This window comes from Myxacorys sp., assembly GCF_059501405.1.
Window position 1 is genome coordinate 79,334 of record NZ_JCACCM010000108.1, and the last position, 97,965, is coordinate 177,298.

The window sequence follows — 97,965 nt, forward strand, 5'->3', positions numbered from 1 at the left end:
TTGACGAGTCGATGGACTGCATTGGCTAGGGAAGATACTGAATTGACGAGTCGATGGACTGCATTGGCTAGGGAAGATACTGAATTGACGAGTCGATAGAACGAATTGCTTAGGGAAGATACCCAATCGAGGGATGGATGAATTGAACGGACAGGACGATTAGCATTGCCGGAGCCTCCCAAGAAGTGCTTCCCTACTCTTGCTTTCCCCCATTCGAGAGATCTTCTGGAGCATTTGTCACAACGATTGATTGATTTGGTATAAGTATTTTCATAATGTTTTCATTTTTATGCAGCTATGCTAATTTTTGGAAAGTGAAAGAATCGTGAAAAATATGGAGAGGAAGTTTAGCCATACCCAGCAGTCCGCCGTCACGCAAGGCTCCTGCACCGTGTTATTGGGGTTGTTGCTCGGACTCTGGTTGGGCGGATGTACTTCCCAAACTGCACCCCCTCAGCAGAACGCAGCCGCCAACTCTCAATCGCCTAGGAGTCCAGCCCAGCAACAGAAAAAAGTGATTTTGACGACCTTTACTGTGCTGGCAGACATGGTTCGGAATGTGGCTGGTGATAGGGCGATCGTTGAATCTTTGACTAAACCAGGCGCTGAAATTCACGACTATGAGCCGACTCCCAGCGATTTGGCAAAAGCACAAGATGTCGATTTGATTCTGGATAACGGATTAGGGCTAGAGCGTTGGGCAGAACGATTTTATGGCAATGTTAAGGATGTGCCGCACGTCACTCTCACAGCAGGCATTCAACTGATATCGATCGCAGAAGGAGCGTACCAGAGCCAACCCAATCCCCATGCCTGGATGTCGCCTCAGAATGCGTTGATCTACGTGGAAAATATTCGCAAAGCCTTGGTTGAGCTAGATCCTAAAAATGCGGCAACTTACAACGCCAATGCCTCAGCTTACAGCGACCAAATCAAGGCAATCGACCAAACCCTGCGAAAAAACCTGGCGGTGCTGCCAGAGAACAACCGCTATATGGTTACGTGTGAGGGCGCATTTTCCTATCTGACCCGTGATTATGGCATGAAAGAGCTTTACCTATGGGCAGTGAACTCAGACCAGGAAGGAACCCCGAAACAAGTTAGCCAAGTGGTGGATGCGGTGAAAGCTAATCAGATTCCGGTCGTATTTTGCGAAAGCACGGTCAACAACGGCGCTCAAAAGCAGGTTGCCAGTGAAACAAATGCGAAGTTTGGGGGGATCTTTTATGTGGACTCCTTATCAGACATGAATGGGGATGCGCCCACCTATTTGAAACTGTTGGAATATAACGTGACCACGCTGATAAATGGGCTACAAGGCAAGTCGTGATGATGGCAGGAAAGAAAAAATGAAATCGATCAGCATCGACGTTGAAAATCTCACGGTTGCCTACAATGGCAAAGTTGCGCTGCATGAAGCAACGGTGCAGCTTTCCTCTAGCTCTATTAGCGGATTAGTCGGCATGAACGGCAGCGGTAAATCAACCCTGTTCAAAGCCATTATGGGGTTTATTACACCGCGATCGGGGAGGGTGCTAATTAATGGACTGCCAGTTCGTCATGTGCAAAAGCAAAGCCTGATTGCCTATGTACCCCAGTCGGAAGAAGTCGATTGGAATTTTCCAGTAAGCGTGTCGGATGTGGTAATGATGGGGCGCTACGGGTATATGAATCTGCTACGGATTCCCCGGACTCGCGATCGCCGCATTGTTGCCGAAAGTCTAGCGCGAGTTCAAATGACCGAATTCAAAGATCGGCAAATCGGTGAACTCTCAGGCGGTCAGAAAAAACGGGCGTTCTTGGCACGGGCATTGGCGCAGCAGGGCAAGATTTTGTTGTTAGATGAGCCGTTCACTGGAGTCGATGTCAAAACTGAAAAGGCAATGGTTGACTTGCTCATTGAACTGCGCGATCAGGGACATACGATTTTGATCTCGACCCATGACCTGGCTTCGATCGAAACCTTTTGTGATCAGGTCGTGTTAGTCAATAAAACGATTTTGGCGTACGGTTCTACAGCAGACGTGTTTACAGAAGAGAACCTAACGCGCACGTTTGGTGGGGTGATGCCGCATCAGCTGAGAAAACAGAACTAGGAAATCAAGTTATGGATATGCAATCCGTCTGGCAGTGGTTTGTTGCCCCATTGCAGTATGAGTTCATGGTGAAGGCTGTGGTTGTCAGCGCAATGGTAGGGCTAGTTTGTGCCGTGTTGTCTTGCTATATGACGCTCAAAGGTTGGGCGCTGATGGGCGATGCCGTCTCTCATGCCGTTATGCCCGGAGTGGTGCTTGCCTATATTCTTAACATCCCATTTGCGATCGGTGCATTTGTGTTTGGCTTGAGTTCTGTGCTAGCGATCGGCTTTATCAAGTCTAAAACCCGTATTAAAGAAGACACGGTAATTGGGCTAGTGTTTACAGGATTCTTTGCACTGGGATTAGTCTTAGTTTCTAAAAGTCCAAGTAACATCGACTTACAGCACATTTTGTTTGGCAACGTATTAGGAATTCCCGATCGTGACATTGTTCAAACTGCAATCGTTAGCTTAATTACACTGGCAATCATTCTAGTGTTGAGAAAGGATCTATTGCTGTTTTGTTTTGATCCCACTCATGCCCGATCGATTGGACTCAATGTTACCGCTCTGAATTACACGTTTCTAACGCTGCTGTCATTGACGATCGTAGCGGCTTTGCAAACCGTCGGCATTATTCTAGTTGTGGCAATGCTGGTGACACCCGGAGCCGTTGGCTACTTGCTCAGCGATCGCTTTGACCATATGACCTGGATTGCGATCGCCTCTGGGGTGTTCTCAAGCGTAGTGGGCACCTATATCAGCTATCACATCGATGGCTCAACAGGCGGATGTATTGTGGTGCTACAAACCTTGTTATTTGTGATTGCGATGATTTTTGCACCCAAACACGGATTGCTAGTGAGATCTAGCAAGCGATTAAACGAATCCCCGTGATTCAGCAGTTCAGCCCAATTATATTTCAACCCATTATTTAAGAGGTAAGGAACCAACCACGCCGCACCTCCTATCAAGGTTGACCAGAGCGATAAGCTGTAGTTAGCAAAATTTAGCCAGGGGGGCAAAACCTAAACTAGAGACAAGATAACCTCCCAGGTATGATCAAACTCTATGTTCGATCGCAGTCGTCGGAATTTGGCCTACTGGTTTGCCCTATCGATGGGCAGCATTCTCGTTGTCTTTGCTGGAATTGGCTATTATCTCATCGTCCAAGAGCAGTTGAGCAGTTTAGATGAAACGCTGTATAAACGCACATTAGCGATCGCGATGGGACGTAACCAAGGAGACGCTCAATGGAACCCGCAAGATCTCCCGTTTCTCAAGAATCAACCCGCTCTAAGCGGTGAGGTTGCTTATATTCGCTGGTACAACGCTCAAGGACAATTGGTGAAATTTACGGGGACGCCAGGCACCCCGCGTCCGGCTCTGTTTCAGGGATATCAGACCTTTACCTCAAGGCCCAACGGTTCTCAAAACGAATGGTTGAGAGCCTTGACGCTGCCGATTCGCCAAAATGCTCGACTAGTGGGCTATCTTCAGGTGGCAACCTCTCTGACTCCACTGCGACGGAGCTTAAATCAAACCCGATTTTTTCTGATTTTTGGGGTTCCAGCGGCGTTTGCTACGATCGGGGCGACTGGATGGTTTCTCGGTGGATTGGCACTGCAACCCACCCGCCGATCGTATGACCAGCTTCAGCGATTCACCGCCGACGCATCTCATGAATTGCGTGCCCCGATCGCAGCCGTGTTAAGCAATGCCCAAGTCGGACTGATGCCTCCCCAAGATCCGCAGGAGCAACAGTTTCGACTAGAACAAATTGTTGACATTACAAAATCGATGAGTACGCTGGTGAGCAATCTGCTTTTTCTGGCACGCCATGACGGTCTTGACCCCGATCGACTGACTACGATTGATTTGGTTGAACTCCTGCGATCGCGCGGAGCTTCGCGAGGCGAATCGCTGCTCTCTGACTTAGCGCTGCAAGCGATCGAACGATCGCTCCATCTGGTAGCTCAGCTGCCCGAACACCCAATTTATCTCAATGCCGATGCCGAATTGCTCAAGCAAGCGATCGTCAATTTGCTCAGCAACGCGCTCAAATACACGCCTGCCGGAGGCACGATTTATCTGCGGGGGTTGACTCAAGCGGGACAAGCTGTGATTCAGGTTGAAGACACGGGAATCGGAATTCCTGCCGCCGACTTGCCCCATATTTTTGAGCGCTTTTACAGAGTTGATGTCGCGCGATCGCGGCAGACGGGAGGCTTTGGGCTGGGGTTAGCGATCGCCCACCAAATTATCCAAGCTCATCGAGGACGCATTAGTGTAACCAGCGTGGTCGGGCAAGGCTCCACGTTTCAAATTGAACTTCCGCTAAAGCCTAAAGCTAGAAGGTGACATTTCTTTGTCACAATTGCTTGTCACACTAAATATATCTTCCTTACAGCCTGGCTACGGAAGACAGATCAGCAACGGATCAGCATTGCAGTGGGTGAGGATTATATCGGTGATGTTATGTCAACGCTTCAGTCATTTCAAGGATAAACGGTGATCAGATCTGCATCCAAACGATTCAAACAACGTTTACGTCTGAGCTTACAGATTGCCCTAGCGACCACCTTTGTTTCTCTCTCAACTGCTTGTGTCAGTGCTTCTAATCGAGTTGCAGAAGGAATTTCTCCCATTGCAAACGCAGAGGCTCAAGAGAGCAGCGGGGCAGATGCAACGGTTCAAGCTTTGGTCAAGTTAGGCCCACGGGTAGCGGGGACACCAGCTAACGAAAAAGCCAGTCAATACCTGATCGAGGAGTATCGCAAAGCAGGCTATCAAACCCAAGTCCAACCCTTTACTTACGCTAAGTTCCAAGATTTGGGATCGAGCGTGACTGTGGGCGGAACAAGGTTTGAAGGACAGGCGCTTAACGGCTCGATTGCAGGTAAATTGACCGCTCCGTTAGTCGCCATTCCCAATGCCGGGCGACCCGCAGATTTTGCCAATCAGCCCGTCAAAGGTCGCCTTGCGATCGTACGACGCGGCGAAATTCCATTTACTCAGAAAGCCGAGAATGCGGCTAAAGCAGGCGCAGTTGGCTTAATTGTTGTCAACAACGAAGCAGGAACGCTGCGCGGAACCCTGACGGGTACTCCGACCATTCCAGTGGTGTCGCTCTCAAGAGAGCAGGGCAATGATTTAATCGATCGCGCTCAAGCTACACCCACAACCGTAAATCTAACGGTCAATGCAGAACGGCGCACCGTCACCGGACGCAACATCATTGCCTATCTTGATGGCGTGACTCAACCGCAGGTACTAGTCGGAGGACACTACGATTCCGTAGCCGGTTCGCCTGGAGCCAATGATAATGCCTCTGGAACAGCCGTTGTTCTCGCAATGGCGCGTCGGATGGCAAATATGCCCCAAGCTCGTCAAGCGTGGTTTGTCGCGTTTGATGGTGAGGAAGATGGACTGCGAGGATCACGGGCTTTTGTGGAAGCGGCTCAGCCTCAGTTTCTATCAGGACTCAAGGCAATGCTCAATTTTGATATGGTTGGCGTTAATGAGCAACTTCAGCTGGGAGGTTCGCCGTCACTGACTGCGATTAGCGCTGCTCAAATTCCAGGCAGCACCAAATCTAAATCTTCAATCCCACAGTCGGTCGTGAATGGAGGCAGCGATCATGCATCCTTTGCTGCGAAAAATGTGCCAGTTCTATTCTTCTACCGGGGCAGTGACCCGAACTACCACACACCAAACGACAAAGTAATAGACTCAAAATTGCTGACTGAGACAACGCAAACAGCAACAGATATTGTGCAGCAGATTCTCAAGTTAGATTAAGCGTTAGCAACGTTTGAGAATCCCATTTTGCTCAAAGATCTTGCATCTATCAACCGCATCAAAATCTTAATAGTTTGTGCAACATGCTTATGAACGCTAGTTACACAAATAGAATTACGTCAGCAATGGCAGTGAATATTAGTCTGCTTCAATTCACGTTATTGAACTACACCAATGTCTAATCATTTCCTGAAAAAGTCGTTTGCTTCTCTCTCTTTGGTTTCTGTCGGGGCAGTCAGTGCTTTGGTCGGGGCGAACTTAACACCAATTCAGCTTCAGCCTCAGCTCGCGTTTAGCGCTGAACGCGATGTAAGAATCGCTCAAGTTCCTGCCGTTAGCGTTGGGCAAACTGATGATAATTTCATTTCTGCTGCCGTTGAAAAAACCGGAGCCGCCGTGGTGCGAATCAACTCTTCGCGCAGTCGCTCCAGCAATTTGAGGCAAGGGAGCGTTCAAGGCACAGGGTCAGGATTTATTACCCGGTCAGATGGCTTGGTTATGACTAACGCTCATGTCGTGGAGGGCGCAGATCGAGTCACTGTCACGTTGAAAGATGGACGTGAATTTACAGGGCAAGTCCTTGGAGCCGATCGCCGAACCGATGTCGCGATCGTCAAAATTGGAGCGACCAATTTACCGACAGTCAGTTTAGGCAACTCTGACCAAGCCAAGCCAGGAGAATGGGCGATCGCGATTGGCAACCCGCTAGGACTTGATAATACGGTCACGGTTGGCATCATTAGTGCCACCGATCGCTCAGGTAGCGCGATCGGGGCGAATCGGCGAGTTAACTATATTCAAACTGATGCCGCCATTAACCCAGGTAATTCTGGCGGACCGTTGCTCAATCAGCGCGGACAAGTTGTTGGCATCAATACAGCGATTCTGCGAGGCGCACAAGGCTTAGGGTTTGCTATTCCGATCAATCGCGCTCAGGAAGTTGCCGCCCAGTTGATGGCTCAAGCAAGCTCTGCTTCGGTCTTTGGAAATCAATAAACTTTTTGCGGATTGCTGACGCGACGAATTAGCGCACGCTGCCTTAACTGCCTTGATAAGTATTGTCGATGGCAACACTAACAGGACGTGAGTTCGACGAGCTTTTTCACTTCGTTGACAGCGGCTTCTATCCTCTAAATCTCCCAGAATGGGGAACTTCAAGCCAAAACTCCCGGTTCAAAGTCCCCCAATTTTGGGGGACTTAGGGGGCTTCCCGAATTTATAATCGGAGCGAACTACTTCTGTCGAACTGACGTTAACAGGGGTAAACGGTAGCGTGCGGTTCCTTCGGAGTTGCGCCTTGCGCTAATCGCATCAGCAACACCAAACTAAATCGGAACAGCAAAATAATCTTTGATCCAAACACCAACTCATAAAATCCGCATTTTCTAAGGCTGCATCCAGAACAGATGATCCTATACAAATAGAACGCAACACAACGGAATTTCTATGAACCGCGATCCTTCGGAGCTTGGCTCTGCCAATCGCGTAATAAATAGCAATAAATAATTGTCTAACAATTTAGCGAAATAGATAAATTCAATACATTTTTTTCTCACATTAGATCTTACTGTTGCAACAACAAATCAATAGTCAGCCTCTAGGGTTCCGACTCAATCTATCCAAATTTGAGTGACTGGTCCGAGAGAGGCAAGCTAGTTAGAAGTTTTGCAACAAAGCTTACTTACAGCTACACGGCGGGACAAAAGCCCGGGAGGAATGAGAAACCTAGTAGACAAAGGTTCCTCATGACTTCTGGGTTTTTGTTGTTTAAAGCTGTTTGTGAGTGTTGAGATGAGCAAACCTGTTTTAGGTGTTTCGCTTTCGGTTCTAAACTCGGTTGAGTTGAATAAAGAGAGCCTGACGGTGATGAATTCTATAGCAAGAGTCCGACAAAAAGTGCATCGAGACACAAGTTGCCTGGACTTTATTCTGTAGTGCCTGTAACAGTTGCGATCGCATATTGTCTGTTACACCCAGTAAATGATCAGGCAGTACATCCCCTTTCTCAGCCACAACCGCTTCCGATTCTAGCCGTCCGTCACTCATTCCGCATTCTGGTAAAGACAATTTTATGAGACGATCCTTCATTACTAGCGTTGCTCTTTTTCTGGTTGGGTTAACGCTAACCGTCAGTTGCGCTAATCCTGCCTCTACAATTAAAACCAATACTGGGCAAGGCTCCACTGATGGCGGCGCGGCGGGTCGTGCTCGGTTAGGCTATAGCGCGTGGCCCGGTTGGTTTCCCTGGAAAGTGGCTGAAGATCAGAAGTTTTTTGCGGCCAACAACGTTCCAGTCGAACTCAAGTGGTTTGATGGTTATCTAGAGTCGATTAATACGCTGACGGCTCAACAGATTGACGCAAATAGCCAAACCTTGAATGACACGGTTAGTTCACTAGCGGGCGGAGCCGATCAAGTGGTGGTGCTGGTCAACGACAATTCTACAGGAAATGACAAAATCATCGTCCGTGAAGGAATTAATACGATCGCCGATTTGAAAGGGAAGAAAGTGGCGGCAGAAGAAGGCGCAGTCGATCATTTCCTGCTGCTCCTGGGACTGAAAAAAGAAGGAATGTCACCGAGTGATATTCAATTTGTGCCGCTAGAAACTGGAAAAGCGGCTGCCGCATTTGTGGGAGGGCAAGTTGATGCAGTTGCGGTGTTTGCGCCCTTCACAACACAAGCGCTCAAGCGTCCGGGTAGTAAAGAACTCTTTAGCTCTAAAGACTTTCCAGGAGCGATTCCAGATCACCTCGTTGTCTCCCGCAAGTTTCTCAACGAGCATCCCGATCGGATTCAGTCGATGGTGAATTCGTGGTTTGCCACGCTGGACTACATTCAAAAGAACTCGACCCAAGCGATCGACATCATGGCAAAGCGGGCAGGGGTTACCGTCGCCGAATACCAAGACTACGCCAAAGGCACGAAGATTTTTACGCTTGAGGAAAATCTGAAAGCCTTTCAGCCAGGAAACGATATGAGTTCGTTGTCTTACGCGGCAGCTCAAATGGCAGACTTTCTACAAGAAGTCGGACTCGCGAAACAAAAGCCTGATCTGAGCAAAATGTTCGACGATCGCTTTGTCAAAGCTTATGCAGCTAAGGCAAAGACCTAACGCTTGATCTTTCCTTGCGTCAGCCTTGTCGCAAGTCATCCTTCACCCCTCGTCTTTCCATGAGCCATACCGAACCCGTCGACCGGTCTACAAAATCTCTCGGTTCAACTGTTTTCTGGCGACTTGCCGAAGATATTCCCAGACCTCTCCAAACGGGGTTGATGATTGCCTCAATCGCGGTGCCGTTGCTCTTGTGGTGGTTGCTCACCACGTTTGGCAGCATTGATCCGACGTTTCTCCCGTCGCCTGCCAACGTGATTACGGCGTTTGGTAGGTTGTGGAGTACAGGCGAACTGCTGCAAGATACCGTAGCGAGTCTGTGGCGGGTTGGGGTTGGCTTTTTCATGGCTGTCTTGTGCTCTATTCCTGTTGGGGTGTTGATGGGTAGTTTTGCCAGCATTCGTGCCCTTTTGGAGCCGTTGTTTGGCTTGGTTCGCTATATGCCTGCGCCTGCGTTTATTCCGCTCCTCATTCTCTATTTAGGCATTGGCGAAGAACCGAAAATTACCCTAATTTTTATTGGTGTTTTCTTTTTCAACTCCCTGATGGTGATGGATACGGTTAAATTTGTGCCGAAAGATTTAATCGAGGCGACTTACACCTTAGGAGGAAACCGACTGCAAACCTTGCTCCAGGTAATTTTTCCTCATGTGCTTCCTGGCATTCTCGATGCCAGTCGGATCAACTTAGCAGCGGCGTGGCAGTTAGTCATTGTGTCTGAGCTAATTGCAGCAACAGAAGGCTTAGGGCGACGAATCAGCGTGGCGGGTCGCTTTCTCAGAACAGATGAGATTTTTGTGGGTCTGATTGTAATTGGAGTGATCGGCTTAATATTCGATTTGTTCTTTCAGTATTTGCTGCGGGTGAGTTGCCGTTGGGCGGCCCAAAAGCGCTAACGTTACTCGTTCTCACTTGACTGATGTAACGCTATTCAGATGTACTGCTATCCAAGGTTTAACCTATGTTTCTAGAGATCAACAATCTGCACAAGCATTTCAATACTAAAACCGGAAATCTCGTGGTTCTGAAAGACATCAACATGGAGATTCAGCGCGGGGAGTTTATCTGTGCAGTGGGTGCGTCGGGGTCAGGTAAGTCTACGCTGTTGCGGCAAATTGCGGGGCTAGACCAACCCACGAGCGGAGAAGTTAAGGTTGATGGCGAAGTGATAACTGGACCTGGACCCGATCGCGGCATGGTATTTCAGCATTACACGCTGTTTCCGTGGATGACGGTGCAGCAGAATACTGAGTTTGGACTAAAGCTGCAACGACTGTCGAAAAAAGAGCGGCGTGAGAAAGCCAGCACCTACTTAGAAGTGGTGGGTCTCTCTAAGTTTGCGAAGTCGTTGCCGAGTGAGTTATCTGGCGGGATGAAACAACGGGTTGCGATCGCGCGTGCCTTAGCCTCCGAACCGAAGGTACTGCTGCTAGATGAACCGTTTGGCGCGTTGGATGTTCATACTAAGGAATTGATGCATCAGTTCATGCTCGAACTGTGGGAACGCACGCATCTCACGGTGTTCATGATTACCCACGATGTCGAAGAAGCGGTTTTCCTCTCGAATCGCATCTATGCGTTGGGCGCTCGTCCGGGTACGGTGCGGCGAGAGATGTCGATTAAGTTACCAGAGCGCACTCAGCATGTTAAACGCAACTCTACATTTCATGATTACCGAGATGAACTGATGGAGATAATGCGAGGACACGGACAAGAAGCGTTAATTGCGGCTTAGAAAGATGAGTTACGGATGAGACAGATTGCTAAGGAACCGCGATTGCGGCAATGGAAGTGTTATGGCTTAAATTGCCGTTGTCGTTGCACTCCTTGCTTGCTGCTCTGCTCATCCAGCGCTGTGATGTTCTTACGCATAGGATCTGTCGCCTAGCAATTTCTAAGTGGGTATGACCTGCTCTCATGCAAGTCATTAGCAAATTTGCAGTTGATGTTAGGAGCGCAGAATCCGCAGATTTCTTGTATCGCCTGAATGAAGGTGCGCTGGTTTAGTCAGTATTTGCGCTGAAAAAATTACAAAAACAAGTCCATTAAGAACAGATCAATGTTGATTTGTTCTTGATCAACATTGATCAAGAACAAATCAACATTGATCAAGAACAGATTAATGTACTTCGATAACATAAATAAAAGCATCAGTTCTTACCGAATAAACATAGGTTATTAATGCATGTTGTTTCGTTCTTAGTGCGGGTTGTTTTGTTCTTAGTGCGATCACATTAAGAACAAATGGAGGTTGATCAAGAACAAAACCTGCGATTAACGCCACGGCATAACTTCGCAGGAGCCGAGTGAAGTGAGTTAGAAGGATCTATAGTCCAGTTGCCTTGATATAGAAATGCTTTATCTTGTCAATTCGGACAAAATGAAGCTGTAGCTACTACTTTGGCATTTTTGAGAGAAAAGCTGATTATGCCGTTCTATAGCGTCGATCACACGTTGTGACAGTGTTTCGAGAAGCCTCAGTGGTCGTTTGAGACTACGTTACCTTGGTGGAGATATTGTAATCTGCCGCAATCAGTAGTCCTAAGTTATGGAAGTTCGAGCCGAGAAACCAGAAGATGTAGAAGCTGTTCGCAGAGTCAATGTTGCGGCATTTGGGCGAGAGAGTGAGGCGAAGCTAGTCGATCAGTTGCGAGATGTTGCCTCTACGTTTTCCTTCGTTGCTGTTGAATCCGAGCAAATTGTTGGACACGTTTTCTTTAGTCCAGTTGCGATCGCAGGGGAATGTGCTGACGATTTACTTGTTTTGGGACTCGCACCAGTAGCAGTGCTACCCGGCTATCAGCGACAAGGAATTGGGACATTGCTGATTCGGCATGGTTTGGCAGAGTGTGCCCGGCTAGGATGCAAAGCCGTTGTTGTGCTGGGGTATCCAGAATACTATCCGCGATTTGGGTTTACTCCGGCTAAGGAGAAGGGATTAGGATGTGAGTACGCAGTGCCAGATGATGTGTTTATGGTGTTGGAGTTGGAAAGCGGTGCATTGCAGGGTTGTGTTGGAACGGTAAAATATCGGTCGGAGTTCAACCAACTTGAGTAGTGCGCTAGAGCCGTTATTTGAATGAATCAGCAATTTGGAGCTTTGAGAGTGAACTTGCCTGACTATTCCTGCGATCGCTCTACCGATGAAAATTTGCTGAATTTTGTGGTTTCTTCGGAGTTGCACTTTGCGCTAATCGTTGGCAAATCATTGCTACCTGCCTTGATTAGTAAGCCTTATGACCAGCAACCGTGATAGGCTAAGCCCCGGCTTTACGTCCATATATTATGACAGCACGAACTATTCAATCGATTTACACTGATGGTGCATGTTCTGGCAATCCAGGCCCAGGTGGCTGGGGAACTGTGGTTTACTTTACCGATGGCTCTGTTCAAGAATTAGGTGGGGCGGAGCGAGAAACCACCAACAACCGAATGGAAATGCAAGCCGCGATCGCAGCCCTGCAATTCCTGGCCGAGTCTGAACAAACCGAGCCAATAATTCTTTACACCGATAGCGAATACGTCAAGAACGGTATCACCAAATGGATTGGCGGCTGGAAAAAGAAAGGATGGAAGACATCCACTGGAAAACCTGTGCTGAATCAGGAATTATGGGAGAAGCTAGACCAACTCAATTCCCGTCAAGTTGAGTGGCGCTACGTTCGAGGACATTCGGGCGATGTCGGAAACGAGCGATGCGACGCGATCGCTCGTGCCTTCTCTTTAGGTAGAATGCCCGAATTAAAAACCGTCGATTCTTATAAACAGGGTTCTATTGTAGATATGGCTGATACTCAACTCTCCCAAACGGTTCCTTTAGAAGACGGCAAGTCCAGCGACATTTCAGAAAACATTCCCCGCGAAGTCCGAGTTGCTAACCTCCGCAACTTAGTGGATATGCTGCACATGGCAGAAGAAATCGCGGCTAAAGGCTATTTGATCACGAGTTCCGAACTTGCGGATTTGATGGACATCAACGCGAGTGCGGTTACGAGTCGGGGCGATAACTGGGTGTGGCGCAATTGGGTCGTATCGAGAGTGCGTAGAGAAGGAAATCAGATTTTGTGGCAATTAGAACGAGTCGATTAAATTCTCAATCTTACCCATTCAAAACGGTAGAGACGTGCCGTAGCGCGCTTCTACCGTTTGCTATGCTCTTTACTCATCGGGGTCGATGATAGTGGCTCAAGAATTTGTGCAATCGCTAACTCTTAGCTTGCGCTTCCCCCTACACCAGAATTGATAGTTCTATCGTCCGCTCCAGACTTGCGATGCCAGCTTCCATCGTCGCTCCGAACAAATCCTCCTTTTACGCTGTTCCAAGCCATCTGCATAGCAGCTTCACGGCTCAAACCATCGTTCTGACCGTTCTTGAACGCTGCCATAAACACTTGATCAGAACCATCCATGAGCTTATCGGTAATTTCAGAAGGCAATTTGTCTGCGCCTTCCTCATCTACGTCGTCGCGCTTTGCTGCTTGCACGTCTGCTGAGGTCTGGGGCTTCGCTAAATCAGCTTGATCAACTTCATCGCCTTGTTTGTTTACAAGCTCTAGCTGTTTTTCATTGGCGTCAAGCTGAGGATTGGCATTTACCAGTTCATCCCCTTTCTCTTGTTGGCTACTAACATCAATGTTTGGATCAGATGGCATAATTAATAACTCCTAAAAATTTTTAACTGAGAACAGCATAATCAGGAGCAAGTTACTAGCCATCTTGCCTAAAGTAGGATTGATTCTCTACCTTCGTGTAGAGATCAAATTTCAGCCAAAATACCACCCGATCGAGGCGGCAAACTGAGTGTTAAGCGATCGTCGGCCCATTCCATTGATACAGGGCCATAAAGGATTTTATTCGGTCGAGACTTTAACTCTATTTTCGAAACATCTAGATGGGCTTTTACCTCAGATGTACCAATGTTAACGGCGACTATAATCTCTTCAGCGTCAAGCCGTCGCGCAAACACGTAGGTTGTTCCTTCAGCATACAAAACTCTATAGTCTCCTGTTCGCAAAGCAGGATGAGCATGACGCAGCGCAATTAATTGTCGATGGCACTCATAAATCTCATAATCCCAATTTGTTTCTAGGGGAAAGCCACGCCGCGAATCTGGATCGATCGCGCCAGGTAATCCAACTTCATCGCCGTAGTAGATGCTGGGCGCACCTGGAAAGGTGAGAAGTAAAAGAGTAGAGAGTTCAACACTAGCGCGATCGCCATCTGCGATCGTCGCTAAGCGGGCTGTGTCATGACTTGCTAGTAGATTCAGTTGCGTTAGCTGAATTTCCCAAGGATACAGGTTGAGCAACTCTTGAATTTTAGAAGCATATTCTGCGGCAAACAGGGGCGGGTAGGGCTGATAATCACGGCTTTGAACCTGTTCCATGACTACGCGATCGCCAGCTGCAAATGCGATCGTTGGTCCTGCAAACAGATAATTCATCACCCCATCAAACTGCGTCCCGTCAAGCCATTCTCGCGAGTCGTGCCACACTTCGCCTACGATATAGGCGTCAGGATTGATTGCCTTGACGCGATCGCGAAACTCCTGCCAAAATCCCGGCGTTTTCACCTCAAATGGCACATCCAACCGCCAACCATCAATGCCTAATTTAATCCAATACTCAGCAATCTCCATGATGTACTCTCGCACTTCAGGATTGTCGTGATTGAACACAGGCAACGCTCGATTGTCTGCCCAACCTTCGTAGTTTGCAGGGTACTCCCCGTTGTAAGGATTAACAGGAAATTGGTGGATTCTAAACCAATCGACCCAAGGCGAATGAGGACCGTTTTCCAGCACATCGTGAAAGAAGAAAAAGCCACGACTCGAATGATTGAACACGCCATCGAGGACAACTTTGATATCGCGCTGATGGGCGGCTGCTAACAGGTCTTTAAATGCTTCATTCCCGCCTAATAGCGGATCGACTGTGTAATAGTCGTGGGTGTGGTATCGGTGGTTACTTGCCGACTGAAAAATCGGGGTGAAATAAATCGCTGTAATTCCTAAGTCTTGAAGGTAGTCAAGCTTTTCAATCACACCCCAAAGGTCGCCGCCTTTATAGCCTTGTAGAGTTGGCATCGCGTGCCAATCTTCCCAACGGGCAGCTTCGAGCAATCGCTTATGAGGTTCTTGGCTCCGAGCAAAGCGATCGGGGAAAATTTGATAGAAGACGGCGTGCTTGACCCAATCCGGTGTTTGAATATGCATAACTACTTTCTGTACCTTCCTTGCCTACGGTACTGATCCCCACCGCGATCGCAGTCTAACTCTCGATAGAAAAGTATTTTAGATAGTTAAGTTTTTACCGTCTCAAGACAGATTGTGTTCAAACCCAGATTTGTTTAGCTTTGTATTATTCTACAAAAGCGCAAAAGCGTAGCATATAATACAGATATATACGTTCATCTTCAGTAAGCACGCGCTGAACGAGACGGAAGTAAGGAGTTCTCCTGAAGGAACGCGCCTCACAACCTAACCCACGCTACTTTTCTCCCAGAGGCGACTATGAAGCTAATTTATCGCGGTTCTACCTACGAATACGACCCGACCCAACCCAGGCGCACAGACAGCGATCGATTCGAGAACGTTCGAGAGCCGTTCACCCTAACCTATCGTGGAAGCGTTTACCGGCTCGATCCCCATCAGCAGCCCGCTCCAGCTACTTATCAACCTCGCTCAGCCTACCAGTTAACCTACCGAGGCAGCACTTACCAAGTGCAGCCAAACGGAGAGCGGACGACAGCGACACGCCCGATTAAACCAACTAAAAGTGTTAAAACGCCGCTCACGGTGTCTGCGATCGCTTTATCTAGGAATCTATCAAGGGTTCACCAGGCTAACCTAGAGCGCAATCTGCAACGCCGCATTCAAAGCGCCCAAGAGAAAGGGGATAATGCGCTGTTAGCTTTGCTAGAAGCGGAGCAACGTCAGCTTGTCTAAGGTTTTAAAAAATCCATACACTCTAAGGGACGTTCGACTGAACGTCCCTTTTTTTAGTTGAAGTTGGTGCTGATTCGTTCACACAATTGGTTGACAAGACTTAGAGTGATTAGAGTGAAAGGAATTGAAGTTGCGCTTCAAAGGAACGACCCATGAGCCTAACTGCAAAAGAATTTGCAGATCTTCTGCCTGATGCTACTCACCTTGAAAGCGACGAGCCAGAAATGGAATCATCTGTGCATTACGCCCAACTGGCGTTACTTGTGGCGTGTCTAGAGTTTCTCTGGCAAGATCGCTCAGACTTCTTTATTGGTGCAAACCTTACCGTTTACTTTAGTCGCCAACAACTCCGAAATCGAGAGTTTCGAGGACCTGACTTCTTCTTGGTCAAATCCACTGAACGACGCCATCGAAACTCGTGGGTCGTGTGGGAAGAAGACGGTAAATATCCCAATATCATCATTGAGCTACTGTCACCGACAACAGAAGACACTGACCGTACACTGAAGAAATTGCTTTATCAAGACCGTTTCCGTACCCCGGAATATTTCTGGTTCTCGCCCACTACGCTTGAGTTCGTAGGATTGCGCTTAGATGGGCATGAATATCAAGAAATTCCACTGGATGAGAAGGGTTGGCGCTGGAGTGAAGAACTTCAACTGTTTCTGGGGGTGAAAAATAATCAACTCCGCTACTTCGCTCCAAATGGAAGTCTAGTTCCAACACCAGACGAATCAGCAAATCAAGCACGACAACGCGCAGAGGAAGAACGACAACGCGCAGATCGATTCGCTGAACGGCTACGATCGCTGGGCATCAACCCTGACGAAATCGCCTAAGCTCCGCCTTCCGAACCCGTTGCTTGTTTTTGCTGCTGATACATCTCTTTGAATTTGCGCTGTTGCACGGCGTGATCGATGATTGGTTTTGGATAGCCTGCGCGATCGCGCTCATTTTGATCAATTTTTCCAGAAATCAAGTTCTCCGTTTCAACCTGCCGCAATTCGGGTAGCCATTCCCGTATATATTCACCATCCGGGTCGAATTTCTTCGCTTGGCTCGCCGGATTGAAAATTCGCAAGGGTTTTGGGTCCATGCCGCTCGATGTACTCCACTGCCAGCCACCATTATTGGCTGACACATCGCCATCATAGAGCCGTTGCATAAAATATTTCTCACCCAAGCGGTAATCGACGACCAGATCTTTAGTCAGAAAGCTGGCAACAATCATGCGGCACCGATTGTGCATCCAGGCGGTTTCATTCATCTGACGCATTGCTGCATCCACGATCGGGTATCCAGTTTTTCCCTCGCACCAGGCTTGGAAGTATTTCTCGTTGTTCTCCCACGGGAAAGTTTTTAATACTTCTCGGTACGCGCCTTCCTCTAATTCTGGGAAAAAATACAGTGCGTGTTGATAGAATTCTCGCCACGCGATCTCCTGACGCCACACGCGGATATTTTCTTTTGTTTCGTCGCTGCGGCTTTGTTTCGCGGCATCGACCGTCGCCGCCCAAACTGTGCGGACGCCGATCACACCAAATTTGAGGGCAGCGCTCAAAAGAGAGGTTCCAGGCTGAGCGGGATAATTGCGCTGGTCTCGGTACTCCGCGATCGCTTGAGAACAAAATTCGTCTAATCGCTCTTGTGCTGCCTGTTCTCCGGGAGCAAGCATGAGGGGATTGTCCCAACCAAAGCCCAGTTCTTTAGCCGTGGGCAGTGCAATTATCCCTACTGTTTTTGCCGCTTCTAGTTCGCGCTCCGATAATCCTTCTATCTGCGCTAAATCGGGAACGGGTTCCGCTTTCGGTTTGCTACTCCAATTTTTCCAAAACGGTGAATACACCGTGTAGGGCGAACCGGAACCCGACTGAATCTCTTCGGGCGAGTGAAGCAGTTGATCCCAGCAGGTTTTAACGTCAATTTTGGCGGCGTTGAGGGCAGAGATCACGGCGCGATCGCGCTCGTGAGCATAGGGCTCAACATCCCAATTGAAAAACACGGTTTTTGCACCTAACGCCGTTGCTAGTGCAGGGATAGCTTGACGCGGATCGGCGTTGAGAATCAGCAGTTGACCGCCGACTTGGGCATAGCGCTCTTGTAGCGATCGCACGCTGCCAATCATATAGGTCACGCGGGCAGGCGCAACATCATCGCGATTCAGAATGCCTGGATCAAGGCAAAACACACTGACGACTTTGGGGCTGCGCTGTCGCGCCATTGCTAGCCCAAGATTGTCTGAAATTCGCAGATCGCGGCGATGCCAAAACAAAACTAAATCAGACATACTAGGCTAGAGATCATAGGGCGAGCAGTTCCTTTACCCTAGCAAATTCTGCTTTGTTGACATCTACGAACTGCCTAATAAGATTGGACGTGCCAGCATAAAGCTCGAAATCGATTTCGAGTCGATCAAATCGCCTGCATAGATTGCTTTCTCGACTTCTTGGGGCGTCATCAACACAGTCTGAATATCTTCGTCCTCGTCCTGTTCTGGCGGATGCTCCAAAAGCTGCAAATCCTGAGCTAGAAAGGCATAAATCACCTCGTCAGAATAGCCTGGAGCCAAGAAAAACTCTCCCAACTTTTGCCACTGGTTGCCCCGATATCCGGTTTCTTCTTCGATCTCGCGTTGGATGGTTTCTAGGGGGTTCTCGCCTATTTCCACAGTTCCAGCGGGAAACTCTAGTAATCGTCCTTGCACGAGAAAGCGGTATTGATTGACCAAAACAAGCTTGCCCTCAGAGGTGACTGGAATCACCAATGCGCCGCCGGGATGACGAATACATTCCCAGTCGCCCTCAGATTGATTGGGCAAACGGAGTCGATTGACTTCAAAGTCGAATTTGCGCCCTTTGTAGGTGAGGCGGTGTTCGAGGAGTTGGGGTGGTTCTGAACCCAAGGGCATTAGATTTAGGGAGTGGGTGTCGGGAATCGTTGAACGTCGGAGGTGTCGATCGCGCCTGCCAATTCTAAAATTGAGCGCTGCGATCGCGGCTCAATCCAGTTGGGGGCAATCTCGGCAAGGGGAACGAGGACAAACGCCCGTTCATTCATCCGAGGATGGGGAACCTGCAAATCAGGAGTTTGCAGAATCACATCATCAAATAAGAGTAGGTCTAAGTCAAGGGTACGTGCGCCCCAACGTTCGCGGCGTTCGCGACCAAATTCAGTTTCAATCGTGAAGAGTGCGGCAAGTAAGGCGTGAGGAGTGAGCGTTGTTTGAAGCAAGGCACAGCCGTTGAGATAGTCGGGCTGGGGCGGCCCAATGGGTTTGGTTTTGTACCACTGCGATCGCGCCTCCACTCGGATTCCTGATGTTTGGTTCAATGCTTCTAAAGCAGATTCTAAAATGGTGTAAGAATCGCCTAAATTGCTACCAAGGGCGATCAGCGCCTGACTCAATGGTGGAGAAACTGCGCGTTGTGCCATAGCTTCGGAAATATTTTATAGTCAACTTAATCTGCATTCTGGGAGAGCGCAATGGGAAATACAACATTCACGGTCACCGATGAAGAACTGATGCTCATGAGTTCTAAAAACCCGGAATTGCGATTTGAGCAAAATGCAGATGGGACAATTGTTGCAATGGCTCCAACAGGCGGAATTTCAAGCAATCGAGAAGCAAAAGCAGGTGCTTACCTGCTGATTTGGGTTGAAGATCACGATTTAGGAGATGTCTTCAGTTCAAGTGGTGGCTTTCGGCTGGCAAATGGGGCGCTTCGTTCCCCCGATGCTGCGTTTGTTGCCAAGGGGCGACTCGCTGACAATTGGGATGAGGAAGAAGATAAGTTCATTCCATTAGCACCTGACTTTGTAATTGAGATCCGCTCTAAATCTGATTCCCTCGAAGTCTTGCAAGAAAAGATGCAAGAGTATATCGAAAATGGCGTTCGGTTGGGATGGCTAGTCGATCGTCAGCATCGTTGTGCCTATGCTTATCGTGTCGATCGCTCGATTACTCAATACCCTGCTGATGCGATGTTGAGCGGCGAAGATGTGGTTCCAGGGTTTACGATCGCATTAAAGAAGCTGCTTTAACGAATATGGATCGCCCGATTTATCTCGATTGTCATGCCACTACGCCCGCTGACGATCGCGTTCTAGCCGCGATGTTGCCCTACTTCACAACATATTTTGGCAATGCCTCTAGTGTAGGTCACGCATACGGATGGGAAGCTGAAGCCGCGATCGCACAGGCACGAGAGATTTTAGCTGCTGCCATTGGTGCAACTCCAGAAGAAATTATCTTCACTAGCGGTGCAACGGAAGCAAATAATTTAGCAATCAAAGGGGTTGCAGAATCGTATTTCAGTCGAGGAAGACACATCATCACGCTGCAAACAGAACATAACGCTGTTCTTGATCCGTGTCGCTATTTAGCATCGCTTGGGTTTGAAATTACCTTTCTGCCAGTTCAAGCTGATGGGTTGATTGATTTAGATACGCTAGAAAAAGCTTTGCGAGACGACACCATTCTAGTTTCTGCCATGGCAGCGAATAACGAAATTGGAGTGTTGCAGCCGCTTGCAGAGATTGGAGCGTTGTGCCGCGATCGCAATGTTCTCTTTCACACAGATGCCGCGCAAGCGATCGGTAAAATTCCGCTCGACGTGGAAGCGATGAAGATCGATCTGATGTCGCTTACGGCTCACAAAGTTTATGGGTCGAAAGGGATTGGAGCGTTGTACGTGCGTCGCAGAAATCCACGTGTGCAGATCGCTCCCCAGTTCCACGGCGGCGGGCAAGAACGAGGACTACGAGCCGGAACGCTCTCTACTCCGCTCATTGTTGGATTGGGTAAAGCGGTTGAAATTGCGCTGAAAGAGATGTCAGCAGAATCAGCGCGAATTCAAGGATTGCGCGATCGCATGTGGCAAACTCTTCAATCGGTAGAAGGCATTCATCTTAACGGTCATTCGACTCAACGATTGCCCGGCAATCTTAATGTGAGTGTTGAAGGTGTGGATGGGCAAGCATTGTTATTAGCATTGCAGCCAGTGATTGCAGTGTCATCTGGTTCTGCATGTACGTCAGCAAAGATTGCACCATCCCACGTATTACAAGCACTGGGATTACCAGATGTGTTGGCGTATGCATCGCTGCGATTTGGAATTGGCCGATTTAATACTGAAGAAGAGTGCGATCGCGCTGCCCACTGCGTCATTGATGTGGTTCAGTCTCTCCGCGATCGATAATTACCGTCCATCTCAACGCAGTACTAAGCTGCGACCTCAACATAGGCGGATGAGGTCGTAGGTTGTGGAATTTCTAAACCCTCCAACTTCAAACCATCAAGGTGGAACGCCATCGCTTCATGCATATTCTGTTCGACTTCTTCACGGGTTGCCCCAGTCGAGACACACCCAAGGAGGTCAGGAGAATAAGCAGAATATCCAGTTTCTGTTTTCTCAATGATGATAAGGTACTGCATTATTTCAAACCCGCTTGCTTCAAGATGCTATCCAACGTTCCTGGAGCTAAATTATCACCTGGTTTTCCGGGTACAGTCACTAGACCTGGCTTGTCTAGGATATTTGCATTGACGGTGACTACCTCGTGTCCGAGCCAAATACCAACCCTCTTGCTCAATCAGTTTGATGACGTCCCTCACCTTCATCTCTTAAGCTTAGGGGAGGACAGAGACTTGTCAACGCAAGCCCTCGTAGGTCATGGTTTGTAGTGCGTCTGAGCAAATGCCTTTGTCGAGATTCAAATGCATGTATCAAGATCACGCGATCGCGAATCGAGTTTTGCGTTTCCCTAACTCGATTCGCTCAATTCCACATCGAGTTTGCACAAAATTTTCCTTGATACAGCATCGCGTTATTGAGTTCGTGGCATCGCTTTCTTAGAAACAGCATCGCGTTATCGAGTTCACGCAAAAATTTTCTTGATACAGCATCGCGTTATCGAGTTTTGCGATCGCACTTCTCAATACAGCATCGCGTTATCGAGTTTGCAACATTGCTTCCTTGATACAGCATCCCGATACTCGATAACAAGCTTATGCAGAGCTTACAGAGCGATCGTTCCTTTATACGAAATTCCTATTCCGTCAACACCTCTTCTAATTTGTTTTGCTCCCACAGCGATCGATACAATCCTGGTTCTGCCAACAACTCGCTGTGAGTCCCGATTTGCACAATTCGACCTTGATCCATCACAAAAATTCGATCGGTCATTGCCGCCGCCGAAAGCTGATGCGAAATAAACACAACCGTTTTTCGCATCGTTCCTTCTGACAAATTCTTAAGGATTTGCGTAGCGGTTTGATTGTCCACACTCGACAGGGCATCATCCAAAATCAAAATCGGGCTGTCAACAAGTAAAGCTCTCGCTAATGCCGTTCGTTGGCGCTGCCCGCCCGAAAGCGTAATGCCACGCTCTCCCACAATCGTGTCATAGTGGTGCGGAAAGTTCAAAATCTCGCTGTGAATTTGAGCTGTCTTTGCCGCATATTCAACATCACTTTGATCCGCAAACGGTTGACCGTAGCGGATATTATTTTGAATAGTGGTGCTAAACAGAAAACTTTCTTGAGGAACGTAAGCGATCGCGCCTCTCAAATCTTCTAATCGCAGTTGGGTAATGTCATAGCTATCCACAAACAGTTCACCCGGAGCAATATCCAACAATCGGGGTAATGCATTCGCCAACGTCGATTTTCCTGATCCAATTGGGCCGACGATCGCAATTGTTTCTCCAGGCAAAATCGTAAAATTGAGATGATCTAACGCAGGTGTCTCCGCTTTCGGATATCGGAATGTTAAATCTTGGGCGGTCAGCTTTCCCTTCACTTGGTCGATCGCTAACGGAATTGCATTCGGAGCATCCTGAATCTCAGGTTCAACACCCAAAATTGCCTCAATTCGGTCAATACTGACTTCGCCCCGTTGGTACGCTGTAATTGTAAATCCAAGCAACGCCGTCGGAAACGCTAGACGCTCCACAAAAATCAATAGCGCGATGAAACTTCCAACTGTAATTTCGCCCCGGGCGATCGCGCCCCCGCCAAACCACAGCAAAATCAACGCACTGCCGTAGCCCATCGCCGTCAAGATTGGAAACAACAAATTGCGAGTCAGCGCTAATCTGAGATTTGCCTTCAGCAGTCCGCGATTCACCTCTCCAAACGCTCGCCTTTCATTCTCCTCCTGAGCGTAAATCTTAATCAGCGCCATCCCGCTCATGTCTTCTTGAATCAATTCACTCAACCCTGAAAGCTCTTCTTGCACATTCAACTGCTGCGATCGCAGACGATGACTAAAAAGATTCACCAGAATCAACATGAACGGATACACTGAAAGCGCCAAAAGACTGAGCTTCGCATCAATCAAAAACATGGCAGGCAACGTCAGAGCATAGGCAAAAAAAGTATTTGCCAAACTCAAAACGGCAAAGCCAACCAACCGCCGAATATTTTCTACATCGCTCGTGGCGCGACTAATCAAGTCTCCCACCGCATTTGCTGCAAAATAAGCGGGTTCCTGCCTCAGCAAATGATTAAAAATCTTTTGTTTAAGATCAAACTCAACCTGACGCCCAACCCCAAACAACAGCACGCGAGACGCCATGCGGACAAACCACATCACCGTCGCTAACACCAAAATCAGGACGACATAAGACAGAATTTGATCAAAGCGGAAGGTAATGCCCAACGTATCGATCGCGCTTTTGATCTGAAGCGGAATATAAATGCCGATCCCGTTAACAATTAAAAGTGCAGCAATACCCGCGGTGGTTGACCGCCAATGGGGACGAAGGTAGTTCCCTAATTTTCTTAGTCGTGATGCTCGCGCCATAGTCAGCCGTCAGTCATGGATCGGAAACCCTCTCATCGTAACGCTAATCCTCAAAACACTAATCCTGAAAGCACGATCGCGACGAAAAGATGGGCTTCGTCGCGATCGCGCCTATTCTAGAGAATCTGAGTCTTATTCGAGAGACCTTTCTTATTCGAGAGACCTTAAAGTGCCCTCACTGGTCGAATCCATCCCCTCAAAAAGTAATAGATTGAAGTAAGGTACTCGTTAATGACTTTAGAACTCAATTCAAGGGCGTCCACACTCGGCAAAATATCCGATAGTTGGATGTTTCGTAAATCTCCTCCCTGAACTCGATTTCGGAGTGCCTCTCCACTAGGAACCGTGTAGAAGTCTGTCGGTCGAGGCAGCACAGAGAACGCTCCCTCCCGTTGATTAGCAAATTCTTGTCTAAACGTTAGCGCCGCACGCGGCATCTGCAATGCAGACGTAACCACTGTAATCTGTCCGTTGTAGTTAACGTTATTGCGCTGAAGCAGATTCCGCACATTCACCGCGCTGTCGTGAACCGTTGGGCTGTTCGGATCTTCTAAGATGTTGGCAACTCCCCGCCCTCGCAAAAACGTTGCTGCATCTCTCGCTTCAGAAACACTTTCTCGGCTTTCGCCAGCTCTGACATTACGCCCCGGTCGAGATCCAGCACTAACGACCACACGGCCGCCTTGCTCCCGCGCCAATTCTGCGGCATAGATCAACCGATTTCCGCGCTCGGTTAGCTGAATTGGCTGGTCAATGAGCAAATTATACGCACTTGCTGAGATGGGTGTAGGTGGCGGAATCAGCCCAGGATTTGTATTTCTCGCACGCGTTGTGCCTGGGGCTGGTAGTCCGGGTCTAAGCTGCAATCGAGTCGTATCTTGCGCTAACACCACAATCACACGCTCCGCTCCGCCAAGTGCCGCCTCTGGAACCAACTGAATATCTTGAATCGCTTCTGCTTCTGCACGTTGCGCCAAAAAATACGACACCGCAGGCAAACTCAGGATCAGCAGAACCGGAACGGCGACCCGAAGCAAAATGACTCCGGTAGACGACAAAGCTTTGCCGCGAATCAAATCTGAAAGGGCAATGAGCAGTAAAATCAGCAGCAATCCCAGGGGCGTAAACGGAACCGAAATCACGCGCCAAATATCTCCAGCGACTCCTTGAGCCGGCGACCCTTGAAAAAACGTGTATACGGCAACTCCAAGTAATAGAAAAAGCACCAGTCCGCCGAGAAATACTCTGGGAAGCAACCGCAGCAAGACATACCAGGCAAAGATTCCAACTACCACCCACAATAGAACCTGGGTTAGCAGCACGAATACATCGGTTACTAATAAAACCATGCTGTAATTCCTTGCGTTGCGGTAAACATCCTCACACCCCGTGCAAATTTAACCATCTATAACCTACAGCCAGCAATCTACTTTGATTAAGACAACTAGAACAGACCCTAGTTTGACTTATCGGATAGAGGCGCAAATTAGCAACGTAAAGGGCTTTCAAGACTAGGATTGTACCGAAGATTGTTGATACATACGCTCTTTTTTTGCAATAAACGTCTATTTTTTCTGAAACTAGATTTCAGAACGCAAAATTTTAGGTAAATCCTTCCTTCCGTTGCATTTAAAATGACTGAGAATTCAGGCAGAATACAAAACTGTGATACTCAGCCGGAACATCATGTTCTGAACCGCGATTTGCCCAAAGCTCAACTTTAGAAGAAACCGTACATCAGGAGATAAATGGATGGAAGTTATTTTGGCAGGGATTGCGTTTTCAGTCATCTTCTTTCTATTGGGTCGCGATCTATTGCAAGGGGGAAAGAAGAAATAAGAGGTTGATAGACATTATTAAGTAAGAATTAATTAAGTGAGATTGATTCCTGACTGTCGTAGCCAAGAATGAAAGGGAAATAGAAGTAGTGTTGGGGGAATAGCGACGTGCAATCAGAAAAATTGACCGTTTTAGTCACTGGAGGAGCCGGATACATTGGCTCTCATGCCGTATTAGCATTGCAGCAAGCTGGCTTTGAAGTTGTTGTGCTTGACAATTTGGTGTATGGACACCGCGACATTGTAGAGAATGTTTTGAAGGTTGAGCTAGTTGAAGGGGATACCAGCGATCGCGCTCTGCTCGACAGCTTATTTGCCTCGCGATCGTTCGCAGCCGTTATGCACTTTGCCGCCTACGCTTATGTTGGTGAGTCTGTCACTGCTCCTGATAAGTACTACCGTAACAATGTGATTGGAACGCTCACCCTCCTAGAAGCAATGGTGGCAGCGTCCATCAAAACCTTTGTGTTCTCCTCAACCTGCGCGACCTACGGCGTTCCCAATCAAGTTCCGATTCCAGAAGACCATCCCCAAAACCCGATCAATCCCTACGGCGCAACAAAACTGATGGTGGAGCGGATCTTGGCAGATTTTGATCCCGCTTATAGTTTCAAGTCCGTTAGCTTTCGGTATTTCAATGCCGCAGGTGCTGACCCAGAAGGCAGACTGGGAGAAGACCACAATCCAGAAACTCACCTGATTCCGTTGGTGTTGTTAACGGCACTGGGTCAGCAAGATGCAATCTCAATTTTTGGTACAGACTATCCAACACCTGATGGCACTTGTATTCGAGACTACATCCATGTAACAGACTTAGCCCAAGCGCACGTCCTTGGTCTGAAGTACCTGCTTAATGGAGGCGATTCTCAAACATTTAATCTAGGAAATGGCAACGGCTTTTCAGTCCGCGAAGTGATTGATACGGCGCGTCAAGTCACCGGGAAGCCTATTCCTGCTGTAGAGCGCGATCGTCGTCCTGGTGATCCTCCGGCTCTAGTTGGCAGTGCGGAAAAAGCTCAAACTGTTTTGGGATGGTCTCCTCAGTACGCCGATTTAACTCAGATTCTGACGCACGCTTGGCAGTGGCATCAGAAACGACATCAATAATGCAACGACATAATATAGCGCCATTTGATCTTGAGATCTCAAGATCAAATGGCTTTGGGCTGAATTTCTCTATGAACTAGCTCGCGAAAGCGTTGGTCGCTCCGCAAAGGTTGCAAGGCTGCGTCAGTGCTTGCGACACGGCGGTAGACCGAGGGAGAGATTTGAATTGCCCGCTTGACACTCTCTAATGCTTCTTCCAGCTTGTCTTGCCGCACAAAACAGCAGGCTCTTCCATACCATGTGCTAGGACTTCGCGAATTGATCTTGAGCGAGTTTTCAAAGCTGGTAGAGGCTTCGGAGCAGCGGTTTAGCCTCGTTAACATCACGCCTCGATATGTCCAAATATAGTCAGAATTTGGTTTAATTGTGAGCGCCCGATCGATATTTGTCAGAGCAGCAACATAGTTGTGAAGGCAAGACAGCGCGATCGCACGGTTATACCAAGCTTTGTAACTGTCGGGTTTAAGTGAGAGTACCTGATCAAAGCTGACGATCGCGGCGGGGTAGCGTCCTAACCTTAACAGCGTCTTACCTTGATTTTGCCAGCCTCGATAATCGTCCGGATCGAGCTTGAGCGATTGGTTGAAACTTGTGAGCGCGTCTTCATATTGACACAGCATCCCGAGCGAAATGCCGCGCCCCTGCCAAGCTAAACTGCTTCGGGGACAGAGGGCGATCACCCGCTCAAACGTGACGATCGCCTCCTCATACCGTCCTAGTTTTTCTAGCCCATAGCCGTGACACAGAAGCGCATCTGGATGATTGGGGTTGGCGTCTAGAGCCTGCTCGCACTTAGCATAGTGTCTGCCATAGCTACTGAGCAGCGATAGCGATCGCCCTGCACCTTTGTAGCGAGCTTGAATATCATCCCAAGGAACCATAGTCGTAGGCAGCGCTTAGGTCTCTCGTGGCGCTCGGAAGGACAGGAGCGAGAGAAACCGCTGATCTCGCCGCAGAGGTTCAAAGTCACCATTATTCTGCGCGATTTCTTGATATTCTTCGGGGCTAAGTTCAATCGCTTTCTGCAAATGCTCGAAGGCAAGGTCTAGATCACCCTGCACGGCGTAGCAGCAGGCTTTGTTGTACCATACGGTCGCCGCCTCAGGTCTTAAAGCTAGGGAGCGGTCGTAACTTTCTAACGCCTCCTCAATGCGCCCTAAGTGGTAGAGCGCGTTGCCGCGATTCGTCCAAGATTCTTCAAAGTCGGGTTTGAATTCTAGGGCTTTGTCGTAACTAGCGACAACTTTCTCAAGCTGACCGAGTTTTCGGAGGGCAAGCCCCCGACTGTACCATGCCCAATAGTAATCGGGCTTAAACTCGATTGCTCGGTCGTAGCTATTTATCGCTTCTTCGTAGCGCTCTAAATTTCGCAACGAAATGCCTCGGTTGTACCATGCCCAGTGGTAGCTGGCACGAAATCGAATCGCTTGGTCGTAGCTGGCAACTGCTTCTTCGTAACGGTTGAGTTCGTCTAATGCGTTGCCTCGGTTGTTCCATGCTTCAGGAAAGCCGGGCTGGTATTCCAAAGCTTGGTCATAGCTTGCGATCGCGTCTTGAAAACGACCTAAATGGTAAAGCGAATTGCCTCGGTTGTACCAAGCATCCGGGTAATCGGGCTTTAGATTAAGGGCAGCTTCATAACTGAGAATTGCAGTTGTGTAAGCTTTCGTCTTATTGAGATACAGTCCTTTTTGAAAGAAAAAGGTTGTTTCCACGTCTTGAACTTGGCTCATCGCCTGATTTGTCATCGCCTAGAGTGTCCTTGTTAAGGTTCCCAGTATGATGCACCAGGCAACAGACGTTGATAGGAAACTTTATAAGATTACATAAAGAAAAACGCTAAAGCTCGTAAAGGTTGAAGCCTACGTTTTAATCCCATTCAACTTTATTTAATGTTAGAGGACAGCCATTACAGAGAAGGAATTTCTTGAGTTTGGGCTTCAATGTCTAGGCTCATTGTCTTGTCTTTAATTCTGAGCGTGCAGAGCCTCAGAATCGTACCTTCTAGCGTGAAATAAGGCTGAGATATAACTTCTTCCATTTTCTGCATCATTGCGATCGTAAAGGGAAGGGTTAAGCCTTGATTAGGAGTGCAACAAAATGTTTCTAATAAAACAGGTTGGGTATCTGTACGAACGCACATCACAGCCGAGAAACTAACAGAACGAACTTGCTGAGATTCATGGAGTTTTGCTCCTCCCGAAAAGCGCATTTTGTTATCACTTAGCAGCCGGATCGAAAAGGGCGGACACAGTTCAACAGTGACGAACTTCTTATTTACCTCTAACTGAAAATGAGGGATTTTCTCTGTAACGTATTTTGAGTTAATAGCTTGAATTAGATCTGTTTCAGATAAAACTAAATGAGTTCGAGTATTAACAGGTTCACTTAATCGAATCTGCCCTAAGAATAGGTTGAGTGGGTCAATCGAAACTTGATCTGACTCGACCTCTAATTCTTGAATATGGATGCCTTCTGTAGTTAAATCTTTGCCTTTTATAGATACTGAATCGGCTTGTCCTTGAAATGCTTGGATCAGGTTTGTTCTTACAGCTACACCAATCCGCTTCACGCTGTCTAATTGCTGGAGGATTACTTGCTTAATCACTTCAGCAATGGCTTGCTCTTCGAGTTGTGGTTTGTCCGACATGACACCAATGAATTTTAAAGATTTGAAAATATAGGTTTATAAAGTATGGCTGTTAACAATGTGACTTAATTTAGATGGAAACTGCCTCTACACTTTGAGAGATTGAGATTTCGAGCGACTGGACAACTTAATCTCTACCAATTTGAAGAAGAGGTCTTGATTGTAATGAAATAGATTGTTTAACACATTCATTGCTGTTGGGGGTTTGTCTTGCATACTTCCGAAGCGTCGCTGCACTTTAACTAACGCAAAGAATTCGTATGAGCTATCCTCAAGCCCCCTGGACACTCAAAGGTTTCGCCTATCAAACGGTGCATCTTATTGATATTGCCAAGGCATCTCCCTATGTTCCGATCGGGATAGAAATCGTTTCAGTTCTGCCTGGGAAGACGATTGGCGGAGTTTATCTTTCTCAATACAAAACTGGCTCAACATTGCTCTACAGCGAACTGATTGTAATTGCCGCGATCGTACGTCGGGGCGATAAGCTCGGAGCCTGGATTTCTCACATTTATGTTGATCAAGCCGACTCCATTCAAGGCGGACGTGAAATTTGGAAGCTGCCGAAAGAGATGGCGGAGTTTGACTGGCAGGGAAATGAGCAGCGCGTTCTTGTCAAAGGCGAGCCGTCGGAGCCGGGAGGAGCAGATCGCGTTCTCTGCCGTTTCGCTGATAATGGGCGGTTAAACTTGTGGCGTCAGAGTGGCCAGGTTCTCACCTATAGCCAGCTAGAGTCTGACCTATTTTTATTTGAAGCGTCTGCGGCTGGCAATCTTGCGATCGTAAATTCTCGCTTGGATGTACCAAGTTCTAGTCCGTTTGCTCATCTCATCGATTCGCCGCCTTTGTTAACGGTCAAAGCGGAAGAATTAGAGGCAACTATAAAAGCGCCTAGTGTCGCTGGGCCTGGTACGAGGATTCTGGCAACCCGTTAGTCTTACCCAGCCAGCATTTTAGGATCTGACCCCATCAGAAGAATCTAGCGCCTGGTTATAATGGCGATCACATGAACGTAAGGAAGTATAGTAACGTTGGTTACAATAAGTCTGCCTAGACGTTTGCTGAAAGGGCAGCAACAATGCAGATCTACGGCGTGGGACGATAGGGGCTGTCATTACCTTACTTAGGTGTCATTACCTTATTAGTCTGACGGCAAGATTCTACTGACTGTGCTTTGTGTTCTAGCTTGCAGCAGCGTCCGTAAGGGTGACTATGCGGCTATCTCAGCCATTAGTAGACGAATTTCAGCGATTGCAAGGTAAGCTATCGGGTTGTAGGGCTTGCACTGTTTGGTGTGATCTCAATTCCTAATTGCTTTCAGGGTGTAGACAAATACTGGCTGTTAAACCAACTGACCTATGTGGGAGAATTCTTGGCAAGAAAGCGATTCCCTCGACGAACTGGAGTCGCGTACGACGTGGAGCGAAGCTTGTGCGGCACTCGTCAGCGATTTGCCTGATGATGACCTAGATGAGCTAGATCCGCAGGTATTCCGAGGGTTTCGAGGGCGCAGGCGCAAAGCGGCAGCCGTTTTAGTCATGATTTGGGGCAGTACGATCGCGCTGCATCTCATTACATGGGGCTACTGGATTGTGTTGGGCTTGACAACCGTAATGGGAATTCATGCCGTTCGACTGCTATTTGCCCGTCCGTCGGATCTTCCAGCGCCCTTGGTTGGGGATGATGACTGCCCAATGGTGTCGTTAATGGTTTCTGCCAAGAATGAAGAAGCGGTTGTTGGTAAGCTCGTTGAAATGATGTGCAGTTTAGACTACCCGTGCGATCGCTACGAGCTATGGGTAATCAACGACAACAGCACTGACAAAACGGCAGCTTTGTTAGATCGCTTAGCCCAAGAGTATGCCCAGCTGAGAGTCTTCCATCGTCCTGCCAATGCGGTTGGCGGCAAGTCTGGCGCGCTCAATCAAGTTCTGCCGCTAACTCAAGGCGAAATCATTGTTGTCTTTGATGCAGATGCTCAAGTTGAACCAGACTTTCTGCGACGGGTTTTGCCTGTTTTCAGACGCGAGCACGTGGGCGCGGTGCAAGTCCGAAAAGCCATTATTCAAGCGGAGCCAAAGTTTCACTCCAAGGACACGAACAACTTTTGGGTTCGTGGGCAAATGGCAGAAATGGCGCTCGATGCCTTTATTCATCAGCAACGCTCTGCGATCGGCGGCTTAAGCGAACTTCGAGGCAATGGCCAGTTTGTCCGGCGCAAAGCACTGCAAGCCTGCGGTGGGTGGAATGAAGAGACGATCACGGACGATTTAGATCTAACCTTCCGGTTGCACCTCAATCGGTGGGATATCGAAGTTGTGACCATGCCACCTGTCTATGAAGAAGGGGTGACAACGGCATTAGCGCTTTGGCATCAACGGAATCGATGGGCAGAAGGCGGGTATCAGCGCTATTTAGATTATTGGCGGCTCATTCTCAAAAACCGAATGGGAACTCGCAAATCGATTGATTTGTTTATGTTTTGGCTGATTCAGTATGCTGCGCCAACGGCAGCGTTACCGGATTTTCTAATGGCGATCACAAAGCATCGATTGATGTTGACTAGCCCAATCTCAGCGTTGGGTATCTTGCTGTTCTTGTTTAGCGCGGTAGGCGGATTGCGGCGGGTTCAACTGTTGGATCAAGATGCTGCTAAAAGGCGTGCTTTTCTCGGAGGGCTCGATTTTTCGCGGTTTGTAGCGCTACTGCAAGCACTGCGGGGAACGATCTATATGATGCACTGGCTAGCGATCGTTGCCAGTGCTACAGTCCGTATGTCAATTCGTCCTAAACGGTTGAAGTGGGTGAAGACAGTTCATAGAGGAGACTCCTGACTGGGATTAGACCTGGTAGCGGATGTATCGGATGAAGTTAGAACTATCAGTGCACTCGTTGCGCGCGAATGCTTCTTCTGAACGCATCTCTAAATACACTGCAAATACACTGCTACCGGATGCTTCCTAAAAATCTACTGTCTTAGAGATCTACTGTCAGTTGCTAAGCGGTCTCAAATCAATTTACGTCTTGCTAAACTTAGCGTCCTAACCATTCTGTTACCAATTCGGGCTGCGCTTTCTGGGCAAACACCCGGACGGCGTGATAGTTGACCTTCTCCCGCAGCCGATACACCTGCTTGATTTGCAGTCCCAAACGTTGCGCGATCGCTTCTTGGGTTTTTCCCTGCAAATACAGGCGCAGCCATTCTGCTGCTTGAGGATCAACCTTCTCCTCTAAATACGCCTCGAAATGTTTGGAGATGGCGCTCCGTAGTTCTTTCTGCTCATCTTGAGCTTGCGCTTCCTGATAGTTTGCGATCGCCTGACCATCAAGCAAACTTACCGAACCTTCGGCATCATCAGGCGCAATCTCTTCAGACACCAATCGAATAAAATCAGCTGCCGGAACTTGAGTCATGCCCCCCCGCTGCGATCGCTTCTGGTAGTTGACAAACCGATACAGCAAAAGCGGTTGGTTGCGGATTGGACGCAGACTATATTCCTCTGTAGCAGTAAAAACTAAAGCATTTCGGAGTCGAGGATCACGAGTACATTGGGCGATCCAAGCAACCTGTTCCTGCATGTACTTATCATTCTGCATCAAATCTTGAATGACTTCCTGAAGCACATCTACCACGGTGGAATGGCGATCGCGTGATAACGAAATCCAGGTACTAATCTTGCTCCGAACCACGAACAAACTGCTTAAGCGCTGGATCAAATTTCGGTACGAGCGTTCGGGAGAGGCTTTTAAGTAGCGCTGAATCAAAATTCTATAGCGGTAGTCAATGGCTTGCTTCGCGATGTGGCGCTGCTCTGGTGTGAACTCGTTGAATCGCTCTGGTGCTTCTCCCAGCAACCACTTTAGAATGCTTTCTTGAGTGGCTTGACTCACGGAAGGCAAATCGGCTTCTAGCTGCGATCGCCAGGTGCTTGCAATATCCTCTAGTACTGTCATGGAGTTGCCGTCCTCACTGCCCTGATATACTCATTGCCCTGATATAGAGTTTGCCTCACACCCTCAACTGAAATCACTTACCCGTACGGGTACTTCACGCAACCAAGGCAGTTGTTGGCTAGAGTTCCTCAGTATAAACCGTTTCTCTACGTTGATCGCTTAATGTGTTGATCGCTTAATTTGAGGTGAGTAAACCTCTGTTACAACGCATCTTTCTCGAGTGACGCCGCGATGCGCTCAAGGGTTTCTGCTAAGCGAACCACATGTGTGATTACCGCTTCTTGATTGTCGGCCAACGTTTGAACAGCGTCAGTCAAGGCAAAAACTTGATATCCCTGTTGCTGCACCTGCTTTGTAAGTTCATCGAGTCGTTCTGAAAGTTGCTCAACAGTATCAGTCGCTGCAAGGACAGTTTCTGCAACCTGTTCAACAATGACACCAAGGCGCTCCGATTGCGATTCCACTCCTCACACCCCTTGTTTTGTATAGGACTTTGCTTTTAGCTGTCTACCTATTTATGCTTTATGTCTTCAAAAAATCGTCCGTTGTGAAGAGGGCAGAAAATCAACTTTATTAAAACTTCACATAAGCTTTATTCCGCTATTAGAGTAAAAAGTTTTGAGGAAGTGTTAGCAGAAACACTACTTAGTATTTACAGAAAATCTTATAGTTTTGCGTATAGCTACGGATACGAAACAAGTGTTTATACGGTTCTTAGGCGGGTTCTGAATCATGACACAATTTGCTCTAGAGTCATCCATACTCGAAACTCGCTTGACTGCGTCTGTCAAACATCAAGTTCCTCACGCTTCTGCTCATTCAGTCATTAAGCGAACTATCGATTTGTTTGGAAGCTTAATTGGGCTATTGATTACAGCGCTCCTCTTCGTACCAATTGCGATCGCCATCAGGCTCGACAGTCCAGGTCCGATCCTTTATAGTCAAGAGCGTCACGGTTTGCTCGGTAAACCGTTCCGCATCTATAAGTTTCGCTCTATGGTTGAGGGGGCGGATTTGCTGAAATCTCAGATAGAGAACGAGGCAGAGGGATTAATCTTCAAGAATAAGCAGGATCCTCGCATTACAAAAGTTGGTCGGTTCCTTAGACGCACCAGTTTAGATGAATTGCCGCAGTTTTGGAATGTGATGCTGGGTGAGATGAGCCTGGTTGGCACACGTCCACCTACTTCTGATGAAGTCTCTCAGTACAGTGACTATCATTGGCAACGTCTTAATGTCAAACCAGGGCTGACTGGCGAGTGGCAAGCGAATGGGCGTTCAACGATCAAAGATTTTGAAGACATTGTTCTCCTAGATCTGCGCTATCAGTCCATTTGGACACCCATGTACGATCTTTACTTAATCTTTAAAACCATCTACGTGATTTTTGCCAAGGACGGAGCATTCTAGATCCTTATACAGGTTCCCTTCTGTAACTTCATCGGAGCGAGCCACTTTAGAAAGCAGCAATTTGTATTGATACTCCATTTCAGCTTCAGTGACCAAGTTTTAGTAGATCAGCTAGTGGCTCAGGTTATTCTGCAGTCCAGTTGTTCACAGACCCACGAATTTCCTCCACTACTCTTTTACTAGCACCATCCTGATCTCCATCTAAGCTCATTGAGTTTACGGAGTAGTGTTATATAAATTGCTCCCTCCAGTCATAAAGCCTCAGCAATCTCCCAGAATCTGCCTTTCAGGACAAATCGCTCCGCTAGTAGCTTCAGCGATCGGGGCTGAGGAAATTGAAGGCTATTTCTACCAGTCTTCTCTCAAATCGCCAAGCTTGGACGGAGGGGCGCATTCTAGAGATTTTTCTCTCCTCGGAGATGAATCTGAATCGTCTGAAGAATTCGTCACTTTAAGTTTGGGTTTGCTTAATTTTAGTTCTTGTCCTGTGCTGATTGGGGAAGATGATACAGAACAGCGAGAAGTCACATTAGAGCACGACTGTTATACGCTTGGACGCAATTCTCAGAAGGCTAAGCCGATACTAAAGCCGCCTGAACCACTAGCACCGAGCAAGACGCGTGGTGCATTACATAGTTACTGACACTGCCAAGCAAAAGCTCTGTCAGCGCCGAGCGCCCTCGACGACCGATTACAATCAAGTCAGCGCTCCATTGTTTTGCAGTACTGCAAATCAGCTCACCCGGATCACCAGTAGTTTGAGTAATGTGAGTCAGAACGTTTTCCGCCTCGGCTTTTAGGGAGTGCGATCGCAGCTTGTCATAGCCAGCCTGCTCTACCACAGCAAATTGCTGCATAGCTGATCGCATCAGCTCATCATGCTGAATAGGATAAATCCCATCGAAACTAGGATAAATTGGCATTGGATAGGCTTCATCCGTTGGGCTAAGCACATGTAAAAGCATCAACTCAGCTTGATTTGTTTTTGCTAGGTCAAGGGCTTTTTCAAAGATATGCCGACTGGACTCGCTGCTATCTAATGCGACTAAAATCTTTTGAAACATAGTCTGTTTCTCCCAATGTAGCTAGGAAGCTTATGAAGGAAAGTTTATGAAGCGTAATCTCTTCCTTTAAAGCTGAATTAATACAGCTAGAACGTAACAAATTTAGTACAAGGTACAGGTCTGTAACACGATCAGGTACAGCAGATAAGGCGTATGAAGATCCTTAGTGCTATTACACTTGATTCGTTAAGGATAGCTCTATCAATGCAACAGACACTCTTAATCTCCATACCTGAAGTATAGAAGAATTGCTATATAAATTGGAATGTCTTCTTTGTTCTTTACTGTTCTTCCTTACTAGTGTTTATAGAGACAAGTTTCTAACTTTCGCTAGATGAAATCTACTGCGAATGAATCCGAAACTTAATGTGTTAAAGGTTATTTTGATTAAGTAATGTTAGAGGTTACTCGCCGCCTAAGTCGGTTGTTAATTCGATGGTGGCGACAGTTTGGGCTGCCTTTTGTTCCACTATTAACAACTGTTCGCTTGGCTGGGTTAGTATTAGCCGCGATCGCGTTATGGGTATTTGCAGAAATTGCGGAAGAGGTGCTTGAAAAAGAAACCTACGCCTTTGATGTCAATGTTTTGTTTGCCGTTCAACGCTTGCAGGAACCGTGGCTCAACCCGATCATGCTTGGGATCACAACGGTTGGCGATCCGGCGGTGTTAGTGTCCTTGTGCTTATTTGTGAGCCTTTGGCTGTTAATACGGCGGCAGCGATCAGAAGCCATTACGATTGCGATCGCAGCCGTAGGCGCTCTGGGGCTAAACATGCTGCTGAAAAGTTTGTTCGAGCGCGATCGTCCTCAACTGTGGACCAGAACGGTAGATGTCCGCTACTACAGTTTTCCGAGTGGACACGCCATGCTTTCGATGGTGATTTGGGGTCTGTTTGGGTACTTGTTGGCCAGCCGATTTCCAAAATGGCGCAATCAAATTGTTATCGCAACTAGTGTTTTGATTCTATTAATTGGATTTAGTCGATTATATTTCGGCGTGCACTGGCTAACAGATATTGTGGCGGGTTATGCAGCTGGTTTTGTGTGGCTTGTGGCGTGTCTTTTGAGCATGGAAATTCGCAAACGTGGTTTGCCTCAAGGCAATTAGCAGACCTTTAAGCATTATTTCCGCTCTGATCGAAGCGCTCAAATAGCTTGACTAGAACCACATTAGAGAACAAGAACCCTTCCGGATTTGCGAGTCTCAACTGCCCTACTTCAGGTAGGGTCGAACCTACAGGAAGCAGTGTATTGTCGGCTCCTACTAGCTCAACCCATCCCACCTGTTGATAAGGTTTTAAGCACTTCCAAACCTCGGCTATGCAAGCCTCTCCAAACTGTTGAGCTAGGTTTTGAAGATTCAATCCTTCTGCCAACCTCAAACCCACCATTAATGTGTCTAAAAGCACATCAGAAGGGGTAACTTCAGCAATGCTGCCTAACGGAGAGGTCTGCTTGCCCTGTTGCTCTAACCAGGAATAGTACTCCCTAGTTTTACGGGGGCGAGCGGTGCGATCGCCATTAATGTAACTAGTTGCGCCCATGCCAAACCCATAGAATGAGTGGTTTTCCCAATACACTCGGTTATGGCGGCATTGATAGTTCGGTTGAGCATAGTTTGAGATTTCGTAGTGCTCATATCCTGCTGCCGTCAAAACTTGATTGGCAGTGCGATACAGGTCTGCTGTGAGTTCATCCGATGGCAACGGCTTTTCGCCTGGGCTGTACTGTTTCCCAAAGGGCGTCGTTGGTTCGATCGTCAGGTCATAAGTAGAAAGATGCTGAGGCGATAGCGCGATCGCTTTGGTTAATGAATCTTGCCATTGCTCCAAAGTCTGATTGGGCAAGCCCGAAATTAGGTCTAAGCTGATGTTCTCCAGGTCTGCTTGTCGAATTAAATCGATTGAAGCATACACATCTTCTACCGTATGACTTCTACCGCAGGCTTTAAGCAACTCTGGCTGAAATGCTTGAACGCCTAGGCTGACTCGATTCACGCCTGCGTTTCGATACCCTTTGATTTGAGATAAATTAAACGTTCCGGGATCAACTTCCATCGAGATTTCTGCCGTGCCAATTCCAAATTGCTGATCTAAGGCGTCTAAAATTTGGTTCAGTTGAGCAACTGAGAGTAGAGAAGGGGTTCCGCCACCAAAGAAAACCGTTTTAAGCCGCTCACCCAACGACTCAGTGAGACGAATCTCTGAGCAGAGCGCCTCAACATAGTGCGCGATCGCGGCTGAGTTACTTCCGTTGCGCTGATCCCCGACCACCGAAATTGGAAAGTCGCAGTAAAAACACCGTCGGCGGCAAAACGGAATATGAACATAGGCTGAACTCGGACAAGTAAACTCCATTACTTCTTAAACCGTATTTGAATAATATTTATTACTTATTTTCAATGAACAATCTTCGATATTGGTTCTACAGAACCGATCCCCGTGTTTCTAGCTTAAAATTGCTTCGATTTGTATCATAAACAGCGAGAAGTTCTACGGTAAACCGTCCATCTGGCAAGGCATCGGCGGCGCAATTCGATTGATTCGTAGATATAATGATGCCAGGTCAAACTAATGACTAAGACTCACGCAATTCTTCTTTTTTCTGTCATTATCCTGATTATTCTTGAGGGGCTTAGCGCGTTGTTTGACTGTGCTAATCGCAAGATCTAGCACACCCATCTCTCAACATTCATTCTTATGATTGATGCAGTCATCATTATTTCATTCATCCTAGCAGGCGCGGGAATTGGCTTTCACGGCATCGAAGCGCTGCCTGGAAATCTTCTTCAGCAAGCCACTGATCCGGTTGCCTTGCGAGTCGTGTTATCTGGTTTTGGATCGCTAATTGGGTTTGCCTTTGGCATTTCAGCGCAATCAGGATTTCGACGCTTAGAACGTCATATTCGAGAACTTCCAGCGGATGTGTTGCTGAGTCGTTCGGTTGGCTTGGTTGTGGGGTTGCTGGTGGCAAATTTGCTGTTAGCTCCGATTTTTCTACTGCCCGTCCCCCCAGAATTTTCCTTTATTAAGCCCCTCGCTGCCGTGTTGGGCAGTATTTTGTTTGCCGTCTCTGGTGTGTCGTTAGCAGATATCCACGGGCGATCGCTACTCCGCTTGATCAGTCCCAACAGCGTTGAAACGCTTCTTTTAGCTGAAGGCACGCTTAAATCTGCAACCACCAAAGTTCTCGACACAAGTTGCATTATCGATGGTCGCATCGCTCAATTGCTGGACACCGGGTTCCTAGAAGGGCAACTGCTTGTACCTCAGTTTGTGCTGCAAGAACTACAGCAGGTTGCGGATGCGTCGAGCGATCAGAAGCGAGTCCGAGGACGCCGGGGATTAGACATTTTAAACGCCATTCGAGAAGCGTATCCTGAGCGCGTGGTGATTCATCCGGCGGATTACGACGATGTGCAAACTGTAGATGCAAAGCTAGTTCGACTCGTGCAAGACATTAACGGCACACTGCTGACAACCGATTACAACCTCAATAAAGTCGCCACCGTTCAAAAAGTACCTGTTTTGAACGTGAACGATCTAACTCAAGCCATGCGACCGACATTCCTTCCGGGCGACAATATTGACTTGAAGATTCTACGAGAAGGCAAAGAACCCGCTCAGGGCATTGGGTATCTCGAAGACGGCACAATGGTTGTGGTCGAAGAAGGGCGTCAGTTTGTGGGCGACGAGCTTCAGGTGACGGTGACGAGTTCGCTGCAAACGTCGGCGGGCCGGATGATTTTTGCGAAGCCGAAAGCCTCTGCGGTGAGCGCTAGAAGTGCAAGCTCCGAAGGGGTTGTCTAGGTCTTACCTGCTCGACCTGCTCTCTTATGCCTCGTCGATCGCGCGAAAAACACTGCTCTCTCTGCACTAAATCCGCTCCACTTCTATATCGTGTTCGGCACGATGAGTCAGGCGAGTGGAGTTTTGTCTGTCGTCAATGCTGGGATCACGTGAGTCGGAACAACCCGTTCTATGTATACGGTGGCACTTGGAAAGCTCAGAAACAGTGAAGCCTGATGCCAAAATTTGAGGATCAACTCGAAACGATTTACGCTAGCGATCGCACAGCATGGCGAGAATGGTTAGAAAAGAATCACGCCATCTCGTCTGGTATATGGTTGGTCTATTACAAAGTTAAAAGCGGTAAACCGAGCGTTCGTTACAGTGAAGCCGTGAAAGAAGCTCTATGCTTTGGCTGGATCGATAGTAAAGTCAAATCCTTAAATGAAGACTGTTACATGCAGATTTTCACACCTCGCAAACCAAAAAGTGTGTGGTCAAAGTTAAATAAGCAATACGTTGAAGAACTGATTAGCCAAGGGCTAATGACAGAGGTAGGTCTTCAGAAAATTAATGCTGCTAAACAAGATGGTTCATGGACTACTCTAGATCAAATTGAAGCGTTGATCGTTCCAGTAGATTTGAAGCAAGCTTTAGAGGCAAACGAAGCAGCAAAGCGGAATTTTGAAGCGTTTAGTAACTCAATTAAGAAAAATATTCTCATCTGGATTGCTAGTGCCAAACGCTCTGAAACACGGTTGAAGCGAATTGAACAAACTATCAGTTCAGTCGCGCAGAACCAAAATCCATTGGCACGCTAGAGATCGTAAGAATAGTTTCTAGCTCCGATACCAGAACCAATCAGAAAATCTTTCACTTTGTAGAGCATCTGCTTTTCCAAGTCTGAAACCTCTGGCAAGTCCTTTTGCCATTCCAAGAAAACGTGCGAAGGTAACAGCTAACAAATTTTTAGCCCATCAAGATTCTTCTACCTGCAAAATCGTTTTCGAGACGAGACGAGTTTTCTTTTTATCTGCTTCAGAAAGATCTTCGCCTGACTGTAACCGAGTTGCATTAACTTGTAAAACGGTTGCTCCTCCTTGATCGCCCATTTGCAGTGCAGTTTTTGCCGCAGTTTGCAGCATTGTAGCGGCTCCAGCGCGATCGCCCTGCTGTAGTTTCGTCTCTGCAATCTGTGTCTGCCGATATTTTGCCAACGCTAGAATGTGTTGTTGCACTTCTGCATTGATCGCGGGTTGATAGAGTGCTGAAGCGGCTACTTCAACTGGAAAGCTCTCTGAAATCAAGCCTGTCTGCCCGGATGTGGGATCATCGTAGCGAATTTGGGCATGGGCGATCGTCGTCTTTCCTTCGGGCAATTGGTTCACATAAAGATTTGCCAAAATGACTCGCGGTGCATCGACCATCAGATCACCGAGACGCGCGATCGCTTGGTTCTCCTCTTGCTGAATCAGAAGCTCAATCGTGTCAGGGGCGACTTGCGCGATCGGCTTCATTTCGGCTAGACGCACTCCCGACGCCAGCGTCACGGTTAAAAAGGCGTTCGTCAATCCCACGGCCTGAACTCGACTAAACACCCGTCCAAATTCGGTCACAGCTTGTTCGGGAGCTTGAATATAAGACAGGGTTCCACCGCCTGCATCGGCAATCTTTTCTAGAACATCTTGATTCCAAGAACTGCCAAATCCCAGGGAATTGAGCGTCAGATTATAGCCTGTTGCAACTTGAGCGAGTTTAAGACAGCGATCGTTGTCACCATGCTCATTCTCGCCATCAGTGAGGAGGAAGATCTGTGAGATGGCATCTTTTTTGCCCTTAGCAATTTCTTCAATTCCTAGCCGCAGTCCTTCATCGATCGCGGTTCCTCCCGATGCTTCTAGCGATTGAAGAGAAGAACGGATCGCCGCCGGATCGTCAACGATTTGATTGGGCAGCAGCACTTTCGCTTTGTGATTGAACGTCACAATCGAGATGCGATCTCCGGGTGAGAGTCCCTCGATCAATCTTCCTGCTGCTTGCTTCACCGTTGCTAATGCCTTGCCGTCCATCGAACCGCTTTGGTCTAAAACTAGACAAAGATTCAGCGGTACGCTCCGCTCGGATGGTTCAGGAAGTGCAGAAATAGAGAACGCAACCTGCCGCTGACTGTTGGATTGAGCCGCATCGACTTGAGCATCGCTCAGGGCATACTTCAAGCTGACTTGCATAGCGAGACTCCCGGATCAAGAGGGGTGTGAATTGACTGCGATCGTAGACCTTGAATCGCGAGTTAATAGCATCTACACAGCAAATCTTCCTGGTTTCGCAAACTCGGGCAAACCCCGTCTCGGTTTCCCGCACCTCTGCCCATGTCTTTATTCCTTCTCTCACGCGCTACCATAATGACAGCGCCATTGTTTCAGGCATCACTCGCTATGGAATCACCGATTACGGCTGTTCAATCTTCTTTTTATGGAGAGTCTTACGTCCGCACCCCGCCGCCGGACATGCCCTCGCTCTTACTAAAAGAGCGGATTGTTTATTTAGGGCTACCTTTGTTTTCCTCTGACGATGTAAAACGCAGAGTCGGAATTGATGTCACTGAACTAATTATTGCTCAGTTGCTCTATCTCCAGTTTGATGATCCCGAAAAGCCTATCCGCTTTTACATCAACTCGACGGGTACGTCTTGGTACGATGGCGACGCGATCGGCTTTGAAACCGAGGCGTTTGCTATTTGTGACACGATTCAGTACATCAAGCCTCCGGTGCATACCATCTGTATTGGTCAAGCAATGGGCACAGCAGCCTTGATCTTGTCGTCAGGAACAAAAGGGTTCCGGGCAAGTCTGCCTCACGCCACGATTGTTTTGAACCAACCGAGATCGGGAGCGCAAGGACAAGCGTCCGATATTCAGATTCGGGCAAAAGAGGTACTGGATAACAAGCGATCGCTCCTCGATATTCTGGCGAAAAACACCGGGCAGCCGATTGAGAAGCTAATGAAAGACACTGATCGCATGTTGTATATGACGCCCTACGATGCCAAAGACTACGGCATCATCGATCGCGTTGTAGAAAGCACCAAAGATCTTCCACAAGTCCTTACCGCAGGCGCAAGCTGATCGGCACCAGCATTCTTCATTTCCTCACACTTCACATCCTACAGGAGCTACTCCCATGCCTATTGGCGTTCCCAGCGTTCCTTACCGTCTTCCTGGTAGCACTTATGAACGCTGGATCGATATTTACACTCGTTTGAACCAAGAGCGAATTGTTTTCTTGGGTCAAGAAGTCACGGACTCGCTGGCAAACTCAATCATTGCAGCGATGCTCTATCTCGATTCGGATGACAACACCAAGCCGATTTCAATCTACATCAACTCGCCAGGTGGTTCTGTGACCGCCGGTATGGCGATTTACGACACAATGCAGCATATCAAGTCGCCAGTTGTCACAATTTGCGTTGGTTTAGCTGCCTCAATGGGTGCATTTTTATTGGCAGCAGGCGAAAAAGGAAAGCGATTTGCCTTGCCTCATGCTCGCATTATGATTCACCAACCCTTGGGGGGCACGGGTCGCAGACAAGCCAGCGATATCGAGATCGAAGCTCGCGAGATTTTGCGAATTCGTCACCAGTTAAACGGGATCTTGGCAGACCGATCAGGTCAGCCCATTGAGAAAATTGAAAAAGATACCGATCGTGACTACTTCTTGTCTGCTCAAGAAGCCAAAGAATATGGGCTGATTGATAAAGTGATTGAAACGGTCACTGATTAGTCCGTTGCCGGTTAAGAACTGCGGTTTTATCGCGTTTAGGACCGCTCAAGCAGTAATCTTTCAAGAATTTGCGGAGCGAATTGCTTGATCTACCCTCCATTTCACGACTAATTCACCAATTTGTCTTAAAAGTGGCAGAATTCAGATAGTTCTGCCACTTTGTTTGTCTAAATGAACATTGCGGATTCTTATCGACTTTTAGGGTTAAGGACGGGTGCCTCTTATGAAGAGATTAAAGCAGCCTACCGCCGACTTGTGAGACAACTTCATCCAGATGTTAACCCCAATAATGAGCGGGCAAAAGAGCGGTTCATTCGAGTGACAGAAGCCTATCGGTTTCTGCTTACCGTTGTCAATCAAGTAGAAGCCAATCGAGCAGAGCAGGTCACTGTCTCTGATGAAGCTGTACCTAACGCAACGCACTCTAAACCAAAAACGCACTCTGAACCAGAAGTGACGGTGACGCGCAAGCCACCCACGCCCAAACCGAATCCGGTTCAGCAAAATCCTAATTTGTCGTTCACGGATCAATATCTCAAACAGAGTTCCTACGAGCAATTGCAGCAGTTGTTTAAGACCAAGCGGTTTCCCCGCGCGATCGCGTTGGTTGAAGGGTTAGCGCAGCGCCTCCCGGACGATTTGGAAGTTCGTCAATGGCAGGCAATTACCTATCAACGCTGGGGACATGATTTGATTCAAGCGCAGCAGTTTGAAAAAGCACGGGTGTATCTCAAAAAGGCGCTCCGCACTGATCCCCACAATCGTTCTCTCTGGGCAGAAGTTGAGCGAGACTTTCGTCGGCTTGAGCAGGGGATTTATCACCGCCGATAGCGATCTCCGCCCAATGGCGGAGTTTCTCAGCCATCTAGCTAAGGAACTACCTCTAAGGGCGTGCGTTTCTGAAAGAGCTTCAGTATAATGTGGATAACAGATAACCAGTAGCTCAGGGGTTACTGACGAACTTTTTATTACAGGCGCATTTAGTAGAGTGGTTTAGCTAGTAGCGGCGCTAGTGGCAAGTCTAATTATGAATTTGCGACGTTTGAATCTATGCAATTGAGTGCCGTTGAGTTAAATATCTCCATGTGTTCCTCACAAGACTGCTTAATACGAGTATGCTTATCCACTTAAAAGCTGCGGGGTTCTTTGAGTGATTGCTATTTCCCCACGTCCGGCTGGGCGCAATTGGAACACGGTTAGTTTTCCGTCTACGCTTTACCTCATTCCAATTCTTGACTTGCTGTTAACGAAAGTGCCGAGTCGATTGCAAGCTGAGGTTCGACTAGGTTTACAAGAAGCGTTGGTAAATGCAGCGAAGCATGGCAATAACTTAGATCCAGGTAAGAAAGTTTTGGTACAGTTTTCGGCGATCGCGAATGAGTATTGGTGGGTGATCTCCGACCAAGGAGACGGATTTGAGCCACCGGAAAGCGGTGAAGAAGCGATTGAAGATTATTTGCCTTGCGATGAAGGGGAATGCGGACGGGGACTGTTTATTCTACATCAAGTGTTTGACCGTGTGCAGTGGAATAACGAAGGAACAGAACTCAAGCTGTGTAAGCAAGTCCGGCATCTCTCGCGATTACCTCTAGTACTTTAGTACTAAACTGATTGGTCGTCAACCCATTTTGCGCTCGATTCGCTGGAACATTCGCTTTAGTCTACTCTTCAGTAGATCTGAATTCTGAGCGAGAAACGCCGCATCTCCTCAAAATTTTGCTATCTTGACAAGGCGGATTTACCTGATCCCGATGGGGAACGAAGTTTGATGGAAACAAAGCGACTAGAGTTATTGTTATTAGCTGGGTGTTCGTGTCTTTTAACCTTGTTGTGCCAACCAATCTCTCAAGCCGTTGCGACACCAACAGCAAGCATCAATCCGGCGCTAGCGTCTACGCAACTGTATGGGAAGTCATGCCCTATTGAGTTTCAGCGCCAACAAATCGATGGAATGCGTCAGAGCCCGTCGCCCTAATAAAGTTCTTACTTTTTAAAGTTCCTACTTTTGCTTTGCGCCATGCGTTGGGCAGGGAGGAGCAGAAATAGAGCGATCGAGCCAACCGCAGGCTTGTTGCAGCCGAGAAAGAGCTTCTTCTGGCTGATCTTTAAGCAGTAGTACCAACGCGGCAGCGGCTTGCTCTCGCGATCGCGCCTTGCGGTCAGACTTGAGACGATGCCAGTCGCGATCGCCAATACTTAACCGCTCGACTAGAGTTTGGGCGAGCTCTAACGTGTTGACCTCGGAGAGCTTATCGGTTGAAATTGCGGATTGGTGAAGCTTGAGAGCGTCTGACATAAGAGTGCTTGGGTAAAATAAATCGGTCTACCGTTGTTTTTACCAATCTAACGCGGAAATGCAGCCCTCTCACCCTTCTCAATCTGATCCGCCCACCTTTGAGCAATCTCTCGAAACCGTGGAGCGATCGCTAGACGATCTCAAACAGCGTCATGCGCAAGTTCTGCGGGATCAACAACAGCGATTGCGCTTACAAGAGCGACAGCAGGAGATCAACGCCATCCTGCGACAGAGCAAATCTTCTGACCTTCAAGTAGAATTACGTAAAATCGAACAAGACCTCGACGCCCTAGAACTCGATCTCGAAAGTCGCCTGTTCTCGTGGTCTGGCTTGAAAGAAGTGTTCTGGCAGGCGATTCGGTTTGGTGGCGTTGGACTGGCGATCGGCTGGTGTCTCGCCTTCTGGACGATTAAAAGCCCCAAACCTCAACCTCTCAACCCGACCCCCCCATCCCTCATTCCTTAACGTGTAGCTATGGCTCGACGCATTGTAGAACTGCTCCGCACCGGACAACCTGACGAATCAGTCACGATTCAAGGCTGGGTACGCACAAAACGCGAACAGAAAGGCTTCTCGTTTATCGAGGTGAACGACGGCTCCTCGATGGCAGGGCTACAAGTGGTGATCAATCAAGATGTGCCCCGATACGAGGAGACGATCAAGCGGCTCAGTACGGGCGCGTCGGTGGAGGTGTCAGGTGTCTTGGTTCCGTCGCTGGGCAAAGGGCAACGCATTGAGGTGAAAGCCGATTCGGTCAGTGTGTTCGGCGAAGCCGATCCTGAAACCTATCCGCTTCAGAAGAAACGACACTCGTTTGAGTTTTTGCGAGATATTGGGCATCTGCGATCGCGCACCAACACGCTGGGCGCAGTCTTTCGCGTCCGCAATGCTTGTGCAACAGCAATTCATCAATTCTTCCAGGAACGCGGCTTTCTCTGGGTTCACACCCCGATTTTGACGGCGAGTGACTGTGAAGGCGCAGGTGAAATGTTTGCCGTTACGAGCTTGGATCTGAAGCAGGTTCCGATGACCGAGCAGAAAGGCGTCGATTACAGCAAAGATTTTTTCGGCAAGCCGACGTATTTAACCGTGAGCGGGCAGCTTGAAGCCGAAATTATGGCGATGGCGTTTAGTAACGTCTACACCTTTGGTCCGACCTTCCGCGCTGAGAACTCGAACACATCCCGCCATTTAGCTGAGTTTTGGATGGTGGAGCCAGAAATGGCATTTTGCGATCTTGAAGGCGACATGGATTTAGCAGAAGCGTTCTTGAAGCACATCTTTCAGCATGTGATGGACACCTGCCCGGAAGACATGGAGTTTTTCAATGCCCGGATTGATAACTCGGTGTTGGCAACGGCAGAGAACATTATTCACAACGAGTTTGAGCGACTGACGTATACTGATGCGATCGCGCTGCTGCAAAAAGCCGACAAGACCTTCGAGTATCCGGTTGAATGGGGCTTAGATTTGCAGTCTGAACACGAGCGCTATTTGGCAGAAGATTTGTTCAAGAAGCCCACGATCGTCACGGATTACCCAACGCAAATCAAGGCGTTCTACATGCGCCTGAGTGACGATGAAAAAACCGTTCGAGCGATGGATATTTTAGCTCCCAAGATTGGTGAAATTATCGGCGGCTCTCAGCGCGAAGAACGATTAGATATCTTAGAGCGTCGCATCCAACAACAAGGACTCGATCCTGCGGACTACTGGTGGTATCTCGATTTGCGTCGCTACGGCACGGTTCCTCACGCCGGATTTGGACTCGGCTTTGAGCGCTTAGTTCAGTTTATGACCGGAATGGGGAATATTCGAGATGTAATTCCGTTCCCTAGAGCGCCTTTAAGTGTTGAATTTTAACGAATTATCTGACCGACTGATCCGGTCAGCGGATCTGCAAACCCATCCTCTTCCTTCCTACTTAGACTCGTGCCCCATCTGGTCTGACGAGCCGATTAGCCAACGAGCAATATTTCGGGAGGATTTCATGATGGCTCCATCATCGGATAACATTGAGCGTTTATTACCGGATAGCTTTGACTGGATGCCATCCCGAAATCTAAAGCAACGAGCCGCTCATTTAGAAGATGTGACGCTAGAGGAAGCGACTCACCTACTCCAAGAAGCGGTGGAAGTCTACATGGTGTTGGCTCCAACGCTGCCAACCTATCTTTTAGAACGGGCATGTGATGAATTAGAATTCTTAACTAATTTGTGCCGCCGATTGGCTCAGGCAACCTGGTCAAATCTGTAAACTCCATAATGCCTGTGGCGATCGCACCGATTCCCTTGCAAAATATGCGTAAACATATTCTGTCGCGATCGCGCCCTAATATTTGGTATGGCAATCATCAATCGACCGGCTCAAACCGAGGATCAGACTCGAACTCGCATCCTTAAAGCGGCGCTCAAGCTGTTTGCGCGTCAGGGCTATGACGGAACAACCACTCGTGATTTAGCAGAAAAAGCGGGTGTGGCAGAAGGAACGCTGTTTCGGCATTTTACGAACAAAAAAGCGATTTTGATCGAAGTTGCAACTCAAGGCTGGATTGAAATTCTCACTGACTTGCTGACAGAGTTAAGCGAAATGGGCAGCTACAAAGCGGTTGCTCAAGTGATGCGTCGGCGGATGATGAATTTGCATCAGAACGCAGATTTGTTCAAGGTGTGTTTTATGGAAGCACAGTTTCATCCTGACTTGCGCGATCGCATTGAAGAGGAAGTCGTTGAGAAGATGATGGGCGTAGCTGAAGCATTCTTTGAAACCGCTATGGATCAAGGCATTTATCGGCGGATGAGTCCGAAAATGGTAGCGCGAGTGTTTTTAGGCATGTTTACGATCGCGGGTTTTAGCCAAGAGACAATCATGACGCCGAATAGTTCTCCGAATGAGATGAAAGACATGGCAGAAGGCATTGCCGATATCTTTCTCAACGGAGTCTTACAGAAGAGTGACGGCTCGATAGAGTAGTAATCAGAACTCGTTTATGATGATCCGATTCTTATGTGTCTTGCCGATACTCTCAAGTTGCGTCGTCAAAAATTGGCGGATTTGATTCATTTCCCGGTACTGCTATGGTCTGGTCAGCGCAGTTCGCGGAATTTTCGTGCTAATACGTTTCCGTTTCGGGCGAGTAGTCATTTTCTTTATTTTGCGGGTTTGCCCTTAGAGAATGCTGTTATTTGTTTAGAGTCGGGTAAGCTCGCGCTGTTTATGGATGAAGCGAGTCCAGCGGATGCGTTGTGGCATGGTGCTTCTCCAACACGAGAAGCCGTTGCTGCCCAAATTGGAGCTGATGCTGCCTATCCCCTTTCAAAACTGGCAGGATTTACAGAAGATGTCGCGACGATCGCGGCTCCCGATCCGGCAACTCGGCTAGAACAATCTAATCTTTTAGCTCGAACCATTAGCGCCCAAGGCAAAGATTTAGAGTTAGCCCATGCGATCGTCGCTCTTCGCTCTAGTCACGACTCGGCAGCGATCGCTGAAATTCGATCGGCGATCGCAGTGACGATCGCAGCGCATAAAGCTGGAATGGCTTCCACTTCAAACGCGACGGTAGAAGCGCAAATCCGAGCCGCGATGGAGGGTGTGATTCTCTCGCACAACATGACCTGTGCCTACAACAGCATTGTGACGGTTCATGGCGAAATCTTGCACAACGAGGACTATCACCATGCTGTGCAATCGGATGATTTAGTGTTGGCAGATGTAGGGGCCGAAACGACGACAGGCTGGGCATCGGATGTAACTCGGACGTGGGCGGCATCAGGAAAATTTTCACCGACGCAACGGGCGCTCTATGACGTGGTGTTGGACGCTCACGATCGCGCGATCGCGCACATTCGTCCGGGAGTAGAGTACCGGGATGTTCATTTGCTAGCCTGTCGTACGATCGCAGAAGGACTGATCGAGTTAGGCATTCTGCGAGGCAGCGCTGAGGATCTCGTCGAAATGGATGCTCATGCCTTGTTCTTTCCTCACGGAGTTGGGCATCTTCTCGGTTTAGATGTGCATGATATGGAAGATTTGGGCGATTTGGCAGGCTACGAAGCGGGAAGAACTCGTAGCGATCGCTTTGGACTGGGATATTTGCGGCTCGATCGCCCACTGCGAGAAGGAATGGTAGTCACGATCGAACCCGGTTTTTACCAAGTGCCCGCCATTTTAGATGATCAAGAACGCCGCGAAAGATATTGCGATGTCGTGAACTGGGAGCGGTTGTCAGACTTCCGAGATGTGCGCGGCATTCGGATTGAAGATGATGTATTGATTACTGAAACCGGATCGGAGGTGTTGACGGCAGCACTGCCAACGGATGCAGATGCGATCCAGGAATTAGCAGGATGCCAAGCTTAATGCGATTAATACTCAGCGACTTTTTTCTGAGACTTCCGATTGTCTAGAATGCCTTGAGCAATCCGATACCATTCGTCCCGCAACTTTTTATCGGTTGCGCTTGAACTGAGCGCTTTGCCTCTGCGATCAGGATGCTTGGCGTAAAATGCTTCATTCGCGCTAGCAATCAGTTCTCCATAATCCATCCCTACTTCGAGACATTGAGCTTCTAAAGTGCTGCCGCGTTTTTGCTCGTCGCTGGAGAGCTTTTCTGTTTTGGATGAATTCGGCAAGGTCGGAAATGATTTGGCAAGCAGCGGAAACACTTGCGGGGCTGCCCAAATGAGAGCCGCGATCGCTGCCACAATCAAGCCTAACTGAAACGCTAACTTTAGAAGCCCAAAAACGGTGAACTTCACCAAGCCGAATGTCGTTCTAAACAGCCGTTTGAGCAGGTTAAATGTTGCTTTGATGAGAAAAGCAGGACCATCGAAGATCGACTCAACCCACGCTCGTTCTTGCGGCTGTGTGGCGAAGGCAACTGTAGAACGGCGACGACCAACCGCGACTGTTTTCTGACGGGAAACAGGAGAATGAACGATAGGAGGCGGAGCGGGAGGATCAACAGTAGGGGAAGTATGAGACGAGAGTTGACTCAGAATGGCATCGGCAGAGGAATAGCGATCGCTAGGTCTTGCGCTCAACATCCGGTTCAGAATTTCTGCCAATCGAGGTGAAACACTAGCGTAGCGTTGCCATTGCCACGTCAAGCTCACCGGATCAAATAAAGATTGTGGTTCGCGTCCAGTCAGAATCACTGCGATCGTCACTGCCAACGCATAGAGATCGCTGCTCGGCTCAGCCTTGCCTTTTTGGATTTGCTCGACCGGCGCGTATCCAGGTTTGCCAACAAAGGTCTGAGAGGCAGGTTGATTCGTGATCCGATTTGCCGCCGCTTTGACCACTCCAAAATCAATCAGAACGGGCTTCTGATCTTGTTCTCGCAAAATAATGTTGTCGGGTGAAATATCACGATGAATGATTCCGGCTCGGTGAATGTATTCCAGAACGGGCAATAGTTCTTGGAGCAGTTGCGTGACTTCTTTCTCGCTAAACGCCAATCCTCGCGATCGCCGTTCCTCGATCAAATCTTGATAGGTCTTTCCTCCCACATAGTCTTGAACCAGAAATAACAGCTCTCCGTTGGGTTGCTTGACCCGAAATAATTCGCGGAATTGAGGAATTTGCGGATGGCGCAACTGATACAAAACGCCTGCTTCTCGCGCAAACAATTCCTCCGCTTTCTGAGCATGATGCGCTCCTTGGGTGTGCGGATCAAACTCCTTTAAGACACACAACTCATTGAAGCGGTTCGTGTCTTGCGCCAGATAGGTACGCCCAAACCCACCCTGTCCTAAAACGCGAAGGATGCGATAGCGATTTTGAACCAGTGTGCCATCAGGAAGCGGTCGGCGCATAGCAGGAATAGAGTGTAGAGGAGGAGGAATTCATGCTTATCAAATTTATCATCGCTTCTCCCAATGGTGAAACGGTAGTAGACACTGTGCGCTTTGCTATAACGGTAAATGCCGCTCCTAGCATGGTAAACAATTAATTAAAGAGATATTCCGGAATCCTTACCCCACACCTCAACTCTGTGAATCGTCGCGATCTGCTCAAACTTCTAGGACAAACTTCTGGTGGCGTCCTTGCTGCTAGCTTGCTCAGTGGCTGTCAGCCCAAATCGGTTGAACTCCTGCTGCTGATGGACTTGCTCAATCCCGACAAGCCGCTCCCTGCTCACATCACGACTCCGTTAAAGGAGTTCTATGTGCAGTCCTACGCGCTGCCGTCACGAGTGGATGCCGCCAAGTGGGAACTCAAGATCAAAGGTGCGGTGGAAACGCCGTTAACATTGACCTTCCAAGACATTCTGCAAGCTCCGCAAGAAACCTTTTACTTGACGATGGAGTGCATTGGTAATCCGTCGGGGGGCAACCTGATCGGAAATGCCCAGTGGACCGGAACGCCACTCCTGCCGTTTCTCAAAAAAGCGGGTGTGAAAGCGGAGGCAAAAGAATTTGCGATGAAGGGCGCGGATTGGTATGAAACGACGCTACCGATCGATGAAGTGATGCGTCCTGGCGTGCGGTTGGTGCATCAGATGAACGGCGAAGCCCTGACCGCAGAACATGGCTATCCTGTCCGAATTATTATTCCTGGGCACTTTGGTCAAAAGCAACCGAAATGGCTGGTTGAACTCGAAGCGATCGCAAAGACTAAAACAGGCTTCTGGGAAAATCAAGGCTGGTCAAATACTGCCGAAATTCCAACTCACGGGATGATTCGACAAGTTCAAGAGCAGCGGGTGTGGGATAAACGCCATCAGGTTACGCTCGATCGTGACGGAGACGCGGGATGGGAAAAAGGCGTTTTAATTGCGGGAGTTGCCCTTGATCGCTCGACTCCAATTACCTCGATCGAAGTGAGTGTTGATCAAGGGGCGACGTGGCAACCCGCCGAGCAAAACCGTCCCGAATCGCCCCATGAATGGACGCTTTGGCGTCATGTTTGGACACCCAAGGCGCCAGGAAAATATACGCTGTTGGCCCGAGCAACATCACAGCGCCAACAGCAACCCTTAAACGATAGAAACGGGAAAGACGGCAGCAGTGGCGTCTTGCAGATTCAAGTGACCTTGAACGCTTGAACTATTGTGGCTTCTGTGGCTTCTTGATTAGGTCTGCGTTGGGTTGCTCATACCCGTCGCTCATCGGATCAAACATCACTTCATAACGTGCAGTTGGATTGAGTCGTTGCAGGATCTTTAGGTGTTCGTGAGTGTCGTTGCGCTTACGAAACCTCCGGCAACAAGGCGCTGTATGTGAGGCAACTGCTCGAACGTTTAGAGCTTTTACAGAGTGCAGTGGTGACGGATTTGAAAAGATATACTGGGCGAAAAACTAGAACCAAAGATGATCACTTTAGTTCAAAGTCCGGTAAGTTCTGATCCTGAAGTGATGGGCGGCACGTTAGTATTCCGGCATACGAGAGTACCCGCTCAATCTCTATTGGAGTATTTAGATGATGGCTTTTCTTTAGACGAATTTCTAGACAATTTTCCATCTGTCGATCGTGCAGATGCGATAAATTTTCTAAAACTTGCCCGGAACTTCGACCAAGATGAAAATTATTCTGGATGAGAATCTGCCCAAAGCGTTGAAACGTTATTTCTCTGCCAATGAAGTCACAACCGTTCAGGAACAAGGATGGGCAGGTCTGAAAAGTGGTGAACTGATAGCAAGAATTGATCGAGTGTATGATGCTTTTTTGACAGCAGACAAAAATTTAAAATATCAGCAGAATTTGGCTGAGCGTCAAATTGCGAGCGTTGAGCTTCCTACGAATCGATTAAAGCTGTTAGAACCAATGATCGAGCAAATCTTGACGGAAGTTGAGAAAATTGCACCGGGAATGTATGTGAAGATTTCGCCTTAACAGAACTGTTAAGCCGCTGTCACCGTTCCTAAATCTTCAGGCGCAAGATAGGGCTGCATCACTTGACCATCTTTGAACCAGATCACGCGATTTGTACATCGCGCTACTTCCGATTCGTGCGTTACCATCACAACCGTCATTCCACTTTTATTCAACTCACCAAAAATCGTCAAAATTTCTCTAGTCGTGGTCGAGTCTAATGCTCCAGTCGGTTCGTCTGCTAAAAGCAAAACCGGACGATTGACGATAGCGCGAGCGATCGCAACTCTCTGCTGCTGCCCTCCTGATAACTGGTTCGGTCGGTTCTGCAAACGGTTTCCCAAACCTACTCGCATTAACGCTTCTGTGGCTCGCTCTCTGCGTTCGGCAGTGGGTACGCTGGCATAGACCATCGGCAGCATCACATTCTCTAGGGCAGACAATTGCGGCAACAGGTGAAACTGCTGAAACACAAAGCCTAGTTTCTGATTGCGGATGTGGGCAAGGTCACGATCGCCCACTTGAGCCACGTCCTGCCCGTCTAAATAATACTGTCCGTCAGTCGGACGATCGAGACAGCCAATCACATTCATCATCGTGGACTTACCCGAGCCTGATGCGCCCATAATCGCGCAGTACTCGCCTTGTTCGATCGTCAAATCGATGCCTGCCAAAGCATGAACTGTGGTATCGCCCATACCATAGACTTTTGTAATTCCTTCGAGCCGAACGATTGTAGATTGAGGCATAAGACACTGGTGTTTAGGCGCGGATAACTGGGCGCGATGATTAGGCGCTTCTGAGGGCAACGATCGGATCGAGTTTGGCAGCTTGTCGAGCCGGAATCACCCCGAAGACGAGACCAATGGTTCCTGATACACTAACGGCAAGGGCGATCGCGGCAGGAGAAATGGCAGCTTTGAGCGGGCTAAATGTAGCAACGAGCAAGGTTCCACCGACGCCGACCCCGGTTCCGATCAAGCCACCCGCCGCCGATAGCAGCACCGCTTCGATCATAAACTGCACCAGAATGTCTTGACCGGAAGCCCCGATCGCTTTACGTAGACCGATTTCTTGAGTCCGCTCGGTGACAGACACCAGCATAATGTTCATGATGCCGATACCGCCGACCAGAAGTGAGACGCCTGCGATCGCCGCCAGCATCGCCGTCAAGCCTCCGGTAATCGTGCCGACAATTTGCAGAATGTCTTTCTGAGCCTGAACGGTGAAATCATCTTGACTGACAATCTTGTGGCGTCGTCTCAGCAGGTTTGTAATTTGAAACTCGGCGGCTGGAACGCTGGCTTCATTCTTGGCGGACACCGAAATAAAGGTCACATCCAATCCATACGGAGATGTCCGTCCAGTTAGTGTACTGGCCATCGTTGTGAGCGGAATGTACGCCACATCATCTTGATTGCTACCTAAAAACGATCCTTTCGGCCGCATCACCCCGATCACTTGAAAACTGACGTTGCGAATGCGAATGCGTTTTCCAATCGGATCTTGATCGCTAAAAAACCGATTGGCTAAATCTGCGCCCAACGCCACCACTCGCTGATTTCGCTGCAAATCGAGGTCGGTCAGAAAACGACCTTTCGCCACATCAAAACTCCGAACTGACAAGAAGGAGGGCGTCGTTCCGGTAACAGAAGAACTTGAATTAAGCCCGCCGTAAACAATGGGATACTGACCTTGCTTTTGAGCCGCCACTTCTTGCACAGACGGAACCTGAGATGCGATCGCTTTAGCATCGTCCCAAACCAACGTCCTCGGTAGATTTGTCGTTCTCTGTCGTGCCTGACCGCTGCCTGGAGCTACAAACAAAACATTCGGACCGAGCGACTCAAACTGCTCTGAGGCTAATCGCTGCGCACCTTGACCAATTCCGACCATGGCAATCACAGACGCATTGCCAATAATCATTCCTAGCATGGTCAAACTGCTCCGCATTTTGTTGGCGGTTAGCGTTTTGACTGCCATCTTTCCACTTTCAACCCAATCCATCTTCGACTTCCTTATGATTCGCCTGGTTGACCGAGTTTTTGCCCTTCAGGAGGCTGGATGTAAATGCGATCGCCCGGATTCAGCCCGCTCACAATTTGGGTTTCGTTATCGAAGGTCAGCCCCGTTCTTACCGTCTTGAAGGTCGGCTTCTGATCGCCCGGAACCCAAACTCCGGTTTTGCCTCGATTCGTTGAAAGGGCTGCCGTTGGCACAACTACAGTATTGGGAATCTGCTGACCCAAGAAGCTCACGTCAGCGTTCATCTTAGACCGCAGTTTGTCTTTGCCCGTAACGATCGCGACTCGGACTTCAAAGGACGTGACATCGCGATCGGTGATCGCTTCCGGGGCAATTCGCCGGACTTTTCCCTTAAATATCTGATCGGGGTAGGCATCGACTCGAATGTCAACCGATTGCCCTTGGTTAATCTGTCCGATATCGACTTCCGGCACTTTTGCCTTGATCTCTAGCCCATTTGCCAGGGCAAAAATGGAAGTCGAAGTTGCGCCATCGGCGGCAGCAGAGGCTTGTGTCGTTGGCGTTACAAAGGCACCTACCGTGGCGTAGCGCTGGGTAATGACTCCAGTAAACGGTGCTCGAATCAGCGTGTCTTCTAGCCTGTTTTCGACGCCCTGAAGCTGCCCGATCGCGCTGGCTAACTGTGCCTCTGCCTGGGCGATTTCTTCGGGACGCGCCCCGTTTTGTCGCTGACGAAGCTGCTGAACAGCCTGATCGTATTGGGCTTGGGCTTGACCAAGTTGAGCCTGTGCTTGACCCAAGGCTTCCTTCGCGTTCTGTTCTTTGCGCTGAAACTCATCTAGCGCGTTTGCGGCGATCGCGCCTTGACTTGCCAACTCTTGCTGCCGCCTAGTCTGGCGACGGGCAAACTCTAGCGCAGAATTGGCATCCGAAATCACGCCGCGTACGCGAGCGACTTCACTTTGTGCCCGATTCACATCGGCTTCGGCTTGCCGAACTTCTTCGATCCGAGTTCCTGCTTTTAACTGATTTAGTTTGGCTTGGGCTTCGGCAACTTGCGCCTGGGCTTGAATGCGTTCTGCTTCGGCATCTTTACCGTCCATGCGCGCGACAATCTGCCCTTGCTCAACGCGATCGCCCTGATCCACCAAAAGTTGAACAATTCGCCCCGCCGCTTTAGGGCTCAAATTGACAGTTTGATAGGGAATGACTTCACCACTTGCCGCAATTCTGACCGTCACTGTTTTTGCCTCTACCGGAGCCGTCGCTGTTTTGACGTCTTGACGTGGAGCCAGATTGCGAGCGATCAGAAAGCCTGCTCCAGGAATCGCGATCGCACCTGCTGCCATTAATCCGACTAGCCAGGGAGCAGGCTTTTGGGTTTTGCCGATGAAAGGGAGATGCATTCGTCTAAATCCAATGTAGGGATGATCCAATATGGAGATGGGATTTGGGATTTAAGGAGACAGATAAACTAGAATCGAGCGCGAACGGTTCAAATTTGTTAGACCTTTGATTGTTAGACCTCTGATTTAGCCGCTAAGTTCGCTTTCATTCATAGGCTGTCATAAAACCTTAATGAATGACATCAAACTTTAGACTCCTCTAGAGAGACTTCGGATACAAAAGTTTCTGCTCTTATGAGGATATTGACATATAAGTTTACAGATTATGACCAGAGCAGGTCAGGTGTTCATTGCATCCAAAAGCCGGGAAATCTTAAGTGTATTAGAGCGATCCAACCTGGAGAACTCTGAAAAAGCTCAGTACCATCGGCCTAGCTTTTTTGTTGATACCCTGCCGTAGGTGCTAAACAAGATTCAACAGATCCTGAGTTTTTGAGTTTAGCCGTCTTGCTAGGCTCAAAAAGCACCTATTGCAAACCGATGACCTTGAGTGTTTTTTCTGTAAAAATGGCAGAACTATTCGGATTCGTCCGAGTCTAGCTGCATTCAGTACAATAACTGACATGCATTCTGCCTTCCTGTGACGATGATAGCCTATGAGTCCCTTGCCCAACCGTTCCCCCCAGTCTCCTACGCCCCTCTCAGCCAACAGTTCTACTGGAGGCGACGATACCGTGGAGACGCCCACGCCCATTGAGAAACCTGCTTTAATGCAGCCTCCTGCCCGCCCTGTGCGGCCTCAAGCACCGCCAGCACCGTCCGCACCTCCACCAGCGGCTTCAGTTCCACCGCCGCCTCCACCGCCTGAACCTACTGCAACAGAGACCATAGCAGAAGATCCGTTGGCGAGCGCTCGCCAGCAGCCTATTCCTGCTCCCAGTGAGCCGATGCAGTATCGAGCGATCGGGCTAGTGCGCGGTCGTTACGAGCCGTCTGATGAACAGTTCACTCGTGGCAACATGACCACAAGTGACGGAACTCTTGTAGAGGCCGTTCTTTTGGGTCGTGTGATGAGCTTGGTGAAAAATCATTTAGATCTCACTCAAGAGCATTTGTGGGTTGTGTATCCTCGCACTCGCGATCGCCAAGAAGATTTGCATGTTCAGATCGTCGGGGTATGGGAGCCTGAGAATCTAATCAAGGAGGAGCTAGACGACTCCGATGAGGACGTGCTGCCTTATGTGCCGTCTTCCGAGGTGGACGATAACTATTTCTCAATTCGCGGGGAAATCGTCTATCACTCTACCGATGACGGCTCCATGATTGTCAAGATTCAGCAAGCGCCTCGCAAAAAAGACGATCGCGCAAAAGCCTTTAAGCTAAAGCTTAGAGGGAATGTTTCAGGAAAAGCATTAGGCTATTTCTGGGATTTGCAAGTCCGTCGAGAAGGGGGAGACTTGGTGGTCAAGCAAGGAACCTCGATTGGCATGATTCCTCCCCGGAAGAAGCCGAAGTTTGAGGGTCGAGGCGACTTTAGAGGTGGTTCGAGAGGAGGTGGCAAACCACCGTTCCGTCCCAAAAGTGGTGGCGCTCCGAGTAGACCAATGGGAGCTGCCCCTCCAGCGCCCAAGCGTGATGCTCCACTGCCAAAGCCCGTGAAGAAGAACGATCGCGGTGAGTCTCCTGAGACAGCAAAGTAAGGTTCGACAACTAAATAGGCTACGCAAGGGGAGCAGGTCTGGCTCCCCTTTAATTTTTTAAATCAATTTTTGTAAACGACAAAGCCTGCGTGTCCTACGGAGTTTGCCACGAAGTGGCTAATCGCATCTAATAATGCATCCGGTTCATCGGCTCGGATCGAATGTCCGCTCTGCTCAAAAATTCGCAAATCTGACTTTGGTATCGCTTCAGCGATCTCTTCTGAAAATTCGGGAGGGCAAATCCAGTCGTGCCGTCCTCCAATCACAAGGGTTGGAGCCGTAATTTTGGGCAAATCCTTCAACACGTCGTATGTTCGTAAGAAGCCCCCAAAGGCAACGTTGATTGCATCTACTGACAGAATAGTGCGTTCCCACGAATCTCTAGCGATATCTGGCTTGTAGCTCATAGAGTAGAGCGGCTGCATCACTTGAAAGTACTCGTGAAGTTGCGCTTCAGATTGAAAGTTGCCTTCCCATAAGTAACGAGCGATCGCAATTTGTTCCGGTGTGCCTCGCTGTGCCAAATTCTCTTGCGCTCGCTGAAGGAAGCGGGAATCGGGGACGGTTGCGATCGCAATCAGATGCGATACGTGGTGTGGATAGCGGCTGGCATAAGTCAGCGCCACCATCCCGCCATAGGAACCGCCAATCACAATGATTTTGGTTAGTCCCAAGTATTGCCGCAGCGCTTCGAGATCTTCGACGTTGTTATCGAGAGTGTAGGTCGATTTGTCGCCGCGTGCGGAGCGCCCCTGACCGCGATGATCGATGTAAACAAGCTGCATCCGATCGGCAAGGCGCGAAAACGTCGGCTTGTAGGAGGTATGATCCGCTCCAGGTCCGCCATGCAGCAAGAAGGCGACAGGTTTTTCCTTCATGCGATCGCCGTCTGGAATTAACCCCGCGCCTTCCACATCAAAGTAGATTTTTGTTCCACGAATACTGGCAAACATGACTTACGAGCCTCGCATATCTTGAGGAATAAAGGTGCGATCGTTCGGAATGGATGATACAGGCTCAGTCAGCGTGAATGTACCCTGTTCAATCCACTGTTTCAACTCAAGGGCAACTTGGCGCGATCGATAAATGCTGGCAAGCGGCGCAACCCGAACGGATTTTCCGTCAATCATTAATTTGCCTGATTTCAACTGGGCATAGCTCACCAGTCCAAATGTCGGGCGTACCCGTCTTGGAATCGAGAAATCTACTATGGGCGCAACTAAATCCTGATCTTGAACTGCACAATGAACGATCACGTTTTCTGTGAGGACGGGTAACGGAATTCCAACGCCCAGCATCAGCGATGGACCGTAGCCTCGCAAGTAACAGCCTCTCACCCATTTAGCGTCCATTTGTTTCGCATCGCCCACGAGTGCCAACGTTGCTGCAGGGCCGATTGGTGTTCGATTCGGCAGACGTTTTTGAAGCGGAAAATGCTGAGTTCCTTCCCATGTGACATACCCGATCGCACCCCCTAAAAAGACTCGCGTTCCAATGCCAATCAGATCTAAATCTGGATCATTTAGTAACGGTGAAATTGCGCCCGGATTTGAGTAAACCGCATTTCCCAAACGGGGTTGAAGCGGGCCTAAATAAGTGAACAAAGCGCGATCGCCGCCGTTCACCCCAACGATGAAATTTTGATACAAATTGCGCGGATTGAACAAATAAAACTGATTAATCGTATCCCGCGAAATAGTGGTCTCAAACGAGGCGCGAGGGTAGCAGTCTGTTACTTGTCCTACCGCTCTAAGGGGAACCGAGTGACCTGCAATCAATTCCTCAATCACATGTCCGCCGCCACGCTGTCTCACTCGGGTCTCGGCTCCTTCTCGGCGCTCTTCCGCATCACTCAGTTCTGTCGCCCCAGAATATTCTGCCGCTTGAGAGGCTCCTAAATACAAATCAACAGCTCCAAACCCTGCATAAGCAAGGACTCCATCAATCCAGCATTGCCGAATTTTAATTGGTGGATCGGTCTGCCCTAAGTTGAGGATTGCGCCAGACGACTCCATTGGCTCAAATGTCCCCGTTGTGACTACATCAACTTCTTTCGCCGTTTGGGCCACCCCGACTTCAGCCACCTGAGCTTTGACTTCTTCTACAGTGCGAACAACAGCTTGTCCGCGCTGAATTTTGTCGTTAATTTCCGCAATCGATCGCATGAATGTATTTCCCCCAGTTGCTTAATTTACCTTGGGACAGATGAGAATCACCACATTCCACTGCATCCTAAGAAGGTAACGAAATTGCTAAGGAAAGATCAGACAGATGCTATTACAAGAAAAAGAAACGGGAAGTTTAGTTGAAGTTTTAGACGTTCAGGCTCTCATTAACCCGGCTGAGAATGCTGTCCCTGTTCGGATTCAAGACGGACAAGAGGAGCAAGATCCCGAATCCTATGGAAAAGACGTGCTAGTGTTTCCGTCTGGTGAGAGCCTACCGCGATGCTGGATGGATGCAGAATATCGGGCTGCCAAGTAGATCTGATTTTGGGTGAGGAATGCTTCAAACGAAAAAATGTTTGACAAAAGCAGGCGCGATCGGGATAATAAAGATCGCGCTGAAAACAAAGCGCTCACTCGAATAAGGGACTGTAGTTCAATTGGTTAGAGCACCGCCCTGTCACGGCGGAAGTTGCGGGTTCGAGCCCCGTCAGTCCCGTAGAAAACTTATTCAAGAAGCTCACCTTATTAACTGAGAGTTGGTGAGTGCTTTCGTATGGCGAGGCTCAACGGTAAGCTAAAGTCAGAAGGCCCTGGTCAGTTTGGCAAGTAGAGGAGACGACTGGCTTTGCCAGAGCTTCCGACGGATCGCGCCTGTGGGTCGTTAAGTGTTCTTGGTGACGAACTCTTTGGCATCGCTCTTTTTGTCGCGTTTAGGACGTTTGTAGTCCTCCTGCTTTTTGTAGCCGATCGCTTCTGCTTCGTTGCTATTTTTGCCAAACTGCCCTATGACGCTGCTTTTCAAGGCTTGAACGCCGTTGTGAAATTTCCATTCGGCTTCTCGCACTGCGTCCAAGGCAGCTTTATGCTTGGCTTTTAGCTGAATTTCGATTTCGTAAAGGTGATTGAGTTCCTGTTCGATTTGGCTGAGATTAGAGACTTCCGCTTCTGGACGCAGGGGCGTGAAGTTTCTAATGCCTTTTGCGCCGCGTAGAGAGGCGATGTCTTGTTGGATACAGCCGTCGCGCAGTCGTTTGGATGTGTCGGGTAGTGCCATAGTGCTCCTGTGAACTGTATAAGATTGGCGTCCTTAATGTTCCCCTTGGTTTTTGGCGGACAACGACAGGGAACGGTGATACTTATCACAAGAAGAATATTGTTGCGGGAAGAACGGAGCGCGGAAGGACGTTCCCAGTATGGGAAGAACGTTTCCAGTATGGGAAGAACAGTTGACGATCGCACAATGACATTCCTGACTCAGGAAGAACGTTCCCACCACGGGAAGGACATTCCCATAGCGGGAAGGACAGTTCGCCATCGTGGAGGAGCGTTCCCATCACGGGAAGGACATTTCCACAAAGGGAAGGATGGATCGCGATCGCGTGAAGATTCTCCTGACGTTGGATTGGCTTTGCCATGCTCCGAAGGATCGCATTTCTAACTCTCCACTCAATGACACAGATTAAAATACTGACATAGCCCAGACGAGGCAAGCTGATGCTGAAAACTCAGATTCTGTACGATACAGACTTCAATCTATGGGTTGAGTCTCAACTTCGAGCGTTGCAAGAAGGGCGCTATGAGGATTTAGACATGACTAACCTGTTAGAGGAAATTGAGGACTTGGGAAGGCGCGATCGACAAGCGTTGGAAAGTCATCTGGTAGTGATCTTTACTCATCTACTAAAGTGGGAATTTCAACCCCAACAGCAGTGCAATAGCTGGAAATCCTCCCTTCGCAATTCTAGGATTAAAATTGCCAGGACTTTAAGAGATAGTCCTAGCTTGAAGAATTTCGTACCGTCCGTGTTAGAAGAGGCTTACTTAGACGGGCGGAAAATTGCGGCAGATGAAACAGGTTTAGCCCTAGATACCTTTCCAGAAGCACCGCCATACACCTTAGAACAAGCGTTGGATGGGGACTTTTTACCGGAGTCAAGAACGCACCCACTAGAATAAGGACTGCAAAACCCGAAGTAAACCTATAAGCTTGTGACTATCTTAAGACCGTAACCATAGCTCTAATCGAGATGAGAAAAGCGTATGCTGAAAACTCAAGTTCTCTATGACACAGACTTCAATCTGTGGGTTGAGTCTCAACTTCGAGCGTTGCAAGAGGGACGTTATGAGGATTTAGACATGATCAACCTGCTAGAGGAGATTGAGGACTTGGGAAAGCGCGATCGACAAGCTTTACGAAGCGATCTCAACGTTCTATTTACGCACTTACTGAAGTGGCAGTTTCAACCTAGCCAGCGCTCCAATAGTTGGAAGGCTTCAATCCGTAACGCCAGACTGAGGATTTTAGACATCTTAGAAGATAGCCCAAGCTTGAAGAATTATCTGCCGACCGTTTTAGAGAATGGATATCTAGCTGGGCGAAAGATTGCAACAGATGAGACAGGCTTGTCAATAGACACTTTTCCAGAATCGTCTCCTTACTCATTGGAACAGGCTTTAGATGAGGACTTTCTGCCAGAGTCATGAAGCCAGCATCGCTGTACCGCTAGAATGAGGAATACAAAATCCCTCTCGTAGCGTTTTTTATGTCTGTTCGAGTTCGCATCGCCCCTAGTCCCACCGGAAATTTACACATTGGAACGGCAAGAACCGCTGTTTTCAACTGGCTGTTTGCGCGTCATCAAGGCGGCAAATTTATTCTGAGAATTGAAGATACGGATTTAGAGCGATCGCAGCCCGAATTTACGCAAAACATTCTCGACGGCTTAACCTGGCTAGGGTTGACTTGGGATGAAGGACCGTTCTTCCAGAGCGATCGCATGGATCTCTATGCTCAGAACATTCAAGCCTTACTCGATAAGGGCCTAGCCTATCGCGCTTATGACACGCCAGAAGAACTAGAGGCGATGCGAGAAGCGCAGAAAGCTCGTCATGAAGCCCCCCGCTACGATAATCGTCACCGAAACTTGACGCCAGAACAGCAAGCCGCATTTGAGGCAGAAGGCCGAAAAGCCGTGATTCGGTTCAAAATTGACGACGATCGCGAGATTTCTTGGATAGATTTAGTTCGCGGAACCGTCACTTGGAAAGGGCGTGACCTCGGCGGAGATATAGTAATTTCTCGTGCCGCCGATACGCATGGGATTGGTCAACCGCTCTACAACTTTGTGGTGGTGGTCGATGATATTGAGATGCAGATCTCTCATGTGATTCGTGGAGAAGATCACATTGGTAATACGCCAAAGCAAATTTTGCTGTATGAGGCATTAGGCGCAACCGTTCCAGAATTTGGGCATACGCCCTTAATTCTCAATCAAGCGGGTCAGAAGCTCTCAAAGCGCGACGGCGTTACGTCGATTTCTGACTTTAAGCAAATGGGTTACACCCCAGAAGGCATCACGAATTATATGACCCTGCTCGGCTGGTCTCCTCCAGAACCGATGACTGAAATTTTCACGCTTGCAGAAGCCGCGCAGCAGTTCGGGTTCGATCGGGTGAATAAAGCCGGGGCAAAGTTCGATTGGGATAAGCTGAACTGGCTGAATGGGCAGTATTTGCACTCGATGCCCGTGGAGCATATTACCGATACGTTGATTCCGTATTGGCGCGACGCGAACTACCCGTTTGATGAGACCCGCGATCGCAACTGGCTTGAACAAATTGCAGCCTTAGTCGCCCCGAGCCTATCGAGATTAGATGAAGCCGTTCCGATGACGCGCTATCTATTCATGCCGTTAACCTTTACTGAAGAGGCCAAAGCCCATCTCCAGCAAGACGGCTCTGCTACTGCACTTAAAGCTATTCTTGCGGCTACCGATCCTGATACTCAATTAACAGAAGATGCAATTCAAACCGTCATTAAACAGGTTGTGAAAGAGCAAAACCTGAAAAAAGGCTTGGTGATGAAGTCTTTGAGAGCCTCTTTGACTGGAGCGTTGCAAGGGCCGGATCTGGTTCAATCGTGGCTGCTATTGAATCAGAAAGGTATGGATCGAGATCGCTTTGAGCAAGCTATTGCGATCAGCGCTTCGTAAATTTTTTAATCACTCAGATTTGTAACGCTAGGGCTATGAATTCAGCTATCTGAACTTATAGCTCTTTCGTGATTTCGTTGCCTGAATGTCATAATTTACGTTACATTTGATTAAGATTCTCTCATTAAATGCTTGAAAAATTATTTATCAGTGCATGAGACAGATGATTAAACCCCATTTGAAGGGTAATTCACTCCCTCTGCATGAGTAAGAAAATCCTGCTTTTGAGTACGATTGAGACTAGTTGTTGTAGCCGTGATTGAGGTCGCCAGTTTATGAAATCATCCTGGAGAACAATCCTGTTATGGGCACTGCCCGCTTTAGTGGTTGGGTTTTTCCTGTGGCAAGGGTCATTCGCTCCAAACCCAGATGCAGTAGCTAATAAAAATGCTGCCAATACCCGCATGACCTATGGCCGGTTCTTGGAGTATTTAGACAATAACCGGATTAAGAGCGTTGATCTATATGATGGTGGACGGACTGCCATCATCGAAGCGGTTGACCCCGAACTGGACAACCGGCTACAGCGCTTGCGGGTCGATCTTCCGGGAAATACGCCTGAGCTAATTACTCGTTTGCGGACGTCCAACATTAACTTTGATTCCCATCCGATTCGCAACGATGGTGCGGTATGGGGCCTTTTAGGTAACTTAGTCTTCCCAATTCTTTTACTGGGTGGCTTGTTCTTCTTGTTCCGTCGCTCTAACAATGTTCCGGGTGGTCCTGGACAAGCGATGAGTTTTGGGAAATCTAAAGCGCGTTTTCAGATGGATGCTAAGACAGGCGTTCTGTTTGATGATGTCGCTGGAATTGAAGAAGCCAAAGAAGAGTTGCAAGAAGTTGTCACCTTCTTGAAGAAGCCTGAGCGCTTTACGGCAGTTGGAGCGCGCATTCCGAAGGGCGTATTGCTTGTTGGACCTCCGGGAACAGGTAAGACATTGTTGGCAAAAGCGATCGCAGGAGAAGCAGGAGTTCCATTCTTCTCGATTTCGGGTTCTGAGTTTGTCGAAATGTTTGTTGGTGTGGGCGCATCTCGCGTTCGCGACTTGTTCAAAAAAGCTAAAGAAAATGCACCCTGCATCATCTTTATCGATGAAATTGATGCCGTTGGTCGTCAGCGTGGTGCAGGCATTGGCGGCGGTAACGATGAGCGGGAACAAACCTTGAACCAACTCTTGACCGAGATGGATGGTTTCGAGGGCAATACCGGAATCATTATCATCGCGGCAACCAACCGGGCGGATGTACTAGATTCTGCGCTCTTGCGTCCGGGCCGATTTGACCGTCAGGTGATGGTAGACGTTCCCGATATTAAAGGTCGTCTCGAAGTGCTAGAAGTTCATGCGCGTGACAAAAAGATTGCCGACGAGGTTTCTCTCGAAGCGATCGCCCGTCGCACCCCTGGATTCTCTGGTGCAGATCTGGCGAACTTGCTGAACGAAGCCGCAATCCTCACCGCTCGCCGTCGCAAGGATGCGATGACGATGCTAGAAATCGATGATGCCGTTGATCGGATCGTCGCAGGTATGGAGGGCACGCCGCTGGTTGATAGCAAGAGTAAGCGCTTGATTGCCTATCACGAAGTGGGTCACGCGATCGTTGGTACGCTGGTGAAAGACCATGATCCAGTGCAGAAGGTGACGCTGGTTCCACGCGGTCAGGCACAAGGATTGACCTGGTTTACACCGTCTGAAGATCAGGGATTGATTTCGCGATCGCAGATTTTAGCCCGCATCAAAGGTGCATTGGGCGGACGGGCAGCAGAGGCAGTCATCTTTGGGGATGCAGAGATCACAACTGGAGCCGGAAACGATTTACAGCAGTTGACGGGCATGGCGAGACAGATGGTAACTCGCTTCGGTATGTCTCCTCTCGGTCCAATGTCTCTTGAAAGTCAGCAAGGCGAAGTCTTCTTGGGTGGTGGCTGGATGACGCGATCGGAGTACTCCGAAGATATCGCATCCCGCATTGACGCCCAGGTTCACGATATTGTGGAACGCTGCTATCAAGAAACTTGTCAGATCATGCGAGACAACCGCGAAGTTATCGATCGCTTAGTTGACTTGCTGATCGAGAAAGAAACGATCGAGGGTGACGAGTTCCGTCAGATTGTGGCAGAGTACACGACGGTTCCTGAAAAGGAGCGCTTTGTTCCTGTTCTCTAGGTTCAAACTTAGATGTCAGACATAAAAAATAGGGGTCGCCACGGCGACCCCTATTTTTTATGCGGCTAAACCAATATTTAGAGATTGCGAAATTTAAGTGTAGTCTTCTGTATTATTTGTAGTACAATAATAAATCTAATCTCCAGTACTTCTATGAAGAGACACCTTTACTAGCTCTATGCGCTAGACGTTCTCAAAAATTTTCTGCTGATACCAGTCTTGCAAGCCCTCCGCTTGCCCGAATCGAGATAGCTAAGATAGTCTGTCTCGCGATTTCTGTTTGAATCGAATTCAACATCCGTCAGGGCGACCTACTTTAGCCGCTCCCAGGAGGTTATATGGCTAAGTTTCAAAATATCGTTTTTTACTTCCGCAACTACTGGAGAATCTCTCTCTTCAGTGTTGCAATGATGAGTCTGTTCGAGATTCTCGATCTGTTCGTTCCCTATGCGATCGGGCAAATTCTTAATGTTCTGTCTGGTCAAGCGGTCGATCGCCCTACTCAAGGGGTGATTGATGGGATTGCTCAGTGGGTTGGAGTGGGCAGTCGTTTAGATCTGGATAATCGCACTTTCACACTTGCTGTCTTGCTCATTCTAGTGTTTATTATCTCCGTGGGCCGCGCCCCAATTCAACCTTGGCTTGGGGCTTGGTTCTCGTGGGATACAGCATTCCGAGCGCGCCGCGAAAACGCTGAAAAGGCGATTCGGAAAGTGTTGACCTTACCGATAGAATTTTATGACGAAAATAATCCGGGCCGTATCTCTGCTCGTGTTGCAAAAGGATTATCTAATCATACCTGGAGTTATCCTGAAGTCGTTGGAAACTTGCTTCCACGTTTCTTTCGAGTCTTTGGTATTTTCGTTGTCGTTTTCCTAATCGAGTGGCGAATTGCGTTATTATTACTCGTTTGTTTTGTAGGAATCGTCGGATTCAATCTACTAGGGCTTAAGCGCCTTTCTAGTCAGGAAGAGAAGCTCGACAAATACATGGAGGACACCGAAAGTCGAACATCTGAAATTATCACCAACATCAAAACGGTCAAAGCATTTGCAACCGAGACCTCAGAATTGAAACGGCAGCGACAACGCCTCGATCGCGAGTTCAAGGTGCTGGACTATCGGATTCACAAAGGCTACGTCAACCTTGCTATGTACGAACGCATCGTTGTCCAGTCCAGTGTTTTTCTCGTGTTTGTGCTGACAGTCATTGCCACGGCTCAAGGCAACATTTCCTTGGGGCATTTCATTACAACGTTTACTGTGTCTAGCATGGCGTTTGCGGAAGTAGAACCGATTAGTCAAGTTGCAGAATTTTTAGCTCGTCGCTATGGCTCAATGATTCGCTTTCACGAGTTCATGCAGCTACCTGTTGGAACCGATGCAAGTGCAATAGATCGGTCGCACCATCCGAATGAAAGTGCGGAATCCATTCCCAGTTATCAGTTCACAGGGAAAGTGGAGTTTTCCCATCTCACCTTTGGATATGCAGCAGACCGCCCAGTTCTAAAAGATATCAATCTTTTAATTGAGCCGTATCAAACGGTTGCCTTAGTGGGGCGATCGGGTTCCGGTAAATCAACTCTCGTGAAGCTCCTGTTTCGCTACTTTGAACCGAATCAAGGTGCAATTCTAGTGGACGGTTACGACATCCGACGACTAGATATCACAGGGTATCGAAAGCGACTTGCGATCGTGCATCAAGAAGTCGATATCTTCAACGGAACGCTGCTAGACAATCTAATCTATGGCAATCCCAACGCCACGATGGATCAAGTTCGCGAAGCCTGTCGAATTGCTCAGGCAGACGACTTCATCTATCAGATGCCCGCCAAATATTCCACGGTTGTTGGAGAACGGGGAGTCAGGCTTTCAGGGGGTCAGCGTCAGCGAATTGGCATCGCCCGTGCCCTAATTGTTGACCCCGATGTGCTGATCTTTGATGAAGCGACATCAAGTTTAGATTATGAGTCAGAGCGATCAATTCAGTTGGCGATGCGATCGCTGCTTGGAACTCGTACGCTAATTATCATTGCTCACCGTCTCAGTACGGTTCGAGAAGCTGACAAAATCGTGGTGCTAGACAAAGGTAGCATTGTCGAAGTCGGAAGCCACGAAGAACTCCTCCATCATGGTGGTATCTATCAACGCCTACACGCGCTGCAAGAGACGGGAGAACTGCTCGCCTAAATCAATGAACCGATGTTAGGGGTAAGTCTAGCGCTTATCCTTTTCTAAATTATTTCCTAACTTATGTAAATTCATGAGCTTACGTTCTTCTATCAACTAATAGCAATACATACAACAAACTAAATAGAAATATATGCAATTAGCCAATGTATATGGAAACAAATAAATTTAAGAGTAGTGCAGAGAAAATTGTGGTATTGCAAGCAAGATTTTCACAGCATCGAGTTGAAGTTCGGTCTAATCCTGCTTACGCAGATTAATGAAGACAAGACTATATTCTATAAAGAAAAAACTTTTTTACTGTAAAGATCTGCTTTTCATACTAGAGGTAGAGGTCATGCTCCTGTAGGGTATTGGTAAGAATTTCACTACTCAGTGGCTTGTAATCTTACTACTCAATGACTTGCCTTAAAGAATCTGTTCCGTCTAAGACTTTTTAGCAGAAAGCCCTCCACGGACGTGTTTCTCATTGCATTCAGCCCTACATCACCTCATTCACCTTCAAGAAACTGTGAGACAACCCATGAGAGTTCCTGGACTTGGAAAATTGCAGAAAATAACGGACAAGTTTAAGCACCGGCTCACATCAGGAGGAATCATTCTGATGTATCACCGCATTGCTGAACCGCTAAACGATCCTTGTCGCGTCTGTGTTTCACCGCACCATTTTTCAGAGCAGCTTAAAGTCTTAAAACAACACTGTCGTCTTCTACCGTTGCAGCAGATTGTAGAAGCCGCTCAGGCTGGAGAGTCTTTAGAACGGACGGTAGGCATCACGTTTGATGATGGGTATGCAGACAATCTGTTCACGGCAAAGCCTCTCTTGGAAGAACACAATGTTCCGGCAACGATGTTTATTTCTACCGGAAATTGGCAACATAACCAGGAGTTTTGGTGGGATACGCTCGATCGCATCTTCTTGCAGCCTGGAAACCTGCCTGAAACGTTGTGCATAGAGATTGCTGGTGACTTCTACCGATGGAGCTTAGGTGATGTCGTTCAGTATTCTGAAGCGGATTTTGAGCGCGATCGCAGGTGGACAATTTACGCTCCAAGCAATGCTGACCCAACCATCCGTCACTCGATCTACCGCTCTCTCAGCCGTCTATTTTTTCCACTGCCTGAGCAAGAGCGTCAGAGTCTTCTCACACAACTTGTTAATTGGGCAAGCATTAGTTCTACAGGGCGTCTAACTCACCGATCGCTTTCGCCAGAAGAAGTTCGTCAATTGGGCGAAGGGAACTTAATCGACATAGGCGCTCATACCGTTCATCATCCGCAGCTTGCAACATTATCTACAACGCTGCAACAACAAGAAATTCAGCAAAGTAAAGTTGATCTCGAAACTCTGTTGGGTCGTTCTGTCAACAGCTTTGCCTACCCATATGGCAACTACAATACTCAAACTGTTGATTTAGTCCGCGCAACTAATTTTGCCTATGCTTGCTCAACCAATGCCAGCAAAGTTGGGCACAAGAGTGATTGCTATCAGTTGCCTCGTGTTGAGGTGCAAAACCTTGATGGAGAAGCGTTTGCAAGGTGGCTGATACAGTGGCTTTAGAGGTTAGGGCTTGGTAGCATTTGTCGATTATTTATAGGCAGCTTTGTACAGTGCATTCTATAGAGCTTCGCGAAGCTCCATAGAATCGCTTTAATGATCAAGAGAACTTCTGTCTTAGCCTCAATTGTCTTACGCTCCTTCAGCCCTGTCCAAAAGTCGTAAACTGACTCATATATCCAGCGATCAACGTTTCTCCGTAAAAGAGCGCGATCGCCCCTCCGAGTGCCAAAAAGGGACCAAACGGCATCGGCTGACGACGCGACAAAATTCCCAGCGCGATCGCGCCTCCTCCAACCATTGCACCAGAAGCACAAGCGAGAAATCCAGCTAATAGTAAGGATTTCCAGCCGAGCCATGCGCCCATCATGGCCATCAGTTTAGAATCGCCCGCGCCCATCGCTTGTTGACCGAAAACCATTGAGCCAGCGATCGCAATGAGATCCAGCAGCCAGATGCCGAGAACGGCGGCAATCGCGCCCATCATAAATCTCTCAATTGCGCCCGCTAACCCAGATGTCGTCCAGCCTAAGCAAAGTTGAAATGCTAATCCTAACACCAGACCGGATCGGGTCAACGGCTCTGGTAGAGTCATGGTGTCTAAATCGATCATCGAAAGGGCAAGCAGCCAACTGAGGAACGCCCAGTAGCCAAGCGTCTGAACCGAGACGCCAAACATCAAAAATACAAGTAAAAATAAAAGTCCAGTGGCGAATTCAATCAGCGGATAGCGCCGTGAAATAGCGCTCTTACAGTGTCCGCATTTGCCTTTGAGCCACAGCCAGCCAAACACAGGCACATTGTGGTGCTTCTTCAGCCGAGTGAGGCAGTGAGGACAGCGTGACGGCGGGTAAAGGAGTGAAAGGTTCGCGGGCAGCCGATAAATCACGACATTGAGAAAGCTGCCGATCGATGCGCCTAAAGCAAACACAACAAAGCAAGCCGGAAGCGTGAGAAAAATCTCCATAACAAATTGGGGCTAGGGTCGCAATGGGACAAGTTAATTTCTAATCTTCCCTAAAGCCAGCCTAAAGTTTGGTCTGACCGACCGATTTAACCGCAACCCTAATCCCTAGTTCTGGTTAATAGACGGAGGACTGAATCAGCTCGAAGGGAATAAAGCATTCTTGGGGTAGCAAAGCGGGTTTGCGAGTAAAGATCAGTTTGCCGCGATGGGTGACGCGATTGATCGCGACGCCGAGCGGGGGTTCGGTCAGTTCGGGATGAACTGAGTAGTAGGTTTCGTAAATTTGGCGTGCCGAGCGAATCACCATCGGGTCGAGGTACGCCGCAAAGCTGCCGTCGTCCACATCTGCTCCTGTATCTCTAATGGGTAAAGCGTTAACCACCGCGTCTGTCCTCACTTTGTGTTCCGAGAGTATCCTACTGTTAAAGTCTAGGATTGACAAAATAAATGGAATGTGAACGGTAGAAGACCTGTCTTTGGGTAGAGAGGCAGTGCCATAAGCCATCTCACCTTCACGATCTATCTATTCTTCTGTTAGCGCCTTAATCAGGATATTACCCATCGCTTCGCATCCAACTAAGGTGTTGCCCTCTGCGATAATGTCTCCGGTTCGATAGCCCTGGTCTAGGACGCGTAGTACGGCTTGCTCAATGTGGTTGGCAGCGTCGGGCTGGTTTAAGTCATAGCGCAACATCATCGCTGCGCTCAACACTTGGGCGAGGGGATTGGCTTTGTCTTGTCCGGCAATGTCAGGGGCAGATCCATGAACGGGTTCGTAAACGCCTGCACCAGATGCGCCCAAACTGGCAGAGGGCAACATGCCGATGCTGCCTGTGAGCATGGCAGCGGCATCTGAAAGGATGTCTCCAAATAAATTTCCAGTGACGATCGTATCAAACTGTTTAGGTGAGCGAACGAGTTGCATCGCCGCATTATCGACGTAGAGGTGAGACAGTTCGACATCGGGGTAGTCGGCGGCGAGGGCAGTGATGCGATCGCGCCACAGTTGCGACACTTCTAGCACGTTGGCTTTATCAACCGAGCAAAGTTTCTTCCGGCGTTTTTGAGCTGTTTCAAACGCAACGCGACCGATGCGATCGATTTCAGAGTCGGTGTACGCCATCGTGTTGACGCCCCGCTTTTCGCCCGTTTCGGTTGTAAACACACCTCTGGGCTGACCGAAATAAATGCCTCCGGTTAGTTCTCGCACCACCATAATATCAACGCCTTCGACGACTTCGCGTTTGAGCGAGGACGCGTCAATCAATTGAGGCAAGATGGTAGCGGGACGGAGATTAGCGAAGAGTCCGAGTCCGGCGCGGAGTCCGAGCAGTCCAGTTTCGGGGCGCAGATGGCGCGGTAGCGTGTCCCATTTGTAGCCCCCGATCGCGGCGAGCAGCACAGAGTCACTGTTCTTACACATTTCTAGGGTTTCAGCAGGAAGCGGTTCGCCTGTGGCATCGATCGCCGCGCCTCCAATCAGCGCTTCTTGAAACTCAAAGGTTAAGTCAAAGGTTTCACCGACCGTCTTCAACACCTTGACGGCGACTGCCATAATTTCAGGACCAATTCCATCGCCCGGAAGGAGCGTGATGCGATGCTGTGCCATGTCGGTTATAGTTTTTCATCGGACTGCGGACAGTATCATACCGTATCGCTAATTCGGAACGAAAGCTTAGGTGAGGAGAATGCGATCGACGAATTTTTGAATCAGTTGGTTTGCGATCGGAGTGTCTTGAAGATTACTCAAGATCTGAGTCACCTGCTCATCACTGTCTAAATAGCGGCTCTGATATCGAATAATCCGCTCTGCCATATCGGGCGCGTCTACTTCGGGATGAAACTGAAACCCATAAAATGGCTTGCCTGAGACTTTAAAAGCATGGAACGGACAGCGATCGGAGTACGCTAACACCACGGCTCCTTCGGGCATCACTAACGCTCGTTCTTTGTGACCCGACACTGCCCAAAAGCCGTTGGGAACATCGTGAAACAATGTGTCATCTGTCGCCGCCTCGGTGAGCCACATCTGATAGGTTCCCATTTCTAGATTGGCTTTATCAATAATGACCTGACCACCCAATGCGGCTACGGCGGCTTGAAATCCAAGACAGGAAGCTAGAACGGGAATTTCCTGATCTAAGCAATGAATTAATAGATTCTTAATTGGGATGATAAAGGGATAGATATCCGGTTGAGTAACGGAAACATCACTCGATCCGCCGATGAACAGAGCATCAAATTCATCCATGATTGACGGCTCGAACTCAGGCGTAACGAAGGTATCGAGAACTTTGAATTGACTCGCATCAAGGCGACTATAGCGCACGAATTCATCGAATTCCTCTTGGCGCGTAAAATCATCCTCTCGCATCTGAAGCAGCAGAATTTTGAGGTGAGAGCGATCAGTTGCCATGTTATTTCCTAAACCCGTCTTAGATGTATCAACAATTAAAATGCTCAACGTTAACGTCCCGACAGTGCGATCGTTAGGGCTTGCGAAGCAATCGCCACAGTCGAGGGTTAGCCTTTGAAGAGTAGAACTTCATGCTTCACTGCTGAAGTGTTTTACGTCACGTTTGAACCTTTGACAATCACTGCTGAATCTTAAACATTCACGCTTGAACCTCAGACATTCACGCTTGAACCTCAGACATTCACGCTTGAACCTCAGACATTCGTCGTTGAATGTTCAACCTATCTCAGTCCACCTCAGACATTCACGCTTGAACCTCAGACATTCACGCTTGAACCTCTGAGCATCAGCGATGCACCTCAGACATTCACGCTTGAACCTCAAACATTCGTCGTTGAATGTTCAACCTACCTCAGCCCACCTCAGACTTGCAACGACGCACCTCAGACATTCGTCGTTGAACCTTAAACATTGGCTGTTGAACCGTACACTTTCAACAGCCAATGTCTGAGCATGAGCATTGATCTACAACGATTCAAACTGCGCCATAAAACCCTCAAGCGTCAAACATTCGTCTTGAAGCGACTCTGCATCACTTACATCGTCAAGCTGAAATTCCATAATCCGCCGCCCATCCCCTTGCATCTTCTTACTAGAGAGCGGCTTAGTCGGGTATTTTGCCAGAATCTCATTGAATGCTTTAGCCTGAGTGACCCAACTATCAGCAGAGCAATTCACAATTACGCGCCACATCCATTAAAGCTCTTTGCGTGAGAGGAACGAAACCATTGTCGCATCTAACGCAACGAGCTTGCTCATCCCGTCTGCTCTCTGAGCCATTGACGGAACGATCGTCTCACCGCACTCATTGGTTCGGACTGGCCCCGCCGAATGAACTGTGGGATCATTTGCACCAGCGATAAATCTGGAAACGTGGGGCTCGTCTGAACAAGCTCATACTGGTCATTTTGCAAGACGTAAATCTTAAGCACACCATTGTCAAAGCACCAAACCTCAGGAACCTTTAGCGCTTCGTAGGCAACCATCTGAGTTTTAGAGGTGAGGTCAACTTCCAGAGCCAGATCGGGAGGTGGATCAACCGAGAGATCCAAACGTTTTTTCCCAACCATCTGTGCATAATTTTGAATGTAGAAACAGTCATCTGGCTCAATTCCGGCAGCCATCAACTCTTTCTTAAAGGTAGTCGAGCCTAGAGAAATCCATTCAATGCCCATTTCATCCAGCAGCATTTTGACAAAATCGCTGATGAATACTTTTGTCGTTTCGTGTTCGGGCAATGGAGCCATGATTTCTAGAATTCCTCCACTGTAGGCAACACGAGATGCGCGGTTCTCTCCCATCTCATCGAGAATCGCCTCAAACTCTTGCCAACTTACATCTCGAAAAAGAATGCGGTGTCCTGGCGGAATGTCGATCTGTCTTAGTTGTAGCGTGACCATCTGACCTCCGCGACCTGCAAACACTGCTCTTGTCCTCTAGTCTAGAGCGTGACGATCAGATCATCCTGCCTTTGCAGATTAAAAACTTGGGTCGCGTGAGAACCCGCTCAATCCGTTACCCAACGTTAAACATCAAAATGTTGACATCAACCCACCAAGCCCGATCGCAACGCTCGCACGGCTGCCTGAGTGCGATCGTCAGCGCACAGCTTATTCAAAATATTCCGAACATGGGTCTTCACCGTTCCCACTGTGATAAACAGCTTTTCGGCAATCACCGCATTGCTGCATCCATCTACAATCAGTTGCAATACTTCTAGCTCCCGCTCCGTCAGCGGATACGCTTCAATAATTTGGTTATATTCTGGTTCTGCCGCCGCGATCGCGACCAGATTATTTTCATCTGCCGTCCCCTGCACCACTTGGGAGGAGTGATTTTGGCGCAACACCACCCGTGCGATCGCAGGGTCAATCCAAGAGTTACCTTCATTAGTGACGCGCAACGCCTCAATCAGCTGATCGAGACTAACATCCTTCATGCAGTAAGAATCGGCTCCTGCCGCAAATGCTGCTAAGACGACATCCTCACTATCTTGTAACGTCAGAATCAAAACCCGTGTATGCGTGTCATCCTCCATCAGCGCTTGAGCTTGACGAAAGCGACGCGTCAGTTCAATTCCATCAATGTCGGGTAACCCAATATCCACGATCGCCACATCTGGCTTCATCGCCATCAACATTTTTAACCCATCGGTTCCATTAGCGGCTTCTCCCACCACCTGGAACCCGACTCGCTGTTGCAGAGCCGTTTTCATCCCGACCCTAGTTAAATCATGATCTTCAACGAGTGTGATACGAATGTCAGTATTCATTGGCGTTACTCCTATAGCGATTAGAACATAGCAGAACGTTTAACAACAGGCTTATGTAATTGTGCAGTTAATATTGTGACCCGCAGTTTAAGTGACTCCGATAGAATGGCGCTCTGCACAGAACAACCACTGTCAATTTTCGCTCTCATTCTAGATGCAGTCGTAGACCACTAGCAATGTTACGCAATTTATGACATACGTCCTAGGATAGAAATTTAGCCGAGAAAGGCTAAGCTCTGTTATATAACTTCACACTCGCTCTGAAGTCGTACTTGACTTCAGAGCGAGTGTCATTGTACCCAAGTTTCGAAAGTGAGCGCGATGTAGGCATACATCGGGTTATCCGTTAGCGGCTTATTAGACTCACCTCAAAACTAGAGTGAACCCTAGCTGATAGAACCAGGCTCTAATGCTGAACATCCTCTATTGAACTTGCTGGAGAAGAGAATAATCATAGAGGTCTCTCTGAGGATGAGCTACAAAACTCATCCTCCGTCTATAGATCCAACCTTTCTCACGGACGATATCTCTTCTTTTAACAAAAGTAATAATAAAAATATAGTTGGGCAAACGCTAGAAAAAATAAAGTTGTTTGTTTAGTGCATACTGCATTGAACACGTTAATTATTTTCACTAGGGCTGCTTGTACCTGCTACAGCACGGTTTGAAAGTCGAGAGCATGTCCTTCTCAAAGCCTATTTATTCTGGATAACCTTTGTTCTTTAGTTGAGTCATGGACGCCCCTCTCAAAATCTTGATTATTGATGATGACGCTGTCGCTCGAATCGCGATTCATCATTTACTGCATCAATCAGGAGCAAGCCTTCGAGAAGTCGTAGAAGTTGAGACGAAGGCAGAGGCAATCAGGACTTTGAATAACTCTGAAGGGAGCGCTGGGGGCCAGTTCGACTGCGCAATTGTGGACTATCATCTCCCTGATGGCAACGCATTAGAGCTAGTCAAACAGATTCGCGATCGCGGCCTTCCTATTGCGCTAATCGTTCTGCTCAGTCAAGGCAACGAAGCATTAGCGGTCGAACTGATGAGAGAGGGTGCAAACGATTGTTGGTTTAAGGGTCAGATTCAACCCAACGAGTTATCGCTCCGGTTGGGACAAGTGATGCGTTTGCATCAAGCTGAATTACTCGCCCGTGAAGTCAGCGCAAAATTACTGGAGAGCGAAGAGCGGTATCGCTTAGTCATAGAAGGTTCAACCGATGGAATCTGGGATTGGTATATCTGCAAAAACGAAGTGTTTTGCAACGATCGCTTACTCGAAATTTTAGGAGTGACTCGGCTGGCTTTACCAGGCTCTAAAGGAGCGCAAATCGGTACAGCCTACGATACCTTTCTTCAACTGATTCACCCAGACGACCAAACCCGAGTACAGCACGCGATTCAAACTCATCTGCTGCATGACACACCGTTTGAGGTTGAGTTTCGCGTGTTGCACGCTTCTGGAAACTACCGCTACTGCACTGCACGAGGGAAAGCTCAACGAGATCAACACGGCAACCTTTCTCGCATGACTGGCATCATTCATGACATCACTCAACGCAAAATAGACGAGCAAAAAATTCTTCAACTCAATCGTGACTTAGAACGTCGGCTCGTCGAGTTGCAAACCTTTTTTGATGTGTTGCCCATTGAAACTACTCTTACTAAAGAGATCAGCGATGACAACGCTATCCCTAACACTAATGAAGAGATTGCAGAAGACTTAGCACAACGCTCTGCTTTGGTAGCTGACAATGCACTTTTGCATCAGGTGACGCAACGAGCAGAACAAAACTTACGTCAAGCTGTTCTAGATTTGGGCGAACAGCAGCAGCAGTTAAGAGCGCTACAAGATTTAATCGATCTGCTTAATCAACGGTTAACCGATTTGCCAGGTTTGCTGCAAGCTACGATCGATTCTGCTTGTGCGGCGATTCCGGGTGCTGACTTTGGTCTGATTTTGTTACATAATCCTTACAGCGATCAGCTTGAGGTTAGCGCTACGATTGGGCTAGAACACGCTACATTTCCATTTCGCGAAACACTAGAACAGGTTTTTCTTACCGGAGAACCTTATTTAATGGAACGATCGGAACGGCAATCTTCCGGGCTTTCCTTTTTTTGCGCTGTTGCGATTCGTCCAGCAAAGCTCCGAAAGGTGGCATCTTCTAATGCTGCTGGATTGGGCGTTCTTGCCGTCGGCAGCTGGACAGAACAGGCCTCGTTTAAGACGGGGGACTTGGAGTTGTTAATGGCATTTAGCGAGCAAGCCGCGATCGCGCTCAACAATGCTCAACTCATTAATGCGCTTGAAGAACGAGAAGAACGATTAGCGCATCAAAACGCTATGCTAATTCATCAGAATCAGGAACTCGAAAATCAACGTCAGCAAATCGAATTGCAAAATCTCAAACTCACGGAAGCGGCTCAGCTAAAGACCCAATTTCTAGCAACCATGTCTCACGAGTTGCGCACCCCGATGAATGCGATTATGGGATTCTCGCAGCTACTGCTGAGGCACAATAAACTAGAACCAAAACCTGCGGCCATGGTGAGTCGTATTCTTAACAACAGCACCAACTTACTAGCTCTGATCAACGACATTCTTGATCTGTCCAAAATCGAATCGGGACGGTTAGAGTTAAAGCCTGCAAAATTTAACTTGTCTGATCTGCTGCTTTCAACCACCGAAGAGATGCGATCGCTGGCTGAGCAAAGAAATTTAACCCTGCGAAGCGAATCGTGTCTCAACAATCCCTGGGTGACCAATGACCGTTATCGCCTTCGTCAAGTGTTGGTCAACTTATTGTCTAACGCAATTAAATTTACTGATACTGGTGCTGTTGACGTTATGATTCGAGAAGTTACACCTGAGCGGATTGTAATTTCTGTTCAAGATACGGGTGTTGGCATTGCCCAATCTGATATTCAACATATTTTTGAAGAATTTCGCCAGGTTGATCAAAGCATTAGCCGTCGATATCCTGGTACGGGTCTAGGGCTAGCAATCACTCGGTGGTTAGTTCAGTTGATGAACGGATCGATCTCCGTTGAAAGCCAGGTAGGACAAGGCTCAACCTTTAGTGTCGAGATTCCTAGAGATATCGCGCTCGTTTCAAGCCGTGTTCTCTTATGAGGATAACCGCTCTGCAATTCTGAGTTTAGCGGAGCGCGATCGCGGATTCTCCCGCTGTTCATCTTCTTGAGGAGTGATTGGTTTTTTCGTCAACACTTTTAGAAAAGGTGATTCCTTTAATCGATGTTTGACGATGCGATCTTCCAAGCTGTGAAAGCTAATAATCGCTAACCTTCCCCCCGGAGCTAACCACTGTGGTGCTGTTTCAATAAAGGTTTCTAGCACCTCTAATTCTCGATTCACAAAAATTCTCAACGCTTGGAAGGTGCGCGTTGCTGGATGAATTCTACCGTAGCGATATTGCTTTGGAACTGAATGCGCGATCGCGTCGGCTAAAGCGGTTGTGGTTGTAAAGGGACGCCGTTCGACAATTTGTTTAGCAATGCGTCGTGACAACCGTTCTTCTCCATAAACGTAAAAAATATTCGCAAGTTCCGATTCATCCGAGTAATTCACTACCTCGGCGGCGGTCAACTCTTGCCGTTGATCCATCCGCATATCCAGCGGGGCTTCGTGACGAAAACTAAATCCTCGTTCTGCAATGTCAAACTGAGCAGAACTGACACCCAAATCTGCCAAGATTCCGTCAAACTTTAGCTCGCCCGGAGCAAATGTAGCAAAATTGCTCTGGTGAAACTGAACGCGATCTCCAAAGCGTTGTAGCTTGGCTTGAGCGGCTGCGATCGCGTTCTCATCTTGATCTAATGCCGTGACCTGAACCTCTGCCGCCGACAAAATCAGTTCAGCATGTCCGCCACCGCCGACTGTTGCATCTAAATAATGTCCGCCTGCGCGAATCGCCAACCCGTCTATCACTTCCCGGCTCAATACCGGCACGTGGGAGAACACTACACTTTCAACCATCCAAATAAATCTCCGAGCGTGAGTTGCAATTCTTTCGCAAACCCTGGAACAGGCAGAACATCCGTCTCAACCTCAAAAATGGCCACAAGTTGATCGGTGGCATACACAAGCAGTAGTTTTTCTGCGGGATCAATCAGCCATCCCAGCTGAGTGCCGTGTCTCAGACAGTGAACAATGTTAGAAGTGACTCTGGTCGGACTCTGATCGGGTGGAAGAATTTCTATTGTCCAGTCGGGAGCCGATGTAAACACGTTCGCGATATTACCATCTTCGTCGAGAGGAATTCTCGCCCAAGTGAACACGGCTACATCTGGAACTGTCGAGCGTCCACCGAAGGTACAGCGTAGCTCAGGAAATGCCTGAGCAATTTTTGGTTCCTCAACGACTCCATCAATACTTTTGATCAAGTTCTTCTGCAACTTACTATGTTTTCCTTGAGGCATCGGCCTTTGAATAACTTGATCATTGACATACTCGCTGGCAGGTTTGGTTTCTGGCAATTTTAGAAACTCTTCTAGTGTGATCGGCTTAATAGGGGTTTGTACCATATCGACCTCTCTCTTACGAATTCAACTGATCCCGGTATATTGCTCAGACATCAGCCATCTTTCATAAAGGCCGCATGATAAAGGCTACATGTGGAAATTGGCTTGATAAATCACAAATCTAGATTTTAGCTAAAGCATTTTGGAGCCGCGCTTGCACCCAGGTATCTCTATAATGAAGGAGATGTAACAGACGCTAGATAAAAGTTCCACACGTTTGACGGGATAAAAGCATTTTAACCACCTGCTGCCGTAGAAAAACAGGGGCTTTTGAGAGGGTTATCAAGGGAGAGGCAGAACACCTATGGCAATGATCGAGACCAAGACTGAACCCATGGTTCTCAACATGGGTCCGCACCATCCATCGATGCATGGTGTCATGCGGTTGATTGTCACCCTAGATGGGGAGAACGTGATCGACTGCGAACCCGTGATCGGCTACTTGCATCGCGGTATGGAAAAAATTGCCGAAAATCGCACCAACATTATGTTTGTGCCTTATGTGAGTCGGTGGGACTACGCAGCAGGTATGTTCAACGAAGCGATTACGGTTAACGCTCCAGAAAAACTAGCCGGAATTCCAGTCCCCAAACGCGCCAGCTACATTCGCGTCATCATGCTGGAACTTAACCGGATCGCTAACCATCTACTTTGGCTTGGCCCGTTCTTGGCAGACGTCGGGGCACAAACTCCCTTCTTCTATATCTTCCGCGAACGGGAAATGATCTACGACTTATGGGAAGCGGCGGCGGGTTATCGCATCGTCAATCACAATTATTTCCGAATTGGCGGCGTTGCGGCAGATCTTCCCTACGGCTGGGTTGATAAGTGCACCGACTTTTGCGACTACTTTATGCCCAAAGTAGATGAGTATGAACGACTCATTACCAACAATCCAATCTTCCGTCGCCGCGTTGAAGGCGTTGGTGCGATCAGCCGAGATGATGCGATTAACTGGGGATTGTCTGGTCCAATGCTGAGGGCATCAGGCGTAAAGTGGGACTTGCGGAAAGTTGACCACTACGAATGTTACGACGATTTCGATTGGGATGTGCAGTGGGAGACCGCAGGCGACTGTTTTGCCCGCTATATCGTGCGAATTCGAGAAATGCGAGAGTCGGTGAAAATTCTTCGTCAAGCGCTAAAAGCATTGCCAGGAGGTCCGTTTGAGAACCTGGAAGCAAAGCGTATGATGGAAGGCCCTAAGTCTGAGTGGAATGGCGCTGACTATCAATTTATTGGTAAAAAAGTTTCGCCAACGTTCAAAATTCCTAAAGGCGAACATTACGTTCGGATGGAAAGCGGAAAAGGCGAGTTAGGCGTGTTTATCATGGGAGACGACCATGTTTTTCCCTGGCGCTTTAAAGTGCGTCCAGCAGACTTTAACAATGTGCAAATCCTGCCTTATCTTGTGAAAGGAATGAAAGTTGCTGATATTGTCACGATTTTAGGCAGCGTTGATATCATTATGGGATCAGTTGATCGATGAAATTGCGTTAAATCCTCTTTAACTCTGTAAGAGGTGCTAATGTGTTTTGCAAAGGCTGCAATGCGGTTGAGTTTGCAATAACGTAATTGTGCAGTTCTTGGCTCTGCGTGCAGTCATGGGTTGACCTGCACTTCATGCTGAGCCTTGGATGAATATAAAGGACAGGTAACCACCTGTCCTGTCGTGTTGCGATTTATGACGCAACCAGTACACGATGCCAATTTTGGCATTTTAGGCAGGTTTTTGCGCTAGGATGAAATCTAGTCATCATTCGATAACCTCGGTTAACGGTATCCTTTGCATTGCTTAGATTTACGTTTCTCTTTTCTCCCTTGAGATAGAAAAATTGCAGTGAAAGACTATGATGTAGTGCTGCTGCTAGCAACAACATTTGTGTCTACAGTTTTCCAGCTGTTGATTTTGCGGCTAGGCTAGGCAAATCTGTTGTTCTCATTACATTATTGATTCTCAATGAGTTGTCTTTATTTCTAGATATTGAGTAAATCTAAAGCTGCTTCATTTTTAATATTGCCGCTGTGTTTGTCAACGCAAACCTTATTTGACAGCAATTGCGATCGCGATTTCAATTGCTGGCAAAGATTGGTGATCCCGGCCTTCAGTCTATCTGTAGAGTCTGTAGAAATAGTTGACACCTACTGAATTAAGCGCTATATATAGTTGTGGGTTTGGCATTGAGCCTACATATAGCGTTTAACGCAAAGATTTCCCTTTCACTCGGCTAAAGCTTCACCTACCGCTACTGTACCTATTCTTCATTCCTCCACCGAAACCATGACATACCAAGATCAGTTGACTCCCTGGATTATCTATCAACTTCTGCCCAATGCTGAGCGCCAAGTTGTGACTCGTTTTCGTCGTCGCAATGATGCAGATGGCTACCTCAAGGTATTGAGACAGACTCGTCCCAATGCAGAATTCGTAGTTGCGTTTATGGCGAAGACTGCTCCTGCTCAACCTTCAAACGAAGACTCCCCAGAAAAAGAATTGATCAAAGCGTAGGTTGTGCGCTGTGTTTGCTTGTTCAACGCTAGTGTGGATGGCCTTTGGCCTTAGTGCACGGTACCTTAAACACTAAATCTGGGGTTGCTCTGGAATAAAGCTTCTAGGTCTTTACCTTTTCCAGATTGCTTGTAGCTGATCGGGGCAGTAATTGATATTGCTAATTGCTTTCATCGATTGCTACTATGCTTTTCACTCTTCATTCAGCAATCTTTATATAGTACAAAAATTCTACTATAGAGTTTTTGAAAGTGCAATAGAGTAAAGGTTTAGTGTGTAGGTTATGGAGCAAGAGCAGGAAACTGGCGCAAATTGTCAACCTAGTAGAAGCTGCGCAGACTTAATCTCATTTCTAACTCAGCAAATTTCGGAAACAAGCGAACAGCAAATTACGTTTGCTGAGTTCATGGGCTGGGCCCTGTACCAACCGCAATATGGCTATTACACCAAGTGGCAGCAAAAAATTGGGGCGAAAGGTGATTTTTTCACATCGCCCCATTTAGCTGCTGATTTTGGTGAATTAGTAGCTAAACAGCTTGCTCAAATGTGGCAAGTATTGGAAAAACCGACGCCTTTTACCTTAGTGGAGATGGGTGCGGGACAAGGGCTACTCGCGAGTGATATTCTCCATTATTTAAAGCATCACGATGTAGAGTGCTATGACTCTCTGCAATACTTGATTGTTGAAAAGGCAGAAGCTCATATTGCGGAACAGCGATCGCGCTTGCAGCCTTGGATCAGATCAGGATTATCAGTCGAATGGTGTGCCCTCGACGATATTCCACCCCAGTCGATCACAGGCTGTTTTTTTTCCAACGAACTGATTGATGCATTTCCGGTTCACTTAGTGACGGTGCAAGATCAACAGTTAAAAGAAATTTTTGTCACAACCGAAACCAATCGGTTTGTAGAAGTCGTTGCAGATTGCTCAACTCCTGCATTAATCGATTATTTCGACTTTGTCGGAGTGGATGTTTCTCGGTATCCCACGGGCTATCGTACAGAAGTCAATTTAGCCGCGATCGAATGGATGCAAATGGTCGCCGCTCGATTGAAGCGTGGCTATGTGTTGACGATTGATTATGGGTATCCGGCAGAGCGATACTACAATGCAGCCCGACCGCAAGGTACGCTGCAATGCTACTACCAACATAGTTATCACAGCGATCCCTACGTCCACATTGGCGAACAAGACATTACTGCTCATGTGAACTTCACAGCCTTGCAGCTTCAGGGCGAACGCTCTGGACTAGATACGCTGGGATTCACACAGCAAGGATTATTTCTAATGGCGCTGGGACTCGGCGATCGCTTAACCGAACTCACTCAAACCGAAACCACCAGTCCCCAAGACCTTCGTGAGCGATTAAGCCGCAGAGATGCGCTCCATCAACTCATCAGTCCGATGGGGTTAGGTGGATTTGGCATTTTAATTCAGGGCAAGAACTTGTCAGAACACCAGAAGTGCCTGACAGGGTTGAGCATGATGCTGTAGGAATGTTGAGCGCATCCCTACAAGACATCAGTTAATTTTCTACCGTCGCGGTTCGGCGGCGATTGTCAAAAACTTCGAGTTTAACCGGAGCCACTCCAGACTGAATCAGGCCGAGAATGCGAGCCGCACCAGCTGAGAGATCAAGGACGCGATCGCCTGAGAACGGACCGCGATCGTTGATCCGCACGACAACCGATCGACCATTATCCAGATTTGTCACCTGAACTTTCGTCCCGAACGGCAGCGTCCTGTGAGCCGCTGTCATTGCATTCTGGTTAAACACTTCTCCACTGGCGCTGCGATTGCCATCAAACCCAGGACCATACCAAGACGCCATGCCATTGATCGTCAGTTTGATTGGTCCGAAGGAAATCTGCTGCTCATTGCGACGCTCTGGTTTGCCCTTCACCGCTTTCAGCGGGGGTGCATTTCCGAGCAATCGACGGAGGCGGTTCGTCACTTGAAGCGCATCCTGTTCAGGGCTCTTTGTTGTATCGGGCAAAATTGTTTCCGAATCAACCGCAATCAGCGCAATTTTGTTGGCTTCGATCATGTAGCGACCGCTTGCGGACGCATCGCGGGGCTGACTCTGGTTTGGCTTCCACTTGACGGTGATTGAATCCGCCTTGGCCCCTTGACGGTGAAGTTGATTGAGTTTGGCGGCAATTGCGGTAGCTCTAGCAATTGGATCACCTGAATTTTCAAAATTTTGACGCGGCTCAGAAGGGGTTCCTACCGGGGTATTTCCAGAACCAGACTTGAGCTTTGCGGGTTTAACATCGTCGGTTTGCACCTCTCCCATTTTGATGTCACTAGAGGTTGTTCGCTGTGGACCGACGAACGTAACGACGGGAATATCTTTGACGTAAACGGTGGCGGCTTTGCGCCCTGAGAGATCGTGAGATTGAATCTTAGCGATGGAATCCTCGGCTTGAGAAGCGGGAGTTTGCTGTTCACCAACTTTCACCACATCGTTGCTCTGAGATGAAGCAATTTGGGGTTGAGTCAGGGTTTGACCCATCTTCGCCGAGTTGCCTATTCGAGGCTCGAGGGGAAGCGGGTGAGGGGCTGAAGATTCAGCTTGAGAGTCTTGGCTTCCTGCCGGGGTGGCTTCCGCACTATTACTAGAGGTTGCACTCAGTGCTGCGCTCAGCAGCAAAGTGGCAGTCAGGCCGCTTATCAGTTTTTTATTCATATCCCTTTTGAGAGTCACTTCAAACTAGAGTCCGAGGGTTTTAGCGAATTGCACCGCGATGAACGCTTAAATGGCTGATCGATAAACTCGTACTCACTCCGTGTTCACTCCTGGTTACAGAACTGCAACAGACTAACATGAAGTTTTTACCAAGGGGATCAGGGTGCTATCAGTAAGTAATGAAACTTCACAGTTCCTTCACATATGAAAATGCCTCTGGAAGTTCCTTTCAGAGGGCGATTAGGCTGTTATCTGTCTATAGATAGATTTCTTTGCTTCATGATAACTTCATATTAACTTCACATACATTGTGAGTTATGCTGAAATCTTGCCGTCTTGTCATCTAGCATGGATTATCGTGAAGCTGGAGTTGATGTTGAAGCAGGTCGAGCCTTTGTCGATCGCATCAGCACAATGGTGAAACGCACCCACCGCCCGGAAGTGTTGGGAGGAATTGGTGGCTTTAGTGGATTATTTCAACTACCGAGTGGATACCAGGAACCTATTTTGGTGTCTGGTACAGACGGGGTTGGAACGAAGCTGAAGTTGGCGCATACATTAAAGTGTCACAACACGGTGGGGATCGACCTAGTCGCCATGTGTGTAAATGATGTTTTGACGTGTGGAGCAGAGCCGCTTTTCTTCTTAGACTATGTAGCGACTGGACACTTAGAACCCGAGCAGTTAGCGCAAGTTGTTGATGGCATTGCTCAAGGATGTGAGTTAGCAGGTTGTGCGTTGCTGGGCGGCGAAACCGCAGAAATGCCAGGATTTTATCAGGCGGATGAGTATGACCTTGCGGGTTTCTCGGTTGGCATTGTAGAAAAAAGTAAAATTTTAGACGCCTCGCAGGTGCAAACTGGCGATATTGCGATCGCGCTTCCTAGTACGGGCGTTCATAGCAATGGCTTTAGTTTGGTGCGGAAAATTGTCAGCGATCATAGTTATGCGTGGAGCGATCGCCCTGACCTGCTTGAGGGCAAAACGTTAGGCGAAGTGCTGCTCACCCCGACTCAGATTTACGTTAAACCCATTCTAGCCGCGCTTAAAAGCGGGATTCCGATTCACGGAATGGCTCACATCACCGGGGGCGGACTGCCAGAAAACTTACCGCGCTGTCTGCAACCCAATCAGACGGTTGAAATTGATCCGTCTGGCTGGGAGATTTTGCCAATTTTCCATTGGTTAGCGGCAGAAGGAAATGTCTCACCGAGGGACATGTTTCACACTTTCAATATGGGAGTAGGATTTGTTGTGATTGTCTCGCCTGATCAAGCGGAAAAAACAATTCAATTTTTGCGCGAGCAAGGCATCAACGCTTCTACTCTAGGAACCGTAATTCCGGGTGAGGGTCAATTAGTCGGTTTACCAACTTAAACTCTTAGGCTAAAGCTGTGCCAAAAGCGAGAAAACAATTTGGGCAACACTGGCTCAAGAGCGAAAAAGCCTTGAGTAAAATTGTCAGTGCGGCAGAATTAAGTGAGCGCGATTGGCAAAGCCAATCTCCAAAGGATCGCGTCCTCGAAATAGGCCCAGGAACAGGCATTTTGACTCGTCAATTACTTCAGCAAGCTCAAGCTGTAGTTGCGGTTGAACTTGATCGTGATCTATGCCCGATTCTGATGCAAAAGTTTGGTAAGATTGAAAACTTTTTGCTGTTGCAAGGTGATTTTTTAACGATTGATCTTGATGTATTGTTAGAACCCTTTCCAAAATTTCAGCATCTTAATAAAGTCGTCGCTAATATTCCCTACAACATTACCGGACCTATTTTAGGGAAGTTGTTAGGCACGATCTCAAACCCGAATCCTAAACCATTTGATTCCATTGTACTCCTCGTTCAGAAAGAGGTTGCTTTACGGATTTGTGCTCCGGCTCACTCAACCCATTTCGCAGCATTGTCAGTGCGAGTGCAATATTTAGCCCAGGCTGAATTCATTTGCGATGTACCCGCTAAAGCTTTTCAGCCTCCACCCAAAGTAGATTCGGCAGTCATTCGGCTGCGTCCTCGTCAGATTGCAACTCCGCCTACCAATCCGCGTCGGATGGAGACGTTGATCAAATCCGGGTTTTCGAGCCGCCGAAAGATGTTGAGGAATAATCTCAAAAGTCAAATTGAACCCGATCAACTCGGTCAAATTTTGGAAGAGTTGGGTATTAATTCGCAAGTTCGGGCCGAAGATTTGAGTGTTGAAAACTGGGTAGCATTGAGCGATCGCTTGACTCTCGATTCTGATAATTCTCTCGATTCTGATAATTCTATAGAAACTTAGTGATGCAAGGTGTCAGAGATACAGGTATTGCCCTAACGCGGTTTGACGGCTAATTCATCGAACCTCAACTCATTACGGCTGCCTTTCGAGCGGTTAAAAATGACCGAAACCGTATTGCGCCCTGCATTAAGCCGCACCTTGGAGAGGTGAGTTTGACGCCACTTCCAGTCACCAGTACTAGAGAAACGATGATTTTCAGCAATACTTTTGCCATTGATATAGACCGTGCGAGAGGCATCTTTTTCTGAAGCATAGCGAAATGCCAAATCGTAAGCACCTGAACAAGTTAAGTCAACATTAAAGGTAATCCATTGACCATCGCGAGTCCAATCGGTCACATATCCTTTTCCTTTTTGTAGAATTGAGAGCTTGTTTAAGGAAGCTGATTCAGCCTGATACATCTGATTTTGCGACGTTATTGCGATCGCGGCGTTCAGCGCATCCAAAGCAGAACTTTGCCGTGCGGCATTGGCCCGATCAGACGGTTTTGACCAACTGAGACCAAAGTGAGGGCGGCGAGCATTTTTTAAAATTGACATCGCGTTTTTGACAATAAACTTGCGGTACGAATCTCTTGGTGAAACTTGGTGGAGAGCTGACAAGTTTCGCATAAAGATGCCTTTAAACTGCTCGCCATCTTCTCCGCAGTCCGGTTCACAGACCTCACGCAGAATTCCGTTTGGAGCTAACGATCGCATTGAGGCATCTGCGATTGCGTGTGCCTGCCTTAGCAAACTCGGATCATGGGTGCTTTTGTGCAGGTCAACCAATCCGCCAATTAATACGCCTTGGTTGTAAGTCCATGTCGGTTCTCCATTGTTGCGACAACGACTATTCAAGCCGTCGTTGACCAACTGTTTCGAGTTGATCATGCCGGATTTTTTGATCCACGCCCACGATCGCTTTGACCAGTTCAAATAGCTTCCTGTACCCTTATCGTTTGGTGTTCTTAGGTGTAATTTCGCTGCAACTGACAGAAACAATGAGGTTGTAATCGCATTTTTGTAGTTTCGCTGCTTTTTAAGCCACCAGAGACCGCCCCCGCACTGCGCATCCCAGCCCTTCTGCATATCCTTGAAGATTGTTTTTGCCATGTCAAGGTAGCGAGTTTCCCCGGTCAGATCGTAGGCTTTGATCCAAGCAAGCGCCCACCAGCCGTCGTCATCTCGATACCAGGGGTCTAAAAATTTTTTGTGTTTTTGCTTCTCGAAAGTATTGGAGAGTGTCTTGCGGTAGGTCGAGTCACCCGTTAACCGAGAGTACTCAGCCGTTGTTTGTAGGGCGTTTGCCGAGTTCCACCAATTCGTTGTCTTCCAGAGTCCTGTAGAGGAGTTGTAGAAGAGTTGCAGTGCAACCATACCTGCTGCAATACCGGAATGACAACTGCCCAAGACCATACCTTCGCTCCTAACACGGATTTGCAAAGTACCGATCATAGAGGCAAGTGTGACCAAGCTCAACGGTAAATTCTCAGGAAAGTGGTAGCGACGCAGTATTTCAATTATTCTTCAGCCGTCACTCGCAGGTCTCGATAGGTGCGTGCAAGGTCATTCAATTGATAGTGAGCGTTTAATCCGCTCGGATTTGGTAATACCCAAACTCGGGTGCCGTTTAGAGATTCTAGCTGTTCTCCGATCGCGGCTTTAGGACGGTTAAACGCAATCCGGTAAGCACTCACCCCTAGCACTGCGAGAAATCGAGGCTGATAGTGCTGCACTTTTGCGCTTAATTGTTGATGCCCTGCCAATAGTTCTTCCACGTCTAGCTGATCGGCACGTGCAGTTGCGCGTGGTGCAAGGTTTGTGAGTCCGTAGCCAGATTTTAGCAGGTCGCAATCTTCGGCTGGTGTGAGGAGCCGATCGGTAAAGCCTGCGGCGTGGAGTGCGGGCCAAAAGCGGTTGCCCGGACGGGCGAAATGATGCCCAACTGCTGCACTGTAAAGACTAGGATTGATGCCACAAAATAAAACCTTTAAGTTGGGTGCAAGAACATCTGGTATGAATCTACCGAATGCTGCCTGAATTTCGGCTTTAGTGGGTTTAGGATAGGCTTGCATGGCAACAATGTAAGTTTTATATTGATTGAGCAGCAAATTAAAAATAGCAATCTCCGCTTTATTATAATTCTGCAATTTTTATTCTAAATTGCGTTACTAAGTTCTTTTGCATAACGTTGTGCTTCATCCAATTTCAGCATTCATCGATGAGAACGACTTTTTTGATAATCGCTCATCTGCACTGTACTGGTATGGCGATCGCTGCGATTCCGGCGGGGTTGCGTGTGCTAATGGCGGTAGCATTGCGAAACTTCCTCGAACCCGATTTTCAGAAATGATCGCGCGCGGATTAATGCAGCACCTTGCGACGGATGAACGCTATAGTCGGGAAGGCAAAATGTATGGTGTACTGTTAGTTCAAGATCTATTAGGCAAACAGTGGGTGCTAAAGGCTTTCTCTGGGCTGCTGAATGGAGAAAGCGAAGTTGAGGGTTGGGTAACCCCGATTTCAGGGCGTGATCCTCTGCAACTTGAAGCCAATCGCGTGATGTTAGAGGAAGCTCACACGCTATCTTTGTTAGAGGAAATGAAGCAGCAGCTACTTGCTCTACAACAGATTCCTGAACGGCAGCAGTATGAAGTGCTAAGCCAAGAGCTTGAGACCCAGTTACAAGCGATCGCGCAGCATCACTGCCAACGCAAAGCGAATCGTCAGGTTCAGCGCCAGAGGCTTTCTCAAACATTAATAGACGAAGCGCTGGCTGCATCGCTAGAGATATTAGACCAGCAGAGCCGTCAGGATGGCATCGAGCGGCGACGCTTAAAACAACAGCGCGACGATATTCTAAAACCGCTTAAACAAAAAATTGAGCAGGCGAATCATCAAATCTGCCATCTGAAGCGGCAACGCAAAACGCTTTCTCAAACGCTGCAAGCACAGATGCATCACGCCTATCAACTGACTAATTTTTTAGGAGAGACGCGATCGCTTCGTCAACTCATGCCCAACGGGGCACCTCCAACAGGTACAGGCGAATGTTGCGCCCCAAAACTGCTCCACTATGCTGCAACTCACAAGCTTAAACCTTTAGCAATGGCGGAATTCTGGTGGGGTTTTCCCTCTGCTAATGGCGATAAAGTTCAGGGAGAATTTTACCCAGCTTGCCGCGATCGCTGTCAGCCCTTGATGGGATTTCTGCTGTCAGGACTGTCACCCCAGTTATCAGCTTGTTTAACTCCAATCCAAAATTCAGGATCTCTCCCAATTGTTTATGAAGATGACTGGCTGCTTGTCGTCGATAAACCATCGGGACTGCTTTCCGTGCCAGGTCGCTATCTCCACACTCAAGACAGCGTGTTGAGTCGCTTTCAGCGTGGATCGGAAGATGCCATTTATGCTGTGCATCGGTTAGATCAAGACACGTCTGGGCTGCTGCTACTAGCGCGAGATGCAGCCACCTATCGACAGCTTAGCCAACAGTTTCAGCAGCGACACGTCCACAAGGTTTATGAAGCGGTTTTGGCGCAACCTATTGAGCAACTGCATGGCATGATTGAGTTGCCGCTCTGGAGCGACCCCTGCGATCGCCCCAAACAAAAGGTGGATTGGCAACGCGGTAAGCCTAGCGTGACGCGCTTTCAAGTCATCGATCGTGCGCAAAACGGCTCTCGTCTAGAGTTTGTCCCGTTGACTGGGCGGACTCACCAGCTTCGAGTTCACGCGGCAGATGAGAGAGGGCTGGGAGTACCAATTTTGGGCGATCGGCTGTATGGAAAGGATACAGCAACGACTCGATTACATCTGCATGCGCGATCGCTGTCTTTTGATCATCCTCACAATGGGCAACGGATTTACCTGCAAGCCGAAACGCCCTTTTAGAGGAATCAATTTTTATTAAGTCACACAGATTTATAAGCAATTATGGTAGTAGCGCAGCAATGAAAATGTAGAGCGGAGATTCTACTGGCGAGATTGCTATTTACATAAGATCTATGAACTAGGAGTACATAAGATTTATAACTCGGGTGTATTGCTTCAAAATGAAAAATATAGTTTTCTGAAATTGAATTAGTTCTAGTTGAGGATTATTAACGTTGAGAATTCTTATGATGAAACGATTGCTAAAACACTCGCTTAAGCTGTTGCTTGGGCTAGTAATGGTAGTGATGTTTGCAGCATGTCAACCTACTCCAACTGCAAATTCACAAAGCCCGGCTCCCGCTTCTCCGGATGTCTCTGTTGCCTATCCTGCTCGGGCGCTGAGTGCTTCCCCTGCTCAACTTCCGCCTTTACCTTATGGGTACGATGCACTGAGTAAAGCGATCGATGCAGAAACGATGCGCTTGCATCATGACCAACATCACGCGGCGTATGTCAAAAATTTGAATGAGGCGTTGAAAGACCAGCCGCAAGTGCAAAATCGCAGTGTTGAAGCGTTATTGAGAGATCTTAATAGCGTTCCCGAATCGATTCGGATGAAAGTCCGCAATAATGCGGGTGGACATCTGAATCACACAATTTTTTGGCAAATTATGAGTCCCGATGGAGGCGGACAGCCAACGGGTGCGATCGCACAAGAGATCAATCAAACCTTTGGCAGCTTCGAGAATTTCCAGAAGCAGTTTAACGTGGCGGGCGGCGATCGCTTTGGCAGTGGTTGGGTTTGGCTAGTTCGTAATGGGCAAGGTCAGCTTCAAATTACAACAACGCCCAATCAAGATAATCCGATTAGCGAGGGCAACTTCCCAATTATGGGAAATGATGTTTGGGAACACGCCTATTACCTCAAGTATCGAAATCGGCGGGCTGAGTATCTCAGCAACTGGTGGAATGTCGTGAATTGGGCCGAGGTCGATCGCCGTGCAAAAGTCCGGTTAGGAACGGCAAGTAGCTAGATGGCAGAGGCGCGATCGCAGGGATAGGAGTCTGCGATCGCATCATTCTTGGAGAGGGGTTTGATCTATCGCGATCGCGAGTTTCTCAAGCTGCGTCCATTTCAAAGTGGCAAGCAAGTCTTCACCCTTGAGGACTTGCGTAACAATACAAGCAACGTAAAGTTTCTGATAAGCTAACCTCGGTATGCCAATTTGCATGTAGAGATAAATCTAAATTAAACCCTCCGTAAGAACTGTGTTTTACGGAGGGTTAGTAGGGGTTTTTACAGTAGTTCTTGCAGGGGGACACGATTCGCTTTCGCTACACGTAGTGGGTCGTCTATCGCGAACTACACAGAAAGACGGCTGTGAGTAAAGCTTTTGGCTCGGCCTCAACTCACGTTAATTATCGACCTTGCGCTATCTTCAGTTCTCGCTGAATTTGGCTCACCTGTGCGGGTGGAAGCTGATTTGCATTTTTCAATGCCTCCTGAAACAGGGCAGCACTTCCGGCTTTATTGCCTTGACGGTAAAGAATTTGTCCTTTGAGGTATTTTAAGTCAGGATTTGCAGGAGCCGCTGCGATCGCTCGGTCAACGGCTTGTAAGGCTTTGTCATACTGCTTCAAATCTCGATAGCCGATCGCGAGTCCGCGTTGAGAAAGGTAAGTTGGTTGAGCCTTGGTTTCCAAGCGATTAATCGCATCGGTTGGGCTTGATAACGGCAGATTGATTGTTACCGACAGCAGTAGATCAATGTAGCCTTTGATCAGATTGAGTTCTGGATCGTTGGGATTGATTTTTTCGGCGGCATCCAAATTCTGAAAGGCTTGCTGAAGTTTGCCTAATGCTCCTGGTGTACCACGTACCACACCGTTTTTGCCAACGGTGTAAGCTCCTTCTAAGAAGTTGCCAACTGCTTTATAAAGATTGCTACGCAGGGGATCGTTCGATTGTTCTGCGACTTGCTTGGTCTGAGTGGCGTAAGTGCTGAATTGATCTAGAAGAGATTGTTTGGCTTGCCCATTCGATTCGCCTGACCAGTAGGTGTACGCGATCGCGGCCTTTAAAGCGGCTGCCAACGGCTCATTGGCTGGTGTCTTCGCCAAGGCATTTTTGGCGCTGACATAATCTCCCTTCTCAAATACGGAGCGGAACGCCGCTTCTGTTTGATCGTCAATCGGTTTAGCTGCGCTTCCGGTTCTAAACGGATCTTTTGCCCAAGACGGACTCGCTAGCAAGCTCACTAGCATTGCCGCCGCGCCTAAACTTCGTCCAAAATGCCGAGATGTCCAACGGAATTGAGCAGCAGACAACCTAACCATAGAGCAGTTCTCACAAGATATCCAGCAAGTTGACGCAATAAAGCGATCGCAGGTTTCCAAATTGACTTGCAAGTTTGACTCGCTGTGCCTACACAGGGTAACCCGAATTCGGCACAAGCCAGAATTTCTCTCCCAAATTCACCCCAGCCAGTCGGGTTGTGGGTAAACTAGGCTCAGACACGCTTGATCCCCACTTTAAAATTTTTACGCTAAATGCTCTATCTTCGCGATCTGTCGTATCATCCAACCGCCGCCCCGACTGCCATTCTAAAATCTCTCAATTTAGAAATTGCGCCCCAGCAGTTAGGACTTATTGTTGGACCGAGCGGCTCCGGAAAGAGTACTTTGCTGGAAATCTTAGCTGGATTAGCAGAGCCAACCAGTGGAACCATGCTCTGGCGAGAACAAGAATTAACGTTTTTACACATGCAGCAAATGAGCGGGCTGGTCTTTCAGTTCCCAGAACGTCATTTTTGCGGTGGCTCTATTTTAGAAGAATTGCGGCTCGGACATCCTGAATTAAGCTCCGCTCGTGTGCATGATGCCTTAGCCGAAGTTGGACTCGATCATCTCCCGCTCCGCACGCCGCCCCACTCGCTGAGCGGCGGACAGCAGCGCCGCCTCGCCCTCGCCGTACAACTGATTCGTCAACCCAGCATTCTCCTCCTCGATGAGCCAACCGCCGGACTCGATTGGTCAATGCGGCGTCAGTTGGTGAACTTACTCGCAAAACTCAAAACTCACTGGACGCTTCTGGTGGTGTCGCACGATGCGAGTGAACTGGTGTCGATTGCCGATCGCTGCTGGACCATTCGACAGGGCGAACTGGCAGAAGTGAACCCTAAAACGCTTGCTGCCGAGAGCGATCGCAATCGCCCAATTGCTTTGCAAGCTCCGTAGGATCGCAACCGTGTAGGCTGTAAAGTGTAGCAACCGTTTAGAGCATGACCGACGAAGAGACGCCGAAGCTGCCAGAAATGCTAGAGCTTTGGCAAAGAACGCTGAATTGGCAACCGAATCCAAAACAGCAGCGACTATTTCAAGCATTCTATGAAGCGGTTTTAGCCGGAAATCGCCAGTTTAATCTCACCCGCATTACTGACCCAATGGAGTTTTGGGAAAAGCATCTGTGGGATTCGCTAAGCGGTATTCAATCACTAAATCCGACGGCTTCTCGGGCGATCGACATCGGAACCGGAGCCGGATTTCCGGGTGTCCCGATCGCGATCGCGCATCCCAATTGGACAGTGACTCTGCTCGATTCGACTCAGAAGAAGGTCAACTTTTTAAAGACGGCGGTCAGTCAGATCGGAGTTGGCAATACTCGTCCGTTGTGCGAGCGCGTCGAAGCGATTGGGCAACATCCTCTCCACCGCGAAACCTATGACGTCGCGCTCATTCGTGCCGTTGCCGCCGCTTCGGTCTGCGCTGAATACACCTTGCCGCTCCTTAAATTAGGAGGAGTCGCCCTGCTCTATCGGGGACAATGGACAGCCGAAGAAGAACGTGGCTTAACCTCTGCCCTCGAAACGCTTGGTGGAGCGCTAGAACGCTCTGATGCGTTTGAAACTCCCCTCACCGGGAGCGTCCGTCACGTCCTGTATCTCAAGAAAATCGCGCTCACCCCAAAGGCGTTTCCAAGAGCGATCGGCATTCCGACTCAGACTCCTATTTAATCGAGCATCCACTGGTAGAGGAGGTAACCGATAAACAAGGCTTCAAAGCCGATAAAAATGCAAATCCACGTTCCCATCAACCGCGCATAGTAGAGCGCTAGGACGGGAGAGATTCTTCTGCCAACTCTCTGCGATGGACTCATCATCTGGGCAACTTCGGCTGAAGTCCACTGCCAAGTGATAAAGGTGATGTTTGTCGCAAAGAGAGCCGCCAGTAGAGAAGCCTTGATCACCCACGTTTCTTCACTAACGCCCTGTACCCACGGAATGAGGGAACCTGCATTCGTACCAGGCTGAAAAGACGGATCTCTCAACGGCGAAACCCAATAGACAACCATTCCACTGGTAATAGCTAAGAGTACGAGAAAGCTGAGACTTAATTTAGGAAAGCGGCGATTGAACAGCATGGCACTCAAATCTCCTAGATTGGCGTGATCGTGTAGAGCTTGGCAAGCAAATCGCACCCTAACCTGAATAATTCATGAGCAATCAAAAGTAAGAATGGGAAAGGGAGCTTGAAACAGAATAGAATCAGGCTCTCCAGAATTTTAAGCGTCTTCATTATGTCATGGCAGTGTGTGATTCGGAACTGCCCTACGATCTTGCTGTTCAATGCCCGCTTGTAGTTCGCTTTTCAGATCTCAAACTGAGTTCGGATGCCGCTGCCAAATCAGGAGTTGCTGGCCAGCCAAGTGACCATCAGCTGTCTGGAAAACCAAGTCTGCAAGCAAGCGAAGCGGTGGGCAAGATGCGAGGCGCAGTCGTGGCAGCGTTCATCAATCGCGATCGCACTGCTCCAGAGGAGATTGTGTTGGATATCGATGGGTGGGATGACCCAACACACGGAACAGCAACAGTTGAGTTGCTTTCATGGCTACTTTGATAGCTTAGAGGCTGCTCTTTACTTGCACAGCGCCTAGGAGTCTCTTTCTCTTGTGGCAAAGTTTCGAGGCTAAGATCAAAAAGGATAGATCATGCTTCTATCATGACATTACTGTTGATTCTGTAGCACCTCATGGTTCAGTACACACTTGCTCAAAGCCCCGAGATTATTCTGACCGTTCCTGGTAAAGACTCGTCTAAAGCCCGTGAAAAGGCGATGGATCAATTAATGGAATTAATGGACGAGGGAAAACTACCGACCGATTTGGCGGATGGATTTGGTCCTAAGAACTTCATTGAGATTAAAGATCCAACCGGGATTAATGCAGGGCGCAATTCTGCCGGAACCGCATCTGACAATGAGGATTCTATCAATCAAGCCGTCCAAATTCTGAGCGCTCTAGCAACGCTCAAGCTCAAGGCTCAGGAGAGCCGCGCTGAAGCGCTGCAAGTTCGCCAACACATTGATGTGCTGTTTACGGATGATTTAGTGACTGAAGAAGAAATCAATCAACTTAAAGAAGGCTTCAAAGTTTTGAAAAACTATGCTCAAACTAATCTGCGCTATCGAGACGCTCGTGCCCAAGCAGAAGACGCTCGCGCTGTGTTAGATAAGGCTTTACAGTCCTCTGAGCCAGAGAGTAAGAAGAACGTGTAGAAGGGGAACTGTTCTTAGCGACTCGACTTCTTGAGTAGCTGAACGATGTGACCATCTAGATCTTGAACGAGAACGCCTTGTTTGAATTCTTGATCTGATCCTGAAATCGTTGCTGGGAAATCGGTTGAAATTGGTCTGCCTTGAGGAGTGAGAAATTCGTTTAGCTCGATCGCCTCATTGCTGCATCTTCACTAGCCGCGATCGCACATTCGGTAATTGGCGTTGCTGAATGAGAAGATGAATTAGCATGGAATCGGCACATCTCGAAATT

98 protein-coding genes, 1 tRNA gene and 2 riboswitches are annotated in these 97,965 nt (G+C 48.3%); of the genes, 57 read left to right on the top strand and 42 right to left on the bottom strand.

Annotated features, from left to right (window positions below; all coding sequences use genetic code 11):
* The first annotated feature begins 334 nt into the window (after positions 1–334).
* From AC5I6P_RS13640 to AC5I6P_RS13665, 6 genes are all read left to right on the top strand, one after another.
* Positions 335–1,330 carry a metal ABC transporter substrate-binding protein gene (locus AC5I6P_RS13640; protein ID WP_495694313.1) on the top strand — a complete coding sequence of 332 codons (996 nt, stop codon included), beginning with the start codon at positions 335–337 and terminating at the stop codon, positions 1,328–1,330.
* A gap of 19 nt (positions 1,331–1,349) precedes the next feature.
* A complete protein-coding gene (locus AC5I6P_RS13645; protein ID WP_495694314.1) occupies positions 1,350–2,096 on the top strand; it encodes a metal ABC transporter ATP-binding protein in 747 nt (248 codons plus the stop codon).
* Between the two features lie 11 nt (positions 2,097–2,107).
* The gene (locus tag AC5I6P_RS13650; protein ID WP_495694315.1) at positions 2,108–2,974 is read left to right on the top strand and encodes a metal ABC transporter permease; all 867 of its coding nucleotides are present in this window, start codon (positions 2,108–2,110) and stop codon (positions 2,972–2,974) included.
* 174 nt (positions 2,975–3,148) lie between these two features.
* A complete protein-coding gene (locus AC5I6P_RS13655) occupies positions 3,149–4,438 on the top strand; it encodes a sensor histidine kinase (protein ID WP_495694316.1) in 1,290 nt (429 codons plus the stop codon).
* A 150-nt stretch (positions 4,439–4,588) separates the two neighbouring features.
* Entirely contained in the window at positions 4,589–5,878 is a 1,290-nt protein-coding gene (locus AC5I6P_RS13660; RefSeq protein ID WP_495694317.1) for a M28 family peptidase, read from the top strand.
* A gap of 174 nt (positions 5,879–6,052) precedes the next feature.
* Complete coding sequence (locus AC5I6P_RS13665; RefSeq protein WP_495694318.1) at positions 6,053–6,874, top strand: trypsin-like peptidase domain-containing protein; 822 nt, start codon at positions 6,053–6,055, stop codon at positions 6,872–6,874.
* 590 nt (positions 6,875–7,464) lie between these two features.
* Positions 7,465–7,594: riboswitch (guanidine-I (ykkC/yxkD leader) on the top strand.
* 111 nt (positions 7,595–7,705) lie between these two features.
* Here the strand turns inward: AC5I6P_RS13665 and AC5I6P_RS13670 are convergent.
* The gene (locus AC5I6P_RS13670) at positions 7,706–7,924 is read right to left on the bottom strand and encodes a hypothetical protein (protein WP_495694319.1); all 219 of its coding nucleotides are present in this window, start codon (positions 7,922–7,924) and stop codon (positions 7,706–7,708) included.
* A gap of 25 nt (positions 7,925–7,949) precedes the next feature.
* Between AC5I6P_RS13670 and AC5I6P_RS13675 the strand changes: the two genes are divergently transcribed.
* The 6 genes from AC5I6P_RS13675 to rnhA all read left to right on the top strand — a co-directional run bounded on the left by AC5I6P_RS13675 (position 7,950) and on the right by rnhA (position 13,082).
* The gene (locus tag AC5I6P_RS13675) at positions 7,950–8,993 is read left to right on the top strand and encodes an ABC transporter substrate-binding protein (protein WP_495694320.1); all 1,044 of its coding nucleotides are present in this window, start codon (positions 7,950–7,952) and stop codon (positions 8,991–8,993) included.
* Positions 8,994–9,052: 59 nt separating this feature from the next.
* Entirely contained in the window at positions 9,053–9,889 is an 837-nt protein-coding gene (locus AC5I6P_RS13680) for an ABC transporter permease (protein WP_495694321.1), read from the top strand.
* A gap of 65 nt (positions 9,890–9,954) precedes the next feature.
* Positions 9,955–10,728: an ABC transporter ATP-binding protein gene (locus tag AC5I6P_RS13685; protein WP_495694322.1), complete on the top strand. Its 774-nt coding sequence runs from the start codon at positions 9,955–9,957 to the stop codon at positions 10,726–10,728.
* Positions 10,729–11,541: 813 nt separating this feature from the next.
* On the top strand, positions 11,542–12,051 hold the full coding sequence (locus AC5I6P_RS13690; protein WP_495694323.1) for a GNAT family N-acetyltransferase: 510 nt from the start codon (positions 11,542–11,544) through the stop codon (positions 12,049–12,051).
* Positions 12,052–12,072: 21 nt separating this feature from the next.
* Positions 12,073–12,246, top strand: coding sequence for a hypothetical protein (locus tag AC5I6P_RS13695; RefSeq protein ID WP_495694324.1), 174 nt, complete (start codon positions 12,073–12,075; stop codon positions 12,244–12,246).
* Between the two features lie 32 nt (positions 12,247–12,278).
* Positions 12,279–13,082, top strand: a complete 804-nt coding sequence (gene rnhA / locus AC5I6P_RS13700) for a ribonuclease HI (RefSeq protein ID WP_495694325.1) — start codon at positions 12,279–12,281, stop codon at positions 13,080–13,082.
* A 122-nt stretch (positions 13,083–13,204) separates the two neighbouring features.
* Here the strand turns inward: rnhA and AC5I6P_RS13705 are convergent, their stop codons facing one another.
* Together AC5I6P_RS13705 and AC5I6P_RS13710 are read right to left on the bottom strand one after the other, a co-directional pair.
* On the bottom strand, positions 13,205–13,645 hold the full coding sequence (locus AC5I6P_RS13705; protein WP_495694326.1) for a ChaB family protein: 441 nt from the start codon (positions 13,643–13,645) through the stop codon (positions 13,205–13,207).
* A 104-nt stretch (positions 13,646–13,749) separates the two neighbouring features.
* Positions 13,750–15,207 (bottom strand): glycoside hydrolase family 13 protein, encoded by a 1,458-nt coding sequence (locus tag AC5I6P_RS13710; protein WP_495694327.1) that lies wholly within the window; start codon positions 15,205–15,207, stop codon positions 13,750–13,752.
* Positions 15,208–15,396: 189 nt separating this feature from the next.
* Positions 15,397–15,464: riboswitch (Glutamine riboswitch) on the top strand.
* Between the two features lie 40 nt (positions 15,465–15,504).
* On the opposite strand from AC5I6P_RS13710, the gene AC5I6P_RS13715 reads away from it, so the two are divergent.
* A complete protein-coding gene (locus AC5I6P_RS13715; protein ID WP_495694328.1) occupies positions 15,505–15,939 on the top strand; it encodes a DUF4278 domain-containing protein in 435 nt (144 codons plus the stop codon).
* 152 nt (positions 15,940–16,091) lie between these two features.
* Entirely contained in the window at positions 16,092–16,778 is a 687-nt protein-coding gene (locus AC5I6P_RS13720) for a Uma2 family endonuclease (RefSeq protein ID WP_495694329.1), read from the top strand.
* Here the strand turns inward: AC5I6P_RS13720 and AC5I6P_RS13725 are convergent.
* From AC5I6P_RS13725 to folK, 3 genes are all read right to left on the bottom strand, one after another.
* Complete coding sequence (locus AC5I6P_RS13725; RefSeq protein ID WP_495694330.1) at positions 16,775–18,226, bottom strand: FAD-binding domain-containing protein; 1,452 nt, start codon at positions 18,224–18,226, stop codon at positions 16,775–16,777. The genes AC5I6P_RS13720 and AC5I6P_RS13725 overlap by 4 nt on opposite strands.
* 63 nt (positions 18,227–18,289) lie before the next feature.
* Positions 18,290–18,847: an NUDIX hydrolase gene (locus AC5I6P_RS13730; RefSeq protein WP_495694331.1), complete on the bottom strand. Its 558-nt coding sequence runs from the start codon at positions 18,845–18,847 to the stop codon at positions 18,290–18,292.
* A 5-nt stretch (positions 18,848–18,852) separates the two neighbouring features.
* Positions 18,853–19,371: a 2-amino-4-hydroxy-6-hydroxymethyldihydropteridine diphosphokinase gene (folK, locus tag AC5I6P_RS13735; protein WP_495694332.1), complete on the bottom strand. Its 519-nt coding sequence runs from the start codon at positions 19,369–19,371 to the stop codon at positions 18,853–18,855.
* A 51-nt stretch (positions 19,372–19,422) separates the two neighbouring features.
* On the opposite strand from folK, the gene AC5I6P_RS13740 reads away from it, so the two are divergent.
* Complete coding sequence (locus tag AC5I6P_RS13740; RefSeq protein WP_495694333.1) at positions 19,423–19,980, top strand: Uma2 family endonuclease; 558 nt, start codon at positions 19,423–19,425, stop codon at positions 19,978–19,980.
* A gap of 5 nt (positions 19,981–19,985) precedes the next feature.
* A complete protein-coding gene (locus AC5I6P_RS13745) occupies positions 19,986–21,137 on the top strand; it encodes a cysteine desulfurase family protein (protein WP_495694334.1) in 1,152 nt (383 codons plus the stop codon).
* 23 nt (positions 21,138–21,160) lie between these two features.
* Here AC5I6P_RS13745 and AC5I6P_RS13750 read toward each other — a convergent pair whose 3' ends face one another.
* The 5 genes from AC5I6P_RS13750 to AC5I6P_RS13770 form a co-directional block, all read right to left on the bottom strand.
* A complete protein-coding gene (locus tag AC5I6P_RS13750) occupies positions 21,161–21,373 on the bottom strand; it encodes a type II toxin-antitoxin system HicB family antitoxin (protein ID WP_495694335.1) in 213 nt (70 codons plus the stop codon).
* On the bottom strand, positions 21,373–21,453 hold the full coding sequence (locus AC5I6P_RS13755; protein ID WP_495694410.1) for a type II toxin-antitoxin system HicA family toxin: 81 nt from the start codon (positions 21,451–21,453) through the stop codon (positions 21,373–21,375). Before AC5I6P_RS13755 ends, AC5I6P_RS13750 begins: the two co-directional genes overlap by 1 nt.
* Positions 21,428–21,559 carry a type II toxin-antitoxin system HicA family toxin gene (locus AC5I6P_RS13760; RefSeq protein WP_495694336.1) on the bottom strand — a complete coding sequence of 44 codons (132 nt, stop codon included), beginning with the start codon at positions 21,557–21,559 and terminating at the stop codon, positions 21,428–21,430. The genes AC5I6P_RS13755 and AC5I6P_RS13760 overlap by 26 nt, the downstream gene beginning before the upstream one ends.
* Before the next feature lie 430 nt (positions 21,560–21,989).
* The gene (locus AC5I6P_RS13765; RefSeq protein ID WP_495694337.1) at positions 21,990–23,744 is read right to left on the bottom strand and encodes an ABC transporter ATP-binding protein; all 1,755 of its coding nucleotides are present in this window, start codon (positions 23,742–23,744) and stop codon (positions 21,990–21,992) included.
* A 164-nt stretch (positions 23,745–23,908) separates the two neighbouring features.
* Positions 23,909–25,093, bottom strand: a complete 1,185-nt coding sequence (locus AC5I6P_RS13770) for a YdcF family protein (RefSeq protein WP_495694338.1) — start codon at positions 25,091–25,093, stop codon at positions 23,909–23,911.
* Between the two features lie 597 nt (positions 25,094–25,690).
* On the opposite strand from AC5I6P_RS13770, the gene galE reads away from it, so the two are divergent.
* Positions 25,691–26,689, top strand: coding sequence for a UDP-glucose 4-epimerase GalE (galE, locus tag AC5I6P_RS13775; protein WP_495694339.1), 999 nt, complete (start codon positions 25,691–25,693; stop codon positions 26,687–26,689).
* A gap of 44 nt (positions 26,690–26,733) precedes the next feature.
* Here galE and AC5I6P_RS13780 read toward each other — a convergent pair whose 3' ends face one another.
* The 3 genes from AC5I6P_RS13780 to AC5I6P_RS13790 all read right to left on the bottom strand — a co-directional run bounded on the left by AC5I6P_RS13780 (position 26,734) and on the right by AC5I6P_RS13790 (position 29,339).
* Positions 26,734–27,570: a tetratricopeptide repeat protein gene (locus AC5I6P_RS13780; protein WP_495694340.1), complete on the bottom strand. Its 837-nt coding sequence runs from the start codon at positions 27,568–27,570 to the stop codon at positions 26,734–26,736.
* A gap of 15 nt (positions 27,571–27,585) precedes the next feature.
* Positions 27,586–28,437, bottom strand: a complete 852-nt coding sequence (locus tag AC5I6P_RS13785; protein WP_495694341.1) for a tetratricopeptide repeat protein — start codon at positions 28,435–28,437, stop codon at positions 27,586–27,588.
* Positions 28,438–28,598: 161 nt separating this feature from the next.
* Positions 28,599–29,339, bottom strand: a complete 741-nt coding sequence (locus tag AC5I6P_RS13790) for an LmeA family phospholipid-binding protein (RefSeq protein ID WP_495694342.1) — start codon at positions 29,337–29,339, stop codon at positions 28,599–28,601.
* A gap of 260 nt (positions 29,340–29,599) precedes the next feature.
* On the opposite strand from AC5I6P_RS13790, the gene AC5I6P_RS13795 reads away from it, so the two are divergent.
* Positions 29,600–30,274, top strand: a complete 675-nt coding sequence (locus AC5I6P_RS13795) for an acetoacetate decarboxylase family protein (protein WP_495694343.1) — start codon at positions 29,600–29,602, stop codon at positions 30,272–30,274.
* A 423-nt stretch (positions 30,275–30,697) separates the two neighbouring features.
* Positions 30,698–32,173 carry a glycosyltransferase family 2 protein gene (locus tag AC5I6P_RS13800; RefSeq protein ID WP_495694344.1) on the top strand — a complete coding sequence of 492 codons (1,476 nt, stop codon included), beginning with the start codon at positions 30,698–30,700 and terminating at the stop codon, positions 32,171–32,173.
* A gap of 199 nt (positions 32,174–32,372) precedes the next feature.
* On the opposite strand, the gene AC5I6P_RS13805 is transcribed toward AC5I6P_RS13800, so the two are convergent.
* Entirely contained in the window at positions 32,373–33,293 is a 921-nt protein-coding gene (locus AC5I6P_RS13805; RefSeq protein ID WP_495694345.1) for a HetZ-related protein 2, read from the bottom strand.
* 200 nt (positions 33,294–33,493) lie between these two features.
* On the bottom strand, positions 33,494–33,757 hold the full coding sequence (locus tag AC5I6P_RS13810) for a hypothetical protein (RefSeq protein WP_495694346.1): 264 nt from the start codon (positions 33,755–33,757) through the stop codon (positions 33,494–33,496).
* A gap of 268 nt (positions 33,758–34,025) precedes the next feature.
* Between AC5I6P_RS13810 and AC5I6P_RS13815 the strand changes: the two genes are divergently transcribed.
* A complete protein-coding gene (locus tag AC5I6P_RS13815) occupies positions 34,026–34,703 on the top strand; it encodes a sugar transferase (protein WP_495694347.1) in 678 nt (225 codons plus the stop codon).
* Between the two features lie 572 nt (positions 34,704–35,275).
* Here the strand turns inward: AC5I6P_RS13815 and AC5I6P_RS13820 are convergent.
* The gene (locus tag AC5I6P_RS13820; protein ID WP_495694348.1) at positions 35,276–35,767 is read right to left on the bottom strand and encodes a universal stress protein; all 492 of its coding nucleotides are present in this window, start codon (positions 35,765–35,767) and stop codon (positions 35,276–35,278) included.
* A 394-nt stretch (positions 35,768–36,161) separates the two neighbouring features.
* Here AC5I6P_RS13820 and AC5I6P_RS13825 point away from each other — a divergent pair, with 394 nt between their 5' ends.
* Positions 36,162–36,875, top strand: a complete 714-nt coding sequence (locus AC5I6P_RS13825) for a phosphatase PAP2 family protein (RefSeq protein ID WP_495694349.1) — start codon at positions 36,162–36,164, stop codon at positions 36,873–36,875.
* A 7-nt stretch (positions 36,876–36,882) separates the two neighbouring features.
* On the opposite strand, the gene hemW is transcribed toward AC5I6P_RS13825, so the two are convergent.
* Positions 36,883–38,124 (bottom strand): radical SAM family heme chaperone HemW, encoded by a 1,242-nt coding sequence (hemW, locus tag AC5I6P_RS13830; protein WP_495694350.1) that lies wholly within the window; start codon positions 38,122–38,124, stop codon positions 36,883–36,885.
* Between the two features lie 342 nt (positions 38,125–38,466).
* On the opposite strand from hemW, the gene AC5I6P_RS13835 reads away from it, so the two are divergent.
* Genes AC5I6P_RS13835 through AC5I6P_RS13845 form a run of 3 tightly spaced genes read left to right on the top strand, consistent with a single transcriptional unit; the run spans position 38,467 to position 40,376 of the window.
* Complete coding sequence (locus tag AC5I6P_RS13835; RefSeq protein ID WP_495694351.1) at positions 38,467–39,576, top strand: PIN/TRAM domain-containing protein; 1,110 nt, start codon at positions 38,467–38,469, stop codon at positions 39,574–39,576.
* Between the two features lie 26 nt (positions 39,577–39,602).
* Positions 39,603–39,785 carry a DUF8622 domain-containing protein gene (locus AC5I6P_RS13840; protein ID WP_495694352.1) on the top strand — a complete coding sequence of 61 codons (183 nt, stop codon included), beginning with the start codon at positions 39,603–39,605 and terminating at the stop codon, positions 39,783–39,785.
* Between the two features lie 6 nt (positions 39,786–39,791).
* Positions 39,792–40,376 carry a YdeI/OmpD-associated family protein gene (locus AC5I6P_RS13845; RefSeq protein ID WP_495694353.1) on the top strand — a complete coding sequence of 195 codons (585 nt, stop codon included), beginning with the start codon at positions 39,792–39,794 and terminating at the stop codon, positions 40,374–40,376.
* A gap of 156 nt (positions 40,377–40,532) precedes the next feature.
* On the opposite strand, the gene AC5I6P_RS13850 is transcribed toward AC5I6P_RS13845, so the two are convergent.
* The gene (locus AC5I6P_RS13850; protein ID WP_495694354.1) at positions 40,533–41,783 is read right to left on the bottom strand and encodes a vWA domain-containing protein; all 1,251 of its coding nucleotides are present in this window, start codon (positions 41,781–41,783) and stop codon (positions 40,533–40,535) included.
* 207 nt (positions 41,784–41,990) lie between these two features.
* On the opposite strand from AC5I6P_RS13850, the gene AC5I6P_RS13855 reads away from it, so the two are divergent.
* The 4 genes from AC5I6P_RS13855 to AC5I6P_RS13870 all read left to right on the top strand — a co-directional run bounded on the left by AC5I6P_RS13855 (position 41,991) and on the right by AC5I6P_RS13870 (position 44,935).
* Positions 41,991–42,680, top strand: a complete 690-nt coding sequence (locus tag AC5I6P_RS13855; RefSeq protein ID WP_495694355.1) for an ATP-dependent Clp protease proteolytic subunit — start codon at positions 41,991–41,993, stop codon at positions 42,678–42,680.
* A gap of 55 nt (positions 42,681–42,735) precedes the next feature.
* Positions 42,736–43,335 (top strand): ATP-dependent Clp protease proteolytic subunit, encoded by a 600-nt coding sequence (locus tag AC5I6P_RS13860; RefSeq protein ID WP_495694356.1) that lies wholly within the window; start codon positions 42,736–42,738, stop codon positions 43,333–43,335.
* Between the two features lie 171 nt (positions 43,336–43,506).
* Entirely contained in the window at positions 43,507–44,166 is a 660-nt protein-coding gene (locus AC5I6P_RS13865) for a J domain-containing protein (protein WP_495694357.1), read from the top strand.
* Between the two features lie 319 nt (positions 44,167–44,485).
* Positions 44,486–44,935, top strand: a complete 450-nt coding sequence (locus AC5I6P_RS13870; protein WP_495694358.1) for an ATP-binding protein — start codon at positions 44,486–44,488, stop codon at positions 44,933–44,935.
* 399 nt (positions 44,936–45,334) lie between these two features.
* Here AC5I6P_RS13870 and AC5I6P_RS13875 read toward each other — a convergent pair whose 3' ends face one another.
* Positions 45,335–45,631 (bottom strand): DUF6439 family protein, encoded by a 297-nt coding sequence (locus AC5I6P_RS13875; RefSeq protein ID WP_495694359.1) that lies wholly within the window; start codon positions 45,629–45,631, stop codon positions 45,335–45,337.
* Between the two features lie 58 nt (positions 45,632–45,689).
* On the opposite strand from AC5I6P_RS13875, the gene AC5I6P_RS13880 reads away from it, so the two are divergent.
* The 5 genes from AC5I6P_RS13880 to AC5I6P_RS13900 all read left to right on the top strand — a co-directional run bounded on the left by AC5I6P_RS13880 (position 45,690) and on the right by AC5I6P_RS13900 (position 49,995).
* Entirely contained in the window at positions 45,690–46,097 is a 408-nt protein-coding gene (locus AC5I6P_RS13880) for a sll0565 family protein (RefSeq protein WP_495694360.1), read from the top strand.
* A 9-nt stretch (positions 46,098–46,106) separates the two neighbouring features.
* On the top strand, positions 46,107–47,495 hold the full coding sequence (gene asnS, locus AC5I6P_RS13885; RefSeq protein ID WP_495694361.1) for an asparagine--tRNA ligase: 1,389 nt from the start codon (positions 46,107–46,109) through the stop codon (positions 47,493–47,495).
* A gap of 127 nt (positions 47,496–47,622) precedes the next feature.
* Positions 47,623–47,889: a hypothetical protein gene (locus tag AC5I6P_RS13890; protein ID WP_495694362.1), complete on the top strand. Its 267-nt coding sequence runs from the start codon at positions 47,623–47,625 to the stop codon at positions 47,887–47,889.
* An 87-nt stretch (positions 47,890–47,976) separates the two neighbouring features.
* Positions 47,977–48,606, top strand: coding sequence for a TetR/AcrR family transcriptional regulator (locus AC5I6P_RS13895; protein ID WP_495694363.1), 630 nt, complete (start codon positions 47,977–47,979; stop codon positions 48,604–48,606).
* 33 nt (positions 48,607–48,639) lie between these two features.
* Complete coding sequence (locus tag AC5I6P_RS13900; RefSeq protein ID WP_495694364.1) at positions 48,640–49,995, top strand: aminopeptidase P family protein; 1,356 nt, start codon at positions 48,640–48,642, stop codon at positions 49,993–49,995.
* Between the two features lie 5 nt (positions 49,996–50,000).
* Here the strand turns inward: AC5I6P_RS13900 and AC5I6P_RS13905 are convergent, their stop codons facing one another.
* Positions 50,001–51,452 carry a protein kinase domain-containing protein gene (locus AC5I6P_RS13905; protein ID WP_495694365.1) on the bottom strand — a complete coding sequence of 484 codons (1,452 nt, stop codon included), beginning with the start codon at positions 51,450–51,452 and terminating at the stop codon, positions 50,001–50,003.
* A gap of 179 nt (positions 51,453–51,631) precedes the next feature.
* Here AC5I6P_RS13905 and AC5I6P_RS13910 point away from each other — a divergent pair, with 179 nt between their 5' ends.
* The 3 genes from AC5I6P_RS13910 (at position 51,632) to AC5I6P_RS13920 (ending at position 53,472) form a co-directional block, all read left to right on the top strand.
* Entirely contained in the window at positions 51,632–52,684 is a 1,053-nt protein-coding gene (locus tag AC5I6P_RS13910; RefSeq protein WP_495694366.1) for a molybdopterin-dependent oxidoreductase, read from the top strand.
* 265 nt (positions 52,685–52,949) lie between these two features.
* Positions 52,950–53,177: a DUF433 domain-containing protein gene (locus AC5I6P_RS13915; protein ID WP_495694367.1), complete on the top strand. Its 228-nt coding sequence runs from the start codon at positions 52,950–52,952 to the stop codon at positions 53,175–53,177.
* Positions 53,158–53,472, top strand: coding sequence for a hypothetical protein (locus AC5I6P_RS13920; protein WP_495694368.1), 315 nt, complete (start codon positions 53,158–53,160; stop codon positions 53,470–53,472). Before AC5I6P_RS13915 ends, AC5I6P_RS13920 begins: the two co-directional genes overlap by 20 nt.
* 8 nt (positions 53,473–53,480) lie before the next feature.
* Here AC5I6P_RS13920 and AC5I6P_RS13925 read toward each other — a convergent pair whose 3' ends face one another.
* From AC5I6P_RS13925 to AC5I6P_RS13935, 3 genes are read right to left on the bottom strand one after another with little or no spacing between them, the layout of a single operon-like run.
* The gene (locus AC5I6P_RS13925) at positions 53,481–54,200 is read right to left on the bottom strand and encodes an ABC transporter ATP-binding protein (RefSeq protein WP_495694369.1); all 720 of its coding nucleotides are present in this window, start codon (positions 54,198–54,200) and stop codon (positions 53,481–53,483) included.
* A gap of 40 nt (positions 54,201–54,240) precedes the next feature.
* Complete coding sequence (locus tag AC5I6P_RS13930; RefSeq protein WP_495694370.1) at positions 54,241–55,458, bottom strand: ABC transporter permease; 1,218 nt, start codon at positions 55,456–55,458, stop codon at positions 54,241–54,243.
* An 11-nt stretch (positions 55,459–55,469) separates the two neighbouring features.
* Complete coding sequence (locus AC5I6P_RS13935) at positions 55,470–56,843, bottom strand: efflux RND transporter periplasmic adaptor subunit (protein ID WP_495694371.1); 1,374 nt, start codon at positions 56,841–56,843, stop codon at positions 55,470–55,472.
* 596 nt (positions 56,844–57,439) lie between these two features.
* On the opposite strand from AC5I6P_RS13935, the gene patR reads away from it, so the two are divergent.
* A complete protein-coding gene (gene patR, locus AC5I6P_RS13940; protein WP_495694372.1) occupies positions 57,440–58,483 on the top strand; it encodes a heterocyst master regulator PatR in 1,044 nt (347 codons plus the stop codon).
* 62 nt (positions 58,484–58,545) lie between these two features.
* Here the strand turns inward: patR and AC5I6P_RS13945 are convergent, their stop codons facing one another.
* Positions 58,546–59,436 (bottom strand): alpha/beta fold hydrolase, encoded by an 891-nt coding sequence (locus tag AC5I6P_RS13945; RefSeq protein ID WP_495694373.1) that lies wholly within the window; start codon positions 59,434–59,436, stop codon positions 58,546–58,548.
* 3 nt (positions 59,437–59,439) lie between these two features.
* Positions 59,440–60,648 carry a homocysteine biosynthesis protein gene (locus tag AC5I6P_RS13950; RefSeq protein WP_495694374.1) on the bottom strand — a complete coding sequence of 403 codons (1,209 nt, stop codon included), beginning with the start codon at positions 60,646–60,648 and terminating at the stop codon, positions 59,440–59,442.
* Between the two features lie 106 nt (positions 60,649–60,754).
* Here AC5I6P_RS13950 and AC5I6P_RS13955 point away from each other — a divergent pair, with 106 nt between their 5' ends.
* Together AC5I6P_RS13955 and AC5I6P_RS13960 are read left to right on the top strand one after the other, a co-directional pair.
* Positions 60,755–60,967, top strand: coding sequence for an acetyltransferase (locus AC5I6P_RS13955; RefSeq protein ID WP_495694375.1), 213 nt, complete (start codon positions 60,755–60,757; stop codon positions 60,965–60,967).
* A gap of 106 nt (positions 60,968–61,073) precedes the next feature.
* A tRNA-Asp gene (locus AC5I6P_RS13960) sits at positions 61,074–61,147 on the top strand.
* A gap of 165 nt (positions 61,148–61,312) precedes the next feature.
* Here the strand turns inward: AC5I6P_RS13960 and AC5I6P_RS13965 are convergent.
* Positions 61,313–61,705: a hypothetical protein gene (locus tag AC5I6P_RS13965; RefSeq protein ID WP_495694376.1), complete on the bottom strand. Its 393-nt coding sequence runs from the start codon at positions 61,703–61,705 to the stop codon at positions 61,313–61,315.
* Between the two features lie 85 nt (positions 61,706–61,790).
* A complete protein-coding gene (locus AC5I6P_RS13970; RefSeq protein ID WP_495694377.1) occupies positions 61,791–62,066 on the bottom strand; it encodes a hypothetical protein in 276 nt (91 codons plus the stop codon).
* 79 nt (positions 62,067–62,145) lie between these two features.
* Here AC5I6P_RS13970 and AC5I6P_RS13975 point away from each other — a divergent pair, with 79 nt between their 5' ends.
* From AC5I6P_RS13975 to AC5I6P_RS14000, 6 genes are all read left to right on the top strand, one after another.
* Positions 62,146–62,607: a DUF29 domain-containing protein gene (locus AC5I6P_RS13975; protein ID WP_495694378.1), complete on the top strand. Its 462-nt coding sequence runs from the start codon at positions 62,146–62,148 to the stop codon at positions 62,605–62,607.
* A gap of 84 nt (positions 62,608–62,691) precedes the next feature.
* Positions 62,692–63,135, top strand: a complete 444-nt coding sequence (locus AC5I6P_RS13980) for a DUF29 domain-containing protein (RefSeq protein WP_495694379.1) — start codon at positions 62,692–62,694, stop codon at positions 63,133–63,135.
* A gap of 59 nt (positions 63,136–63,194) precedes the next feature.
* On the top strand, positions 63,195–64,643 hold the full coding sequence (gene gltX, locus AC5I6P_RS13985; RefSeq protein ID WP_495694380.1) for a glutamate--tRNA ligase: 1,449 nt from the start codon (positions 63,195–63,197) through the stop codon (positions 64,641–64,643).
* A 275-nt stretch (positions 64,644–64,918) separates the two neighbouring features.
* Positions 64,919–66,808 carry an ATP-dependent zinc metalloprotease FtsH2 gene (gene ftsH2, locus AC5I6P_RS13990; protein WP_495694381.1) on the top strand — a complete coding sequence of 630 codons (1,890 nt, stop codon included), beginning with the start codon at positions 64,919–64,921 and terminating at the stop codon, positions 66,806–66,808.
* A gap of 338 nt (positions 66,809–67,146) precedes the next feature.
* Entirely contained in the window at positions 67,147–68,997 is a 1,851-nt protein-coding gene (locus tag AC5I6P_RS13995; protein ID WP_495694382.1) for an ABC transporter ATP-binding protein, read from the top strand.
* Positions 68,998–69,520: 523 nt separating this feature from the next.
* Entirely contained in the window at positions 69,521–70,558 is a 1,038-nt protein-coding gene (locus AC5I6P_RS14000) for a polysaccharide deacetylase family protein (RefSeq protein WP_495694383.1), read from the top strand.
* Positions 70,559–70,697: 139 nt separating this feature from the next.
* On the opposite strand, the gene AC5I6P_RS14005 is transcribed toward AC5I6P_RS14000, so the two are convergent.
* From AC5I6P_RS14005 to AC5I6P_RS14035, 7 genes are all read right to left on the bottom strand, one after another.
* Complete coding sequence (locus AC5I6P_RS14005; protein WP_495694384.1) at positions 70,698–71,522, bottom strand: prepilin peptidase; 825 nt, start codon at positions 71,520–71,522, stop codon at positions 70,698–70,700.
* A 115-nt stretch (positions 71,523–71,637) separates the two neighbouring features.
* On the bottom strand, positions 71,638–71,904 hold the full coding sequence (locus AC5I6P_RS14010; RefSeq protein ID WP_495694385.1) for a hypothetical protein: 267 nt from the start codon (positions 71,902–71,904) through the stop codon (positions 71,638–71,640).
* Between the two features lie 141 nt (positions 71,905–72,045).
* Positions 72,046–73,131 carry a 3-isopropylmalate dehydrogenase gene (leuB, locus tag AC5I6P_RS14015; RefSeq protein ID WP_495694386.1) on the bottom strand — a complete coding sequence of 362 codons (1,086 nt, stop codon included), beginning with the start codon at positions 73,129–73,131 and terminating at the stop codon, positions 72,046–72,048.
* A 66-nt stretch (positions 73,132–73,197) separates the two neighbouring features.
* Entirely contained in the window at positions 73,198–73,986 is a 789-nt protein-coding gene (locus AC5I6P_RS14020; protein ID WP_495694387.1) for a type 1 glutamine amidotransferase, read from the bottom strand.
* A gap of 477 nt (positions 73,987–74,463) precedes the next feature.
* Positions 74,464–74,691, bottom strand: a complete 228-nt coding sequence (locus AC5I6P_RS14025; protein WP_495694388.1) for a hypothetical protein — start codon at positions 74,689–74,691, stop codon at positions 74,464–74,466.
* 62 nt (positions 74,692–74,753) lie between these two features.
* On the bottom strand, positions 74,754–75,422 hold the full coding sequence (locus AC5I6P_RS14030; protein WP_495694389.1) for a Uma2 family endonuclease: 669 nt from the start codon (positions 75,420–75,422) through the stop codon (positions 74,754–74,756).
* Between the two features lie 122 nt (positions 75,423–75,544).
* Positions 75,545–76,270 carry a response regulator gene (locus AC5I6P_RS14035; RefSeq protein ID WP_495694390.1) on the bottom strand — a complete coding sequence of 242 codons (726 nt, stop codon included), beginning with the start codon at positions 76,268–76,270 and terminating at the stop codon, positions 75,545–75,547.
* Positions 76,271–77,003: 733 nt separating this feature from the next.
* Here AC5I6P_RS14035 and AC5I6P_RS14040 point away from each other — a divergent pair.
* Positions 77,004–79,403 carry an ATP-binding protein gene (locus AC5I6P_RS14040; RefSeq protein WP_495694391.1) on the top strand — a complete coding sequence of 800 codons (2,400 nt, stop codon included), beginning with the start codon at positions 77,004–77,006 and terminating at the stop codon, positions 79,401–79,403.
* On the opposite strand, the gene rsmH is transcribed toward AC5I6P_RS14040, so the two are convergent.
* Positions 79,398–80,267, bottom strand: coding sequence for a 16S rRNA (cytosine(1402)-N(4))-methyltransferase RsmH (rsmH, locus tag AC5I6P_RS14045; RefSeq protein WP_495694392.1), 870 nt, complete (start codon positions 80,265–80,267; stop codon positions 79,398–79,400). The genes AC5I6P_RS14040 and rsmH overlap by 6 nt on opposite strands.
* A complete protein-coding gene (locus AC5I6P_RS14050) occupies positions 80,252–80,815 on the bottom strand; it encodes a Uma2 family endonuclease (RefSeq protein WP_495694393.1) in 564 nt (187 codons plus the stop codon). Before AC5I6P_RS14050 ends, rsmH begins: the two co-directional genes overlap by 16 nt.
* Before the next feature lie 301 nt (positions 80,816–81,116).
* On the opposite strand from AC5I6P_RS14050, the gene AC5I6P_RS14055 reads away from it, so the two are divergent.
* The 3 genes from AC5I6P_RS14055 (at position 81,117) to AC5I6P_RS14065 (ending at position 84,816) form a co-directional block, all read left to right on the top strand.
* Positions 81,117–82,301, top strand: coding sequence for an NAD(P)H-quinone oxidoreductase subunit H (locus AC5I6P_RS14055; RefSeq protein ID WP_495694394.1), 1,185 nt, complete (start codon positions 81,117–81,119; stop codon positions 82,299–82,301).
* A gap of 792 nt (positions 82,302–83,093) precedes the next feature.
* Positions 83,094–83,321 (top strand): hypothetical protein, encoded by a 228-nt coding sequence (locus AC5I6P_RS14060; RefSeq protein WP_495694395.1) that lies wholly within the window; start codon positions 83,094–83,096, stop codon positions 83,319–83,321.
* Between the two features lie 283 nt (positions 83,322–83,604).
* Positions 83,605–84,816 carry a class I SAM-dependent methyltransferase gene (locus tag AC5I6P_RS14065; RefSeq protein WP_495694396.1) on the top strand — a complete coding sequence of 404 codons (1,212 nt, stop codon included), beginning with the start codon at positions 83,605–83,607 and terminating at the stop codon, positions 84,814–84,816.
* 31 nt (positions 84,817–84,847) lie between these two features.
* On the opposite strand, the gene AC5I6P_RS14070 is transcribed toward AC5I6P_RS14065, so the two are convergent.
* Complete coding sequence (locus AC5I6P_RS14070) at positions 84,848–86,011, bottom strand: septal ring lytic transglycosylase RlpA family protein (RefSeq protein ID WP_495694397.1); 1,164 nt, start codon at positions 86,009–86,011, stop codon at positions 84,848–84,850.
* A 348-nt stretch (positions 86,012–86,359) separates the two neighbouring features.
* Between AC5I6P_RS14070 and purM the strand changes: the two genes are divergently transcribed.
* Both purM and rsmA read left to right on the top strand, forming a co-directional pair.
* The gene (gene purM / locus AC5I6P_RS14075; RefSeq protein WP_495694398.1) at positions 86,360–87,388 is read left to right on the top strand and encodes a phosphoribosylformylglycinamidine cyclo-ligase; all 1,029 of its coding nucleotides are present in this window, start codon (positions 86,360–86,362) and stop codon (positions 87,386–87,388) included.
* 17 nt (positions 87,389–87,405) lie between these two features.
* On the top strand, positions 87,406–88,284 hold the full coding sequence (gene rsmA / locus AC5I6P_RS14080; RefSeq protein WP_495694399.1) for a 16S rRNA (adenine(1518)-N(6)/adenine(1519)-N(6))-dimethyltransferase RsmA: 879 nt from the start codon (positions 87,406–87,408) through the stop codon (positions 88,282–88,284).
* Positions 88,285–88,316: 32 nt separating this feature from the next.
* On the opposite strand, the gene AC5I6P_RS14085 is transcribed toward rsmA, so the two are convergent.
* Positions 88,317–89,681 carry a glycoside hydrolase family 76 protein gene (locus AC5I6P_RS14085; RefSeq protein WP_495694400.1) on the bottom strand — a complete coding sequence of 455 codons (1,365 nt, stop codon included), beginning with the start codon at positions 89,679–89,681 and terminating at the stop codon, positions 88,317–88,319.
* 104 nt (positions 89,682–89,785) lie between these two features.
* Entirely contained in the window at positions 89,786–90,415 is a 630-nt protein-coding gene (mug, locus tag AC5I6P_RS14090) for a G/U mismatch-specific DNA glycosylase (protein WP_495694401.1), read from the bottom strand.
* Between the two features lie 43 nt (positions 90,416–90,458).
* On the opposite strand from mug, the gene AC5I6P_RS14095 reads away from it, so the two are divergent.
* Together AC5I6P_RS14095 and AC5I6P_RS14100 are read left to right on the top strand one after the other, a co-directional pair.
* Positions 90,459–92,159, top strand: coding sequence for an RluA family pseudouridine synthase (locus AC5I6P_RS14095; RefSeq protein ID WP_495694402.1), 1,701 nt, complete (start codon positions 90,459–90,461; stop codon positions 92,157–92,159).
* Positions 92,160–92,386: 227 nt separating this feature from the next.
* A complete protein-coding gene (locus AC5I6P_RS14100; RefSeq protein WP_495694403.1) occupies positions 92,387–93,175 on the top strand; it encodes a superoxide dismutase in 789 nt (262 codons plus the stop codon).
* A gap of 385 nt (positions 93,176–93,560) precedes the next feature.
* On the opposite strand, the gene AC5I6P_RS14105 is transcribed toward AC5I6P_RS14100, so the two are convergent.
* Entirely contained in the window at positions 93,561–94,478 is a 918-nt protein-coding gene (locus tag AC5I6P_RS14105; protein WP_495694404.1) for a Sll0314/Alr1548 family TPR repeat-containing protein, read from the bottom strand.
* Between the two features lie 213 nt (positions 94,479–94,691).
* Here AC5I6P_RS14105 and AC5I6P_RS14110 point away from each other — a divergent pair, with 213 nt between their 5' ends.
* Together AC5I6P_RS14110 and rsmG are read left to right on the top strand one after the other, a co-directional pair.
* Positions 94,692–95,378 (top strand): ABC transporter ATP-binding protein, encoded by a 687-nt coding sequence (locus AC5I6P_RS14110; protein ID WP_495694405.1) that lies wholly within the window; start codon positions 94,692–94,694, stop codon positions 95,376–95,378.
* A gap of 44 nt (positions 95,379–95,422) precedes the next feature.
* The gene (gene rsmG / locus AC5I6P_RS14115; RefSeq protein WP_495694406.1) at positions 95,423–96,154 is read left to right on the top strand and encodes a 16S rRNA (guanine(527)-N(7))-methyltransferase RsmG; all 732 of its coding nucleotides are present in this window, start codon (positions 95,423–95,425) and stop codon (positions 96,152–96,154) included.
* On the opposite strand, the gene AC5I6P_RS14120 is transcribed toward rsmG, so the two are convergent.
* Positions 96,151–96,618, bottom strand: coding sequence for a hypothetical protein (locus tag AC5I6P_RS14120; RefSeq protein ID WP_495694407.1), 468 nt, complete (start codon positions 96,616–96,618; stop codon positions 96,151–96,153). The genes rsmG and AC5I6P_RS14120 overlap by 4 nt on opposite strands.
* Before the next feature lie 104 nt (positions 96,619–96,722).
* On the opposite strand from AC5I6P_RS14120, the gene AC5I6P_RS14125 reads away from it, so the two are divergent.
* Positions 96,723–97,037: a hypothetical protein gene (locus AC5I6P_RS14125; protein ID WP_495694408.1), complete on the top strand. Its 315-nt coding sequence runs from the start codon at positions 96,723–96,725 to the stop codon at positions 97,035–97,037.
* A gap of 132 nt (positions 97,038–97,169) precedes the next feature.
* Positions 97,170–97,694, top strand: coding sequence for a hypothetical protein (locus AC5I6P_RS14130; protein ID WP_495694409.1), 525 nt, complete (start codon positions 97,170–97,172; stop codon positions 97,692–97,694).
* Positions 97,695–97,965 lie beyond the last annotated feature (271 nt).

Coding starts and splice junctions, on each gene's coding strand:
- AC5I6P_RS13640 (WP_495694313.1), top strand. CDS start 335: ATGGAGAGGAAGTTTAGCCATACCCAGCAGTCCGCCGTCACGCAAGGC.
- AC5I6P_RS13645 (WP_495694314.1), top strand. CDS start 1,350: ATGAAATCGATCAGCATCGACGTTGAAAATCTCACGGTTGCCTACAAT.
- AC5I6P_RS13650 (WP_495694315.1), top strand. CDS start 2,108: ATGGATATGCAATCCGTCTGGCAGTGGTTTGTTGCCCCATTGCAGTAT.
- AC5I6P_RS13655 (WP_495694316.1), top strand. CDS start 3,149: ATGTTCGATCGCAGTCGTCGGAATTTGGCCTACTGGTTTGCCCTATCG.
- AC5I6P_RS13665 (WP_495694318.1), top strand. CDS start 6,053: ATGTCTAATCATTTCCTGAAAAAGTCGTTTGCTTCTCTCTCTTTGGTT.
- AC5I6P_RS13670 (WP_495694319.1), bottom strand. CDS start 7,924: ATGAGTGACGGACGGCTAGAATCGGAAGCGGTTGTGGCTGAGAAAGGG.
- AC5I6P_RS13675 (WP_495694320.1), top strand. CDS start 7,950: ATGAGACGATCCTTCATTACTAGCGTTGCTCTTTTTCTGGTTGGGTTA.
- AC5I6P_RS13680 (WP_495694321.1), top strand. CDS start 9,053: ATGAGCCATACCGAACCCGTCGACCGGTCTACAAAATCTCTCGGTTCA.
- AC5I6P_RS13685 (WP_495694322.1), top strand. CDS start 9,955: ATGTTTCTAGAGATCAACAATCTGCACAAGCATTTCAATACTAAAACC.
- AC5I6P_RS13690 (WP_495694323.1), top strand. CDS start 11,542: ATGGAAGTTCGAGCCGAGAAACCAGAAGATGTAGAAGCTGTTCGCAGA.
- AC5I6P_RS13695 (WP_495694324.1), top strand. CDS start 12,073: ATGAATCAGCAATTTGGAGCTTTGAGAGTGAACTTGCCTGACTATTCC.
- rnhA (WP_495694325.1), top strand. CDS start 12,279: ATGACAGCACGAACTATTCAATCGATTTACACTGATGGTGCATGTTCT.
- AC5I6P_RS13705 (WP_495694326.1), bottom strand. CDS start 13,645: ATGCCATCTGATCCAAACATTGATGTTAGTAGCCAACAAGAGAAAGGG.
- AC5I6P_RS13710 (WP_495694327.1), bottom strand. CDS start 15,207: ATGCATATTCAAACACCGGATTGGGTCAAGCACGCCGTCTTCTATCAA.
- AC5I6P_RS13715 (WP_495694328.1), top strand. CDS start 15,505: ATGAAGCTAATTTATCGCGGTTCTACCTACGAATACGACCCGACCCAA.
- AC5I6P_RS13720 (WP_495694329.1), top strand. CDS start 16,092: ATGAGCCTAACTGCAAAAGAATTTGCAGATCTTCTGCCTGATGCTACT.
- AC5I6P_RS13725 (WP_495694330.1), bottom strand. CDS start 18,226: ATGTCTGATTTAGTTTTGTTTTGGCATCGCCGCGATCTGCGAATTTCA.
- AC5I6P_RS13730 (WP_495694331.1), bottom strand. CDS start 18,847: ATGCCCTTGGGTTCAGAACCACCCCAACTCCTCGAACACCGCCTCACC.
- folK (WP_495694332.1), bottom strand. CDS start 19,371: ATGGCACAACGCGCAGTTTCTCCACCATTGAGTCAGGCGCTGATCGCC.
- AC5I6P_RS13740 (WP_495694333.1), top strand. CDS start 19,423: ATGGGAAATACAACATTCACGGTCACCGATGAAGAACTGATGCTCATG.
- AC5I6P_RS13745 (WP_495694334.1), top strand. CDS start 19,986: ATGGATCGCCCGATTTATCTCGATTGTCATGCCACTACGCCCGCTGAC.
- AC5I6P_RS13750 (WP_495694335.1), bottom strand. CDS start 21,373: ATGCAGTACCTTATCATCATTGAGAAAACAGAAACTGGATATTCTGCT.
- AC5I6P_RS13760 (WP_495694336.1), bottom strand. CDS start 21,559: ATGAAGGTGAGGGACGTCATCAAACTGATTGAGCAAGAGGGTTGGTAT.
- AC5I6P_RS13765 (WP_495694337.1), bottom strand. CDS start 23,744: ATGGCGCGAGCATCACGACTAAGAAAATTAGGGAACTACCTTCGTCCC.
- AC5I6P_RS13770 (WP_495694338.1), bottom strand. CDS start 25,093: ATGGTTTTATTAGTAACCGATGTATTCGTGCTGCTAACCCAGGTTCTA.
- AC5I6P_RS13780 (WP_495694340.1), bottom strand. CDS start 27,570: ATGGTTCCTTGGGATGATATTCAAGCTCGCTACAAAGGTGCAGGGCGA.
- AC5I6P_RS13785 (WP_495694341.1), bottom strand. CDS start 28,437: ATGACAAATCAGGCGATGAGCCAAGTTCAAGACGTGGAAACAACCTTT.
- AC5I6P_RS13790 (WP_495694342.1), bottom strand. CDS start 29,339: ATGTCGGACAAACCACAACTCGAAGAGCAAGCCATTGCTGAAGTGATT.
- AC5I6P_RS13795 (WP_495694343.1), top strand. CDS start 29,600: ATGAGCTATCCTCAAGCCCCCTGGACACTCAAAGGTTTCGCCTATCAA.
- AC5I6P_RS13800 (WP_495694344.1), top strand. CDS start 30,698: ATGTGGGAGAATTCTTGGCAAGAAAGCGATTCCCTCGACGAACTGGAG.
- AC5I6P_RS13805 (WP_495694345.1), bottom strand. CDS start 33,293: ATGACAGTACTAGAGGATATTGCAAGCACCTGGCGATCGCAGCTAGAA.
- AC5I6P_RS13815 (WP_495694347.1), top strand. CDS start 34,026: ATGACACAATTTGCTCTAGAGTCATCCATACTCGAAACTCGCTTGACT.
- AC5I6P_RS13820 (WP_495694348.1), bottom strand. CDS start 35,767: ATGTTTCAAAAGATTTTAGTCGCATTAGATAGCAGCGAGTCCAGTCGG.
- AC5I6P_RS13825 (WP_495694349.1), top strand. CDS start 36,162: ATGTTAGAGGTTACTCGCCGCCTAAGTCGGTTGTTAATTCGATGGTGG.
- hemW (WP_495694350.1), bottom strand. CDS start 38,124: ATGGAGTTTACTTGTCCGAGTTCAGCCTATGTTCATATTCCGTTTTGC.
- AC5I6P_RS13835 (WP_495694351.1), top strand. CDS start 38,467: ATGATTGATGCAGTCATCATTATTTCATTCATCCTAGCAGGCGCGGGA.
- AC5I6P_RS13840 (WP_495694352.1), top strand. CDS start 39,603: ATGCCTCGTCGATCGCGCGAAAAACACTGCTCTCTCTGCACTAAATCC.
- AC5I6P_RS13845 (WP_495694353.1), top strand. CDS start 39,792: ATGCCAAAATTTGAGGATCAACTCGAAACGATTTACGCTAGCGATCGC.
- AC5I6P_RS13850 (WP_495694354.1), bottom strand. CDS start 41,783: ATGCAAGTCAGCTTGAAGTATGCCCTGAGCGATGCTCAAGTCGATGCG.
- AC5I6P_RS13855 (WP_495694355.1), top strand. CDS start 41,991: ATGGAATCACCGATTACGGCTGTTCAATCTTCTTTTTATGGAGAGTCT.
- AC5I6P_RS13860 (WP_495694356.1), top strand. CDS start 42,736: ATGCCTATTGGCGTTCCCAGCGTTCCTTACCGTCTTCCTGGTAGCACT.
- AC5I6P_RS13865 (WP_495694357.1), top strand. CDS start 43,507: ATGAACATTGCGGATTCTTATCGACTTTTAGGGTTAAGGACGGGTGCC.
- AC5I6P_RS13875 (WP_495694359.1), bottom strand. CDS start 45,631: ATGTCAGACGCTCTCAAGCTTCACCAATCCGCAATTTCAACCGATAAG.
- AC5I6P_RS13880 (WP_495694360.1), top strand. CDS start 45,690: ATGCAGCCCTCTCACCCTTCTCAATCTGATCCGCCCACCTTTGAGCAA.
- asnS (WP_495694361.1), top strand. CDS start 46,107: ATGGCTCGACGCATTGTAGAACTGCTCCGCACCGGACAACCTGACGAA.
- AC5I6P_RS13890 (WP_495694362.1), top strand. CDS start 47,623: ATGATGGCTCCATCATCGGATAACATTGAGCGTTTATTACCGGATAGC.
- AC5I6P_RS13895 (WP_495694363.1), top strand. CDS start 47,977: ATGGCAATCATCAATCGACCGGCTCAAACCGAGGATCAGACTCGAACT.
- AC5I6P_RS13900 (WP_495694364.1), top strand. CDS start 48,640: ATGTGTCTTGCCGATACTCTCAAGTTGCGTCGTCAAAAATTGGCGGAT.
- AC5I6P_RS13905 (WP_495694365.1), bottom strand. CDS start 51,452: ATGCGCCGACCGCTTCCTGATGGCACACTGGTTCAAAATCGCTATCGC.
- AC5I6P_RS13915 (WP_495694367.1), top strand. CDS start 52,950: ATGATCACTTTAGTTCAAAGTCCGGTAAGTTCTGATCCTGAAGTGATG.
- AC5I6P_RS13920 (WP_495694368.1), top strand. CDS start 53,158: ATGAAAATTATTCTGGATGAGAATCTGCCCAAAGCGTTGAAACGTTAT.
- AC5I6P_RS13925 (WP_495694369.1), bottom strand. CDS start 54,200: ATGCCTCAATCTACAATCGTTCGGCTCGAAGGAATTACAAAAGTCTAT.
- AC5I6P_RS13930 (WP_495694370.1), bottom strand. CDS start 55,458: ATGGATTGGGTTGAAAGTGGAAAGATGGCAGTCAAAACGCTAACCGCC.
- AC5I6P_RS13935 (WP_495694371.1), bottom strand. CDS start 56,843: ATGCATCTCCCTTTCATCGGCAAAACCCAAAAGCCTGCTCCCTGGCTA.
- patR (WP_495694372.1), top strand. CDS start 57,440: ATGAGTCCCTTGCCCAACCGTTCCCCCCAGTCTCCTACGCCCCTCTCA.
- AC5I6P_RS13945 (WP_495694373.1), bottom strand. CDS start 59,436: ATGTTTGCCAGTATTCGTGGAACAAAAATCTACTTTGATGTGGAAGGC.
- AC5I6P_RS13950 (WP_495694374.1), bottom strand. CDS start 60,648: ATGCGATCGATTGCGGAAATTAACGACAAAATTCAGCGCGGACAAGCT.
- AC5I6P_RS13955 (WP_495694375.1), top strand. CDS start 60,755: ATGCTATTACAAGAAAAAGAAACGGGAAGTTTAGTTGAAGTTTTAGAC.
- AC5I6P_RS13965 (WP_495694376.1), bottom strand. CDS start 61,705: ATGGCACTACCCGACACATCCAAACGACTGCGCGACGGCTGTATCCAA.
- AC5I6P_RS13970 (WP_495694377.1), bottom strand. CDS start 62,066: ATGGCAAAGCCAATCCAACGTCAGGAGAATCTTCACGCGATCGCGATC.
- AC5I6P_RS13975 (WP_495694378.1), top strand. CDS start 62,146: ATGCTGAAAACTCAGATTCTGTACGATACAGACTTCAATCTATGGGTT.
- AC5I6P_RS13980 (WP_495694379.1), top strand. CDS start 62,692: ATGCTGAAAACTCAAGTTCTCTATGACACAGACTTCAATCTGTGGGTT.
- gltX (WP_495694380.1), top strand. CDS start 63,195: ATGTCTGTTCGAGTTCGCATCGCCCCTAGTCCCACCGGAAATTTACAC.
- ftsH2 (WP_495694381.1), top strand. CDS start 64,919: ATGAAATCATCCTGGAGAACAATCCTGTTATGGGCACTGCCCGCTTTA.
- AC5I6P_RS13995 (WP_495694382.1), top strand. CDS start 67,147: ATGGCTAAGTTTCAAAATATCGTTTTTTACTTCCGCAACTACTGGAGA.
- AC5I6P_RS14000 (WP_495694383.1), top strand. CDS start 69,521: ATGAGAGTTCCTGGACTTGGAAAATTGCAGAAAATAACGGACAAGTTT.
- AC5I6P_RS14005 (WP_495694384.1), bottom strand. CDS start 71,522: ATGGAGATTTTTCTCACGCTTCCGGCTTGCTTTGTTGTGTTTGCTTTA.
- leuB (WP_495694386.1), bottom strand. CDS start 73,131: ATGGCACAGCATCGCATCACGCTCCTTCCGGGCGATGGAATTGGTCCT.
- AC5I6P_RS14025 (WP_495694388.1), bottom strand. CDS start 74,691: ATGTGGCGCGTAATTGTGAATTGCTCTGCTGATAGTTGGGTCACTCAG.
- AC5I6P_RS14035 (WP_495694390.1), bottom strand. CDS start 76,270: ATGAATACTGACATTCGTATCACACTCGTTGAAGATCATGATTTAACT.
- AC5I6P_RS14040 (WP_495694391.1), top strand. CDS start 77,004: ATGGACGCCCCTCTCAAAATCTTGATTATTGATGATGACGCTGTCGCT.
- rsmH (WP_495694392.1), bottom strand. CDS start 80,267: ATGGTTGAAAGTGTAGTGTTCTCCCACGTGCCGGTATTGAGCCGGGAA.
- AC5I6P_RS14050 (WP_495694393.1), bottom strand. CDS start 80,815: ATGGTACAAACCCCTATTAAGCCGATCACACTAGAAGAGTTTCTAAAA.
- AC5I6P_RS14055 (WP_495694394.1), top strand. CDS start 81,117: ATGGCAATGATCGAGACCAAGACTGAACCCATGGTTCTCAACATGGGT.
- AC5I6P_RS14060 (WP_495694395.1), top strand. CDS start 83,094: ATGACATACCAAGATCAGTTGACTCCCTGGATTATCTATCAACTTCTG.
- AC5I6P_RS14065 (WP_495694396.1), top strand. CDS start 83,605: ATGGAGCAAGAGCAGGAAACTGGCGCAAATTGTCAACCTAGTAGAAGC.
- AC5I6P_RS14070 (WP_495694397.1), bottom strand. CDS start 86,011: ATGAATAAAAAACTGATAAGCGGCCTGACTGCCACTTTGCTGCTGAGC.
- purM (WP_495694398.1), top strand. CDS start 86,360: ATGGATTATCGTGAAGCTGGAGTTGATGTTGAAGCAGGTCGAGCCTTT.
- AC5I6P_RS14085 (WP_495694400.1), bottom strand. CDS start 89,681: ATGGTCTTGGGCAGTTGTCATTCCGGTATTGCAGCAGGTATGGTTGCA.
- AC5I6P_RS14100 (WP_495694403.1), top strand. CDS start 92,387: ATGATGAAACGATTGCTAAAACACTCGCTTAAGCTGTTGCTTGGGCTA.
- AC5I6P_RS14105 (WP_495694404.1), bottom strand. CDS start 94,478: ATGGTTAGGTTGTCTGCTGCTCAATTCCGTTGGACATCTCGGCATTTT.
- AC5I6P_RS14110 (WP_495694405.1), top strand. CDS start 94,692: ATGCTCTATCTTCGCGATCTGTCGTATCATCCAACCGCCGCCCCGACT.
- rsmG (WP_495694406.1), top strand. CDS start 95,423: ATGACCGACGAAGAGACGCCGAAGCTGCCAGAAATGCTAGAGCTTTGG.
- AC5I6P_RS14125 (WP_495694408.1), top strand. CDS start 96,723: ATGGCAGTGTGTGATTCGGAACTGCCCTACGATCTTGCTGTTCAATGC.
- AC5I6P_RS14130 (WP_495694409.1), top strand. CDS start 97,170: ATGGTTCAGTACACACTTGCTCAAAGCCCCGAGATTATTCTGACCGTT.